Source organism: Variovorax boronicumulans NBRC 103145 (assembly GCF_001591345.1).
Classification (GTDB): domain Bacteria; phylum Pseudomonadota; class Gammaproteobacteria; order Burkholderiales; family Burkholderiaceae_C; genus Variovorax; species Variovorax boronicumulans.
Map to the genome: position 1 here is coordinate 1 of NZ_BCUS01000005.1, position 101,798 is coordinate 101,798.

The 101,798-nt window shown below is 68.1% G+C and carries 102 protein-coding genes and 1 tRNA gene; 57 read left to right on the forward strand and 46 right to left on the reverse strand.

The annotated features are described in order from the left end of the window. Together VBO01S_RS02490 and VBO01S_RS02495 are read right to left on the reverse strand one after the other, a co-directional pair. Window positions 1-956 (reverse strand): FAD-dependent oxidoreductase (locus VBO01S_RS02490; protein ID WP_255221037.1); only part of this gene is annotated, 956 nt, incomplete at its 3' end. A 7-nt stretch (window positions 957-963) separates the two neighbouring features. Next, the gene (locus tag VBO01S_RS02495; protein WP_013541095.1) at window positions 964-1,239 is read right to left on the reverse strand and encodes an oxidative damage protection protein; all 276 of its coding nucleotides are present in this window, start codon (window positions 1,237-1,239) and stop codon (window positions 964-966) included. A 137-nt stretch (window positions 1,240-1,376) separates the two neighbouring features. Here VBO01S_RS02495 and VBO01S_RS02500 point away from each other — a divergent pair, with 137 nt between their 5' ends. From VBO01S_RS02500 to VBO01S_RS02575, 16 genes are all read left to right on the forward strand, one after another. Continuing rightward, window positions 1,377-2,426 (forward strand): sulfate ABC transporter substrate-binding protein, encoded by a 1,050-nt coding sequence (locus VBO01S_RS02500; protein ID WP_062470003.1) that lies wholly within the window; start codon window positions 1,377-1,379, stop codon window positions 2,424-2,426. Window positions 2,427-2,525: 99 nt separating this feature from the next. After that, window positions 2,526-3,110 (forward strand): NADPH-dependent FMN reductase, encoded by a 585-nt coding sequence (gene ssuE / locus VBO01S_RS02505; protein ID WP_062470007.1) that lies wholly within the window; start codon window positions 2,526-2,528, stop codon window positions 3,108-3,110. 122 nt (window positions 3,111-3,232) lie between these two features. Further along, complete coding sequence (locus VBO01S_RS02510) at window positions 3,233-4,270, forward strand: sulfonate ABC transporter substrate-binding protein (RefSeq protein ID WP_082817948.1); 1,038 nt, start codon at window positions 3,233-3,235, stop codon at window positions 4,268-4,270. Between the two features lie 23 nt (window positions 4,271-4,293). Next, window positions 4,294-5,253, forward strand: a complete 960-nt coding sequence (locus tag VBO01S_RS02515) for a sulfonate ABC transporter substrate-binding protein (RefSeq protein WP_062470010.1) — start codon at window positions 4,294-4,296, stop codon at window positions 5,251-5,253. 152 nt (window positions 5,254-5,405) lie between these two features. Further along, complete coding sequence (gene ssuD / locus VBO01S_RS02520; protein ID WP_062470012.1) at window positions 5,406-6,575, forward strand: FMNH2-dependent alkanesulfonate monooxygenase; 1,170 nt, start codon at window positions 5,406-5,408, stop codon at window positions 6,573-6,575. A gap of 8 nt (window positions 6,576-6,583) precedes the next feature. Beyond that, complete coding sequence (gene ssuC / locus VBO01S_RS02525) at window positions 6,584-7,444, forward strand: aliphatic sulfonate ABC transporter permease SsuC (RefSeq protein ID WP_062470015.1); 861 nt, start codon at window positions 6,584-6,586, stop codon at window positions 7,442-7,444. Between the two features lie 11 nt (window positions 7,445-7,455). Beyond that, entirely contained in the window at window positions 7,456-8,415 is a 960-nt protein-coding gene (locus VBO01S_RS02530) for an aliphatic sulfonate ABC transporter substrate-binding protein (RefSeq protein ID WP_062470018.1), read from the forward strand. A gap of 4 nt (window positions 8,416-8,419) precedes the next feature. Next, window positions 8,420-9,250 carry an ATP-binding cassette domain-containing protein gene (locus VBO01S_RS02535; protein ID WP_062470020.1) on the forward strand — a complete coding sequence of 277 codons (831 nt, stop codon included), beginning with the start codon at window positions 8,420-8,422 and terminating at the stop codon, window positions 9,248-9,250. A 36-nt stretch (window positions 9,251-9,286) separates the two neighbouring features. Then, complete coding sequence (locus VBO01S_RS02540; RefSeq protein WP_062470023.1) at window positions 9,287-10,576, forward strand: O-acetylhomoserine aminocarboxypropyltransferase/cysteine synthase family protein; 1,290 nt, start codon at window positions 9,287-9,289, stop codon at window positions 10,574-10,576. A 16-nt stretch (window positions 10,577-10,592) separates the two neighbouring features. Next, window positions 10,593-11,189, forward strand: a complete 597-nt coding sequence (locus VBO01S_RS02545; protein ID WP_062470026.1) for a malonic semialdehyde reductase — start codon at window positions 10,593-10,595, stop codon at window positions 11,187-11,189. A 52-nt stretch (window positions 11,190-11,241) separates the two neighbouring features. Further along, entirely contained in the window at window positions 11,242-11,457 is a 216-nt protein-coding gene (locus VBO01S_RS02550; RefSeq protein WP_007829250.1) for a TOBE domain-containing protein, read from the forward strand. Window positions 11,458-11,919: 462 nt separating this feature from the next. Then, a complete protein-coding gene (locus VBO01S_RS02555) occupies window positions 11,920-12,402 on the forward strand; it encodes a rhodanese-like domain-containing protein (RefSeq protein WP_062470259.1) in 483 nt (160 codons plus the stop codon). A gap of 37 nt (window positions 12,403-12,439) precedes the next feature. Next, the gene (gene epsC / locus VBO01S_RS02560; RefSeq protein ID WP_062470029.1) at window positions 12,440-13,360 is read left to right on the forward strand and encodes a serine O-acetyltransferase EpsC; all 921 of its coding nucleotides are present in this window, start codon (window positions 12,440-12,442) and stop codon (window positions 13,358-13,360) included. Further along, a complete protein-coding gene (locus VBO01S_RS02565; RefSeq protein ID WP_062470032.1) occupies window positions 13,357-13,626 on the forward strand; it encodes a helix-turn-helix domain-containing protein in 270 nt (89 codons plus the stop codon). The genes epsC and VBO01S_RS02565 overlap by 4 nt, the downstream gene beginning before the upstream one ends. A 64-nt stretch (window positions 13,627-13,690) precedes the next feature. Continuing rightward, a complete protein-coding gene (locus VBO01S_RS02570) occupies window positions 13,691-14,623 on the forward strand; it encodes a family 2A encapsulin nanocompartment shell protein (RefSeq protein WP_042579703.1) in 933 nt (310 codons plus the stop codon). A 66-nt stretch (window positions 14,624-14,689) separates the two neighbouring features. Further along, on the forward strand, window positions 14,690-16,516 hold the full coding sequence (locus tag VBO01S_RS02575) for a family 2A encapsulin nanocompartment cargo protein cysteine desulfurase (RefSeq protein WP_062470261.1): 1,827 nt from the start codon (window positions 14,690-14,692) through the stop codon (window positions 16,514-16,516). Window positions 16,517-16,522: 6 nt separating this feature from the next. Here the strand turns inward: VBO01S_RS02575 and VBO01S_RS02580 are convergent, their stop codons facing one another. Continuing rightward, on the reverse strand, window positions 16,523-17,491 hold the full coding sequence (locus VBO01S_RS02580; RefSeq protein WP_062470035.1) for an alpha/beta hydrolase family protein: 969 nt from the start codon (window positions 17,489-17,491) through the stop codon (window positions 16,523-16,525). Between the two features lie 132 nt (window positions 17,492-17,623). Between VBO01S_RS02580 and VBO01S_RS02585 the strand changes: the two genes are divergently transcribed. Beyond that, window positions 17,624-18,985, forward strand: coding sequence for an NAD(P)/FAD-dependent oxidoreductase (locus VBO01S_RS02585; protein WP_062470038.1), 1,362 nt, complete (start codon window positions 17,624-17,626; stop codon window positions 18,983-18,985). Window positions 18,986-18,987: 2 nt separating this feature from the next. Here VBO01S_RS02585 and yjjJ read toward each other — a convergent pair whose 3' ends face one another. The 5 genes from yjjJ to VBO01S_RS02610 all read right to left on the reverse strand — a co-directional run bounded on the left by yjjJ (window position 18,988) and on the right by VBO01S_RS02610 (window position 24,319). Further along, window positions 18,988-20,316 (reverse strand): type II toxin-antitoxin system HipA family toxin YjjJ, encoded by a 1,329-nt coding sequence (gene yjjJ, locus VBO01S_RS02590; protein WP_062470041.1) that lies wholly within the window; start codon window positions 20,314-20,316, stop codon window positions 18,988-18,990. Between the two features lie 83 nt (window positions 20,317-20,399). Continuing rightward, window positions 20,400-21,077, reverse strand: a complete 678-nt coding sequence (locus VBO01S_RS02595; protein WP_062470044.1) for an aspartate/glutamate racemase family protein — start codon at window positions 21,075-21,077, stop codon at window positions 20,400-20,402. Window positions 21,078-21,091: 14 nt separating this feature from the next. Continuing rightward, window positions 21,092-22,024 (reverse strand): 2-dehydropantoate 2-reductase, encoded by a 933-nt coding sequence (gene panE, locus VBO01S_RS02600; RefSeq protein WP_062470047.1) that lies wholly within the window; start codon window positions 22,022-22,024, stop codon window positions 21,092-21,094. Between the two features lie 65 nt (window positions 22,025-22,089). Further along, a complete protein-coding gene (gene solA, locus VBO01S_RS02605) occupies window positions 22,090-23,316 on the reverse strand; it encodes an N-methyl-L-tryptophan oxidase (protein ID WP_062470050.1) in 1,227 nt (408 codons plus the stop codon). Between the two features lie 19 nt (window positions 23,317-23,335). After that, entirely contained in the window at window positions 23,336-24,319 is a 984-nt protein-coding gene (locus VBO01S_RS02610; protein ID WP_062470053.1) for an aliphatic sulfonate ABC transporter substrate-binding protein, read from the reverse strand. Window positions 24,320-24,546: 227 nt separating this feature from the next. On the opposite strand from VBO01S_RS02610, the gene VBO01S_RS02615 reads away from it, so the two are divergent. Genes VBO01S_RS02615 through VBO01S_RS02630 form a run of 4 tightly spaced genes read left to right on the forward strand, consistent with a single transcriptional unit; the run spans window position 24,547 to window position 27,474 of the window. Beyond that, entirely contained in the window at window positions 24,547-25,389 is an 843-nt protein-coding gene (locus tag VBO01S_RS02615) for a transporter substrate-binding domain-containing protein (protein WP_062470056.1), read from the forward strand. Window positions 25,390-25,420: 31 nt separating this feature from the next. Next, a complete protein-coding gene (locus VBO01S_RS02620) occupies window positions 25,421-26,137 on the forward strand; it encodes an amino acid ABC transporter permease (RefSeq protein WP_062470059.1) in 717 nt (238 codons plus the stop codon). Continuing rightward, window positions 26,134-26,868, forward strand: a complete 735-nt coding sequence (locus VBO01S_RS02625) for an amino acid ABC transporter permease (RefSeq protein ID WP_062470264.1) — start codon at window positions 26,134-26,136, stop codon at window positions 26,866-26,868. Before VBO01S_RS02620 ends, VBO01S_RS02625 begins: the two co-directional genes overlap by 4 nt. Window positions 26,869-26,916: 48 nt before the next feature. Beyond that, complete coding sequence (locus VBO01S_RS02630) at window positions 26,917-27,474, forward strand: NADPH-dependent FMN reductase (RefSeq protein ID WP_062470062.1); 558 nt, start codon at window positions 26,917-26,919, stop codon at window positions 27,472-27,474. A 69-nt stretch (window positions 27,475-27,543) separates the two neighbouring features. On the opposite strand, the gene VBO01S_RS02635 is transcribed toward VBO01S_RS02630, so the two are convergent. Further along, window positions 27,544-28,191 (reverse strand): FMN-dependent NADH-azoreductase, encoded by a 648-nt coding sequence (locus tag VBO01S_RS02635; RefSeq protein ID WP_062470065.1) that lies wholly within the window; start codon window positions 28,189-28,191, stop codon window positions 27,544-27,546. A 135-nt stretch (window positions 28,192-28,326) separates the two neighbouring features. Between VBO01S_RS02635 and VBO01S_RS02640 the strand changes: the two genes are divergently transcribed. From VBO01S_RS02640 to VBO01S_RS02690, 11 genes are all read left to right on the forward strand, one after another. Continuing rightward, a complete protein-coding gene (locus VBO01S_RS02640; RefSeq protein ID WP_062470067.1) occupies window positions 28,327-29,241 on the forward strand; it encodes a LysR family transcriptional regulator in 915 nt (304 codons plus the stop codon). Window positions 29,242-29,389: 148 nt separating this feature from the next. After that, on the forward strand, window positions 29,390-30,031 hold the full coding sequence (locus VBO01S_RS02645) for a peroxiredoxin (RefSeq protein ID WP_062470070.1): 642 nt from the start codon (window positions 29,390-29,392) through the stop codon (window positions 30,029-30,031). A gap of 22 nt (window positions 30,032-30,053) precedes the next feature. Beyond that, the gene (locus VBO01S_RS02650; RefSeq protein WP_056580397.1) at window positions 30,054-30,629 is read left to right on the forward strand and encodes an RBBP9/YdeN family alpha/beta hydrolase; all 576 of its coding nucleotides are present in this window, start codon (window positions 30,054-30,056) and stop codon (window positions 30,627-30,629) included. Next, entirely contained in the window at window positions 30,626-31,642 is a 1,017-nt protein-coding gene (locus VBO01S_RS02655) for a sulfate ABC transporter substrate-binding protein (RefSeq protein ID WP_062470072.1), read from the forward strand. Before VBO01S_RS02650 ends, VBO01S_RS02655 begins: the two co-directional genes overlap by 4 nt. After that, window positions 31,643-32,530 (forward strand): sulfate ABC transporter permease subunit CysT, encoded by an 888-nt coding sequence (gene cysT, locus VBO01S_RS02660; protein WP_062470075.1) that lies wholly within the window; start codon window positions 31,643-31,645, stop codon window positions 32,528-32,530. It begins immediately after the preceding gene. 1 nt (window position 32,531) lies between these two features. After that, window positions 32,532-33,434 (forward strand): sulfate ABC transporter permease subunit CysW, encoded by a 903-nt coding sequence (gene cysW / locus VBO01S_RS02665; RefSeq protein ID WP_062470078.1) that lies wholly within the window; start codon window positions 32,532-32,534, stop codon window positions 33,432-33,434. A gap of 20 nt (window positions 33,435-33,454) precedes the next feature. Further along, window positions 33,455-34,552: a sulfate/molybdate ABC transporter ATP-binding protein gene (locus VBO01S_RS02670; RefSeq protein WP_062470081.1), complete on the forward strand. Its 1,098-nt coding sequence runs from the start codon at window positions 33,455-33,457 to the stop codon at window positions 34,550-34,552. Beyond that, the gene (locus tag VBO01S_RS02675) at window positions 34,549-35,052 is read left to right on the forward strand and encodes a disulfide bond formation protein B (protein WP_062470083.1); all 504 of its coding nucleotides are present in this window, start codon (window positions 34,549-34,551) and stop codon (window positions 35,050-35,052) included. Before VBO01S_RS02670 ends, VBO01S_RS02675 begins: the two co-directional genes overlap by 4 nt. A gap of 202 nt (window positions 35,053-35,254) precedes the next feature. Next, window positions 35,255-36,415: a macrolide transporter subunit MacA gene (macA, locus tag VBO01S_RS02680; protein ID WP_062470086.1), complete on the forward strand. Its 1,161-nt coding sequence runs from the start codon at window positions 35,255-35,257 to the stop codon at window positions 36,413-36,415. Further along, window positions 36,412-38,394 carry a macrolide ABC transporter ATP-binding protein/permease MacB gene (gene macB / locus VBO01S_RS02685; protein ID WP_062470089.1) on the forward strand — a complete coding sequence of 661 codons (1,983 nt, stop codon included), beginning with the start codon at window positions 36,412-36,414 and terminating at the stop codon, window positions 38,392-38,394. Before macA ends, macB begins: the two co-directional genes overlap by 4 nt. Further along, a complete protein-coding gene (locus VBO01S_RS02690; protein WP_062470091.1) occupies window positions 38,387-39,775 on the forward strand; it encodes an efflux transporter outer membrane subunit in 1,389 nt (462 codons plus the stop codon). Before macB ends, VBO01S_RS02690 begins: the two co-directional genes overlap by 8 nt. A 113-nt stretch (window positions 39,776-39,888) precedes the next feature. On the opposite strand, the gene VBO01S_RS02695 is transcribed toward VBO01S_RS02690, so the two are convergent. The 4 genes from VBO01S_RS02695 to VBO01S_RS02710 are packed head-to-tail and all read right to left on the reverse strand — an operon-like array spanning window position 39,889 to window position 43,309. Next, a complete protein-coding gene (locus tag VBO01S_RS02695; RefSeq protein WP_062470093.1) occupies window positions 39,889-40,668 on the reverse strand; it encodes a glycosyltransferase family 2 protein in 780 nt (259 codons plus the stop codon). After that, a complete protein-coding gene (locus VBO01S_RS02700; protein WP_062470097.1) occupies window positions 40,632-41,429 on the reverse strand; it encodes a lysophospholipid acyltransferase family protein in 798 nt (265 codons plus the stop codon). The genes VBO01S_RS02695 and VBO01S_RS02700 overlap by 37 nt, the downstream gene beginning before the upstream one ends. Window positions 41,430-41,465: 36 nt before the next feature. Then, window positions 41,466-42,515 (reverse strand): chorismate transformation FkbO/Hyg5 family protein, encoded by a 1,050-nt coding sequence (locus VBO01S_RS02705; RefSeq protein WP_062470100.1) that lies wholly within the window; start codon window positions 42,513-42,515, stop codon window positions 41,466-41,468. A 2-nt stretch (window positions 42,516-42,517) separates the two neighbouring features. Further along, a complete protein-coding gene (locus VBO01S_RS02710; protein WP_062470103.1) occupies window positions 42,518-43,309 on the reverse strand; it encodes a class I SAM-dependent methyltransferase in 792 nt (263 codons plus the stop codon). A 118-nt stretch (window positions 43,310-43,427) separates the two neighbouring features. Here VBO01S_RS02710 and VBO01S_RS02715 point away from each other — a divergent pair, with 118 nt between their 5' ends. The 8 genes from VBO01S_RS02715 to rng are packed head-to-tail and all read left to right on the forward strand — an operon-like array spanning window position 43,428 to window position 50,380. Further along, window positions 43,428-44,153 carry a YebC/PmpR family DNA-binding transcriptional regulator gene (locus tag VBO01S_RS02715; RefSeq protein ID WP_056580425.1) on the forward strand — a complete coding sequence of 242 codons (726 nt, stop codon included), beginning with the start codon at window positions 43,428-43,430 and terminating at the stop codon, window positions 44,151-44,153. 43 nt (window positions 44,154-44,196) lie between these two features. Beyond that, window positions 44,197-45,495 carry a phosphoribosylamine--glycine ligase gene (gene purD, locus VBO01S_RS02720; protein ID WP_062470106.1) on the forward strand — a complete coding sequence of 433 codons (1,299 nt, stop codon included), beginning with the start codon at window positions 44,197-44,199 and terminating at the stop codon, window positions 45,493-45,495. After that, complete coding sequence (hemF, locus tag VBO01S_RS02725; protein WP_062470108.1) at window positions 45,495-46,415, forward strand: oxygen-dependent coproporphyrinogen oxidase; 921 nt, start codon at window positions 45,495-45,497, stop codon at window positions 46,413-46,415. Before purD ends, hemF begins: the two co-directional genes overlap by 1 nt. Next, entirely contained in the window at window positions 46,412-47,044 is a 633-nt protein-coding gene (nadD, locus tag VBO01S_RS02730) for a nicotinate (nicotinamide) nucleotide adenylyltransferase (RefSeq protein WP_062470111.1), read from the forward strand. The genes hemF and nadD overlap by 4 nt, the downstream gene beginning before the upstream one ends. Then, window positions 47,044-47,739, forward strand: coding sequence for a ribosome silencing factor (rsfS, locus tag VBO01S_RS02735; RefSeq protein WP_062470113.1), 696 nt, complete (start codon window positions 47,044-47,046; stop codon window positions 47,737-47,739). The genes nadD and rsfS overlap by 1 nt, the downstream gene beginning before the upstream one ends. Further along, window positions 47,736-48,203: a 23S rRNA (pseudouridine(1915)-N(3))-methyltransferase RlmH gene (gene rlmH / locus VBO01S_RS02740; protein ID WP_062470115.1), complete on the forward strand. Its 468-nt coding sequence runs from the start codon at window positions 47,736-47,738 to the stop codon at window positions 48,201-48,203. The genes rsfS and rlmH overlap by 4 nt, the downstream gene beginning before the upstream one ends. A gap of 40 nt (window positions 48,204-48,243) precedes the next feature. Then, window positions 48,244-48,846, forward strand: a complete 603-nt coding sequence (locus tag VBO01S_RS02745; RefSeq protein WP_062470118.1) for a Maf family protein — start codon at window positions 48,244-48,246, stop codon at window positions 48,844-48,846. A 7-nt stretch (window positions 48,847-48,853) separates the two neighbouring features. Further along, window positions 48,854-50,380 carry a ribonuclease G gene (gene rng, locus VBO01S_RS02750; RefSeq protein WP_062470121.1) on the forward strand — a complete coding sequence of 509 codons (1,527 nt, stop codon included), beginning with the start codon at window positions 48,854-48,856 and terminating at the stop codon, window positions 50,378-50,380. Window positions 50,381-50,413: 33 nt separating this feature from the next. On the opposite strand, the gene VBO01S_RS02755 is transcribed toward rng, so the two are convergent. The 3 genes from VBO01S_RS02755 to VBO01S_RS02765 form a co-directional block, all read right to left on the reverse strand. Then, window positions 50,414-51,745 carry an MFS transporter gene (locus tag VBO01S_RS02755; RefSeq protein ID WP_062470124.1) on the reverse strand — a complete coding sequence of 444 codons (1,332 nt, stop codon included), beginning with the start codon at window positions 51,743-51,745 and terminating at the stop codon, window positions 50,414-50,416. A gap of 121 nt (window positions 51,746-51,866) precedes the next feature. Then, a complete protein-coding gene (kce, locus tag VBO01S_RS02760; RefSeq protein ID WP_062470127.1) occupies window positions 51,867-52,799 on the reverse strand; it encodes a 3,5-dioxohexanoate:acetyl-CoA acetone transferase in 933 nt (310 codons plus the stop codon). Between the two features lie 47 nt (window positions 52,800-52,846). After that, window positions 52,847-53,629: an SDR family oxidoreductase gene (locus VBO01S_RS02765; protein WP_062470130.1), complete on the reverse strand. Its 783-nt coding sequence runs from the start codon at window positions 53,627-53,629 to the stop codon at window positions 52,847-52,849. Window positions 53,630-53,729: 100 nt separating this feature from the next. On the opposite strand from VBO01S_RS02765, the gene VBO01S_RS02770 reads away from it, so the two are divergent. After that, on the forward strand, window positions 53,730-54,491 hold the full coding sequence (locus VBO01S_RS02770) for a GntR family transcriptional regulator (RefSeq protein ID WP_082817950.1): 762 nt from the start codon (window positions 53,730-53,732) through the stop codon (window positions 54,489-54,491). A 6-nt stretch (window positions 54,492-54,497) separates the two neighbouring features. Here the strand turns inward: VBO01S_RS02770 and msbA are convergent, their stop codons facing one another. Then, window positions 54,498-56,282 carry a lipid A export permease/ATP-binding protein MsbA gene (gene msbA / locus VBO01S_RS02775; RefSeq protein ID WP_062470135.1) on the reverse strand — a complete coding sequence of 595 codons (1,785 nt, stop codon included), beginning with the start codon at window positions 56,280-56,282 and terminating at the stop codon, window positions 54,498-54,500. Between the two features lie 163 nt (window positions 56,283-56,445). Between msbA and tolB the strand changes: the two genes are divergently transcribed. The 5 genes from tolB to VBO01S_RS02800 all read left to right on the forward strand — a co-directional run bounded on the left by tolB (window position 56,446) and on the right by VBO01S_RS02800 (window position 60,095). Next, entirely contained in the window at window positions 56,446-57,762 is a 1,317-nt protein-coding gene (gene tolB, locus VBO01S_RS02780) for a Tol-Pal system beta propeller repeat protein TolB (RefSeq protein WP_082817951.1), read from the forward strand. Window positions 57,763-57,798: 36 nt separating this feature from the next. After that, complete coding sequence (gene pal, locus VBO01S_RS02785) at window positions 57,799-58,317, forward strand: peptidoglycan-associated lipoprotein Pal (RefSeq protein ID WP_062470142.1); 519 nt, start codon at window positions 57,799-57,801, stop codon at window positions 58,315-58,317. Then, window positions 58,317-59,069, forward strand: a complete 753-nt coding sequence (ybgF, locus tag VBO01S_RS02790; RefSeq protein ID WP_062470144.1) for a tol-pal system protein YbgF — start codon at window positions 58,317-58,319, stop codon at window positions 59,067-59,069. Before pal ends, ybgF begins: the two co-directional genes overlap by 1 nt. 80 nt (window positions 59,070-59,149) lie before the next feature. Beyond that, window positions 59,150-59,968, forward strand: coding sequence for a tRNA threonylcarbamoyladenosine dehydratase (locus VBO01S_RS02795; RefSeq protein ID WP_235926844.1), 819 nt, complete (start codon window positions 59,150-59,152; stop codon window positions 59,966-59,968). Window positions 59,969-60,019: 51 nt separating this feature from the next. After that, a tRNA-Lys gene (locus tag VBO01S_RS02800) sits at window positions 60,020-60,095 on the forward strand. Between the two features lie 77 nt (window positions 60,096-60,172). On the opposite strand, the gene VBO01S_RS02805 is transcribed toward VBO01S_RS02800, so the two are convergent. Both VBO01S_RS02805 and VBO01S_RS02810 read right to left on the reverse strand, forming a co-directional pair. Beyond that, a complete protein-coding gene (locus tag VBO01S_RS02805; protein WP_062470150.1) occupies window positions 60,173-61,030 on the reverse strand; it encodes a type 1 glutamine amidotransferase domain-containing protein in 858 nt (285 codons plus the stop codon). A gap of 14 nt (window positions 61,031-61,044) precedes the next feature. Next, entirely contained in the window at window positions 61,045-61,752 is a 708-nt protein-coding gene (locus tag VBO01S_RS02810) for a type 1 glutamine amidotransferase domain-containing protein (protein ID WP_062470153.1), read from the reverse strand. A 122-nt stretch (window positions 61,753-61,874) separates the two neighbouring features. Between VBO01S_RS02810 and VBO01S_RS02815 the strand changes: the two genes are divergently transcribed. Continuing rightward, complete coding sequence (locus VBO01S_RS02815; protein WP_062470156.1) at window positions 61,875-62,777, forward strand: LysR family transcriptional regulator; 903 nt, start codon at window positions 61,875-61,877, stop codon at window positions 62,775-62,777. A 15-nt stretch (window positions 62,778-62,792) separates the two neighbouring features. Here VBO01S_RS02815 and VBO01S_RS02820 read toward each other — a convergent pair whose 3' ends face one another. The 3 genes from VBO01S_RS02820 to VBO01S_RS02830 form a co-directional block, all read right to left on the reverse strand. After that, window positions 62,793-63,857, reverse strand: a complete 1,065-nt coding sequence (locus VBO01S_RS02820) for an asparaginase (protein ID WP_062470159.1) — start codon at window positions 63,855-63,857, stop codon at window positions 62,793-62,795. A gap of 102 nt (window positions 63,858-63,959) precedes the next feature. After that, on the reverse strand, window positions 63,960-64,193 hold the full coding sequence (locus VBO01S_RS02825; protein WP_062470163.1) for a hypothetical protein: 234 nt from the start codon (window positions 64,191-64,193) through the stop codon (window positions 63,960-63,962). Between the two features lie 540 nt (window positions 64,194-64,733). Next, window positions 64,734-65,459 carry a helix-turn-helix domain-containing protein gene (locus VBO01S_RS02830; protein ID WP_082817952.1) on the reverse strand — a complete coding sequence of 242 codons (726 nt, stop codon included), beginning with the start codon at window positions 65,457-65,459 and terminating at the stop codon, window positions 64,734-64,736. 70 nt (window positions 65,460-65,529) lie between these two features. Between VBO01S_RS02830 and VBO01S_RS02835 the strand changes: the two genes are divergently transcribed. Next, window positions 65,530-65,760, forward strand: a complete 231-nt coding sequence (locus VBO01S_RS02835; RefSeq protein ID WP_062470169.1) for a helix-turn-helix domain-containing protein — start codon at window positions 65,530-65,532, stop codon at window positions 65,758-65,760. Window positions 65,761-65,776: 16 nt separating this feature from the next. On the opposite strand, the gene VBO01S_RS02840 is transcribed toward VBO01S_RS02835, so the two are convergent. The 11 genes from VBO01S_RS02840 to VBO01S_RS02890 form a co-directional block, all read right to left on the reverse strand. Continuing rightward, complete coding sequence (locus VBO01S_RS02840) at window positions 65,777-66,289, reverse strand: hypothetical protein (protein WP_062470172.1); 513 nt, start codon at window positions 66,287-66,289, stop codon at window positions 65,777-65,779. Between the two features lie 91 nt (window positions 66,290-66,380). Further along, on the reverse strand, window positions 66,381-68,384 hold the full coding sequence (locus tag VBO01S_RS02845; RefSeq protein ID WP_062470175.1) for an ABC-F family ATP-binding cassette domain-containing protein: 2,004 nt from the start codon (window positions 68,382-68,384) through the stop codon (window positions 66,381-66,383). Window positions 68,385-68,525: 141 nt separating this feature from the next. Continuing rightward, on the reverse strand, window positions 68,526-69,407 hold the full coding sequence (gene prmB, locus VBO01S_RS02850; protein ID WP_062470178.1) for a 50S ribosomal protein L3 N(5)-glutamine methyltransferase: 882 nt from the start codon (window positions 69,405-69,407) through the stop codon (window positions 68,526-68,528). Next, window positions 69,404-70,591, reverse strand: coding sequence for a succinyl-diaminopimelate desuccinylase (gene dapE / locus VBO01S_RS02855; protein ID WP_062470181.1), 1,188 nt, complete (start codon window positions 70,589-70,591; stop codon window positions 69,404-69,406). Before dapE ends, prmB begins: the two co-directional genes overlap by 4 nt. A 24-nt stretch (window positions 70,592-70,615) precedes the next feature. Beyond that, window positions 70,616-71,764, reverse strand: coding sequence for a PilT/PilU family type 4a pilus ATPase (locus VBO01S_RS02860; RefSeq protein ID WP_062470184.1), 1,149 nt, complete (start codon window positions 71,762-71,764; stop codon window positions 70,616-70,618). A 90-nt stretch (window positions 71,765-71,854) separates the two neighbouring features. Then, on the reverse strand, window positions 71,855-72,688 hold the full coding sequence (gene dapD / locus VBO01S_RS02865; RefSeq protein ID WP_062470187.1) for a 2,3,4,5-tetrahydropyridine-2,6-dicarboxylate N-succinyltransferase: 834 nt from the start codon (window positions 72,686-72,688) through the stop codon (window positions 71,855-71,857). 49 nt (window positions 72,689-72,737) lie between these two features. Further along, window positions 72,738-73,949 (reverse strand): succinyldiaminopimelate transaminase, encoded by a 1,212-nt coding sequence (gene dapC / locus VBO01S_RS02870; RefSeq protein ID WP_062470190.1) that lies wholly within the window; start codon window positions 73,947-73,949, stop codon window positions 72,738-72,740. A 58-nt stretch (window positions 73,950-74,007) separates the two neighbouring features. Beyond that, window positions 74,008-75,003: a DUF3829 domain-containing protein gene (locus tag VBO01S_RS02875; RefSeq protein WP_062470193.1), complete on the reverse strand. Its 996-nt coding sequence runs from the start codon at window positions 75,001-75,003 to the stop codon at window positions 74,008-74,010. Between the two features lie 118 nt (window positions 75,004-75,121). Next, window positions 75,122-75,769, reverse strand: a complete 648-nt coding sequence (locus VBO01S_RS02880; RefSeq protein WP_062470196.1) for a LysE family translocator — start codon at window positions 75,767-75,769, stop codon at window positions 75,122-75,124. Window positions 75,770-75,800: 31 nt separating this feature from the next. Beyond that, entirely contained in the window at window positions 75,801-77,147 is a 1,347-nt protein-coding gene (gene argA / locus VBO01S_RS02885; protein ID WP_062470199.1) for an amino-acid N-acetyltransferase, read from the reverse strand. A 43-nt stretch (window positions 77,148-77,190) separates the two neighbouring features. Further along, on the reverse strand, window positions 77,191-79,221 hold the full coding sequence (locus tag VBO01S_RS02890; RefSeq protein WP_062470202.1) for an AAA family ATPase: 2,031 nt from the start codon (window positions 79,219-79,221) through the stop codon (window positions 77,191-77,193). A gap of 535 nt (window positions 79,222-79,756) precedes the next feature. On the opposite strand from VBO01S_RS02890, the gene hrpA reads away from it, so the two are divergent. After that, window positions 79,757-83,539: an ATP-dependent RNA helicase HrpA gene (gene hrpA / locus VBO01S_RS02895; protein WP_370680231.1), complete on the forward strand. Its 3,783-nt coding sequence runs from the start codon at window positions 79,757-79,759 to the stop codon at window positions 83,537-83,539. A 45-nt stretch (window positions 83,540-83,584) separates the two neighbouring features. Here hrpA and VBO01S_RS31625 read toward each other — a convergent pair whose 3' ends face one another. The 8 genes from VBO01S_RS31625 to lptF form a co-directional block, all read right to left on the reverse strand. Further along, window positions 83,585-83,743, reverse strand: a complete 159-nt coding sequence (locus VBO01S_RS31625) for a DUF3309 family protein (RefSeq protein WP_082817953.1) — start codon at window positions 83,741-83,743, stop codon at window positions 83,585-83,587. A gap of 99 nt (window positions 83,744-83,842) precedes the next feature. Further along, the gene (locus tag VBO01S_RS02900) at window positions 83,843-84,310 is read right to left on the reverse strand and encodes a DUF3592 domain-containing protein (RefSeq protein ID WP_062470208.1); all 468 of its coding nucleotides are present in this window, start codon (window positions 84,308-84,310) and stop codon (window positions 83,843-83,845) included. An 11-nt stretch (window positions 84,311-84,321) separates the two neighbouring features. Beyond that, window positions 84,322-84,696: a hypothetical protein gene (locus tag VBO01S_RS02905; protein WP_062470211.1), complete on the reverse strand. Its 375-nt coding sequence runs from the start codon at window positions 84,694-84,696 to the stop codon at window positions 84,322-84,324. 28 nt (window positions 84,697-84,724) lie between these two features. Continuing rightward, complete coding sequence (locus VBO01S_RS02910; RefSeq protein ID WP_062470213.1) at window positions 84,725-85,906, reverse strand: pyridoxal phosphate-dependent aminotransferase; 1,182 nt, start codon at window positions 85,904-85,906, stop codon at window positions 84,725-84,727. Window positions 85,907-85,938: 32 nt separating this feature from the next. Beyond that, entirely contained in the window at window positions 85,939-86,880 is a 942-nt protein-coding gene (locus tag VBO01S_RS02915; protein ID WP_062470216.1) for a CysB family HTH-type transcriptional regulator, read from the reverse strand. A gap of 63 nt (window positions 86,881-86,943) precedes the next feature. Further along, complete coding sequence (locus VBO01S_RS02920) at window positions 86,944-87,315, reverse strand: sirohydrochlorin chelatase (RefSeq protein ID WP_062470219.1); 372 nt, start codon at window positions 87,313-87,315, stop codon at window positions 86,944-86,946. After that, window positions 87,312-88,418 carry an LPS export ABC transporter permease LptG gene (lptG, locus tag VBO01S_RS02925; protein ID WP_062470221.1) on the reverse strand — a complete coding sequence of 369 codons (1,107 nt, stop codon included), beginning with the start codon at window positions 88,416-88,418 and terminating at the stop codon, window positions 87,312-87,314. The genes VBO01S_RS02920 and lptG overlap by 4 nt, the downstream gene beginning before the upstream one ends. Then, complete coding sequence (gene lptF / locus VBO01S_RS02930) at window positions 88,415-89,560, reverse strand: LPS export ABC transporter permease LptF (RefSeq protein WP_062470224.1); 1,146 nt, start codon at window positions 89,558-89,560, stop codon at window positions 88,415-88,417. The genes lptG and lptF overlap by 4 nt, the downstream gene beginning before the upstream one ends. A 21-nt stretch (window positions 89,561-89,581) precedes the next feature. On the opposite strand from lptF, the gene VBO01S_RS02935 reads away from it, so the two are divergent. From VBO01S_RS02935 to VBO01S_RS02950, 4 genes are all read left to right on the forward strand, one after another. Continuing rightward, window positions 89,582-91,141 (forward strand): leucyl aminopeptidase, encoded by a 1,560-nt coding sequence (locus tag VBO01S_RS02935; RefSeq protein ID WP_062470226.1) that lies wholly within the window; start codon window positions 89,582-89,584, stop codon window positions 91,139-91,141. Then, a complete protein-coding gene (locus tag VBO01S_RS02940) occupies window positions 91,138-91,581 on the forward strand; it encodes a DNA polymerase III subunit chi (RefSeq protein ID WP_062470228.1) in 444 nt (147 codons plus the stop codon). The genes VBO01S_RS02935 and VBO01S_RS02940 overlap by 4 nt, the downstream gene beginning before the upstream one ends. Beyond that, the gene (locus tag VBO01S_RS02945; protein ID WP_062470231.1) at window positions 91,581-92,009 is read left to right on the forward strand and encodes a hypothetical protein; all 429 of its coding nucleotides are present in this window, start codon (window positions 91,581-91,583) and stop codon (window positions 92,007-92,009) included. Before VBO01S_RS02940 ends, VBO01S_RS02945 begins: the two co-directional genes overlap by 1 nt. A 136-nt stretch (window positions 92,010-92,145) precedes the next feature. Next, entirely contained in the window at window positions 92,146-93,351 is a 1,206-nt protein-coding gene (locus tag VBO01S_RS02950; RefSeq protein ID WP_062470234.1) for a branched-chain amino acid ABC transporter substrate-binding protein, read from the forward strand. Between the two features lie 102 nt (window positions 93,352-93,453). Here VBO01S_RS02950 and VBO01S_RS02955 read toward each other — a convergent pair whose 3' ends face one another. Together VBO01S_RS02955 and VBO01S_RS02960 are read right to left on the reverse strand one after the other, a co-directional pair. Beyond that, on the reverse strand, window positions 93,454-93,843 hold the full coding sequence (locus tag VBO01S_RS02955) for a response regulator (RefSeq protein WP_062470237.1): 390 nt from the start codon (window positions 93,841-93,843) through the stop codon (window positions 93,454-93,456). Window positions 93,844-93,946: 103 nt separating this feature from the next. Then, window positions 93,947-94,312, reverse strand: a complete 366-nt coding sequence (locus tag VBO01S_RS02960) for a hypothetical protein (protein ID WP_062470240.1) — start codon at window positions 94,310-94,312, stop codon at window positions 93,947-93,949. 228 nt (window positions 94,313-94,540) lie between these two features. Here VBO01S_RS02960 and VBO01S_RS02965 point away from each other — a divergent pair, with 228 nt between their 5' ends. Next, window positions 94,541-95,773: an EAL domain-containing response regulator gene (locus VBO01S_RS02965; protein WP_062470243.1), complete on the forward strand. Its 1,233-nt coding sequence runs from the start codon at window positions 94,541-94,543 to the stop codon at window positions 95,771-95,773. Window positions 95,774-95,791: 18 nt separating this feature from the next. Here the strand turns inward: VBO01S_RS02965 and VBO01S_RS02970 are convergent, their stop codons facing one another. After that, window positions 95,792-98,815 (reverse strand): ATP-binding protein, encoded by a 3,024-nt coding sequence (locus tag VBO01S_RS02970; RefSeq protein ID WP_062470245.1) that lies wholly within the window; start codon window positions 98,813-98,815, stop codon window positions 95,792-95,794. Window positions 98,816-98,928: 113 nt separating this feature from the next. Continuing rightward, complete coding sequence (locus tag VBO01S_RS32205; RefSeq protein WP_157627264.1) at window positions 98,929-99,168, reverse strand: hypothetical protein; 240 nt, start codon at window positions 99,166-99,168, stop codon at window positions 98,929-98,931. Between the two features lie 130 nt (window positions 99,169-99,298). On the opposite strand from VBO01S_RS32205, the gene VBO01S_RS32210 reads away from it, so the two are divergent. From VBO01S_RS32210 to VBO01S_RS02980, 3 genes are all read left to right on the forward strand, one after another. Continuing rightward, a complete protein-coding gene (locus VBO01S_RS32210; RefSeq protein WP_157627265.1) occupies window positions 99,299-99,451 on the forward strand; it encodes a hypothetical protein in 153 nt (50 codons plus the stop codon). A gap of 73 nt (window positions 99,452-99,524) precedes the next feature. Next, window positions 99,525-99,923 (forward strand): helix-turn-helix domain-containing protein, encoded by a 399-nt coding sequence (locus tag VBO01S_RS32215; RefSeq protein ID WP_157627266.1) that lies wholly within the window; start codon window positions 99,525-99,527, stop codon window positions 99,921-99,923. 120 nt (window positions 99,924-100,043) lie between these two features. Next, a complete protein-coding gene (locus VBO01S_RS02980; RefSeq protein ID WP_062470250.1) occupies window positions 100,044-100,721 on the forward strand; it encodes a LuxR C-terminal-related transcriptional regulator in 678 nt (225 codons plus the stop codon). A 13-nt stretch (window positions 100,722-100,734) separates the two neighbouring features. Here VBO01S_RS02980 and VBO01S_RS02985 read toward each other — a convergent pair whose 3' ends face one another. After that, a complete protein-coding gene (locus tag VBO01S_RS02985; RefSeq protein WP_062470253.1) occupies window positions 100,735-101,442 on the reverse strand; it encodes a response regulator in 708 nt (235 codons plus the stop codon). Window positions 101,443-101,798 lie beyond the last annotated feature (356 nt).

The following is a 101,798-nucleotide window of genomic DNA, read 5'->3' on the forward strand; positions in this document are numbered from 1 at the left end:
TCAAGCGAGCCGTGAGCGCCCCAGTCGCGGCCGGGGTCGAGCCGCTGCGCCAGTTCGGTCCAGGTGGCGCGGATGCCGGCGCGCGTGAGCCGCGACAGCAAGGCGTCGTCGGACGACACATGCGGCGCAAGCAACCCGACCGGCAGGCCTGACGCGCCCGAGGCCGGCGTGTCGGCCGCGTCGAGCACCGTGACTCGCCAGCCGCGCCGCGCGAGGCTGGCGGCGATCGCAGCACCCGCGAGCCCGGCGCCGATCACTGCGCAATGGCCGGGCGCGTCGACGCCTTCGCGCACCAGCTGGCGGCGCCGCACCGTCCAGGCGGGCGCGAACGTGCCACGCAGGCCGGGGCCCGGGTCGAGTTGGAATCCGTTCTGCATCAGCGCATGACGCACCCCGTCGTCGTCGGTGCGGGCTGCGAGGCCGGTGCCCTGGCGGGCGAAGCGCGACACCGCCTTGAGTGTGTCGGGCAAGGCGGTCGCGGGGCCGAAGCCGTCGAGGAAGAGGCTGTCGGCCTCGAAGCGTTGCGCGCGCAGCATCGGCTGCAGCTCGCCCACGCACAGCGTGAGCAGCACGCGGCCGTCGTCGAAGGCCAGCCGGTGAAAGCCCGGCAGCAGCCCGCTCCATTGGCGGGCCAGTTCCTCGGCGAGCGGCGCCAGGGCCAGGTCGGCTTCAGACGCGCGCAGCAGATCGCTGGCCGGCGCCGGATGGGCGTCGACCGCGACGTAATGCAGCAGGCGCGGCCGGTGCGGGTCGGCGCGCCAGGCCTGCCAGGTTGTCAGGAAATGAAGGCCCGGCCCGAAGCCGGTTTCGAGAATCCGCCATTGCGGGCGCCCGGACCAGGCGGCGGGCAGGCCGCAGCCGCCCAAAAACACACGGCGCGAAAGCGCCGGTGTGTCGTTGTCGAGGGGAGGGGTGTCGCCGGAGCGCGCGCCGAGCGGGGTGCCGTCGGCGGCCACGCCGGACTCAGGCCGCAGGAGGGGGAACGTAGCCTTGCGCCACGTCGGCGCCTTCGCCGAAGAAGTGCTTTTCCATCTGGCGCGCCAGGTACTGGCGGGCGCGCAGGTCGGCCAGGTTCAGCCGGTTTTCATTGACCAGCATGGTCTGTTGCTTGAGCCAGGCGGCCCAGGCTTCCTTGCTGACGTTTTCCCACAGGCGCTTGCCCAGGTCGCCGGGGTACGGCGGAAAGTCGAGTCCTTCGGCCTCTTTGCCGAGCTTGATGCACTGAACCATGCGTGCCATTTGATTGCCTCTTGTGGGGGAAAGCGGTTGCTTAGTTGATTTGGCTATTAAGAACTGAAAACTTGGTCGTTCCAGTTCCTATATGTCGTATTCAGAATACGCAGCTTCATTGATATGCCTTTTTAGAGCAAGACACCATGAGCCTTCGCCGCGACTTTATCAAGCTTTCCCTGGGTGCCGGCGTGGCCGGTGCCTTGGCCCTGTCGGCATTGCCGTCGTTTTCGCAGGGTGCGGCGGGTGCCAAGGGCCCCGTGACGCTGCTGAACGTGTCGTACGACCCGACCCGCGAGTTGTACGTGGACTACAACCAGGCCTTCGCCAAGTACTGGAAGGCCAAGACCGGCCAGGACGTGAGCGTCAAGCAGTCGCACGGCGGCTCGGGCAAGCAGGCGCGCTCGATCATCGACGGCATCGATTCCGACGTGGCCACGCTGGCATTGGGCGGCGACATCGACGCCTTGGCCACGCACGGCGGCCTCGTCAAGGCCGACTGGCAAAAGCGCCTGCCGCACAACTCGGCCCCCTACACCTCGACCATCGTGTTCCTGGTGAAGAAGGGCAACCCCAAGGGCCTGAAGGACTGGGACGACCTGGTCAAGCCCGGCGTGCAGGTGATCACCCCCAATCCCAAGACCTCGGGCGGCGCCCGCTGGAACTACCTCGCGGCCTGGGAATTCGCCAAGCGCAAGTACGGCGGTGACGCCAAGGCCAAGGAATTCGTCGGCAACCTGTACAAGAACGTGCCCGTGCTCGATACCGGCGCGCGCGGCTCGACCATCACCTTCGTGCAGCGCGGCGTGGGCGATGTGCTGCTGGCCTGGGAAAACGAAGCCTTCCTGGCGCTGAAGGAATTCGGCCCCGAGAAGTTCGAGATCGTCGTTCCGTCGATCTCCATCCTGGCCGAGCCCAGCGTGGCGGTGGTCGACAAGGTGGTCGACAAGAAGGGCACGCGCGCCGTGGCCGAGGAGTACCTGAAGTACCTGTACTCGGACGAAGGCCAGGACATCGCGGGCCGCAACTTCTACCGCCCGACGTCTGACAAGGCCAAGGCCAAGTACGACAAGCAGTTCCCCAAGCTCACGCTGGTGACCATCGACGAAGCCTTCGGTGGCTGGGCCAAGGCCGACAAGGCGCATTTCGCCGACGGCGGCTCCTTCGATCAAATTTACGCGCCCAAGCAGAAGTAAGCGCAGCTGTTCCGGAATCGATCGCTGGTGGCACCCCGTGGGAGGGCGCCGGGGATCGCTTCGCCCTGAATTTCTCCCGAAGCCCAACGAAAGTTTCTCGTGTCCGTTCTCCTGATTGCCGGCAGCCCTTCGGCCCCGTCCCGTTCCACCGCCTTGCTCGACGCGGTGGGCGAGCGGCTGGGCCAACGCCATGCGCGCATCGAGCGGCTCGCGATCCGCGACCTGCCGGCGCAGGCGCTGCTGCTGGCCGAGTGGGCGCATCCAGCCATCGAGCGAGCCATTGCCCAGGTAGCGGCGGCCCGCGTGATCGTGGTGGCCACGCCGGTCTACAAGGCGGCCTACAGCGGCGTGCTGAAGGTCTTTCTCGACCTGCTCTCGCAGAACGCGCTCAAGGGCAAGACGGTGCTGCCGCTGGCCACCGGCGGCAGCCCGCACCACATGCTTGCGCTCGACTACGCACTGCGGCCCGTGCTGCAGTCGCTGTCGGCGCGCCACATCCTGCCGGGCGTCTACGCGAGCGATTCGCAGATCGCGTTGACGCCCGAGAACGCCTACCAGGTGCACCAGGACCTGGCAGAGCGCCTGAACGAGGCCGTCGAGGTGCTCGCAACCGAAGGCCTGAAGCTGCCGGCGACCCATGGCTTCGAGCCGGTTCCTTTCTCCCGTGTGCGATGTAGCGTCTGACGACCGGGTTCCTCGCTGAACCCGGCCCCGGCCAGACCTCTTTCCGTTCCCCGTTTTTCGAAGCCGCCTGCGCGCGGCCGGGGGATCGCTTTGCCTCACGTTTTTGCACCAAGGAATCCCGCATGAACCCCGTCGCTCCCGAAGACTCCGTGTTCGAAGTCGCGCCGCGCTCCTTCTGGCAGGCGCTGCGCGACCTGGCCATCAGCGCCGTCGTCGTCACCGCCATCGCGCTCATCGTGAGCTTCATCTCCGCCGCCTCGGCACACGCCCAGACGCAGACGAAGGCCAGGGGCGAGCTGCGCATCGGCTACCAGAAGTCGGCCAGCCTGTTCGTGCTGCAGAAGGCGCAGGGCACGCTCGAGAAGAAGCTCTCGCCGCTGGGCTTCGGCGTGAAGTGGGTCGAGTTCCCGGCCGGCCCGCAGCTGCTCGAAGGACTGAACGTCGGTGCGGTCGACGTGGGCTATGTCGGCGAGGCGCCGCCCATCTTCGCGCAGGCCGCGGGGGCGAAGTTCGTCTACTTCGGCTACGACCCGGCCGCACCGCGCGCCGAGGCCATCCTCGTCACCAAGGATTCGCCCATCCGCTCCGTGGCCGACCTCAAGGGCAAGAAGGTCGCGCTCAACAAGGGCAGCAACGTGCACTACCTGCTCGTGAAGCAGCTGGAGAAAAACGGCCTGAAGCTCTCCGACATCCAGCCCGTGTACCTCGCACCCGCCGATGGCCGCGCCGCCTTCGAGAGCAAGAACGTCGACGCCTGGGTGATTTGGGACCCGTTCCAGGCCGCCGCCGAGAAAGCCACCGGCGCCCGCGTGCTGGCCGATGGCGCGCCGGACGTGGTCAACAACTACCAGTACTACCTGGGCGAGCGCGGCTTCGTGAAGAAGCACCCGCAGGTGATCGACGCGCTGTTCGCCGATTCGGTGGAGCAGGGCATCTGGCTCAAGAAGAACCTGCGCCAGGCCGCCGAGCTCATCGCGCCGCTGCAGGGCCTGCCCGTGGACGTGGTCGAGCTGGCGCTGCGCCGCTACGAGTTCAACGTGAAGCCGATCACCGCGGCCGTCGCGGCCGACCAGCAGCAGATCGCCGACACCTTCTACGCGCTGAAGCTCATTCCCAAGCCCATCAAGGTCAGCGACGCGGTCGTCACGGCCCAGCCCTGAACAGTTTCGAAGGACCCCATTCCATGACCCGCATTGCCATTCCCCGCCGCCGCCTGCTCCAGGGCGCGGCCGCCGCCCTCGCGCTGCCGTCGTCGTTCGCCGCGCTGGCGCAGGCCCCCGCGCGCCAGTTGCGCATCGGCCACCAGAAGGGCTACCTGAGCGTGCTCAAGGCGCGCGGCACGCTCGAGAAGCGGCTCGCGCCGCTGGGCGCCACTGTGAAGTGGACCGAGTTCACGGCCGGCCCGGTGCAGCTTGAGGCGCTGAACGTCGGCTCGATCGACTTCGGCGACGTGGGCGAAGCGCCGCCCATCTTCGCGCAGGCCGCCGGCGCGCCGCTGGCCTACGTGGGCGCCACGGTGCCGCGCCCGAAGACCGAGGCGGTGCTGGTGCCCAAGGGCTCGGCCATCCAGACCGTGGCCGACCTCAAGGGCAAGAAGATCGCGCTCAACAAGGGCTCGAACGTCCACTACTTCATCGTCAAGCTGTTCGAGAAGCATGGTCTGGCGTACAGCGACCTGAACCTGGTCTACCTGCCGCCGGCCGATGCGCGCGCCGCCTTCGAAAAAGGCTCGGTCGATGCCTGGGTGATCTGGGACCCGTTCCTGGCCGCCGCGCAGCAGTCGCTCGACGCGCGCATCCTGGCCGACGCCGTGGGCGTGGTCGGCAACCGCGCCTACTACTTCTCGTCGCTCGACTACGTGGCGAAGAACGCCGACGTGCTGGCCGTTGCGATCGAAGAGGTCAACAAGATCGACCAGTGGGGCGCCGCCCACCGCAACGAACTGGCGACCGAGCTGTCGGCCATTTGGGGCTTGCCCAAGGCCGTGGCCGACCTGTCGCAAGGCCGCACCGCCTACGGCACCGGCCCGATCACCAAGGCCATCCTGGCCGAGCAGCAGCAGATCGCCGACACCTTCTTCGCGCTCAAGCTGATCCCCAGAAAGATCAATGTGCTCGAAGCCGCCGGCGCGGGGATCGCGTGATGGCCACCGTGTTGTCGACTGCGCTGCACGAACGCGCCGGCCACGTGCTGGCCATCACGGCGCGCGCCTGGGGTGTCGTGTCTGCGGCGCGCCGCCTTCCTTTCCTGCTTGCCGTCTGAACGGGCAAGCCAACGAACGATCGAGAGTTTCCGATGCAGATCTTCTGGTTCCTCCCCACGCACGGCGACAGCCGTTACCTCGGCACGAGCGAAGGCGCGCGCGCCGTCGACCTGCCGTACCTGCAGCAGATCGCCGGCGCGGCCGACCACCTCGGCTACGAAGGCGTGCTGATTCCCACCGGCCGCTCCTGCGAAGACCCGTGGGTGATCGCGTCCAGCCTGATCGGCGCGACGAAGAAGCTCAAGTTCCTGGTGGCCGTGCGCCCCGGGCTGCACCAGCCCAGCCTGGCCGCGCGCATGGCCGCGACCTTCGACCGGCTCTCGGGCGGGCGCCTGCTCGTGAACCTCGTCACCGGCGGCGACCAGGCCGAGTTGGAAGGCGACGGCGTTTACCTCGACCATGCGGCGCGCTACGAGCAGTCGGCCGAGTTCATCCGCATCTGGCGCGAGATCATCGCGCGCAGCCACGAGACCGGCACCTACGACTACGAAGGCAAGCACCTGAGCGTGAAGGGCGCGCGGCTGCTGTTTCCGCCGGTGCAGAAGCCCTATCCGCCCGTGTGGTTCGGCGGCTCTTCTGCGGCGGCGCATGACCTCGCGGCCGAGCAGGTCGACGCCTACCTGACCTGGGGCGAACCGCCCGCGGAAGTGTCCAAGAAGATCGCCGACGTGCGCGCTCGCGCCGAACGCCAGGGCCGCAGCGTGCAGTTCGGCATCCGCCTGCACGTGATCGTGCGCGAGACCGAAGACGCCGCCTGGAAGGCGGCCGAAGAACTCATCAGCCGCGTCGATGACGAGACCGTCGCGCGCGCCCAGGCCGCCTTTGCGCGCATGGACTCCGAAGGCCAGCGCCGCATGGCCGCGCTGCATGCTGGCGGCGCCAAGCGTGGGCGCGCCGACCTGGAGATTGCGCCCAACCTGTGGGCTGGCGTGGGCCTGGTGCGCGGTGGCGCGGGCACGGCGCTGGTCGGCGACGCCAAGACCGTGGCGGCGCGCATCGAGGAGTACGCGGCGCTGGGCATCGACAAGTTCATCTTCTCGGGCTACCCGCACCTCGAAGAGGCCTACCGCTTCGCCGAGCTGGTGTTCCCGCTGCTCTCGCGCAAGGCCAAGGCGCAACTCGCAGGCGGCTCGCTGAGTGGTCCCTTCGGCGAGGTCGTCGCCAACCTCGACGCGCCCTCGCGCCTCGTCTCCCAAAGCTGAGGACACGCATGACCGAACAAGTACAGGAACTGCCGGCGGTGGCACCGGCATCGAACACCGCAGGGGACGCAGGCAGCGCGCTGCGAGGCTTCGGCCTCAACGTCGCGAAGCGGCTCATTCCGTGGCTGGTGCCCGTGGGGCTGATCGTCGTCTGGCAGATCGCCTCGTCGCTGGGTTGGCTCTCGACGCGCGTGCTGCCGGCACCGCTCGACGTGGTCAAGGCCGCATGGACGCTCACCGTGTCCGGCGAACTCTGGACGCACGTGAAGGTGAGCGCGGGCCGCGCGCTTGCGGGCCTCGCCATTGGCGGCGGCGCGGGGCTGGCGCTGGGCCTGCTCACGGGCTCGGTGAAGTTCTTCGAGACGCTGCTCGACTCCACCATCCAGATGGTGCGCAACATCCCGGCGCTGGCGCTCATTCCGCTGGTGATCCTGTGGTTCGGCATCGACGAATCGGCCAAGCTCTTCTTGATCTCGGTGTCGGTGTTCTTCCCGATCTACCTGAACACCTTCCACGGCATCCGCAACGTCGATCCGCAGCTCATCGAAATGGGGCGCACCTACGGCCTGTCGCGCTGGCAGCTGTACCGCGAGGTGATCCTGCCGGGTGCGCTGTCGTCGATCCTGGTGGGCCTGCGCTTCTCGCTGGGCCTGATGTGGGTGATCCTCATCGTGGCGGAGACCATCTCGGCGCAGGCCGGCATCGGCTACCTCACGATGAACGCCCGCGAGTTCCTGCAGACCGACATCGTGCTGGTGGGCATCCTGCTGTACGCACTGCTAGGCAAGCTGGCCGACCTGTTCGCACGCGGCCTGGAGCAGTGGTGGCTGCGCTGGCACCCGGGCTACCAGAAGAAGCCGGCGAAGTGAGGGCAGGGCACATGAACCAAATCATCAATCGACGTACCGCCATTGCGACGCTGGGCGCGCTGAGTGCCGGTGCCGTGCTGGCACAGCAACAACGGCCCGCCACGGTGCGCTTCGGCTACCAGAAGTCGTCCACGCTGATCGCACTGCTGAAGGTGCAGGGCACGCTGGAGAAGCAGCTCGCACCGCTCAACGTCACCCTGAGCTGGCACGAGTTCACCAGCGGCCTGCCGCTGCTGGAGGCGCTGAACCTCGACAACCTGGACATCAGCGCCGACGTGGCCGACACCGTGCCCGTGTTCGCACAAGCGGCCGGTGCGGACCTGACCTTCCTGGCGCAGGAAGCGCCGTCGCCCGCCGCGCAGGCCATCGTCGTGCGCGACGAGTCGCCGCTCAAGACCGTGGCCGATCTCAAGGGCAGGAAGGTCGGCTTTGCAAAGGCGGCCGGCGCGCACTACCTGCTGATCGCCGCGCTGGAGAAGGCCGGCCTGTCGTTCAAGGACATCGAGCCTGCGTACCTCACGCCCGCCGACGGCCGCGCCGCCTTCGAGAAGGGCGCCATCGACGCCTGGGTCGTGTGGGACCCGTTCCTGGCCGCCGCCCAGCGCCAGTCGAAGGTGCGCATCCTGGCCGACGGCGCGGGCATCGCGTCGTACCAGCGCTACTACCTGGCAAGCACCAAGTTCGCGAAGGCGCGGCCCGACGTGCTGCGCGTGGTCTACGCCGAACTCGAGAAGACCGGTAAGTGGGTCAAGCAGCACCCGAAGGAAGCCGCGGCCTTGCTCGCACCCGTGTGGGGGCTCGACGCCCCGACCATCGAGCAGGCCAACAGCCGCCGCAGCTACGCCGTGCGGCCGGTGGTGGCCGGCGGGCTGGCCGAACAGCAGCGCATCGCCGATGCCTTCTTCGCCGAGAAGCTGCTGCCCAGAAAAATCGATGCGCTGAACGTGGCGCTGTTCAACCCCGGGGCCTGAATTCATGAGTGCCGTTCTCAAAGACATCCAACCCCAAGCCATCGCCGGTGGCGTGCGCCTCGAGGCGCGCGGCCTGCACAAGCGCTATGGCGCGCGCGAGGTGCTGCGCAACACGCAGCTGACCATCGAGCCGGGCCAGTTCATCGCCATCGTGGGGCGCAGCGGCTGCGGCAAGAGCACGCTGCTGCGGCTCATCGCGGGCCTGGAAGAAGCCACCTCTGGTGGCCTGTACACCGACGGCAAGGCCGTGCGCGGCCTGCACGACGACACGCGCATCATGTTCCAGGAGGCGCGCCTGTTGCCCTGGCGCCGCGTGCTCGACAACGTGACGCTGGGCCTGCCGAACGACGCCAAGGCGCGCGGCAAGGAAGTGCTGGCGCAGGTCGGCCTGGCCGACCGCGAGAACGAATGGCCGGCGCGCCTGTCGGGCGGGCAGCGCCAGCGCGTGGCCCTGGCGCGTGCGCTGGTGCACCACCCGCGCCTGCTGCTGCTCGACGAGCCGCTGGGCGCGCTCGACGCGCTCACGCGCATCGAGATGCACCGCCTCATCGAGAACCTGTGGCAGCGCCACCGCTTCACCGCGCTGCTGGTGACGCACGATGTGCAGGAAGCCGTGGCGCTGGCCGACCGCGTGATCCTCATCGAGGACGGCCGCATCGCGCTCGACGAGAACATCGCGCTGGCCCGCCCGCGCTCGCAGGGCGACCCGGCCTTTGCCGCGATCGAAAAACGAATCCTCGACCGGGTGCTGCAGAAGTCCGAAGAGACCGATGTGGAAAGCACCGATGCCAGCTGGCTCACGCCTCAAGCTCATGCCTTGCGCTGGGCGATCTGAGTCGTTTCATCCATTCCCCCTTTGAAAGGCAGTCGCATGTCGCAGAACTGGAAATTCGAAACCCTGTCGGTCCACGCCGGCTACTCGCCCGAGCCCACCACCCGCGCCGTCGCGCCGCCGATCTACCAGACCGTGGCCTATGCCTTCGACAGCGCGCAGCACGGCGCCGACCTGTTCGACCTGAAGGTGCCGGGCAACATCTACACCCGCATCAACAACCCGACGCAGGACGTGCTGGAGCAGCGCGTGGCCGCGCTCGAAGGCGGCATTGCCGCGCTGGCACTGGCCTCGGGCCAGGCGGCCGTGACCTACGCGATCCAGACCATCGCCGAGGCCGGTGACAACATCATCAGCAGCACGGCGCTGTACGGCGGCACCTACAACCTGTTCGCCCACACGCTGCCGCAGTTCGGCATCACCACGCGCTTCGCGGACCATCGCGACCCGAGCAGTTTCGAGAAGCTGTTCGACGAGCGCACCAAGGCGGTGTTCGTCGAGTCGCTGGGCAACCCGGCCGGCAACGTGACCGACATCGCGGCCATCGCCGAAATTGCGCACCGCCACGGCGTGCCGCTCATCGTCGACAACACCGTGCCCTCGCCGTACCTGAGCCGGCCCATCGAGCACGGCGCCGACATCGTGGTGCACTCGCTCACCAAGTACCTGGGCGGCCACGGCACCAGCATCGGTGGTGCCATCGTCGATTCGGGCAAGTTCCCGTGGGCCGAGCACAAGGAGCGCTTCAAGCGCCTGAACGAACCCGACGTGAGCTACCACGGCGTGGTCTACACCGAGGCGCTCGGCCCGGCCGCCTACATCGGCCGTGCGCGCGTGGTGCCGCTGCGCAACACGGGCGCGGCCATCTCGCCGTTCAACGCCTTCCTGATCCTGCAGGGCATCGAGACGCTGGCGCTGCGCATGGACCGCATCAGCAGCAACGCGTTGGCGGTGGCGCAGCACCTGAAGCAGAGCAAGGCCGTCAACTGGGTGAACTACGCCGCGCTCGAAGACCACGCCGACTACCCGCTGGCGAAGAAGTACTTCGGCGGCAAGTCCAGCGGCGTGCTGACCTTCGGCATCGGCGCGGGCCGCGAGGGTGGGGCGAAGTTCCTCGATGCGCTGAAGCTCTTCACGCGCCTGGTGAACATCGGCGACGTGCGCTCGCTGGCCACGCACCCCGCATCGACCACGCACCGCCAGCTGTCGCCCGAAGAGTTGGCCCGGGCCGGCGTCACGGAAGACACCGTGCGCCTGTCGGTGGGTATCGAGCACATCGACGACCTGATCGCCGACCTCGACCAGGCGCTGGCCGCCGCATCGAACTGACACAGCGTTCCAATTCATGACCACACTGCAAGCCATTCCTGATGCCGCGCTGGACCAGCTGTTTCGCAAGGCGCGCACCGTGCACGCCTTCAAGCCGGTGCCCGTGACCGACGCGCTGATTCACCAGCTTTACGACCTCGTGAAGTGGGGCCCGACCGCCTACAACGCCCAGCCCGCGCGCTACGTGTTCGTGCGCAGCGAGGAGGCCAAGGCGAAGCTCAAGCCGGCGGTGTCGGCGGGCAACACCGCGCAGACGCTGCAGGCCGGCGTGACGGTGATCGTGGCGCACGACACGCGCTTCTACGAGCACCTGCCCACGCAGTTCCCGGCCTACGACGCCAAGCCCTTCTTCGAGAAGAGCGCCGACGCCGCGCAGGCCACGGCCTTTCGCAACAGCAGCCTGCAGGGCGCTTACCTGATCCTGGCGGCGCGCGCGCTCGGGCTCGACGCGGGGCCGCAATCGGGCTTCAACGCCGACCTGGTCGACAAGGCCTTCTTCCCCGATGGGCGCTATCGCGCGAACTTCCTCGTCAACCTCGGCGTGGCCGACCACGCCGGCACCTTCGAACGCGGCCCCCGGCTGGCGTTCGACGACGTGGCCGAGATCGTCTGAGCGCCGGCCGTTTTCACTCACAACCCCTGTCAACCCTGAAAGAGAAATCACCATGTCCATCCAAGCCATCAACGTCCGCAACCAGTTCAAGGGCAAGGTCCGCGAGATCATCCGCGGCGACGTTGTCTCCGAAGTCGATGTCGAAACCGCCTGGGGCATCGTCACCTCCGTCATCACCACGCGCTCGGTCGACGAGCTGCAGCTGAAGGTGGGCTCCGACGTGGTCGCACTCGTGAAGTCGACCGAAGTTTCGATCGCCAAGCTCTGACGGACCCTCGGGCTTTGCGATTCCCCGGTGCTGTCTTTGGTGCCGGGGTTTTTCGTTTGAGGTCGCTGGTTCGGGGCGTGTGCCCAGGCCACCGGGTACTTCCCTCCGCGAATGTCCTCCGGCCTGCGGCCTCCCCCTTAATTTCGCTGCTGGAAGCACCCAGTGTCCTGAGCACACCGGGCGCTGTCGTTGTGCTCGCCGATCAACGACCGCTGCGCATGACGCTCACGTCGATGGGGTGCCTTGCGCAGCGAAATCAAGGAGGAGGGCGAAGCCCGGGGGACATTCGCGGAGCAAGGTACCCCGTCGGCGGGAGCGTGCCCTGAAGCAGCACCCCATAGATCACAAGGTTGTTAAGAATCGACTTTTGAGTCGTTTGACCTTGGCCTTCGCACTCCTACAGTGGTGGTTATCGCCATCAAGGAAGATGGAATGACCAACGTACAACAGGAGCCGAACCGCATGTCCGTGGAAGTTGAAGACGTCATCGCCTTGCCGCCCGCCCTCGAACAGGCGCGCGCGCAAGCCATCGAAAAGAACTGGCCCTACGCCGGCGGCGTGACGCCCCCCGTGGCCTGGCAGCTGGTGCAGGACGGCCACGCCTTGCTCGTGGACGTGCGTTCCGGCGAAGAGCGCAAGTTCGTCGGCCACGTGCCCGACAGCCTGCACGTGGCCTGGGCCACGGGCACCGCGCTCACCCGCAACCCGCGCTTCGTGCGCGAGCTCGAAGCCAAGGTGGCGAAGGACGGCGGCAAGGAGGCCGTGGTGCTGCTGCTGTGCCGCAGCGGCAAGCGCTCGGCGCTGGCGGCCGAAGCCGCTGCCAAGGCCGGCTTCACGCAGGTGTTCAACGTGCTCGAAGGCTTCGAGGGCGAGATCGATGCGCGGCAGCATCGCGGCGGGTCCGACGGCTGGCGCTTCCATGGCCTGCCGTGGGTGCAGGACTGAACCCACACCGATAGAAACACACGGGAGGAAAACACACATGGCTCAATTCGAAGTGAGTGACATCGTGCGCGCACTGCACGAGGTGCGCGACGAGTGGCGCGATTCGCAGCGCCGTTCGCGCGAGCCCGGTGCGCGCGAGTTTCCGTCGCGCGATGCGCTGGCGCAGATCGTCGAGTCGCTCAAGGGCGCGCTCTTTCCGATGCGGCTGGGCCCGCCGGACCTGCGCCACGAGAGCGAGGATTTCTACGTGGGCCACACGCTCGACGCCGCCTTGCAGGCGCTGCTGGTGCAGGCGCGGCTCGAGCTGAACTTCAACGCACGACTGGCACCGCGCCCCGCGAGCGAGATCGACGCCGCAGCCACCGAAGCCGTGCGCCAGTTCGCGAACGCGCTGCCCGGCCTGCGCCGGCTGCTCGACAGCGACGTGCTCGCGGCCTACCAGGGCGACCCGGCCGCGCGCAGCGTCGACGAGGTGCTGCTGTGCTATCCGGGTGTGCTCGCGATGATCCATCACCGCCTCGCGCACCGGCTCTACGAGCTCGGCCTGCCGCTGCTCGCGCGCATCGTCGCCGAGCTGGCGCATGCGCAGACCGGCATCGACATCCACCCGGGCGCGACGATCGATGCGGGCTTCTTCATGGACCACGGCACCGGCGTCGTGATCGGCGAGACGGCCGTCATCGGCAAGCGCGTGCGGCTGTACCAGGCCGTCACGCTCGGCGCCAAGCGCTTCCCCACCGACGCCGAAGGCAACCTGCAGAAGGGCCTGCCGCGCCATCCGGTGGTGGAGGACGACGTGGTCATCTACGCGGGCGCCACCATCCTGGGCCGCGTGACGCTGGGCAAGGGCGCGGTCATCGGCGGCAACGTGTGGATCACCGACGACGTGAAGCCCGGTGCCAGCGTCACGCAGGCCAGCCTGCAGAACAACAGTGCACCGAAGGCGGGCAGCGTATGAAGGCCTTCGTCGAAGACTTCGGCGTCACCGTGCGCCAGCTGCGCGAAGGGCAGGGCTGGTCGCAGGAAGAGCTGGCCGAGCGTTCCGATCTGAACCGCTCGTACGTGGGCGAGATCGAGCGCGGGCGCGTGATCCCGTCGATCGTCACGGCGCAGAAGCTGGCCACCGCGCTGGGCATCAACATTGTCAACCTGCTCGCGCGTTGCGAGCAACTGGAGCAGTCGCGCCTTGCACGGCGGATCAACTTGGCGGCTATAGCCTGTTGAGGGGAAACCCGTGGTCGCCAGACACTGGCGATCACTTTTTCCTCAACCCACGGAGCCTTGATCCATGAGTGCAACAGTCGGTGGTACCACCGCCCTTGGCGACAACGCCGCCCGCCAGCTAGCCAACGCCACCAAGACCGTTCCCCAACTCGAGACCATCAGCCCGCGCTGGCTGACGCACCTGCTGCAATGGGTGCCGGTGGAAGCGGGCATCTACCGCGTCAACAAGGTCAAGAACCCCGAGTCGATCAAGGTCACCTGCACCTCGCGCGAAGAAGAGAACCAGCTGCCGCGCACCTTTGTCGACTACGAAGAGAACCCGCGCGAGCATTACCTGAATGCCGTGAGCACCGTGCTCGACGTGCACACCCGCATCTCCGACCTCTACAGCAGCCCGCACGACCAGATCAAGGAGCAGCTGCGCCTGACGATCGAGACGATCAAGGAGAACCAGGAGAGCGAGCTCATCAACAACCCCGACTACGGCCTGCTGGCGCAGGTGAGCGAAGAGCAGCGAATCTTCCCGCTGACCGGCGCGCCCACGCCCGACGACCTGGACGAGCTGCTGACCAAGGTGTGGAAGGAGCCCGCGTTCTTCCTCACGCACCCGCTGGCCATTGCCGCGTTCGGGCGTGAAGCCACGCGCCGCGGCACGCCGCCGCCCACGGTGAGCCTGTTCGGTTCGCAGTTCATCACCTGGCGCGGCATTCCGCTGATTCCGTCGAACAAGGTGCCGGTGGCCGACGGCAAGAGCAAGATCCTGCTGCTGCGCGTGGGCGACAAGCGCCAGGGCGTGGTGGGGCTGTTCCAGCCGGGTCTGTCGGGCGAGCAGAGCCCGGGGCTGTCGGTGCGCTTCATGGGCATCAACAACCACGCGATCGCGTCGTACCTGATCTCGCTGTACTGCTCGCTCGCGGTGCTGACCACGGACGCGCTGGCCGTGCTCGACGACGTCGAGATCGGCAAGTACCACGACTATCCCGACACCTACAAGTAAGCCGCGGTGAGCAGCACACCCACGTTCCCGGGCGAGGCGCCGTTCGATCCGGCCGTTCTCGCGCGCATGGCCAGCGCCATGTTCTCCGCGCCGCCGGGCGCGCAGTTTCCCGCCAACATCGCACCGCCGGGCTCGCCGCTGGTGAGCCCCGCCGGCTTTGGGCCGAGCGTGCCGGGCACGCCGATCCCGCAGGGACAGATTCCGGGCGCCAATGTGCTGCCCGCATCGCCCACGCAGCTGCCGTCGCTCGCGAACCGCGCGCCGGCACTGCTGCCGCATGCGGTGGCCGGCAACGGCGTGCCGGACACGGTGCTGTCGGTGGCGCCGGCCTTCGAGCCGCGCTCGGGCGGCGTGGTGCAAGGCGTGCCGCAGCAGATGGGGGCGGCTGCGTCGCCGCAGGCAGCGTCAGCCTCGCCGTTCTACTTTCTGAACCACAGCTACGGGCATCCGACGGCCAGCGCCAGCGATGGCTTTGCGATCCACGATCCGTTCGCGGGCCTTGCCGCGCAGCCTGCGTTGCCGCCGAGCCCACCTTCGGCGCCGGCCGGACGCGATGCGCAGTTCTACTTCGTCGATGCAGTGCGCCTGCCCAGCGGCTTCGTCACGCCGGCCAAGCCCGATCCGCGCGGCCCCGACGCGGTGCCGCTGGCCGGCAGCGGCCAGCATCCGCCGTTTGATGTGCACGCCGTGCGCCGCGACTTCCCGATCCTGCAGGAGCGCGTGAACGGCAAGCAGCTCGTGTGGTTCGACAACGCGGCCACCACGCACAAGCCGCAGTCGGTCATCGACCGCATCGCGTACTTCTACGAGCACGAGAACTCGAACATCCATCGCGCGGCGCATGAACTGGCCGCGCGTGCGACCGATGCCTACGAAGGCGCACGCGAGCGTGTGCGCAAGTTCATCAACGCGCCCGAAGTCGAAGAGGTGATCTTCGTGCGCGGCACCACCGAGGCCATCAACCTCGTGGCCAAGAGCTGGGGCGGCCAGCACGTGGGCGAGGGCGACGAGATCATCGTGTCGAACCTGGAGCACCACGCCAACATCGTGCCGTGGCAGCAGCTCGCCGCCGCCAAGGGCGCGAAGCTGCGCGTGATCCCGGTGGACGACTCGGGCCAGGTGCTGCTCGACGAGTACCGCAAGCTGCTGAACGACCGCACGAAGATCGTTGCGGTCACGCAGGTCTCGAACGCGCTGGGCACCGTGGTGCCGGTGAAGGAGATCGTCGAACTGGCGCACCGCGCGGGCGCGAAGGCGCTGGTCGACGGCGCGCAATCGGTCTCGCACATGCGCGTCGACGTGCAGGACATCGGCGCCGACTTCTTCGTGTTCTCCGGCCACAAGGTGTTCGGCCCGACCGGCATCGGCGTGGTCTGGGGCAAGCGCGAGGTGCTCGAAGACATGCCCCCGTGGCAGGGCGGCGGCAACATGATTGCCGACGTGACCTTCGAGAAGACCGTGTTCCAGCCGATCCCGAACAAGTTCGAGGCCGGCACCGGCAACATCGCCGATGCCGTGGGCCTGGGCGCGGCCATCGACTACGTGAACAAGGTCGGCATCGAGAACATCGCGCGCTACGAGCACGACCTGCTGGTGTACGGCATGGCGCAATTGGGCGCGATCCCCGGCGTGCGGCTGATCGGCACGGCGGCCGACAAGGCGAGCGTGATGTCCTTCGTGCTCGACGGCTACACCACCGAGGAGGTGGGCCACGCGCTCAACGACGAGGGCGTCGCCGTGCGCACGGGTCACCACTGCGCGCAGCCGATCCTGCGGCGCTTCGGCGTCGAGACCACGGTGCGGCCGTCGCTGGCGTTCTACAACACCTTCGACGAGATCGATCGGCTGGTGACGGTGGTGCGGCGGCTCGCCGGCCAGCGGCGCACGCGCTGAGCCGGCTCAGGGCTTCGATGCCAGGTGCTGCCTGAAGAAGGCGAGCACCTTGGCATTGAAGTCGGCGTGGAAGGCGACGCGATCGAAGCCGCCGGCATCGCTGCAGATCTCCGGCAGGGCCTTGGCCATGGCCGGCGCGCAGGGCGCCAGGAAGGCGAAGTGTGCGGTGTTCGCGGGCACGTACCAGTCCGGCGCTGAAGGCAGGTTGCGGCGAACCGCTTCGACATCCTCCAGCGTCACCGCGTCGCCGCCACGCGCGGAGGCCCAGAGCTGGACGGGCACCGCGACCTGCTTCAGCCCCTCGGCATCGAAAAAGCTCAACGGATCGACGATCACCGCCGCCTTGATGCGCGCATCGCGCACCGGCGGCGCGGGCAGTTCCTGGCGCTGGATCTGGCCGCAGAACGGAATCTTCGATGCAGGCGTGCAAAAGCGCAGGCCCAGCTTGAAGTCGGGCACCGCGCCTGTCGCCACGAGGCCGGTGTAGCCGCCGCGCGAGAAGCCGAAGAAGCCGACCTGGTCGGCGGCAATCTTTGTGTGGCCGGGCCACGTCTTGAGCATGTGATCCGCCAGCCGCCGCATGTCGATGGGTCGCGCGGCAAATGTCGAGAGATGGCCCCGGCGCTCCATGTCCTGGAAGTTGTCGTTCGGATGGTTGATGGCGGCGACCACGAAACCCGCGTCGGCCAGCGCCGCCGCCGTGTCGTGGTGCCCGAGGAACGCGCCGCCCGAGCCGTGCGACATCAGCACCAGTGGCAGGCCCGTGCCGGCGACGGGGCAGTCCTTGGTGGCCGAAATGGCGATCAGGCCGAACGCGATATCGCCGGGTGCCGCCTCGCAAGGCGTCCACACCGCGCCGCGCAAGGCCGGCCCGTCCTTGTCGGCCGGCACCTCGATGAAGCTGAACCCCGCCGCATGGCTCCATGCGGCAGACACACAGAGGGCGGCGAGCAGTGCAAGGCGATGCAGGGTCATGGCGCGCAAGGGGTCAAGGGCTGAAAAGGCCGCCAGTGTGCCGCCTCCGGCCCCGCGCCACCAGCCCGCTTTGCGTCGTGCGATGCGGGCGCGCTATGCTCTGTCGCTGTCCATCACGCTGCTTGTCTTCGCATGTCCCAGCCTCAGGTTTCTTCTTCCGGTGCCCCTTCTTCTGTCAGCGATTCCTGCGATGTGTTCGTGATCGGCGGCGGCCCCGCGGGTTCGACCGTCGCGGCGCTGCTGGCGCAGCAGGGGCGCAGGGTGGTGCTGGTCGAGAAAGAGCACCACCCGCGTTTTCACATCGGCGAATCGCTGCTGCCCGCGAACGTCGAGCTGTTCGACAAGCTCGGCGTGCGCGACCAGGTCGAGAAGATCGGCATGCCGAAGTTCGGCATCGAGTTCGTCTCGCCCGAGCATGAGCACCGCAGCTACGTCGAGTTCGCCGAAGGCTGGGACAAGTCGCTCGACTCCGCCTGGCAGGTGCGCCGCTCCGAGCTCGACGAGCTGCTGTTCCGCAACGCCGCCACGCGCGGCGCCCAGGCCTTCGAAGGCTGCAAGGTGCGCGACGTGGCCTTCGACGCCGACGGCGCCACCGTGCAGGCCGTGATGGACGACGGCGCCAAGCGCCGCTGGCGCGCGCGCTTCGTGATCGACGCCACGGGCCGCGACACGCTGCTGGCCAACAAATTCCGCTGCAAGCAGAAGAACCCCGACCACAACAGCACCGCGCTGTTCGGCCACTTCACCAACGCCGAGCGGCTCGAGGGCAAGAAGGAAGGCAACATCAGCATCTGCTGGTTTCCGCACGGCTGGTTCTGGTTCATTCCGCTGGCCGACGGCACGACCAGCGTGGGCGCGGTGTGCTGGCCCTACTACCTGAAGACGCGCGAAAAATCGCTGAAGGAATTCTTCTACGACACCATCGCGCTGTGCCCCGTGCTGGCCGACCGCCTGAAGAACGCCACCCTGGTCGACGACGCCGTGCACGCCACGGGCAACTTCTCGTACTCGAGCACGCACGCCACGGGCGACAACTACCTGCTGCTGGGCGACGCCTTCACCTTCATCGACCCGATGTTCTCCTCGGGCGTGTACCTGGCGATGCACAGCGCCTTCGACGGCGCCGAGCTGGTGGCCACCGCGCTCGACCAGCCGGCCGAACTGGCCCGCGCCCGCGAAGGCTTCGAGGCCATGATGCGCAAGGGGCCGCGCGAGTACTCGTGGTTCATCTACCGCGTGACCAACCCGACCATCCGCGACATGTTCATGTACCCCGGCAACCCGTTCCGGGTGAAGGAAGCGCTGATGTCGCTGCTGGCCGGCGACATCTACAAGGGCACGCCGATGTGGGGCGCGCTGCGCATGTTCAAGGTGCTGTACTACGGCATCTCCCTCGCCAACTTCCGCCGCACCTGGGCGGGCTGGAAGCGCCACCGCTTCAACATCCGCGACATGGGGGCGTTGAAGGGGGAGACGATCCAGAAGTCGGACTGAGGCTAGGCGCCCGGCAGGTCGGCGATGAGCCGCCGGTTCTGCCGCGCGAGCGTGCGGAAGGCCGCCGAGAGGCGGTCGTCGGCGGCCACGGTGTCCCAGTACACACCGGCCAGTTGCCGGGCGTGCGGCCATTCCTGCAGGGTGTCCACGGTCGGCGCCAGTCCGGTGGCCGCCAGGTCGCGCGCTGGCAGTTCGCCGCTGGTCGGTGCATACAGCGTGGGCAGCACGTCGTAGGCGGGCGCCAGACGCCACGCGTTCCCTTCGATGAGCAGCGAGATGTTGCCGTAGTGCCGGTCGGTGTTGCCGATGAGGCGGCCGAAGGCTTCGAGAAAGCGCAGGCGCTGCGCATCGTCGGCGCGCAGCAGGCCGCGCGAGGCCATCCGGTTGGCCGTGGCGGCCCAGTTGTCGATCTTGCCGACGTGCTGCGCGTCGTACGCCATCAGCGACACCATGCCGACGCGGCCTCGGGCCGAACGGTCGAAGCGTTCGACCTCCAGGAACACGCGTCCGCCTTCGATGAAGACGCGCGTGGTGGCCGCCGCGACGCCCGCTTGCGCCAGGGTGCTCAGCGCCAGGTGCTCGCTGACGAGGAGGTCGCGCGAACGCCGGTCCAGGGCTGATGTGCCTGCGAGCGAGAACTTGACGATGACCTGCCGGCCATCGCGCACCGTGCAGAACTTCGGCTGTTCGCCGCCGGCCGACGAGCCGGGCAGGGTGCCCTGCATCGCGCGCTCCGCCATGGCGGGGTAGTCGCTCACGGAGACAGGGCGAGCGGCGCGTGCGCCCAGCGCATGAAAGCGATGGAAGGATTCGGCACCCACCACGAGGTTGCCGGGCAGGTCTTCGCCGCACAGCGCGAGCGCCTGCAGCACGTCGTCGTCGTTCCAATGTTCGGGGTTGGGCGGTAGCCCGAGTTCGGGGTGCCCTTGCGCGAAGGCGCGGCCGATGAAGCCCTGGGGACGCATGTCGGCAAGGAACCATGGCAGGCCGTCATGCAGCGCGCTGCGGCCTTGCTGCTCGTTCATCCAGCAACGCCCGCCTTGCAGCGGCACGATGCGTCCGAACGGCGAGGCCTGGCCGGCTGCATCGATCTCGACGACCGGCACCTCGCTGCCCACACGCTCGACGTGCCGGGGTGCCACGTACATCTGCGAGCGCGCAGCGCCCACCTTCAGGATCTGCGCGCTGCGAACGAGCGGTGCCAGCGTGCGCGAGGCGGTCGCCTGGCTGATGCCCAGCCGCGCCTGCAGCTCGGCGCTCGTGGCGGCGCCTTGCGAACGGATGAAGGCGAGGGCCGTGGCGCTCAGGGATGGCGGGGTGGACGATGGCATTGCATATCTATGTGAATAGATAAATTATCCCACTCGCCATTGAGGAATCAAGGAGAAATGAATTCCTATTTGAATAGATACTTTCAGGAGTTCAATGCCGCATGCCGGGCCCGCAGCGTGGCCACCGCATGCGTCACCCCCAACTGCGGGCTGCTGAGCACATCGACTTCAAGGTCCGCCAGCAACCTCGTCACCGGCGCCATCGACGCCTGCGCCAGCACGATCACATCGGTGCCGTCGGCCGCGGCGCGGATCGATTCGGCCAGCGTGGCCACATAGCGCGCGATGTCGCCGGACTGGAAGTGCACCCAGGCATCGTCGACCAGCAGCGTGCTGGCGCGGATGCCGACGCCGGCCTGCCGCGCGGCTGAAAGCACGAGCGACAGGGTCGGGTCGATGGTGCTCTCGACGGCGCCGACGATCAGCACGCGCGGGCCGTTGCGCACGGCGCGGTCGGCCATGGCGCGGTCGATGCGCAGGGCGGCGAAGGCGCCGCCGGTGGCGGTCTTTTCGGCGATACCGCCGATGGTCGAGCAGGTGCACACGACCACGGAGGCGCCGTCCGAGGCGGCATCGCGCATGGCTTCGTGGACGCGCGCCACCAGGCCGGCGTGGTCGACGCCCAGGGTGCGCGCATCGGCGAGCAGCTCTTCCATCACCAGGTGCTGCACGCGCAGCTCGGGGGCGATCTCGCGGGCCAGGCTGCCGAAGGTCTGCACATGCACCTGCGCGGTATGGAGGAAGGCGAGCGTGTCGGCCATGGTGTTGCCGCCGTTCAGTCCGCCTCGTGGGCGCGCCGGAACTCGTAGGCCTTCAGGTGCACGTAGGCCGTGCGCAGCACCGAGGGCGTGGCCGATGCGCTGCGCGGCGCGCGGGCCAGCAGGTCGCCCAGGATGTGGTCGGCCTCGACGCGCGCGCCGCGGGCCATGTCCTTGTACATCGAGGCGGTCATGGGCGAGCCGGCGGTCGTGACCACCGCGCGGCCGCGCGTGACGGCTCCGGGCCGCGGGGCAAAGCCGTTGTGGGCGGCGATGGCGCAGCACTCGTCGAAGATCGCAAGCGCCACGTCTTCGCCGCCGGCCGCCACGATGTCGCCGATGGAGGCGTGCATCAGGCTCGTGAGGCCCGCGGCCGAGGCGATGAAGACCCACTTCTCCCACATGTCCTGCGCGATGGTCTCGCTCGCGGTGGCGGTGAAGTTCGCGCCGGCGAACTGGGCCGCGATGGCGTCGATGCGCGGCGAGCGCCCGCCCGCGCGTTCGCCGTAGCTCAGGCTGTGCATGTCGTTCAGGTGCAGCACGCGGCCTTCGTCGTCGAGGGTGGCGGAGATCATGCACAGGCCGCCGAGCACGCGCGCCTCGCCGAAGCGCGCGACCAGCCGGTCGATGTGGCCCAGGCCGTTGAGCAGCGGAAGGATGACGGTGTCGGGCCCGACGGCGGGCGCGAACGAGTCCATGGTGGCGTCGAGGTCGTAGGCCTTGCAGCCGACCACGACCACGTCGTACGGGCCATCGATCTGCTCGGCCAGCACATGCTTCGGCGTGGGCAGGTCGAGGTCGCCGAAGGGGCTGCGCACCACGAGCCCGGTCGTGGCCAGCTGGGCCGCGCGGCCGGGACGCAGTAGAAAGGTCACATCGCGGCCTGCTGCGAGCAGGCGTGCGCCGAAGTAACCACCGAGTGCTCCTGCACCCACCATCAGGAATCGCATCGCGCGCTGCCTCCGAAGAAACTGAAGATCGGAAGCGATGATGCCCCGGATCGCGCGCGGGCGCCTCAGGGGTGTTGCGAGGTCGCCAGCCGTTCGCGGGCAAAGGGCCGCAGGTCGAGGCCGTGCGCGCTTTCGCGGCCCAGCACCCGGTCGGCGATGGCGTCGCCCAGCCCGGCCGAGTGCTTGAAGCCGTGGCCGGAGCAGGCCGAGACGATCAGCACATTCGGCAGGCCGTCGAGCGCGTCGATCACGAAGCGGCGGTCGGGCGTGACGGTGTACATGCAGGCGCGGGCCTTGAGCGCGTGCCCCGCGATCTGCGGAAAGCGCCCGGCCACGCGGTGGCGGTACATGGCGGCGCTTTCTTCGGCGCTCACCTCGCGGTTGAGCGCGTCGGGCGTGGTGGCGTCGACGTACTGCTCGGTGGCGACCTTCAGCGCGGGCTGCGACGCGTCGGAGGCCGGAAAGCCGTACATGTAGTCTTCTTGCGCGTCGCCGAACATCCAGATGAAGATGGGAAAACGCCCGGGCGCGAAGTCGGCCGCGGCGGCGGGGCCGGTGTCGAACCAGTGCATCATCTGGCGGTGCACCGAGAAGTGCGCCTGCCAGTCGGTGCGCGCCTGCCGGCCGAGGAACTCGGGCAGCCAGGCGCCGGCTGCGACCACCACCTGGTCGGCGGTGAAGCTCGCGGTCTCGGTGCGCACGCGCACGGTGTCGCCGTTGCCCACGGGCTCGACGCTCAGCACGCGCTCGCCGGTGCGGGTCTGTGCGCCGTCGGCGCGGGCCACGGCGAGCTGGGCGGCGATGGCGTCTTCGGGGCGCACGAAGCCGGCGTCGCGTTCGAGGTAGCCGATCTCGTCGCCCTGCAGGTGGAACTGCGGGTAGCGCGCGCGGATGCCGGCCGCGTCGAGCACCTCGTGCGCGATGTCGAAGCGCTCGGCGCAGGCGATGGTGCGGCGCACGAAGTCGGACTTGCCGTGGTGCTCGGCCACGCGGTCGCGCGGCGCGAGGATGAGGCCGCCGGTGGTGGTCATCAACGGGCGGCCGGTGCGCGCCTCGAGCTCGTGCCAGATGGCGTGCGAGCGGTGCACCAGCGGCACGTACTCGTCGCCTTCGCCGACGGCCAGCCGCGTGATGCGCGAATCGCCGTGCGAGGAGCCGCGGTCGTGCGGCGGCGCGAACTGGTCGATGCCGAGCACGCGCGCGCCGCGTTGCGAGAGCTGGTAGAGGGTGGCCGCGCCGAGGGCGCCCAGGCCGATGACGATCGCGTCGTAATGAGTAGGGGAACGGGTCACGGGGCGAGAGGTTTCGTCGTCACACAAGGTTCAGGTCGAGAAACGCATCCTTCACCGCGATGGGCTGGGGAATGAGCTTCAGCTGCGCGAACACGTCGGCCAGGCCCTGCTGTTCGCGGGCGATGGCGGGCGTGAGCGCCACGACGCCATAGTGCCGCCGTTCGGTCGCCAGCGCCAGCACCTTGGGCTCGACCTTGAGCTGCGGCGCGAGCGTGGCCACCACGTCGCCGGGGTGGGCCTGCGCCCAGTCGTTGGCCTTGCGCAGTTCGGCGAACACGGTGCGCAGCGTGTCGGCGTTGGCGCGCGCGAAGGCGGGCTGGGCGAAGTGGTAGGTGCGGTTGCCGCTCAGGCCGGTGCCGTCGAACAGCAGGCGCGACTCGGTCGCCACCTGCGCGCCGGCCAGGAACGGGTCCCACAGGCCGATGGCCGCGACGCTGCCCGACTGGTAGGCGGCCACGGTGTCGGAGGCCGTGACGATGTAGACCGGCTCGATGTCTTCGTAGCGCAGGCCGGCCGCTTCGAGCGCGCGGATCAGCACGTACTGCGTGTTGTAGCCGCGGCCGGTGACGACCTTCTTGCCCTTGAGGTCACGCACGCTGCGGATCGGCGAGTCGCGCGGCACCAGGAAGCCGACGCCGCCGGGGTAGGGGCTTTCGGCCGCGAGGTAGACCAGGCCCTTGCCGCTGGCCTGCTGGAACACGCCGATGCCGTCCGAGGCGTGGCCGAAGTCGATGGCGCCGGCCGCCAGCGCTTCCGACAGCTGGCTGCCGCCGAGGAACTCGCGCCACTCGACGCTCACGCCGGCTGGCGCCAGCGCCTTCTCGAGCTGGCCCGTGCCCTTGAGGATGTTGAGCGTGTTGAACTTCTGATAACCGATGCGCAGGGTGCGGGCGCGCGTCTGGGCGAACAGCGGGGCCGAGGCGGCCACGGCGGCGGCACCGACGCCGGCGCGAAGCAGGAGGCGCCGGGCGACGGCGGGCGAGGAAGAGCGTGGGAAGTGCATGGGAAGAGCGGGGCCGCGTCGCGCGGCCGAAGAAGAAAAAAGCAGTCAGTCGAAAGGCAGAGGCTGGCCACTCTAGGGATCGACGCCGTCTCGCGCCACGAAGCTTTTGTCATTTGTTCATGCGCAACTCATCGCTGCATATGCAAGCGGAAATTGCTTCGTTGGCGCCGCACGTGGCGCTGCCTAGAGTCGCGCTCTCTCTTTTTTACTTCCAGCGAAGCGCAGGCATGACCCGCAACACCCACTCTTTCACCGTTTCCAGCCTGGCCCTGGCAATCGGCGCTCTCACCACCCTGGGCAATATCGCCTGGGCCGACAAGCTCGACGACATCCGCAAGGCCGGTGTGCTGCGCGTGGCCGCGTTCGACGGCAACCCGCCCTTCGGCTACATCGACCCGGCCAGCAAGAAGCAGGTGGGCCACGACATCGACCTGGCGACCGAGTTCGCGAAAAGCCTGGGCGTGAAGATCGAACTGGTGCCGACCAACCCGGCCAACCGCATCCCGCTGCTCACCTCGGGCAAGGCCGACGTGGTGTTCGCCAGCTTCACCATCACCGACGAACGTGCCAAGGCGGTGGACTTCACCACGCCGTACTTCCTGGTCGGCCAGCAGTTCCTGGCGAAGAAGGGCGTGCTGAAGGAGGCGGCGCAGATCAAGGACATCCGCATCGGCACCGAGAAGGGCACGACCATGGAGTCGAACCTGCGCAAGAACTACCCCGACGCCAAGGTCGTGCTCTACGACGATTCGCCCTTTGCGCTGGCCGCGCTGCGCAACGGCAACGTGCAGGCCATCACCAACGACGGCGTGAAGCTCACGGCGCAGTGGAACGCGATTCCCGACAAGGAGAAGTACGAGATCCCGGCGATCACGGTGTCGAAGGAATACCTCGGCGCGGCCGTGGCCAAGGGCGAGACGCGCCTGCTCGAGACGCTCAACGCCTGGCTGGTCGACAGCGAGAAGAACGGCCGCGCCGTGGCGATCTACGACACCTGGTTCGGCCCGAACAGCAAGGCGCCACTGCCGCGCCTGCTGAAGATCGGCGACCAGCGCGTGGCCGCCAACTGATGGGGCACGCAACGACCGGATCGATGCGGCCTTGAGCGATTTCCTGCGCGAGCACCTGCTCGCGCCCCATTACCTCGGCTGGCTGCTCGACGGCTGGCTCGTGACCGTGGGCGCTTCGCTGCTGGTGGCGGCGGGCGCCACGCTGCTGGGCGTCGTCGTGGCAGCGGGGCGCTCGTCGAACCGGCCCGCGTGGCTGCGCGCGAGCGGCGCGTACGTCTCGCTGTTTCGCAACACGCCGCTGCTGGTGCAGCTCTTCTTCTGGTACTTCGGCGCGCCCAGCCTGCTGCCCGAGGCGCTGCGCGAAGGGCTGCTGGCGGGGCGCTTCATTTCCTTCGAACTTCTGTCGGCGCTGCTCGGGCTCACGCTGTATGCGGCCGCCTACGTGGGCGAGGACATCCGCTCGGGCATCCGCGGCGTGCCTGAGGGGCAGACGCTGGCGGCGCAGGCGCTGGGCTTCACGCGCGCGCAGGTGCTGGCGCAGGTGGTGCTGCCGCAGGCGCTGCGCATCGCATTGCCGCCGCTGCTGGGGCAGTACATGAACATCGTCAAGAACACCTCGCTTGCGATGGCCGTGGGGCTGGTCGAGCTGTCGTACGCCTCGCGCCAGGTCGAGGCCGAGACCTTCAAGACCTTCCAGGCCTTCGGCGTGGCGACGCTGCTCTACATCGTGACCATCGGCGCGATCGAGCTGCTGGCGGCGTGGGCTGCGCGTCGGCAATCGGCGGTGCCGGGGAGGGCGACGGCATGACCGATGCGCTGCACATGCTGTGGGACAGCCTGCCGTACCTGCTGTGGGGCGCCTTTCCGCAGGGCGAGCTGGGCGGTGCGGCGCTCACGGTGCTGCTCAGCGCCGGCTCGGGCATCGCGTCGGCGGTGCTCGGACTGGCATGGGGCATCGGGCTGGCCATGGCGCGGGGGCCGCTGAAGCGCGTGCTGACGCTGGGGCTGGCCTTCCTGCGCGCGATCCCGGTGCTGATGCTGATCTTCTGGACCTACTTCCTGCTGCCGTTCGCGCTGGGCGTGAGCGTGCCGGGCGTGCTGTCGGTGATGTGCGCGTTGTCGCTGGTGGGCGGCGCCTACCTGGCGCACGCGGTGCATGCGGGCATCCGCGGGATCGGTGCGGGGCAGTGGGCGGCGGGGCTGTCGCTCGGGCTCACGCGCTGGGGCACGCTGCGCCACGTCGTGCTGCCGCAGGCGCTGCGGATGATGCTGCCGTCGTTCGTCAACCAGTGGGTCACGCTCGTGAAGGACAGCTCGCTGGCGTATGTGGTGAGCGTGGGCGAGCTGTCGTTCGTGGCTTCGCAGGTGAACGCGCGCACCATGGTCTATCCGGCGGAGATCTTCGTGCTGGTGGGCGCGATCTACTGGCTGCTGTGCACCGGGCTGGACCGGCTGGCCCACGGGGTCGTGCGCCGCGCGCAGGCGGGTGCGCCGGTTGTCATGAACTTTTCTGGAAAAGGTCTTGAGCGCTTCGCATAATCGTCCCGGTCATTCCGACAGCCTTTTCCATTTCAAGGAGTTCCACCCATGGCACAGACCCGGATCGCCGTCATCGTCGGCAGCCTGCGCAAGGATTCGTTCAACCACAAGCTGGCCCTGGCGCTGGCGCATCTCGCGCCGTCGGACTTCACGTTCGAGACCCTGCGCATCGACGACCTGCCGCTGTACAACCAGGACGACGACGGCAACCAGGCCGCGCAGGTGAAGCGCCTCAAGAGCGAAGTGGCCGCCGCGCAGGGCGTGCTGTTCGTCACGCCCGAATACAACCGCTCGATCCCCGGCGTCCTGAAGAACGCCATCGACCACGCTTCGCGCCCCTATGGCCAGAGCGTGTGGGCCGGCAAGCCGACCGGCGTGCTCGGCATCTCTGTGGGCGCCATCGGCACCGCGCTGGCGCAGCAGCACCTGCGCAACATCCTGGCGTATCTCGACGCGCCCACGATGGGCGGCCCCGAGGTGTTCCTGCAGGCCAAGGAAGGCCTGTTCGACGACAAGGGCCACATCGGCAACGAAGGCACGCAGAAATTCCTGCAGGGCTGGATGGACAAGTACGTGGCGTGGGTGAAGGCGCATTCCGCCGCTTGATCCTTCAAGGCAAGCGCCCACGAAAAAGCCGCCCCACGGGGCGGCTTTTTCGTTCCGGAGTTTGAAGACTCAGGCGGCTTGCGCGACGGTCTTCTGGTTCGCGGCTTCGGCCGTGGCCACGAGGATGTCGGCGCGAGCGGCGGTCAGTGCAGCGGCCTTGGGCGCGTCACCCATCGCGACGCCTTCGGCGCGCACGAAGCGCACGTCGGTGATGCCGAAGAAGCCGAAGATCACCTTCAGGTAGCTTTCCTGGTGCTCGGCCGCCTGACCGCCTTCGGAGGTCGAGTAGATGCCGCCGCGGCTGGACGCCACGATCACCGTCTTGCCACCGGCCAGGCCGACGGGGCCCTTTTCGGTGTACTTGAAGGTGCGGCCGGCTTGCGCGAGGCGGTCGATCCAGGCCTTGAGCTGGGTCGGGATGGTGAAGTTGTACAGCGGCGCGCCGAGCACGACGACGTCAGCGGCCAGGAACTGGCTCACCAGCTTTTCCGACAGGGCGTTCTCGCGCAGCTGCGCTTCGGTCGGCTGGGCCTGCACGCCGGTCTTGATGCCGAGGGCGTCGACGCCGAAGTGGGAGGGCGCGTCCACGGCGAGGTCGAGGTACTCGACCTGGGTGTCGGGGTGGGCGGCGCGCCATGCGGCGACGGTTTCGGCGGTCAGCTGGCGCGAGGTGGAGCCGGCGGCGAGGATGCTGGAGTCGATGTGGAGCAGCTTCATGTCAATCAATCACTTTCTGTGCAAGGTGTCGGCGCTGAGAAGTGGCCGGCGTTGGGAGAATTCTATTTTTGATGTGAGTGACTGATAAGTAGCCAAAATTTGATCAGATCGTTCTGTTGGTAGGACAATAAAGCCATGCAAGACCTCAACGACATGGTGTTCTTCGCCGAGGTGGCCGAGCGGGGCGGCTTTGCCGCCGCCAGCCGGGCGCTGGGCATTCCCAAATCGCGGCTGTCTCGGCGCGTGGCCGAGCTCGAGGAACGGCTGGGCGTGCAGCTGATGCAGCGCAGCACGCGCCGCCTGTCGCTCACGCCGGCCGGCGAGATCTACCTGCGGCATGCCTCGGCGATGCGCGACGCGGCCCAGGCGGCGGCCGAGGCCGTGGCGCAGGTGCAGACCGAGCCGAGCGGGCTGGTGCGGCTGACCTGCCCGGTCACCATCTCGCACAGCGGGCTGGCGCAGCTGATGCCGGTGTTCATGGCGCGCCACCCGGCGGTGCGCGTCGACATGCGCGTCATCAACCGGCCGGTGGACCTGATCGAGGAGGGCATCGACATCGCGCTGCGTGTGCGCCCGACCATCGAGGACAGCGCGGTGCTGGTGGCCAAGACCTTCGGCCACAGCCGCGGCGTGCTGGTCGCGAGCCCGGCGCTGCTGGCCAGTCAGGGCCCGGTCGACACGCCCGCCGACCTCGTGAAGCTGCCCACGGCGGCCATGTCGGTCAACGGGGAAGGGCGCTCCGAGTGGCGGCTCGAAGGCCCGGAAGGCCGCAGCCACGTGCATGTGCACACGCCGCGCTACGTGGCCGACGACCTGGCCACACTGCAGTTCGGCGCGCTGGGCGGCGTCGGCGTGACCCTGCTGCCCGACTACATGTGCAGCGCCGACATCGAGGCGGGCCGGCTGGTGCGGGTGCTGCCCGGCTGGGGGCCGTCGCCGGTGGTGGCGCACATGGTGTTTCCGGCGCGGCGGGCGCTGGTGCCGGCGGTGCGGCGGCTGATCGACTTCCTGTCCGAACACTTGCAAAGCGAGCAGATGCGGATGTTTTGAGGCAGATTGCTATCTAAAAGATAGCGTCATAGTGGGCCTGCGCAGGTTCTATATGCGGAAAACGTCATATCCAAACAAACAGATATTCGTTTGCCATTGAAGCAGCGGTTCGCACAATCCAGGGCTTCACCCCCTCCTTGGAGCGACCATGGCAACCCTGCGACTCGGCGACACCGCCCCCAATTTCACCCAGGACTCCAGCGAAGGCCCGATCGACTTCTACCAGTGGGCCGGCGATTCGTGGATCGTGTTCTTCTCGCACCCGGCCGATTTCACGCCCGTGTGCACCACCGAGCTCGGCAAGACGGCGGCGCTGTCGGGCGAGTTCGCCAAGCGCGGCGTGAAGCCCATCGCGCTGAGCGTCGACCCGGCCACCAAGCACAAGGAGTGGATCGGCGACATCAACGAGACGCAGAACACCACCGTCAACTTCCCGATCATTGCGGACGCCGACCGCAAGGTGGCCGACCTGTACGACCTGATCCACCCGAACGCCTCGACCACGGCCACGGTGCGCAGCGTCTACATCATCGACCCCAAGAAGGTCATCCGCACCACCATCACCTACCCGGCGTCGACCGGCCGCAACTTCGACGAGATCCTGCGCGTCATCGACTCGCTGCAGCTCACCGACAGCCACAAGGTCGCCACGCCCGTGAACTGGAAGGACGGCGACGACGTCGTCATCGTGCCGAGCATCCAGGACCCGGCCGAGCTGGCCGAGCGCTTCCCCAAGGGCTTCAAGGCCGTCAAGCCTTACCTGCGCATCACGCCGCAGCCCAACAAGTAAGAAGCCGCAGGACCGCGCCGTCATGCAGACTCGTGTCGTCATCGTGCCCGGCTGGCGCGACTCCGGGCCCGGCCACTGGCAGAGCCTGTGGGAAGAACGCATTCCGGGCGCGGCGCGGGTGGCGCAGGACGACTGGGCTTCGCCCAAGCGCGATGCCTGGGTGCCCGCACTGGCCAAGCTGGTGCTCGAAAGCGAAGGCCCCGTGGTCATCGCGGCGCACAGTCTGGGCTGCATCGCCACGGCGCACCTGCCGCCCGAGGCCGCCGCCCGCATCCAGGGCGCGCTGCTGGTGGCGCCGGCCGACCCCGAGCGCCGCGCGGTGCTGTCCGACTTCGCACCCGTGCCGTACGCGGCGCTGCCGTACCGCAGCATCGTGGTGGCGAGCAGCAACGATCCCTATTGCCCGATCCGCCTGGCGGGCGCCTATTCGCGCGCCTGGGGCAGCGAGTTCGTGCGCATGCAGAATGCGGGGCACATCAACATCGATTCGGGGCACGGAGACTGGCCGCTCGGCCTGGCCCTGCTGCAATCGTTGACCGACGAACCCGCCGCCTGGTCGGCGGGACGTGAATTTTCAGAAAACCTGGCAACCACATGACTTCCAGAATCAAGACCTTCGTCGCCGTGCTCGCGCTGGCGTCCTCCGCACTCGCCGGCAGCACCGCCTTCGCACAAGGCACCGGGCTGCTGAACGCCTCGTACGACGTGGCGCGCGAGTTCTACAAGGACTACAACGCGGCCTTCGTGGCGAACTACAAGAAGGCCACGGGCAAGGACGTCAAGATCGACCAGTCGCACGGCGGCTCCAGCGCCCAGGCGCGTGCCGTGGCCGACGGCCTCGATGCCGACGTGGTGACCATGAACACCTCGACCGACATCGACTTCCTGGCCAACGCCGGCGTGGTCGCCAAGGACTGGAACAAGAAGTTCCCCGAGAACGCATCGCCCACCACCTCGACCATGCTGCTGCTGGTGCGCAACGGCAACCCCAAGGGCATCAAAGACTGGGACGACCTGGTCAAGCCCGGCGTGCAGGTCGTGATCGTCAACCCCAAGACCGGCGGCAACGGCCGCTACGCCTACCTGGCCGCCTGGGGCTACATCAAGAAGAAGGGCGGCACCGACGCCCAGGCTGCCGAGTTCGTCGGCAAGCTGTTCAAGAACGTGCCGGTGCTGGCACGCGGCGGCCGCGACGCGACCACCGCCTTCCTGCAACGCAACATCGGCGACGCGCTGATCACCTTCGAATCCGAAGTGGTCTCGATCGACCGCGAATTCGGCACCGGCAAGGTCGACTCGGTCTACCCGTCGATCTCCATCGTGGCCGAGAACCCGGTCGCCATCGTCGAGCGCACCGTCAAGAAGAAGGGCACGGGCGAGTTGGCCAAGGCCTACCTCGACTGGCTGTACTCCGAAGAAGCGCAGGAAATCGCCGCCAAGCATGCGCTGCGCCCGCGTTCGCAGACCGTGCTCAAGAAGTACGCCTCGACCTTCAAGCCGCTGCAGCTGTTCACGGTGCAGGAACTGTTCGGCAGCCTGAGCGAAGCGCAGAAGGTGCACTTCAATGACGGCGGCCAGTTCGACAAGCTCTACACGCCCGGCGCGAAGTAAATGAGCGGCGCTGCTTCTTCGGCGCTCCCGGCAGCGGGAGCGCCTTTTTCACGTGCCAACCGGGCAGGGGGTGCCAAGCGCGTGCTGCCCGGTTTCCACATCACGCTCGGCTTCACGGTCTTCTATCTGTGCCTGATCGTGCTGATCCCGCTGTCAGCGCTGGTCTTCAAGACCTTCACGATGACCTGGGAGCACTTCTGGGTGTCGGTGACCGCGCCGCGCGTGATGGCCTCGTACCGCCTGACCTTCGGCGCCTCGCTGATCGCGGCGATGGTGAACGCGGTGTTCGGCCTGCTGGTGGCCTGGGTGCTGGTGCGCTACAAGTTCCCGGGCAAGCGCATCGTCGATGCGCTGGTCGACCTGCCGTTCGCGTTGCCCACGGCCGTGGCCGGCATCTCGCTCACGGCGCTGCTCGCGGGCAACGGCTGGATCGGGCAGCTGCTCGAGCCGCACGGCATCAAGCTGGCGTTCACGCCGGCGGGCATCGTGATCGCGCTGATCTTCATCGGGCTGCCCTTCGTGGTGCGCACGGTGCAGCCGGTGCTCGAAGACGCCGAGAAGGAACTCGAAGAAGCCGCCACCTCGCTGGGCGCCACGCGCCTGCAGACCTTCACCAAGGTGATCTTTCCGTCGATCGCACCCGCGCTGCTGACGGGCTTCGCGATGGCCTTCGCACGCGCCATCGGCGAGTACGGCTCCGTGATCTTCATCGCCGGCAACATGCCGATGATTTCCGAGATCACGCCGCTCATCATCATCGGCAAGCTGGAGCAGTACGACTACACGGGCGCCACGGCGGTCGCGCTGGTGATGCTGGTGCTGTCGTTCATCCTGCTGCTGGTCATCAACGGCCTGCAAGCCTGGCAACGCAAGCGCGCAGGAGCCTGACATGAGTGCACCTTCGAAAATCATCCGCCGCGCGCAGGCCGGCACCACCGAGTCGGCCTGGGTCCGCTGGACGCTGATCGGCATCGCCCTGGCGTTCATGTTCCTGTTCCTCGTGCTGCCGCTGGCGGCCGTGGCGGTCGAGGCGCTGCGCAAGGGCCTCAATGCCTACCTCGAGGCGCTGAAGGAGCCCGATGCGTGGAGCGCGATCCGCCTCACGCTGATCACAGCCGCCATCGCGGTGCCGATGAACCTCGTCTTCGGCGTGGCCGCGGCGTGGGCCATCGCCAAGTTCGAGTTCCGCGGCAAGGCCTTTCTGACCACGCTGATCGACCTGCCGTTCGCGGTGTCGCCGGTGGTGGCGGGCCTGATCTACGTGCTGGTGTTCGGCGCGCAGGGCTGGTTCGGTCCGTGGCTGGCGGAGCACGACATCAAGATCATCTTCGCCGTGCCCGGCATCGTGCTGGCCACCGTGTTCGTGACCTTTCCCTTCATTGCGCGCGAACTCATTCCGCTGATGCAGGCGCAGGGCACCGACGAGGAACAGGCCGCCATCGTGCTCGGCGCGACCGGCTGGCAGACCTTCCGGCGCGTGACCTTGCCCAACATCAAGTGGGGCCTGCTGTACGGCGTGATCCTGTGCAACGCGCGCGCCATGGGCGAGTTCGGCGCGGTGTCGGTGGTGTCGGGCCACATCCGCGGCCAGACCAACACGATGCCGCTGCACGTCGAGGTGCTCTACAACGAATACCAGTCGGTGGCCGCCTTTGCGGTGGCCTCGCTGCTGGCGATCCTGGCGCTGGTCACCCTGGTGATCAAGTCGGTCATCGAGTGGCGCCATGAGCGCGAAATGAAAGCCATCGCCGAGCTGCCGCCCGAGCGTCCCCCCGAGCCTTCGGCGGCCTGAGAAGACGAGAGAACAAGACCATGAGCATCGAAATCCGCAACATCAGCAAGCAGTTCGGCGACTTCCGCGCGCTGAACAACGTGAACCTCGACGTCGAGTCGGGCGAACTGGTCGCGCTGCTCGGCCCCTCGGGCTGCGGCAAGACCACGCTGCTGCGCATCATCGCGGGCCTGGAAACGGCCGACACCGGCAGCATCCATTTCTCGGGCGAAGACACCACCGACGTGCACGTGCGCGAGCGCCAGGTCGGCTTCGTGTTCCAGCACTACGCGCTGTTCCGCCACATGACCGTGTTCGAGAACGTGGCCTTTGGCCTGCGCGTGAAGCCGCGCAAGGAGCGCCCGAGCGACGCGCAGATCAAGGCCAAGGTGACCGACCTGCTCAAGCTGGTGCAGCTGGACTGGCTGGCCGACCGCTACCCGTCGCAGCTGTCCGGCGGCCAGCGCCAGCGCATCGCGCTGGCCCGCGCGCTGGCGGTGGAGCCCAAGGTGCTGCTGCTGGACGAACCCTTCGGCGCGCTCGACGCCAAGGTGCGCAAGGAACTGCGCCGCTGGCTGCGCCGGCTGCACGACGAGCTGCACGTCACCTCGATCTTCGTTACGCACGACCAGGAAGAAGCGCTCGAGGTGGCCGACCGCGTGGTGGTCATCAACAAGGGCCGCATCGAGCAGGTCGGTTCGCCACAGGACGTGTGGGACAAGCCCGCGAGCCCGTTCGTCTACGGCTTCCTGGGCGACGTGAACCTGTTCCACGGCCGGGCCGACAACGGCGCCGTGCAGCTGGACGGCATGCGCATCGACTCGCCCGAGCACAGCAGCGCGCGCGACGCCAAGGCGCTGGCCTACGTGCGCCCGCATGACCTGGATGTGACACGCTACGTGTCGGGTGCCACCGGCATCGTCGCCACGCTGTCGCGCGCGATCGTGGTCGGACCGATCGCGCGGCTGGAACTTGAGCCCACCGAAACGAATCCAGATAATCCGGGCTCCGGAACCATCATCGAAGCGCAACTCCCTGCGCAACAGTTCCGCGACCTGGGCTTGAAGGAAGGCGACACCGTCGTCGCCAACCCCCGCAAGGCCAGGGTGTTCGTAGAAGAAGATTGGGTATCTCCTTGATCCATTGGTACTTCGGCGCGCCGCGCCGCGCGCTCGGGCTGATCTGCCTGGCCTGTGTCCTCATGCTGGCCTTCGGGCTGTATCTGCAGCACGTGGTCGGGCTCGAACCCTGCCCGATGTGCATCGTGCAGCGCTATGCGCTGATGCTGGTGGCGCTGTTCACCGGCCTGGCGGCGCTGTTCAACAGCCGAGGCCTGCAGGTGACGGGCGGGGTGCTGGCGCTGGCGGCGGCGGTGGGCGGTGCCTACACGGCGGCGCAGCAGAGCTGGCTGCAGTGGTATCCGCCCGAAGTCGTCTCGTGCGGGCGTGACCTGTACGGGATGATCGAGACCTTCCCGCTCAAGCGCGCGCTGCCGATGATCTTCCGCGGCGGCGGCGACTGTTCCAAGATCGACTGGTCGCTGTTCGGCCTGACGCTGGCGAACTGGTCGTTCATTGCGTTCACGGTGCTGGCGCTGTTGCTCCTCACCTTGCTCTTGCGCCGGCGCACGGCGCGCTGAGTTCTTTTTCAGTAGTTCTTGCGGCGTGGCCCGCTGTCCTTCGAGGGCAGCGGGCCACGCCGTTTTTCATGGGTCGCTGCGCAGGCCCGTGCAAAAAAGCCCGTCAAAACGCATGCTTTAGCAGGCCTTCAGCAACCGGGGCTAGGATGAACCGCATCCCTTCCCGGGCCTCGCCGCCCGTTTCATCCCACTTCTTCACTGCATGCCCACCACTCCTTCGCGACGATCGCGCAAGTTCCTTGTCGGCCTGGCCTTGTTCGTCGTGCTGGCCATCGCCGCCTTCTTCTGGCTGAGCCCGGCGAAGAAAAGCGACTACCTGACCGCCACCGTGCAGCGCAGCGACCTGGAGAACGCGGTGCTCGCCACCGGCGTGCTGCAGGCCCTCAAGCAGGTCGAGGTGGGCGCGCAGGTGTCGGGCCAGCTCAAGTCGCTGAAGGTGGTGCTCGGCCAGACGGTGAAGAAGGGCGACTGGCTGGCCGAGATCGACCCCGTCATCTCGCAGAACACGCTCGCGCAGGAGCAGGCCAAGCTCGAGAACCTGCAGGCCCAGAAGCTCGCCAAGGAAGTGCGCGTGAAGCAGGCCGAACTCACCTGGGCGCGCCAGCGCGAGATGCTGGCGCAGGACGCCGCCGCGCGCCAGGACCTGGAAGGCGCCGACACCGAGTTGCGCGCGCTGCGCGCCGACGCCGTCTCGCTCGACGCGCAGATCCGCCAGCAGAAGCTGGCCCTGGCCTCGGCGCAGACCAACCTGTCGTACACGCGCATCGTCGCGCCCATCGACGGCGATGTGGTGTCGATCAGCACGCTCGAAGGCCAGACCGTGGTGGCCTCGTTCCAGGTGCCCACGCTGATGAAACTGGCCGACCTGTCGACCATGACCGTGAAGGCGCAGGTGTCCGAGGCCGACGTGGTGCGCGTGAAGGCCGGCCAGCCGGTGTACTTCACCATCCTGGGCGACCCCGACACGCGCTACCACGGCACGCTGCGCGCGGTGCAGCCTTCGCCCGAGAAGATCAACAACGCCGTGTTCTTCAACGCGCTGTTCGACGTGCCCAACCCCGAGCGCACGCTGCGCGTCGACATGACGGCGCAGGTTGCCATCCTGCTGGGCGAGGCCAAGCAGGCGCTGACCGTGCCGCTCACCGCGCTCGGCACGCGCGACAAGGACGGCCGCCACGAAGTACGCGTGCTCCTGCCCGACCAGCGCGTGGAAAAGCGGCAGGTGCGCGTGGGCATCAGCAACAACTTCCAGGCGCAGGTGCTCGAAGGCCTGAAGGAGGGCGACAGCGTCATCACCGGCGACGCCTCGGCGCTGGAGAAGACCGACGGCAATGACAGCGGCAGCCGGAGGCCGCGCCAGTGACGCAGCCGCTGCTGACCCTGCGCGGTATCGGCCGCAGCTTTCCCTCGGGCGAGCAGGAGGTCCAGGTGCTGAAAGATGTCGACCTGGACATCGGCCACGGCGAGATGCTGGCCATCGTCGGCGCCTCGGGCTCGGGCAAGTCGACGCTGATGAACATCCTCGGCTGCCTCGACCGGCCGACCACCGGCACCTACACCGTGTCGGGCCAGGACGTCGGCACGCTCGACAGCGACGCGCTCGCCGCGCTGCGGCGCGAGCACTTCGGCTTCATCTTCCAGCGCTACCACCTCATGCAGCACCTGACGGCGACCGGCAACGTCGAGGTGCCCGCCGTGTATGCCGGCACCGAGGGCTCGGCGCGCGACGCGCGGGCGCGGCAACTGCTCGCGCGCCTGGGCCTGGAAGACCGCACCGAACACCGGCCGAGCCAGCTCTCGGGCGGCCAGCAGCAGCGCGTGAGCATCGCGCGTGCGCTCATGAACGGCGGGCAGGTCATCCTGGCCGACGAGCCCACCGGCGCGCTCGACAGCAAGAGCGGCCAGGAGGTCATCGGCATCCTGCGCGAGCTGCATGCGCAGGGGCACACGATCATCATCGTGACGCACGACATGCAGGTGGCACGCTGCACCGAACGCATCATCGAGATCGCCGACGGTGCGATCGTGGGCGACCGGCCCAACGTGCCGACCGTGGCCGCACCCGCACAGACGGTGGGCGACGACACCCCCACGCCGCCCGCCATGACGCGCCCCACGCTGGGCATCGCGCGCTTCAGCACCGGCTGGGCGCGTTTCTCCGAAGCCTTCCGCATGGCCTGGCGCTCGATGATGGCGCACCGCATGCGCACGGCACTCACCATGCTGGGCATCATCATCGGCATCACCTCGGTGGTGTCGATCGTGGCCATCGGGGAGGGCGCCAAGCGCTTCGTGCTGGCCGACATCAAGGCCATCGGCACCAACACGCTCGACATCTACCCGGGCCACGACTTCGGCGACGACAAGGCCGCGAGCATCCGCACGCTGCTGCCGGCCGACCTGCAGGCCATTGCCGCGCAGCCCTACGTGCACAGCGTCACGCCGACCACCATGCGCAGCCTGCGCCTGCGCTACCGCAGCGCCGACGTCAACGGCAACGTGAACGGCGTCAGCGACAACTTCTTCAGCGTGCGCGACATCCAGATGGCCAGCGGCACGGACTTCGACGCCAACGACGTGCGGCACCAGTCGCAGGTGGTGGTGATCGACCAGAACACGCGGCGCAAGCTCTTTCCCGACGGCACCGACCCCGTGGGCAAGATCATCCTCGTGGGCAGCCTGCCGTGCACCGTGATCGGCGTGGCACAGGAAAAGAAGAGCATGTTCGGCGAGAACAAGTCGCTCAACATCTGGCTGCCCTACAGCACCGGCGCGAGCCGCCTCTTCGGCCAGCAGCACTTCGACAGCATCACCGTTCGCATCCGCGACGACCAGCCCACCAAGGCGGCCGAAGAGAGCATCGTGCGGCTGCTCACGCTGCGCCACGGCGGCAAGGACTTCTTCACCTTCAACATGGACAGCATCGTGAAGACGGCCGAGCGCACGAGCCAGTCGCTCACGCTGCTGCTGTCGCTGATCGCGGTGATCTCGCTCGTGGTGGGCGGCATCGGCGTGATGAACATCATGCTGGTGTCGGTGACCGAGCGCACCCGCGAGATCGGCATCCGCATGGCCGTGGGCGCGCGCCAGAGCGACGTGCTGCAGCAGTTCCTGACCGAGGCCGTGCTCGTGTGCCTGGTCGGCGGTTTCATCGGCGTGCTGCTGTCGTACGGCATCAGCTTTGTGTTCTCGCTGTTCGTGAAGCAATGGCAAATGATCTTTTCGCTGGGGGCCGTGGTGTCGGCTTTTTTGTGCGCGTCGCTCATCGGCGTGCTCTTCGGGTACCTGCCGGCGCGCAACGCCGCGCGGCTCGACCCCATCGAGGCGCTGGCGCGTGAGTAGCGCGCGACCGACCCTGGCGGGCCTCGCCATCGCGCTGGCGCTCGGCGGCTGCACGCTGTTCGCGCCGGAGCGGCGCGAACACCGACCGCTCGGCGTGCCGCAGGCCTGGCAGCAGCAACAGCCCCTGCCGCAGAACGCAGCGGCCGTGCCGCAGGCCCGCTGGTGGACCGCCTTCCACGACGCGCGGCTCGACACCCTGATCGACAACGCCCTGCGCACCAACAACAACCTGGCCGCTGCCGGCATCCGCGTGCAGCGGGCGCAGCTGCAGGCCGGCCTGGCAAACACCAACCTCACGCCCGGCGTGACAGGTCAACTGAGCACCAACCGCAGCTTCGATCTGAAGCGCGGCAACGTGGCCGCATCGACCGCGAGCTCCTCGCTGAACCTGAGCTACGAGATCGATCTGTGGGGTCGCCTGTCGGCGTTGCGCAGCGCTGCCGACTGGGAGCTGCAGGCCACCCAGTCCGACCGCGAGGCCACGGCGCTGGCGCTGGTGGGCACCACGGCCGGGCTGTATTGGCAGACCGGCTACCTGAACCACCGCATCGCGCTGAGCGAAGCCGGCATGGCCGATGCACGGCGCATCCAGGCGCTGGTGCGCGCCAAGTACGCGGCAGGTGCCGTGTCCGGGCTCGACGTCGCGCAGGCCGGCCAGAATCTCGCGAGCCAGGAGGCCGCGCACACACAGCTGCTGCAACAGCGTGTCGAGGCACGCAACGCACTGGCGATCCTGTTCGACATGCCGCCCGACGCCCCGAGAGACGAGCCCTCCCAACTGCCGGACACCGCCTTGCCCGTGATCGATGCCGGACTGCCCGCCAGCCTGCTGGGCCGCCGGCCCGACCTGCGCGCCGCGGAGCAGCGCCTGCGGTCCTCGCTGGCGAACGTCGATGCCACGCGCACCAGTTTCTATCCGGTGCTGAGCCTCACGGGTTCGCTGGGCGCGGGGAGCAATGCGCTGGGCGAGGTGCTGAAGAATCCGATCGCCACGCTGGGCGCCGGCCTGGTGTTGCCGTTCCTGCAATGGAACACCGCGCGGCTGACCGTCGCCGTGTCGCAGACGCAGTACGAAGAAGCGGTCGTCGGTTTCCGCCAGTCGCTGTACACCGCGCTGTCCGAGGTCGAGAACACGCTGTCGTCGCGAACCCAGCTGCAGGACGAAAGCGTGAAGCTGGCTCTGGCGCTGCAACAGGCGCAACGCGCGGAGGCCTTGTCGGAAGTGCGCTATCGCGCCGGCGCCACTGCGCTGCAACCGGTGCTCGATGCCAAGGACAAGCGCCGCCTCGCGGAGGTGTCGGTGGCGCAGAATCGGTTGAACCAGCTCAACGCCACGATGACGCTCTACAAGGCACTGGGCGGCGCGGCCATCGTCGAGTAGGAAGAGAGGAAGAGTTCCCACACCACAGCAGGTGCCCGGCAGGCGGTGCGGTGTGGCCGGCACAGTGGAGCCGACCGCGCCGTGCCGCCTGCCGGGCGCCCCTCCAAAGAGACCTAAGCCTGAAACGGCGGCGCCCCCCGCAGCTTGCGAAAAAGCAACCCCGGCAGCCGCAAAACAAACTCGACCATCAGCCGCGTGTGCATCCAAGTCAGCAAGACGTTGTCCCGCCCATAGCGAAAGTGCGACACCCCGCCTTCTTCAGCCGTCAGGTACTTCACAGGCGCATCGATGTTCACCGGCTTGACCCCGCGCCAGGCCAGCCGCACGACCGCCTCGGTATCGAAGTCGAAGCGCCGCATCCACGGTTGCCGCGCCATCACCGCGATCAGGTCGACCACCGGGTACACGCGAAAGCCGTAGAGCGAATCGCCCACGCCCGCGAACAGCGTCTCGAGCTGCGTCCAGCCGTTGGACACCCGCCGCCCCCGCACCCGCAGCAACGGTGCGCTGGCGTCGAACACCGGCCGGCCCAGCACCATCGTCTCGGGCCGCGCCAGCGAGGCGTTCATGAAAGAGGGGATCAGGTCCGCCGGATGTTGTCCGTCGGAATCCATCGTGAGTGCGTGCGTGAAGCCGGCGTCCTTCGCGGCCCGCAAGCCGTGCAGCACCGCCGAGCCCTTGCCCTGGTTCTGCGGCAGCACCCACACGCGCAGCCCCGGATCGCTGGCGGCCATCTGCTGCAGCCGCTCGCCCGTGCCGTCGTCGCTGCCGTCGATCACTACCCACACCGGGTTCCATTGGGCCCGCGCGGCCGCGACCGTCGAGAACAGGCGCTCGCCCGTGTTGTAGCTGGGGATCAGGACAAGGTGGGTGCGCGAGGCGTCTGCTGGCATTCGGGGGACGCGTCGGTGGCGCGCTGCTCCATGTGTTGACGGAAATAGTGCTCCAGCTCGACCTGCAACGCATCGCTGTCCTGCGTTGGTGCAAAGCGCTTGCCCAGCCGCAGCGTGAAGACGATGGGCAGCGGCGGCACGCGCCACAGCGGCCAGCCCTTGCCGAGGTAGGGCGAGTCGGTGTCGATGAACACGGTCTGGATCGGCGCCTGCGCCAGCTTGGCGATCAGCGTGGTGCCGGGGCGGAAGGGGTTCAGCGGCGGCGACACCGTGCGCGTGCCTTCGGGAAAGATCACGAGCTGGCCGCCCTGGCGCAGGTCGTTGACCGCCAGGCGCACCATCGTGCGGGCCGACTTGTTGCTGATGTAGCGCGCCAGCCGGGCCCCGGCACCGAGGAAGATGTTGCCCATCAGCTCGGCCTTCATGATGCAGGCACTGCGCGGCAGCCGCGCCACCAGCAGCAGTGCGTCGAGCATGGTCGGGTGGTTGGCCACGAAGATCACGCCGGGCTCGTTGCGCATCGGGTCCAGGCACGAGGCGTCGATGCGCATCATGCCGGTGACCGAGGCGAGCCACCAGAACATCCGGTAGGCAAAGGCGATGGTCATGCGGCCCAGCGCGCGCGCCGGTACGGCCGGCATCACCGGGTACAGCAGCATGGCGACGAAGTTCCAGACCAGCGAGATCAGGCCGAGGAACAGCAGCAGCGCATAGAGCATCAGCGCGAGCGGGATCGACGTGAGAAGACGCAGCACGTTCATGGGTGGTGTCGGTCGGACAGGCGGACGGCGGGCCGCTCAGGCGGCCTGCAGCCGGCCGGCGGCGACCGTGTGGGCCTCGATCTCGACCAGCAGATCGCTGCGGCAGATGTCGGCTTCCAGGTACACCGCATGGCGGGCCATCGGCGACTGGGCGCCGAGCGCGGCTTCGATCACCTCGCGCACGGCCTCGGTGTCCGACGGATGCCGCACGTACACCACGCAGTCGAGCGCATCGAGCGAGAAGCGCGCCGTGGTCTGCGCATGGGCGGAGGCGATCACGGCCTCCAGGTTGCGCAGCGTTTCGCGGGCCTGCTCACGCACGTCGCCGTGGTGCACCGTTTCGTGCCCGACGATGCTCGCCGTGCCCGAGATGAAGAGCGCGACCTGGCCGTCGCCGATGTCCGCCAGCGCGGCGCGCGAGAAGGTCGGCGAGCGCGGGCCGTAGGTTTCGGGATAGCGGTAAGCCGACACCTGCCGCGGGTTCTCGACCGGCAGCGGCGCGGCACGTCCCGCGAGAAAACGGATCGACAGCGCGCCCTGGCGGATGCCCAGCGCGCAGGCGGCCGGGGCACCTTCGAAGGCGGCGCGGCCGGCCTCGAAGAAGGCCTCTTGCCGACCGAGATTGAACTGGCGGTAGCGCTCCAGCCCGCCGCCGTCCGCGTTGATGCGCGGCAGGTAGTTCCAGATGCGCTGCAGGTGCGGCGTGCCGGCCTGCTCGAGCGTGCGGAACAGGTCGCGGTAGGCGCGCTGCGCGAGTTCGGTCAGGCCCTGGCCTTCGACGGCTTCATCGAGGTCGATGGCGCCGAGCAGCCAGTGCCCGTCGGTGCGCCAGCGCGCGATGCCGGTGGTGCCCGACCGGACCTGGGTGCCGTCACCCGCGTGCCCCACGTGCCACACGTCGGCCATCGCGCCTTGCGGTGACAGCACGCGCGCGTTGACCGTGGGCATCCAGGCGACACCGTGCGGCGTGCCGTAGCCGAGCGCGGCAAAGGGTGCATGGCTGTGCGTGGCCAGCGCAAGGCTGTCCGGCAGCGAGAGGCGCTCCACGCGCAGGGGGGAATGAAGGCGATCGTCCTGGGGGCGCACGTTCAGCGAACCTCGTCGGCGGTGGATTCGGGTTTGCGGCCGGTGTAGGCCGAGAAGACCCCGAGGCTCGCATGCCGGCGCACGTCGCTGAAGCCGGCGGCGCCCAGTGCCTGCATGACGCGCTCGGGCGGGATGCAGGCCTCGATCGTGTCCCAGTAATAGCGCCACAGCTCCGAGGTGTCGCTGCGGCGGCCAACCACGCGGGCGATCAGCGGCACCACGGCGCGCATGTAGCCTTTCAGCAGTGCGGTGGCGATGCGGCCTTCTGGCTTGGTGATCTCGAGCACCACCACGCGCCCGCCCGGGCGCAGCACGCGATGGAACTCGGAAAAGGCGGCGGCCACGTCGCTGATGTGGCGCATGGCGTAACCCATGCTCACGAAATCGCAGCTGGCGTCGGGCCGGGGCAGGGCCTCGGCGACGCCTTGAATCAATTCGACGCCGGGCAGCCGGACCTGGCCCATCATGCCCACGCTGGGGTCGACGCCGGTGAGCTTGCCGGTGGAGCCGATGAGCTTCAGGGCTTCGCGGGCGACGAGCCCGGTGCCGATGCCCACGTCGAGCACCTGGGCGCCCGCCGTGAGGCCGGCCTGCTTCAGTGCGTCACGGCGGTACGAGGGGCCGGTGCCGAAGGCCAGCACGGCTTCGATGCGGTCGTAGTCCGCGGCCGTGCTGTCGAAGATGCGCCGCAGGAACGCCTGGTGCTCCGCTTCGGTGTTGTAGTACAGCGGCAGCGGGGCGTGCGGCGGCAGGGCGTCGGGATTTCCCGTACCGGCAATGGGCGATGGCGTCATCGAACAATTATCACCAAAAGGTCCGGGCCGAAATCCCGGGCGCCGGGGGAGCGTTGTGTGCGCCGGACAGTAAACTCCACACTTGCTTTGAAAACACACGACAGCGAGAGAGAAAGCCATGGCCGGACATAGCAAGTGGGCAAATATTCAGCACCGCAAGGGCCGCCAGGACGAGAAACGCGGCAAGCTCTGGACCCGCGCCATCCGTGAAATCACGGTGGCGGCACGCGCCGGCGGCGCAGACCTCAGCGCCAACCCCCGGCTGCGGCTGGCGGTCGAAAAGGCCAAGGCGGTCAACCTGCCCATCGACACCGTCAAGCGCAACATCGACAAGGCCACGGGCAACCTCGAAGGCGTCAATTACGAAGAAATTCGTTACGAAGGGTACGGCATCGGCGGCGCGGCGATCATCGTCGACACCATGACCGACAACCGCGTGCGCACCGTGGCCGAAGTGCGCCACGCCTTCTCCAAGCACGGCGGCAACATGGGCACCGAAGGCTCGGTGGCCTTCCAGTTCAAGCACTGCGGCCAGATCATCTTCGCGCCCGGCACCAGCGAGGACAAGGTCATGGAAGTGGCCCTCGAAGCCGGTGCCGAGGACGTGATCACCGACGACGACGGCGCCATCGAGGTGCTCACCGCCATCGGCGACTTCGAGGCCGTCAAGAACGCGCTCGAAGCCGCGGGCCTGAAGCCCGACGCCGCTGAGATCACGATGCGCGCCGAGAACACCGTGGACGTGACCGGCGAAGACGCCGCCAGGATGCAGAAGCTCCTCGACGTGCTCGAGGACCTGGACGACGTGCAGGACGTGTATCACAACGCCGCACTGTCCGACTGAACGAATGAATGATGGATCCACAGCGACAAACGAAAGCCCGCGAATGAAGGTACTGGTGATTGGAGGAGGGGGCCGCGAGCACGCACTGGCGTGGCGGCTGGCGCAGGGCAACCGGGTCAGCCGCGTCTACGTGGCGCCCGGCAACGGCGGCACCGTGAGCGACGAACGCTACGACTGCATCGACATCACCGAACCCGCCGCGTTGCGCGAGTGGGCGATGGCCGAGAAAATCGCGCTGACCGTGGTCGGCCCCGAGGGGCCGCTCGCCGCGGGCGTGGTGGACGAGTTCCGCGCGCACGGCCTGCGCATCTTCGGCCCGACGCAGGCGGCTGCGCAGCTCGAAAGCTCCAAGGCCTTCTCGAAGGCCTTCATGAAGCGCCACAAGATCCCGACGGCCGAATACGAGGCCTTCACCGACGCCGCTGCCGCTCATGCGTACATCGATGCCAAGGGCGCACCGATCGTCGTCAAGGCCGACGGCCTGGCCGCCGGCAAGGGCGTGGTGGTTGCCATGACGGCGCAGGAAGCCCATGAGGCCGTCGACTTCATGCTGGTCGACAACAAGTTTGGCGTGTCGCACAACGAAGGCGGCGCACGCGTCGTCATCGAAGAATTCCTGCAAGGCGAAGAAGCCAGCTTCATCGTGATGTGCGACGGCAAGAACGTTGCCGCGCTGGCCACCAGCCAGGACCACAAGCGCCTGCTCGATGGCGACGAAGGCCCGAACACCGGCGGCATGGGCGCGTACTCGCCCGCACCGGTCGTCACGGCCGAGGTGCATGCGCGTGCGATGCGCGAGATCATCCTGCCAACCATCCGCGGCATGGAAAAGGACGGCATTCCGTTCACCGGCTTCCTCTATGCCGGTCTCATGATCGACGCGGCCGGCCAGCCCAAGACGCTCGAATTCAACTGCCGCATGGGCGACCCCGAGACGCAGCCGATCATGATGCGCCTGAAGTCCGACCTGTTCGAGGTGTTCTGGCACGCCACCGACGGCACGCTCGACCAGGTCGAGCTGCAGTGGGACCGCCGCGTGGCACTGGGCGTGGTGATGGCCGCGCACGGCTACCCGCTGTCGCCGCGCAAGGGCGACCGCATCAGCGGCATCCCGGCCGAAGCACCCGATGCCGTCGTGTTCCACGCCGGTACCACGCTGGAGAACGGCGAGCTCAAGACCAGCGGCGGCCGCGTGCTCTGCGTGACCGTGCTGGCCGACAGCGTCAAGCAGGCGCAGCAGCGCGCCTACGAGGTCGCGGCGCGCGTGCAGTTCGACGGCGCGCAGTACCGCAAGGACATCGGCTACCGCGCCGTCAACGCGCGCAACACGCCCCACGCCTGATGCCAGCCACCCAGCCGAAGGCGGTCGGCGACTACCTGCGCGGACTGCAGCAATCGATCATCTCGGCGGTCGAGGCGGCGGATGGTGGCAGCGCGGTGCGCGATGCCTGGCAGAAAGAGCCCGGCGAGCCGCTGCAGGGCAACGGCCTGACCTGCATCCTCGAAGGCGGCGCGCTGTTCGAGCGCGCCGGCGTCGGCTTCTCGCAGGTGCGCGGCGCCAAGTTGCCGGCCTCGGCCACGCAGAACCGCCCCGAGCTCTCGGGCGCGCCGTTCGAGGCCATGGGCGTGTCGCTGGTGTTCCATCCGCGCAATCCCTACGTGCCGATCGTTCACATGAACGTGCGCATGCTGGCCGCGCAGCCCGCGGGCGGCGGCGATCCCGTGTGCTGGTTCGGCGGCGGCATGGACCTCACACCCTGCTACGGCTTCGAAGAAGACGCGGTGCACTTTCACACCGTGTGCCGCGATGCGCTCGCACCGTTCGGCGTCGACAAGTACCCGCGCTTCAAGACCTGGTGCGACGAGTATTTCTTCCTGAAGCACCGCAACGAGCAGCGCGGCATCGGCGGCATCTTCTTCGACGACTTCGCCGAGGGCGGCATCGAGAACGGCTTTGCGCTGATCCGCTCGGTCGGCGATGCCTTCCTGCAGGCCTACCTGCCGATCGTCGAACGCCGCCGCGGCATGCCGTACGGCGAGCGCGAACGCGAATTCCAGCTGTACCGGCGCGGGCGCTATGTCGAGTTCAACCTCGTGTGGGACCGCGGCACGCACTTCGGCCTGCAGTCGGGCGGACGCACCGAATCGATCCTGCTGTCGATGCCGCCGCTCGCGAGCTGGGCCTACCGGCAACAGCCCGAAGCGGGCAGCCCCGAAGCCGCGCTGTACAGCGACTTCATCGTGCGCCGGGACTGGGTGTGAGCCCCACCGGTTCCGCTTTGCGCATCGGCGTCTTCGGCGGGGCCTTCGACCCGCCGCACAACGCGCACGTCGCCCTGGCCGAAGCTGCATTGGCGCAGCTCGATCTGACGGAGTTGCACGTCATTCCCACGGGGCAGGCCTGGCACAAGAGCCGCACGCTCACGCCGAAGGAAGACCGCCTCGCGATGGCGCAACTGGCCTTCGGCAACTTGCAAGGCAAGGTCGTCATCGACAGCCGCGAGGTGTTGCGCGACGGCCCGACCTACACGCTCGACACGCTGCATGAATTGCAGAAAGAGCAGCCCGGCGCACAGCTCGTGCTGGTGATGGGCGCGGACCAGGCAGCGGCCTTGCCGACCTGGCACGGCTGGCAGGATATACTCGGCATTGCTATCGTTTCTGTAGCGTATCGCGCACTATCGACGGGTGACGTCACTCGTTTTGATCCGAAACAGCTGCCCGGCCTCCCGGCTGGCGCGCGTTTCGAGGCGCTTGAACTGCCTGCCGCCATGGACACCAGCGCCACCGATATCCGGCGGCGTGTGGCGTCGGGTGTGGACATTTCCTCGCTGGTTCCGCCCACGGTTGCACGCTATATTGACCAACACCACCTCTACCGCTCTGCCTGATGACCACTGAAGCCGCCGCCAAAAAAGACATCCAAAAACTCCAGCGAGCCATCATCGATGGTCTCGAAGACGTCAAGGCGCAGGACATCCAGGTATTCGACACGGAGCACCTCTCGCCGCTGTTCGAGCGCGTGATCGTGGCGTCGGGCACCTCCAACCGCCAGACCAAGGCGCTCGCCTCGAGCGTGCGCGACGCCGTGCGCGAAGCCGGCTTTGCCAAGCCGCGCACCGAGGGCGAGGAAAACGGCGAGTGGATCATCGTGGACTGCGGCGCGGCCGTGGCGCACATCATGCAGCCCGCCATCCGCCAGTACTACCACCTCGAAGAGATCTGGGGCGACAAGCCGGTGCGCGCCAAGCTCGGCGCCACCAAGCCCGCGCTGGCCACCGCCTCGTCCGTCGTCAAGGGCGCCGAAGAGAAGAAGACGGCCGCCGCCAAGACGCCGAGCCTGCGCCGTTCGAGCGCCGCCAAGACCGCGATCCGCGCGGCCGAGCAGGAAGCCAAGGCCGCCAAGGCCCCGGCGAAGAAGGCCGCATCGAAGACCGCAGGCAAGACCGCCGCCAAGAAGGCCCCCGCGAAGAAGTCCGCCACGGGCACCGCGCGCGTGCCGGTGAAGGTGGTCGGCAAGCCGGCCGCCAAGAAGACCGCTGCGAAGAAGGCGCCGGCCAAGAAGGCGCCAGCCCGCCGCGCATGAAGCTGCTGGTGGTCGCCGTCGGGCAGCGCATGCCCGACTGGGCGCAGACTGCCTGGGACGACTACGCCAAGCGCTTCCCGCCCGAGCTCAAGCTCGAGCTGCGCGCCGTCAAGACCGAGCCGCGAGGTTCCAAGACACTCGAGACGCTGTATGCCGCCGAGCGCGAGCGCATCGAAGGCGCCATCGCCCGCGGCATGCGCATCGTCGTGCTCGACGAGCGCGGCACCGCGCTCACCACCAAGGCGCTGGCCACACGGCTGCAGACCTGGCAGGTTGAGGGCGACGACGTCGCGCTGGTCATCGGCGGCCCCGACGGGCTCGACCCGGCCTTCAAGGCCGCCGCGCACGAACGCATCCGCTTGTCCGACCTGACCCTGCCGCATGCCATGGCGCGCGTGCTGCTGGTCGAGCAGCTCTACCGGGCGTGGTCGGTCAACGCGGGCCATCCCTACCACCGGGAATGACCACGGGGCCGGCGGTGGGGCCCACCTCGGAGACCTGAACTTGCCTGACTTCATTTATCTCGCGTCGCAAAGCCCGCGCCGCGCCCAATTGCTCGGCCAGCTCGGCGTGCGCCACGAACTGCTGCTGGCCGGTGCCGACGAAGACGCCGAGGCGCTCGAGGCCTTGCTGCCGAACGAATCGCCGACCGCCTACGTGCAGCGCGTGACCGCCCTCAAGCTCGATGCCGCCGTTGCGCGCCGCAAGCGCCTGGGCCTGGCCGATGCGCCCGTGCTCTGCGCTGACACCACGGTCGCGCTCGGCCGCACCATCCTCGGCAAGCCCGAGGACGCGCGCGATGCCGAGCGCATGCTCACGCACCTGTCCGGCGCCACGCACCGCGTGCTCACGGCGGTCGCGCTGCAGAACGGCCGTCGACGCCATGCGGCGCTCAGCGTGTCGCGCGTGCGCTTCGCCACGCTGTCGAAGAAGCAGGTCACGGCCTACGCCGCCAGCGGCGAGCCGCTCGGCAAGGCCGGCGCCTACGCCATCCAGGGCGCGGCGGCTGCGTTCGTGGAGCACATCAGCGGCTCCTATTCGGGCATCATGGGACTCCCCATGTTCGAGACCGCGCAACTGCTTCGAGGCGTCGGTTTCAATACTTAAGACATCCATGCAAGACATCCTGATCAACTGGTCTCCGCAGGAGACCCGTGTGGCGCTGGTCGAGCACGGCGCGGTGCAAGAGCTGCACGTCGAGCGCACGCTCGAGCGCGGGCTGGTCGGCAACATCTACCTGGGCAAGGTCTCGCGCGTGCTGCCCGGCATGCAGTCGGCCTTCATCGACATCGGCCTGGAGCGCACCGCCTTCCTGCACGTCGCCGACATCGTCTCGCCGTTCACGCCGGGCTCGCGCCCGAGCGCCGCGCCGCCCGAGCGCGACCACCGCAACGGCGGGCCGATGGTGCCTATCGAGAAGCAGGTGTTCGAAGGCCAGTCGCTGCTGGTGCAGGTCATCAAGGACCCGATCGGCACCAAGGGCGCGCGGCTGTCCACGCAGATCAGCATCGCCGGACGCCTGCTGGTATTCCTGCCGCAGGACAACCACATCGGCGTGTCGCAGAAGATCCCGCCCGACCAGCGCGAGTCGCTGCGCAACCGCATGCTGGCGCTCATCGAGGCGGCCGCGGCCGCCGAGAGCGGTGGCGTGGTGCCTGTGAACACGGGCGGCTTCATCCTGCGCACCAACGGCGAAGACGCCGCCGACGCCGAACTGGCCGAAGACATCGCCTACCTGCGCAAGACCTGGACGCGCATCCGCGAGGCCTCGAGCCGGATGCCGGCCATGTCGCTGCTGCACCAGGACCTGAGCCTGCTGCAGCGCGTGCTGCGCGACATGACGAGCGAAGACACGCAGACCATCCGCATCGACTCGCGCGAGCAGTTCGAGGTGCTGCTGAAGTTCGGCCTCGAATTCATGCCGCAGGCGGCCGGCAAGCTGCAGCACTACAAGGGCGAGCGGCCGATCTTCGACCTGTATTCGGTGGACGAGGAAATCGCGAAAGCGCTGGGCCGGCGCGTCGACCTGAAATCGGGCGGCTACCTCGTGGTCGACCAGACCGAGGCGCTGACCACCGTCGACGTGAACACCGGCGGCTTCGTCGGTGCGCGCAACTTCGACGACACCATCTTCAAGACCAACCTGGAGGCCGCGCAGGCCATTGCGCGGCAGCTGCGCCTGCGCAACCTGGGCGGAATCATCATCGTCGACTTCATCGACATGGCGCGCGACGACCATCGCGAGCAGGTGCTGGCCGAGTTCCGCAAGCAGCTCGCGCGCGACCGCGTGAAGACCACGGCCGGCGGCTTCTCGCAGCTCGGCCTGGTCGAGATGACCCGCAAGCGCACGCGCGAGTCGCTGGCCCACATGCTGTGCGAGCCCTGCGTGGCCTGCGGCGGGCAGGGCATCGTGAAGACCGCGCGCAGCGTGGCCTACGACGTCATGCGCGAGATCCTGCGCGAAGCGCGGCAGTTCACGCCGCGCGAGTTCCGCATCGTCTCGTCGCCGCAGGTCATCGAGCTGTTCCTCGATGAAGAGAGCCAGCACCTCGCGGGGCTGAGCGACTTCATCGGCAAGCCGATCTCGCTGCAGTCGGAGCCGGCGATCGGGCAGGGGCAGTACGACATCGTGCTGCTCTGACGACAGGAGCGCGCGGCCCGTTGCAACGACGGGTCAGCGCTTCGACTCCTGGCCTTGCCGCATCCAGACGCTGGCCAGCGCGGCGGCCACCAGCATCCCGGCGATCAGCAGCAGCCCATTCTTCGTGCTGCCCGTGCTCTGTTCGATCCAGCCCATCACCGAGGGGCCGATGAAGCCGCCCACGAGGCCGCAGGTGTTCACGAGCGCCAGCCCACCTGCCAGCGCCACGCCGGCCAGCCGTGACGACGCGAACAGGAAGATCACGGACTGCACCACGAAGAACATCGAGCCCGTGAGGCAGAAGCCGGCCAGCGCGACGGCCGGGCTTGCGAAGGCTGCGATCAGCAGGCCCACCGCCATCGAGACCAGCCCGACCAGCAGCAGGCGCCGGCCGCGTTGCGGCGTGACCGCGAGGCGGGGCAGCGCAATGGCGCCGACGGCGGCGGCCACCCAGGGCAGCGAGTTGAGCGCGCCGATTTCCAGCGGCGAGAGCTTGCCGTAGGTGCCGATGATGCTCGGCAGAAAGAAGATCACCGTGTAGATGCTGATCTGGTGGCAGAAGTAGACAAAGATCGCCAGCCAGATCTGCCGGTCGACCAGGCAGGCGCGGAACGACTCGCCGACCTGGCCGTTGGCCACGTCTTCCGCGCGTTCGGCAGCGAGCTGGCGTTCGATGGCCTGCGCCTGCGGGCGCGTGAGCCAGCTGGCACTCGAAGGCCCGTCAGGCAGCTTGCGCCAGACCACGAAGGCCAGCGCCACGGCGGGCAGGCCTTCGAGCACGAACATCCATTGCCAGCCGTGCCAGCCCCACAGGCCGTCCATCTGCAGCAGCGCGCCGCCGACCGGGCCGCTGAGGATGTTCGCGATGCACACGCCGAGCAGGAAGTAGCCCGTGGCGCGTGCGCGGTCCTTGCGGCCGAACCAGTAGTTCAGGTACAGCATCACGCCCGGGAACAGGCCGGCTTCCGCCGCGCCGAGCAGGATGCGCATCACGTAGAACGAGGTCTCGCCCGTGACGAAGGCCATGCCGGCCGACAGCAGGCCCCAGGTGATCATGATGCGGGCGATCCACCAGCGGGCGCCCACGCGGTGCATCACCAGATTGCTGGGCACTTCGAGCAGCGCGTAGCTCAGGAAGAACAGCCCGGCGCCCAGCCCGTAGGCGGCTGCCGAGATGCCGATGTCCACGGCCATGTGGCTCTTGGCCAGCGCGATGTTGGTGCGGTCGATGAAGCTGATCACATAGGCCAGCACCAGCAGCGGCATGAGCTTGCGGAAGATCAGCGCATTGAGCGAGGCCTGCTCGTCGACGGCCTGGCGGGCGCGCAGGCCCGGCGGCGTGGCGGGGATGGATGGGTGTTGCATGGGATGTCTCTCTCCTGTCCTGTCGTGTTCTGGCGGAAGGTCGTCGGCGGGCGCCGGCGGGCGTGCAGATGCGGCCCGGTCATGGGCCGGGCCGAGTCGGGTCAGTGGTTCTGGCGCAGGGCTAGAAGTCGACGTTCGCCGCGCCCTTGAGACCGAGGATCTCGCGCGCCTCGGCGGGTGTCGCGATGTCGATGTTCAGCGCCTCCAGCACGGCGCGGATGCGCAGCACCTGTTCGGCGCTCGATGCGGCGAGTCGGCCCGGGCCGATCCACAGCGAGTCTTCGAGCCCGACGCGCACGTGCGCGCCCATGGCCGCGCCGATGGTGGCCAGCGGAAGCTGGTTGCGGCCGGTGCCGAGGATCGACCACTCGAAGCGGTCGCCGAACAGCCGTGCGGCGGTGCGGCGCATGTGCATCAGGTCTTCGGGGTCGGCGCCGATGCCACCCAGGATGCCGAAGACCGTCTGCACGAAGACCGGGGCCTGCACCAGCCCGCGGTCCAGGAAGTGCCGCAGGTTGTTGAGGTGGCTCACGTCGTAGCACTCGAACTCGAAGCGCGTGCCGTTGGCGTTGCCGAGCTTGAGGATGTTCTCGATGTCGGCGAAGGTGTTCTTGAAGATCAGGTTGCGGCTGTTCTCCAGGTGCTCGCGCTCCCATTCATGTTCGAAGGACTTGAAGCGCTCCAGCATCGGAAAGAGGCCGAAGTTCATCGAGCCCATGTTGAGCGACGCGAGCTCGGGCTTGAAGGTGGTGGCCGGGCGCATGCGCTCCTCGACGCTCATGTGCGGGCTGCCGCCGGTCGTGATGTTGATCACCGCATCGGTCGCGGCCTTGATCTTCGAGAGGAAGGGGCGGAACAGGTCCGGGTCCTGCGACGGGCGGCCGTCCTTCGGGTCGCGCGCATGCAGGTGCAGGATCGCGGCGCCGGCGCGGGCGGCTTCGATGGACGCGTGCGCAATCTCGTCGGCCGTCACGGGAAGGTGCGGCGACATGCTGGGCGTGTGGATGGCGCCCGTGGGGGCGCAGGTGATGATGGCTTTGGGGCGTTGGGCCATGAGGTGTCCGGAAAGAAGAAGAGGGAAGGAAAGGGAATGCGAGCGGATCAGCTCAGTGCCTGCGTGTGGCCGTCCACCACGAGCTCCTGGCCCGTGACGCTGGCGGCCAGGTCGCTGGCGGCGAACAGCACCATGTTCGCGATGTCCGTGGCCGTCACCATGCGGCCCAGCGCGGCCTGCGCGGTGTAGGCACGCGTCACTTCGTCGAGCGGCTTGCCCAGTGCGTCGGCCTTGGCGGCGATGACTGCACGGATGCGCGGACCATCGACCGCGCCCGGCAGGATCGCGTTGACGCGGATGCCGTCGGCCCCGAGCTCGAGCGCCAGCGTTTTCGTGAAGCCGATGACGGCCCACTTCGAGGCGGAGTAGGGCGAGCGCCCCGGCATGCCCAGGTGCCCGGCGGCCGAGGACAGGTTGATGATGGCGGGCAGGCGGCCCTTGCGCAGCCGCGGCACGGCCAGCCGCACGCAGAGGAACTGGCCGGTGACGTTGACGGCCATCGTGCGTTCCCAGTCGGCGAGCGAGACGGTCTCGACCGGGCCGGTGGGGCCGGCCACGCCGGCGTTGTTCACCAGCACGTCGAGGCCGCCGAGTTCGCGGTCGACGGCCTCGAAGAGGCGGGCCACGTCGTCCTCGTTCGACACGTCGGCGACGCAGCGGCCCACCTCGGGCAGTTCACGCGCCAGCTGGTCGAGGCTGGCAGCCTGCACATCGCAGACGAAGACCTTGGCACCCGCCGCCGCGAAGTTGCGCACGATGTCCAGGCCGATGCCGTTGGCACCGGCGGTGACGAGCACGCGCCGGCCGGCGAGGGAGTTGTTGTTCCACATGCTGAAGAGATCCTTGAGGTCGATTTTTGGAATGACGGGGATCGTATATCTGTGATCACAGATAATTCATAGGGAATACCCCGGCCATATACTTCGACGCATGAGCCTCACCGATCTCGTCACCCCCCTGAAGCGCCAGACGCTCAGCGCCAACGTCTACGACCAGTTGCGCGACCTCGTGATGAGCGGGCAGATGATGCCGGGCGAGCAGATTTCATTGCGCAGCGCGGCCGAGGCGCTGGGCGTGAGCGTGATGCCGGTGCGCGAGGCGATGCAGCGTCTGGTGGCCGAGCAGGCGCTCGAACTCACGCCCAGCCGCACCTTGCGCGTGCCCCGGATGACGGCGGCGCAGTTCAAGGAAATCACCACCATCCGCACCAACCTCGAGGGCCTGGCCACGGAAGTGGCGGCCTCGGCGCCGGGCGCGGTGGCACTGCGCGACATCACGCGCTGGCACGACGAGTTCGCGGCCGAGATGAATGCAGCGAGCCCGGACGGTTCGAAGCTCGTCACCTTCAACAAGGAGTTCCACTTCGCGGTCTACGCCGCGGCCGACATGCCGGTGTTGCTGCAGATGATCGAGGCGCTGTGGCTGCGCATCGGCCCCATCCTCAACTACGACCTGCGGGCCGGTTCGCGCCGCGTGGGGGACAAGGTGGCGATGTCGCACCATGCGGCGCTGCTGGCCGCGCTGAAGCGCCGCGACGGCGCCAAGGCCCGTGCCGCGCTGCAGGGCGACATCGAAAGCGCCGCGGAATTCATCCTGTCGACGGGCGTGCTGGTGTCCGATGGCACGCTGCCGCCGCAGAACGCCGCACCGGCGGCGAAGAAGGCGCGCAGCGCGGCAGGCACCGCGCGCTGAGGGGCGTCAGAGCGTCGGGTCCTGCCCCGGCGCCGCGCTGCGCACCGCCAGCGTCTGCAGTCGCGCGTAGAGCCCGTCGCTCGCCATGAGCTGCTCGTGGCTGCCTTGCTCGGCGATGCGGCCTTGCTCCATCACGATGATGCGGTCGGCATGCTGGATGGTCGACAGGCGGTGCGCCACGATCAGCGTGGTGCGGCCCTGCATCAGGCGCTGCAGGGCGTCCTGCACCAGCCGTTCCGATTCGGTGTCCAGCGCCGACGTGGCTTCGTCGAGCAGCAGCACGGGCGCGTTCTTGTACAGCGCGCGGGCAATCGCCAGCCGCTGGCGCTGGCCGCCCGAGAGCTGCGTGGCGTTGTGGCCCAGCACGGTCTCGATGCCCTGCGGCAGGGTCTCGACGTGCGTGCTCAGGTTGGCCGCTTCGAGGCAGGACTGCACGCGCGCGATGTCGATGTCGCCGCCCAGCGCCACGTTGGCGGCGAGCGTGTCGTTGAGCATCACCACGTCCTGGCTCACCATCGCGAACTGGGCGCGCAGGCTCTTGAGCTGCCACTCGCTGGTGTCGTGGCCGTCGAGCAGCACCTGGCCGCCGCTGGGCTGCACGAAGCGCGGCAGCAGGTTGACCAGCGTGGTCTTGCCCGAGCCCGAGGGGCCGACGAAGGCCACCACCTGGCCCGGTTCGATGACGAGGTTCACGCCGTCGAGCGCGCGCTGTTCGTCGTCGCCGCGGTAGCTGACCTGCACGTTGCGCAGTTCGATGTGTCCTTGCGCGTGCGCGACGCTGAAGCTGCCCTGCGATTCGGGCGCCACCTCGTCGATGAGGATCAAGCCGCGCTCCAGCGCTGCGAGGCCGCGCGTGATCGGCCCGGCCACTTCGGCCAGGCGGCGGATCGGTGCGATCAGCATCAGCATGGCCGTGATGTAGGCGACGAAGCCGCCCACCGTGAAGCCCTGCTTGCCGCTTTGCCACAGCGCGATCATCACCACCACCGACAGCGCCAGCGAGGCCATCATCTGCGTCAGCGGCGTGGTGGCGGCCTGGGCGATGGTCGATTTCACGGCCAGGCGATTCAGGCGCTGGCTCAGTTGTTCGAAGCGGCGCTCCTGCGCCTGCTCCGCGCCGTGCAGCCGCACCACGCGGTGGGCCAGCACGTTTTCCTCGACCACGTAGGCCAGCTCGTCGGTGGCCTGCTGGCCTTGCTGCGTGAGCTTGTACAGGCGCTTGGAGAACACCTTCATGATCCAGGAGATGCTGGGCACCAGGAAGGCGACGATGAGTGTGAGCTTCCAGTTCAGGTAGACCAGATAGCCCAGCAGCGCGATCAGCGTGAAGCCGTCGCGCGACAGGCCGAGCAGCGCCTGCACCAGCAGCATGGCGCCGGTCTGCACCTCGTACACGACGGTGTTCGACAGCGCACTGGCCGACTGCCGCGCGAACAGCGCCAGCTCGGCGCCGAGCAGCCGTTCGAACAGCACGCGGCGCAGCTTCTGCATGCCTTCGTTGGCGATGCGCGAGAGCGCGTACTGCGAAATGAACTGCGCGATGCCGCGCACGGCGAACAGAAGCAGCACGGCGGCCGGAATGAACCACAGCGGCATCTCGCCGCGCGTGAAGCCCCGGTCGAGCAGCGGCTTGAGCAGGGCGGCCATGAGCGGCTCTGTGAGTGCGGCCAGCAGGGCGCCGATCAGCCCCACGGCCCACCATTGGCGCGAACTGCCGAACCAGGTCATGAGTCGCGCCAGCCGGCGCATGAGGGGAGGGCGGGCGCTCTCGCTGCCGGGGGATGCTTGCATATGGCGGCGGATTTTACGGGGCCGCTCCGACCGCCTTTTTGAGGGGCTGTAGGACCATTTCGCCGGATAAACGTTTTGTGACGGCGGGTTCAACCCAGTGTGTAACATGTGGCCCGTGAAACGCCGGGGAGAAACTTTTTACCCGGAAACCTCTCCGAACCGCATGAACAAGCCGTTGCCAGATCTTTCCCCAACTCCTTCTTCATCGTTGATTGCACGCCGCAGCCTCATCGCGGCCCTTGCTGCCTCTCCCATGCTTCCCGCCATGGCCCAGTTCCGGGTCGAGGTGTCGGGCGTGGGGCTGACGCAGTTGCCGATCGCGCTCGTGCCTTTCCGGGGGCAGGACGCCTCGCCCCAGAAGATTTCCGACATCGTCCAGGCCGACCTCGAACGCAGCGGCCAGTTCCGCGGCGTCGATGCCTCGGGCCAGGCGCTGGACGAGTCCTCGCGCCCCGACCTCGCCCTGTGGCGCCAGCGCACCGCCGATTCGCTCGTGGTGGGCAGCGTGAGCCGGTTGGGCGACGGCCGCTACGACGTGCGCTTTCGCCTGTGGGACGTCGTGAAAGACCGCGACCTCGGCGGCCAGAGCTACACCGTGCCGCAGGGTGACCTGCGCCTGGCAGCCCACCGCATCGCCGACTACGTGTACGAGAAGCTGACCGGCGAGAAGGGCATCTTCTCGACCCGCATCGCCTACGTCACCAAGGGCGGCAGCCGCTACTCGCTGTGGGTGGCCGACGCCGACGGCGAGAACGCGCAGGCGGCGCTCGCCAGCCCCGAGCCGATCATCTCGCCCTGCTGGTCGTCCAACGGCCAGCAGCTGGCGTATGTGTCCTTCGAGTCGCGCAAGCCGGTGGTCTACGTGCACAACGTGGCCAGCGGCCAGCGCCGGCTGCTCGCCAACTTCAAGGGCTCCAACAGCGCCCCGGCCTGGGCACCCGACGGCGGCTCGCTGGCCGTCACGCTCAGCCGCGACGGCGGTTCGCAGCTGTACACCATCCCGGCCAGCGGCGGCGAACCGCGCCGCCTGACCCAGAGTTCGAGCATCGACACCGAGCCCGTGTACTCGGCCGACGGCAGCACGATCTACTTCGTGAGCGACCGCGGCGGCGCGCCCCAGATCTACAAGATGAGCGCCGGCGGTGGCAACCCGACGCGGGTCACCTTCAGCGGCACCTACAACATTTCTCCATCTGTCAGCGGCGATGGCCGGTGGTTGGCCTACATCTCGCGGGTCGGCGGTGCGTTCAAACTCCACGTGATGGAGTTGGCCAGCGGCAATGTCGCCGCGATCACCGACACCACGGCCGACGAGAGCCCGAGCTTCGCACCCAACAGCAAGCTGATCGTCTATGCCACGCACCTGCAAGGCCGCGAGGCGCTCATGACGACCACGCTGGACGGAAAGATCAAGGCCCGCCTCGCGGGCCAGGCGGGAGACATCCGTGAACCGGACTGGGGTCCGTTTCAAAAGCAATAAGCATTGACCAGATAAATTTACTTGAGGAGTTCGCAAATGTTGAAACGTACGATCTATTCGCTCGCCATCGTGGCGCTCATCGCCGGTTGCTCGTCGGGCACCAAGCTCAACGAAACGCCGGTCACCGACCGCAGCGGCACGGCCGGCGGCCAGCAAGGCGGCGCAACCGCCGTGGCCCCGGTGACCATCGACCCGAACGCCAACACGGCGCAAGGTCCGGTCGGCGTGGCACGCATCGTGTACTTCGACTACGACAGCTACACGGTCAAGCCCGAGTTCCAGTCGGTGATCGACGGCCACGCGCGCTTCCTCAAGGGCGCCACGCAACGTCGCATCTCGATCGAAGGTCACACCGACGAGCGCGGCGGCCGCGAGTACAACCTGGCCCTCGGCCAGAAGCGTTCCGAAGCCGTGCGCCGTGCGCTCACGCTGCTGGGCGTGAACGACAGCCAGATCGAAGCCGTGAGCTTCGGCAAGGAAAAGCCCGCGGCCCAAGGCTCGGGTGAAGAAGTGTGGGCGCAGAACCGCCGCGCTGAAATCCGCTACACCCGGTGATGCAGCCACGTGCCCTGTGGCGAGGCGCGGCCCTCGCCGCCGCCTTGTTCTGCGCGTCGGCCGGCTCGCAGGCGGCGCTGTTCGAGGACGACGAGGCGCGCCGCGCCATCCTCGACCTGCGCCAGCGCGTCGAAGCCATGCGCCAGCAGACCGACCAGCGCCTGGCCGACGAGAACGGCCAGCTGCGCCGCAGCCTGCTCGACCTGCAAAGCCAGATCGAGCAGATGCGCGGCGAGCTGGCACGCATGACCGGCCAGAACGAGCAGCTCACGCGCACGCTGAGCGAAATGCAGTCGCGCCAGACCACGATCGACGACAAGCTCAAGCAGAACGAGCCTTCCAAGGTCTCGATCGACGGCCGCGAGTTCAACGCCGATCCGAAGGAAAAGGCCGACTTCGAAGCCGCCCTGGGCGTCTTCCGCTCGGGCCAGTTCGCGCAGGCCCAGACCGCCTTCGCCGAGTTCGTGAAGCGCTACCCGCAAAGCGGCTACAACGCGTCCGCGCTGTTCTGGCTCGGCAATGCGCAGTACGCCACGCGCAACTACAACGAAGCCATCGCCAATTTCCGCTCGATGCTCTCGCTCGCGCCCGACCACGCCAAGGCGCCCGAAGCCGTGCTGTCGATCGCGAACTGCCAGATCGAACTGAAGGACACGCGCGCCGCACGCCGCACGCTGGAAGACCTGACCAAGGCCTACCCGCAATCGGAAGCCGCACAGGCTGGCCGCGAGCGCCTGTCGCGCCTGCGTTGACGCAATGACCGTTTCGGCGGAGTGTTCCGCTTGAGAGTGCTTCGATGACGCCTTCGGCTGAAGAAGCCTCGTCCCTCCCCATGGCCGCCGCGGATGTCCTCACCGACACCGCGGCGCCTGACTTTGCGCGCCGCTTCGGCGGCCTCGAGCGCCTGTACGGCGTGGCCGGTGCCGCGCGCATCCGCCACGCGCATGTGCTGGTCGTCGGCATCGGCGGTGTGGGCTCGTGGGCGGTGGAGGCATTGGCGCGCAGCGGGGTGGGGCGCCTGACGCTCATCGACCTCGACCATGTGTCGGAGTCGAACATCAACCGCCAGATCCACGCGCTCGACTCGACCGTCGGGCAGGCCAAGGTCGAGGCCATGCGCGAGCGCATCGCGCAGATCAACCCCGACTGCCAGGTGCTCGCCATCGACGAGTTCGTCGAGCCCGACAACTGGGCGTCGCTGCTCGAGACCGCACAGGCCGCCCACGGGCCGGTGCACGCGGTCATCGATGCCTGCGACCAGGTGAAGGCCAAGCTCGCCATGGCCGCCTGGGCACGCACGGTGTCGCGCAGCACCGCGTTCATCACGGTCGGTGCGGCGGGCGGCAAGCGGCAGGCGCACAAGGTCGACATCGACGACCTGTCGCTCGTCACCCACGACCCGTTGCTGGCCCAGCTTCGCCAGCGGCTGCGCAAGCTGCACGGCGCGCCGCGCGAAGGCCGCAAGATCGGCCTGGCCTGCGTGTTCAGCCGCGAGAGCGTGGCACCGCCCGATGCGTCCTGCCAGATCGATGCGGGCGACGGTTCGCTCAACTGCCACGGCTACGGATCGGTGGTCAGCGTGACCGCCACCTTCGGTCAATGTGCGGCAGGGTGGGTGCTCGACGAAATTGCGAGAAACACCACGCTATAATCCAAGGCTTTGCTGGATTCAACGTCGGCAAGAAGCAAGAAAAATGGTTCCGGGACGTTAGCTCAGTTGGTAGAGCAGCGGACTTTTAATCCGTTGGTCACTGGTTCGAATCCAGTACGTCCTACCACCGAGCCATGCGAAACATGAAAAGCCAGCTGTCACCCGACAGCTGGCTTTTTTCTTGGGTTCGACGCCAGGACCGCGTCAGGACGCCGGTTGTTGCCTGAGCCGCTTGAGCAGTTCGCGCCCCACACCGAGCGCCGATGCCGGGTTCTGCCCGGTGATGAGTTCGCGGTCCATCACCACGTTCGGAGTGAACGGCGCCTGGTTGCTGCTGTAGGCGCCGCCGGCCTGCTGCAGCGCGGTCTGCGGATAGAACTTCATCGTGCCGCCCTGCAGCGCCGCCTTGGCAAGCTCCTCTTCCTGGTTGCTGATCACGGTCATGCGGTAGCCGGCGTAGATCCAGTCGGGGCGTTGCTCGACCGTGCCGCCCGCCGCGAGCCGGTTGGTGAAGCCCTGTGCATCGGGCAAGGTCGAGAGCAGTGCGATCGGGCCGTGGCACACGAGGGCCGTGGTCTTGTGGCGCGCATGAAAGTCCGCGAGCAGCCGGCCCAGCGCGGGGCTGGTCAGCAGGTCCTGCATGGGCGCATGGCCGCCCGGCACATAGACGGCGTCGAAGCGGGCGTAGCCGATCTGCGCCACGCGCGACAGGCTGATCACCGGCGAGTCCTTGCGCGAGGTGAGCTTCAATTTGTCGAGCAGCGCCTTGTGCTGTTTGAGGGCGGCTTCGTCGCCATCGAAATACATCTTGTCGACCGACGATGCGTCCACGGTGGGCGCGTTGCCCAGCGGCGTGGCGAAGGTCAGCTGGTGGCCGGCGTCGAGCAGCAGCTTCACCGGCTGCATCAGTTCGTTCAGATAGAAGCCGGTGGCGAAGACCTTGCCGTCCTTCAGGTCGAGGTGGTCGGCATCCGAGAGCACGACCAGCACGTTGGCAGCCTGCGCGCCGAGAGCGGCCAGGCCGAGGGTCGCGACGGCGGCGAGTTTGTGAAGAGCGTTCATGGACGTCTTTCCTTTCAGTTCTGGCGCAGCAGCAGCTCGCGCATCGCCGCGCCGACACCCGCGGCCGACTGCGGGTTCTGCCCCGTGACGAGCCGGCCGTCGACCACGACCTGCGCCGTCCAGTCGGGCGCCGGATGGTGGTGCGCGCCGCGTTGCACGAGCGTGGTGGCGAGCAGGAAGGGCACGGTCTGCGCGAGGCCGACGGCGCGTTCTTCGTCGTCGGTGAAGGCGCTGAGGTTCTTGCCCGCGACCAGGTAGGCGCCGTTGCCCAGCGTCACGTTGACCAGCGCCGCGGGGCCGTGGCACACCGCGCCCACCACGCCGCCCGCTTTGTAGACCTCGCGGGTCACGCGCGCCGCGTCGGGGCTCGTCGGAAAGTCCCACATCGCGCCGTGTCCGCCGGCAAAGAAGATCGCGCTGTACTTCGAGACGTCGACATCGCCCAGGCGCTGCGTGTGGCGCAGGGCCTCGCGAAAGCCGCTGTCGTTCCAGTAGCGCGCATTGACCGCATCGCCGAGGTCCAGGCCATCGACCGGCGGTTCGCCGCCCTGGATGGACGCGAGTTCGAATGCAATGCCGGCCGCCTCGAGCTCGGCCAGCGGGTGGGTCAGTTCGCCGAGGTAGAAGCCCGTCGGCTCACCGCCGGTGGCGCCCTTGGTGCCATGGCTGGTGAGCACCATCAGGACGGGGCGGATCGACGGGGCGGTGGTGGTGGAAGTCATCTGTAGCTCCTGGAGAAAAGGTGAAGAGGCAGGGCCCTGCGGCCCTCGAGATCGAATGTATTGATTGCCTCTTCGGCGATAAACTGGCCAATCGGGAAAACATTTGTTCTTCAGGAGACAAGATGAGCCGCCGATTCGATCACCTCGGGGATGTGGAAACCTTCGTCACCGTGGTCGAGAAGGGCTCGATGACGGCCGGTGCCGTGGCGCTGGCGACGACGCCCTCGGTGCTCAGCCGCGCGATCACGCGCCTGGAGGCGCGGCTGGGCGTGCAGCTGCTGCGCCGCACGACGCGGCGCCTGAGCCTCACCGAGCACGGGCGGCTGTACCTGGAGCAGTCGCGTGCGGCCTTCGCGCTCATCGACGATGCCGAGCGCGCGATGCAGGGGCAGGGCGACGAGCTGACGGGCAGCGTGCGCCTGAGCGTGCCCACCACCTACGCCCATCACCGGCTGCCGGCGCTGTTGCAGCCTTTCTGCACCCTCCACCCGCAGGTGCGCGTCGAGCTGAACATCACCAACCGCAACGTCGACCTCGTGGCCGAGGGCTACGACCTCGCGATCCGCATGGGTCCGCTGCCCGACAGCGGCCTGGTCGGGCGCAAGCTCGAGGACGCGCCGATGTGCCTGCTGGCCGCGCCGGACTACATCGCGCGCGCAGGCATGCCGGCGCGCATCGGCGACCTCGCGCAGCACGCTTGCCTGCCTTTCGTGATGCCCAGCACCGGCCGCGTGGCGCCGTGGATTCTTCAGGAGGACGGGCGCGACGTGGACTGGACGCCGCACGGCAGCCTCCAGGTGTCGGACGATGTGCTGGGCGTGGTTGCGCTCGCGCTGAGCGGGCTCGGGATCTGCCAGACCTACGACTTCATCGCGCGCCCGCTGTTCGCGCAGGGCCGCGCGGTGGAGGTGCTGGCGCCGGCATGTGGACGCTCGCGGCCCGTGTCGGTGATCTATGCGCCGCACCGGCGGCTGTCGTCTGCCTCGCGCGCCCTGATCGATGCGTTGGCCGGCGCGCCGGCCTGACGCGGTGCGCGGGGCTCAGCGGTCGAACGCGGCCTGCAGCTCGGCCTTGCTCGTGACGCCGCGTTGTAGCTGGAGCATGAGCAGCAGGCGTGCCTTTTGCGGGCTCAGGTCGCCCGCCATCACGGCGCCGGCCTCGTCGCTGGTCTTGCCGCCGCCCACGAAGCCGTAGACCGGGCGCGTGCGGCCGTTGTGCACGCGCGTGGAGACGACCACCGGCACGCCCTTGGACAGCGCGTACTTGAGCGCCTCGAACATCGAGACGTTCATGTTGCCCATGCCCACCGCCTGCACCACGATGCCCTTGGCACCCTGGTCGACGGCGTAGCGCATCAGCGAGCCGTCGGCGCCGCCGAACATGGCGACGATTTCCACGCGCGGCATCTCGGCGCTGCCGATGTCGATGTGCTGGCGGCGCAGCGGCGCGCGGGTGAAGACGACCTTGTCATCCCACACCTCGCCCAGGAAACCGAAGTCGCCCGAATTGAAGGTCTCGACGTTGGCGGTGTGCGTCTTGGTGACGTTGCGCGCCGCGTTGATCTGGTTGTTCATCGCCAGCATCACGCCCTTGCCGCGCGCCTCGGGCGTGGTGGCGATGCGGATGGCGTTGAGCAGGTTGCGCGGGCCGTCGAAGTCGGGCGACGAGGCATTGCGCTGCGCGCCGATCAGGATCACCGGCTTGTCGGACTTGACGGTCAGGTCCAGCCAGTAGGCCGTTTCTTCCATGGTGTCGGTGCCGTGCGCGATGACCACGCCGGCCACCTCGGGGCGCGCGAGCGCGTCGTCGACGGCCTTGGTCAGGCGCGTCCACCATTTCGCCTCGATGTAGTTGGACGACATGGCCGAGAAGTTGTTGACCTCGATGGTCGCGTACTTGCCGGCGTCGGGCACCGTCTGCATCAGGTCGTCGCCCGAGATCGCGGGCACCACGCCCTTGGTGACAGGGTCGACCTTCATCGCGATGGTGCCGCCCGTGGCGATGAACTGCACGACGGGTCGGGTCTGCGCCTGTGCCTGCGCCGACGTGGCCACGGCTGCCAGGCCGATCGTCGCAAGTGCGAGTGTCCTCTTCAGAGTCTTCATGGGTTTCCTTGGCGGTGTGAGGGTGCGCGCCGATGCTACGCGACGGCTGCGCCACACCGTGGACGCCAAGGAAGATGTGCCCCGTCGGGCACGCAGGCAGGGCTACGCCGGGGCGTGCCAGTCTTGCGTGGTCTGCGGCGAGAGGTTCACGGCGCCTTCGTGGCAGGGCTGAACCTCCAGGGGATCGCACGGGCTGCTGATCTGGCGCCCGTCGAACTTGATGCGGATGTGCGAACTGCTCGCGCCGGCGACGGTGCCGAGCCGGCCGCCGCAGATGACGCGGGCTCCTCTTTCGAAGCTGACGCCGTAGCGTTCGCGGATGTCCCTGAGGCTCATGTGATTCCCTTTGTTCCCTGTGCTGACAGTGAACGAATCGTCTCTTGGGCCCGCGTGGTACTGCGTAGGTCGCATTCCGTTACACCGTGTAGGAAAAAAGAGGGGTTGACGGAAGGCGGACGCCTTGGGGGCGCCAGCGCGCAGAAATGAAAAAGCCCTCGCGAGGAGGGCTTTTGTCGGAATGTGGTCGTGAACTCTTACGCGGTCCACGCTACGGCAAAGATTCGTTTGCGGAAGTCATTGTTGTTTTTCTCGTCGCTATGACTTCGACGCGCTGGTATGAGATTCAGCTTGCCTGGCCAGGCAAATGCCCGATGATTTCGGGCAACCGCGAATTATATACCAGAATGAACCGACCCCATCAAAAGCCTCGGCCCGGCGCGCAGCGGTGCAGGCAAAAAAACAGCCCGCACGAGGGCGGGCTGGAAGGTGACTTGCTGGAGGAGGGAGGATCAGAGGTGCAAGCCACCGGGAGAAACCTCACTGTGCCCGGCGAATCTGTACGCAACCTGACCTCGCGAAAAGAGGCCCTTTGGGCCTTCAGTCTTCGTCTTCCCACTTGCCGATCACGGTGCCCAGCACGGTGAAGGGCACGCGCACGGCCTCGTGCGCAGGGTTCAGCGGCAGCAGCCAGCGGCGGCCCGCGTCTTCCTTGTAGACCTTGAAGGTGACTTCGCCACGGATGTCGTCGTCCAGCTTGGCGACCACGCGCTCGCCATCGTCGGGCGTGGTGTGCTGCGGGTCGACGAAGACGATCGATCCGGCCGGGTAGCTCTTCAGGTGCCCGTGCGGCGAGGTCATGCTGTCGCCGCGCACGCGCAGTGCGTAGGTGCCGGTGCTGTGGTGCGCGATGCAGGGAATCCATCGTTCGGCCAGCGTGGGCCGGGGCGGCGATTCGGCGCCGCGCCATTCGCCGGCCTGCTCCCACGAGATCAGCGGCACGGTGCCGGGCGTCTGGGGCGCGAAAGCCGGGCCGACGGGCGCGATGCGGGTGACGCGGTAGGGGCCGGGCGGCTCGTGGGCGTTGTCGCGTGCCAGGCGGATCTGCACCTCGTCCCAGGGGGCGGGGCCGTCGCCGGTGTCGAGCCAGTTGGGGTCGGCGCGGTAGGCGCGTGCCAGGGCGAGCACGCTCATCGACCGGCTGGTGTCGCCACGCTCGATCTTCGAGATGCTCGACTGCTTGACGCCCGAAGCGGCCTCGGCCTGCTTCTGCGTCATCTTGGCGAATTTGCGTGCGGCCAGGGCACGTGAAGCAATAGTCTCCATGGGGTGGAGATTCAAGCGCAGATGAATATTCGTATTGGACTCTAAAATAGGAAAAAAAGGGAGGATCGATATGAAGCCACGCGAATTGGTGCAGGCGCTGCGGGCGCTCGGATTGACGCAAAAGCAGATCCAGGAACGCACGGGCATTCCGCAGCCCACGGTCAGCAAGATCGGGCTGGGGCGGGTGAGCGACGTGATGTCGCGCCACTACGTCGCGCTGCTGGCCGCCTACGAGCAGCGCATGAAGGAAGAGGCGCTGCGGCCGGCCCCGCACTACGGGCCGCCGCCAGCCGGCGACTGACCCGGAAGTGGCCGGATCAGGCCGGCTTGAGCCGTTCGGCGGGCTCGGGCGGCGTCAGGGCCAGCGTGGTGCTCACGCGCACGCAGTCCTTGATGTGCTGTTCGCCCAGCGCGCGCAGCGCGGCATAGCCGAGCGCGGCCGACACGACCTGCCCGGCGATGGGCACGTACTTGGTGGCCTGCTTGGCGGTGAGGCGGATGCCGGCGTGCCGGGCCAGCTTCATCAGCAGCTCGCGCGTGACGAGCCGCCCCACGAGCAGGGCGCCCAGCGTGGTCGCGGCCTTCTGGATGCGCTCGCGCTGGTGCGGCGCGAGCTTTTCGACCTGGGTGACGGAGAGGCCGAACTCGGAACTGATCTGCGGCACGAGGCGCGACAGCAGCGCCGCGTCGGCCATCCAGTCGACGCCGGGCAGTGGAATGGCGCTGGCGGCGGCGGCCATGAGGGCCTTGCGGCCGATCAGGCGTCGGCTGCGGTGGATGGCCGCGATGAGTTTTTCATCGCCCCGGGCGAGTTCGATCGAAGAAGGCATGCGGCGTGGCTCCTTGGCGGGTTCCCTGACCTTGCCATGCTACCCGGCCCGCGCAGGCTGGCCGGTTGCAAGCCGCGCGCGGGCAGGGGGCTTAGGCCGCCAGCGCTTCGAGCTGGTCGGACAGCGCCAGCCAGCGCTCTTCGAGTTGCGCGATCTCGTCGTTGAGCGCCTTCAGCCGCTTGCCGGCATCGGCGATCTCCGCGGGCGGCAGCGGTTCGGCCAGCCGGGCTTCGAGCGTGCTGCGCTCGGCGCTGGCCGCGGCCATGCGCTCGTCGATCTTGGCGATCTCCTTCTTCAGCGGCTTGGCCTGCTCGCTGCGCTGCTGGCGCTCCTGGGCGTCCTGCTTGCGCTGCTCGGGGGTGTTGCTGCTCTTCACTGGCGCTGCCGCTGCGGCGGCCGCAGCAGCCGCCGCCACGGCGTCCGCTTCGCGCACGGCCACCTTGGCCTCTTCGCGCAGGCGCTTGGATTCATCGAGCAGGTAGCGCTGGTAGTCGTCCAGGTCGCCGTCGAAGTCGGTGACGACGCCGCGGCCCACGAGCCAGAACTCGTCGCACACCGAACGCAGCAGCGCACGGTCGTGGCTCACCAGCATCAGCGTGCCTTCGAACTCGTTGAGCGCCACGGCCAGGGCCTCGCGGGTGGCCAGGTCCAGGTGGTTGGTGGGCTCGTCCAGCAGCAGCAGGTTGGGGCGCTGCCAGACCATCATCGCGAGCACGAGGCGGGCCTTTTCGCCGCCGCTCATGGTGCCCACGGGCTGCTTGACCATGTCGCCGCTGAAGTTGAAGCTGCCCAGGTAACCGCGCAGGGCCTGCTCGCCGGTGGCTTCCTTGGCATTGCTGCCGAGTTCGCGCGCCATGCGCACCATGTGCTCGAGCGGATTGTCCTGCGGGCGCAGCACGTCGAGTTCCTGCTGCGCGAAGTAGCCGATATTCAGTCCCTTGCCTTCGGTGACCTGGCCGGCCAGTGCGCCCATTTCGCGCGCAATGGTCTTCACCAGCGTCGACTTGCCCTGGCCGTTGGCGCCCAGGATGCCGATGCGCTGGCCCGCCAGCACCGAGCGGCTGACGCCGCGCAGGATGGTCTTGGGCGCTTCGCCTTCGATCTCATAGCCGAAGCTCGCGTTGTCGATCGAGAGCATCGGGTTCGGGATGTTGCCCGGCTCCTTGAACTCGAAGGTGAAGTCGGCTTCGGCCAGCAGCGGCGCCACGCGCTCCATGCGCTCCAGCGCCTTGACGCGGCTTTGCGCCTGCTTGGCCTTGCTGGCCTTGGCCTTGAAGCGGTCGATGAACTTCTGCAGGTGGGCGATCTTGTCCTGCTGCTTGCTGAAGGCCACCTGCTGCTGCTCCATCTGCAGCGCGCGCATGTCCTCGAACTTGCTGTAGTTGCCGCCGTAGCGCGTGAGCTGGGCGTTGGCGATGTGCAGGGTGACGTCGGTCACGGCGTCGAGAAACTCGCGGTCGTGGCTGATGACGATCATGGTGCCGGCGTACTTCTGCAGCCAGGCTTCGAGCCAGACCAGGGCGTCCAGGTCCAGGTGGTTGGTCGGTTCGTCGAGCAGCAGCAGGTCGCTGGGGCACATCAGCGCGCGGGCCAGCTGCAGGCGCATGCGCCAGCCGCCCGAGAAGCTGTTGACGGGCTCGTCGAGCTCGTGCGACTTGAAGCCCAGGCCCAGCACCAGCGCCTGCGCGCGCGGCACGGCGTCGTGCTCGCCGGCATCGGCCAGGTCGGTGTAGGCGTGGGCCAGCTCCATGCCGATGTCGGCGTCGTCGGGGTTCTCGGCATAGGCGGCCTCGATGGCGGCCAGCGTGGCGCGCAGCTCGGTCAGGCGGGTGTCGCCGCCGACCACGAAGTCGGTGGCCGACTCCTCGGTCTCGGGCATGTCCTGCGCCACCTGGGCCATGCGCCACTGCTTGGGAATGTAGAAGTCGCCGCCGTCTTCGTGCAGCGTGCCGTTGAACAGCGCGAACAGCGACGACTTGCCGGCGCCGTTGCGTCCCACCAGGCCGACCTTTTCGCCGGGGTTGAGATTGACGGTGGCGCCGTCCAGCAGTTTCTTGGCGCTGCGGCGAAGAATGACGTTTTTGAGAGTGATCATGAGTGAGGAACCGTAGGGGCGATTATCCCGCCCGGCCTTCGGCGACCCGGCGCGAAGGGGCAAAGGCGGACATCGCCCGATGAAAGGGGGCGCAGCCCGGAGGCTGCGTGCAAGGCGGTGAAGCGGGGGCGGCGGGCGTCGCTAACGCACGCCGGCGCCGGCCAGCAGCGCCGTCCGGGTGACCAGCAACACCTGGTCTTCGCCGGCCGAGGTTTCGAGCCAGACCACCTCGAGCTGCGGAAACGCCGCCTCGAAGTAATCGCGCTCGTTGCCGATTTCCAATACCAGCACGGCCTGCTCGCTCATGCGGGCGGGCGCGTCGGTGAACAGCTGGCGCACGAAGTCCATGCCGTCGGTGCCGCCGGCCAGCGCCAGTTCGGGCTCGGCGCGGTATTCGGCGGGCAGCGCAGCCATGCTGGCGCTGTTCACGTAGGGCGGGTTGCACAGCACGAGGTCGTACGTGCCGGGCACGTTCTTCAGGCCGTCCGACTCGATCAACTTGACGCGGGTGTCGAGCGCATGGCGCGTGACGTTGATGGCGGCCACTTCGAGCGCTTGCACCGACAGGTCGGCCGCATCGACCGTGACGTCCGGATAGGTGAGCGCCGCGAGCACTGCGAGGCTGCCGTTGCCGGTGCACAGGTCGAGCACGCGCTGCGTGTGTTCGCCCAGCCAGTAGTCGATGCTGCCGTCGGCGATGAGCTCGGCAATGAAGCTGCGCGGCACGATGGCGCGCTCGTCCACGTAGAAGGGCACGCCCTGCAGCCACGCTTCTTTCGTGAGGTAGGCGGCGGGCTTGCGCGTGGCAATGCGCTCGTCGATGAGGGCGGCCACCTTGGCGGCGTCGGCCGGCGACACGGGGGTGTCGGCCACGGCGTCGATGTCGTCCAGCGGCTGCTTCAGGCGCCACAGCACGAGCCAGGCGGCTTCGTCGAAGGCGTTGGCGGTGCCGTGGCCGAAGGCCACGCCGGCGTCTTCGAGCCGCTTCGCGCCGGCTTCGATCAGTTCGATGACGGTGCTCATCGCGCGCCTTGCGCAAGCGCCGCGTCGAGCCCGCGCAGCGTGCGCAGGTAGATGTTCTTCAGCGTCTCGATCTCGGCGACGTCGATGTGCTCGTCGATCTTGTGGATGCTGGCGTTCACGGGGCCGCACTCGACCACCTGCTTGCAGATCTTGGCGATGAAGCGCGCGTCGCTGGTGCCGCCGCTGGTCGACAGCTCGGTGTCCAGGCCGGTTTCTTCGCGGATCGCCGCCTGCACGGCCGTGACGAGTTCGCCCGGCGTGGTCAGGAAGGGCAGGCCGCCGACGGTCCAGGCCAGCGTGCAGTCGACGCCGTGCGTGTCGAGCACGGCATGCACGCGCTGCTGCAGCGATTCGGGCGTCGATTCGGTCGAGAAGCGGAAATTGAAGTCGATCACCGCGCTGCCCGGAATGACGTTGCTCGCGCCGGTGCCCGCATGGAAATTGCTGATCTGCCAGCTGGTGGGCTGGAAGTAGGGGTTGCTTTGCGCGTCCCAGCCGCCGGCGGCGTTGATCGCCACCAGCTCGGCCAGCGCGGGCGCGACCGCATGCACCGGGTTCTTCGCCAGGTGCGGGTAGGCGATGTGGCCCTGCACGCCGTTCACCGTGAGCTTGCCGCTCATGGTGCCGCGGCGGCCGTTCTTGATCATGTCGCCGCAGCGCGTGACCGAGGTGGGCTCGCCGACGATGCAGTAGTCGATGGTTTCACCGCGCGCGGCCAGCGCGTTGCAGACGATCACGGTGCCGTCGACGCCCGGGCCTTCCTCGTCGCTGGTCAGCAGCAGCGCCAGCGTGAGGGTCGGGTCGGGCTCGCCCTGCAGGAATTCTTCGATGGAGGTCACGAAGGCCGCGACCGAGGTCTTCATGTCGCAGGCGCCGCGGCCGTAGAGCTTGCCGTCGCGGTGCGTGGGCGTGAACGGGTGGCTGCTCCACTGGTCGAGCGGGCCGGTGGGCACCACGTCGGTGTGGCCGGCGAAGACCAGCGTCTTGGTCGCCTTGCCGTTGGTGGGGCGGCGCACGGCCCAGAGGTTGGTGACCCGGAAATCGGCCGGGCCGCTTTCGATGGTTTCCAGCGTGAAGCCCAGCGCGGCGAGGCGTTCGCCCAGGATCTGTTGGCAACCCGCGTCGTCGGGGGTGACGGAAGGGCGCGAGATCAGTTGTTCGGCGAGCTGGAGCGTACGGGACATCGAGGGAGCGGGATTAGGGGGCGGTCAGAACTTCACGTCTAGCGTGATGTCGGTGAAGGTGGGTTCGTCGAGCTGGTCGGTCAGGTCGCGATCCTCGGCCTGCTTCTTGGGCGCGTCGCGGTTCTGCAGGCGCCACATCAGGTTGGTGGGGGAGTCGGCGTTGGCCAGGCCTTCTTCGCGGGTCACGCGCTCCTCGGTGATGAGGCGGGCGATGTCTTCCTCGAAGGTCTGCGAGCCTTCGGCCATCGATTGCTCCATGGCCTCCTTGACGCCGGAGAAGTCGCCCTTTTCGATCAGGTCGGCCACCAGCGCGGTGTTCAGCATCACTTCGAGCGCGGGCACACGCCCGCCGGCCGGCGTGCGCAGCAGGCGCTGCGACACCACGGCGCGCAGCGCCGAGCCCAGGTCGCCCAGCAGGGTGGGGCGCACCTCGACCGGGAAGAAGCTCAGGATGCGGTTCAGCGCGCGGTAGCTGTTGTTGGCATGCAGCGTGGCCACGCACAGGTGGCCCGACTGCGCATAGGCAATGGCGGCCGTCATGGTGTCGCGGTCGCGGATTTCGCCGATCTGGATCACGTCGGGCGCCTGGCGCAGTGCGTTCTTCAGGGCCACCTGCAGCGAGGTGGTGTCGCTGCCCACGTCGCGCTGGTTCACCAGCGATTTCTTGTTGGTGTAGGTGAACTCGATCGGCTCTTCGACCGTGAGGATGTGGCCGCTGGCGTGCTCGTTGCGGTAGTCGAGCATCGAGGCCAGCGTGGTCGTCTTGCCCGCGCCGGTGGCGCCCACCATCAGGATCAGCCCGCGCTTTTCCATGATGAGCGACTTCAGGATGTCGGGCAGATTCAGGTCGTCGAAGCTGGGGATGACCGAGGCGATGTGCCGCACCACCACGGCGTAGCTGCCGCGCTGGCGCATGGCGCTGATGCGGTAGTTGCCGGCGCCTTCGAGGGCGACGGCCATGTTGAGTTCGCCCGTGTTTTCCAGTTCCTGGATGCGGGCTTCGGGCACCACTTCCGACAGCAGCGCCAGCGGCGCGGTCGGCGGCAGCACCTGCGCATTGATGGGCAGGCAGTTGCCGTTGATGCGGATCATCACCGGGGAGTGGGCCGAGAGGTAGATGTCGGAGGCCTTGCGCTCGGCCATCAAACGAAGAATCCGTTCCATCATGTTCATCGGTCTCTCTCCTCGGTGCTGTTTTTTTCTCAGGGAAGAAGCGAACCGGCCGCGCGGTGAAGCAGGCGGCCGGTGGTGGGTGCGTTTTTTTTAGTCGCGCAGCAGGTCGTTCAGGCTGGTCTTGGAGCGCGTCTGCGCGTCGACCGTCTTGACGATGACCGCGGCGTAGGTGCTGTAGTCCTGGCCCGACTTGGTCTTCTTGGGCAGGCTGCCGCTGATGACCACGCTGCCGGCGGGCACGCGGCCGTACGAGATCTCGCCGGTGTCGCGGTTGAAGATCGGGGTGCTCTGGCCCAGGTACACGCCCATGCCCAGCACCGAGTTCTCTTCGACGATCACGCCTTCGACGACTTCGGAGCGCGCGCCGATGAAGCAGTTGTCTTCGATGATGGTCGGGTTGGCTTGCAGCGGCTCGAGCACGCCGCCCAGGCCCACGCCGCCCGACAGGTGCACGTTGGCACCGACTTGCGCGCACGAACCCACGGTGGCCCAGGTGTCGACCATGGAGCCTTCGCCCACGTAGGCGCCGATGTTCACGTACGAGGGCATCAGGATCGCACCCTTGGCGATGAAGCTGCCGCGGCGGGCCACGGCCGGGGGCACGATGCGCACGCCCGATTCCTTCAGCTCGGCGGCCGACAGGTGCGAGAACTTGGTCGGCACCTTGTCGTAGAAGCCCAGCGAGCCGGCCTGGATCTGCTCGTTGTCCTTCAGGCGGAACGACAGCAGCACGGCCTTCTTGATCCACTGGTGCACGGTCCACTGGCCCACGCCCTGGCGGGTGGCGACGCGCAGCTTGCCGTTGTTCAGCTCGGTGATCACGTGCTCGACGGCGTCACGCACTTCGGCGGGGGCGGCGTTGATCGAGATGTTGGCGCGGTCTTCCCACGCGGCGTCGATGATTTGTTGCAGTTGCTGTGTCATGGAGAGAGTCTCGGGTGAAAAAGGGGCAGGGAAGCGGGGCGACAGGGGGTCAGCGGCGGCCGTCTTTGACGAACCGGACGATGCGCTGGGCGGCCTCGACGCACTCGGCCGTTTCGGCCACCAGCGCCATGCGGATGCGACCGCGGCCCGGGTTGGCGCTGTGGTCGGTGTCGCGCGCCAGATAGCTCCCCGGCAGAACCGTGACATTGTATTGAGCGTAGAGCGCGCGGGCGAAGGCTTCGTCGTCGCCAGCCCACACTTCGGGCACGCCGGCCCAGAGGTAGAAGCTGGCGTCGGGCAGGCGCACGTCGAGCACGGGTTCGAGCAGCGGCGTGACGGCGGCGAACTTGGCGCGGTACTGGGCGCGGTTGTCGACCACGTGCGACTCGTCGCCCCAGGCCGCGATGCTGGCGGCGGCCACGGCGCCGCTCATGGCGCTGCCGTGGTAGGTGCGGTAGAGCAGAAAGCCCTTGATGAGCGCCGCATCGCCGGCCACGAAGCCGCTGCGCAGGCCGGGCACGTTGCTGCGCTTGGAAAGCGAGGTGAGCGCGATCAGGTTCTTGAAATCGGGCCGACCGAGCTTCATCGAGGCTTCCAGGCCGCTCAGCGGGGGCTCGTCGCGGAAGTAGATCTCGCTGTAGCACTCGTCGGCGGCGATCACGAAGCCGTGGCGGTCGGACAGCGCGAAGAGCTTCTTCCACTCGTCCAGAGACATCACAGCGCCCGTGGGATTGCCCGGCGAGCAGACGAACACGAGCTGGGTGCGGGCCCAGACGTCGTCGGGCACGCTGTCCCAGTCGACGGCGAAGTTGCGCGCGGGCACGCTGGGCACGTAGTACGGCTCGGCGCCCGAGAGCAGGGCCGCGCCCTCGTAGATTTGATAGAACGGGTTGGGCGACATCACCACCGGCTTCGGGTGGGCGCTGGCGTCGACCACGGTCTGGGCGAGCGAGAACAGCGCCTCGCGCGAGCCGTTGACCGGCAGCACCTGGGTGGCCGGGTCGAGCGTCAGGCTGTAGCGGCGATGCAGCCAATGGGTGAAGGCGGTGCGCAGTTTCAGCTCGCCGGCGGTGGCCGGGTAGGCGGCGAGGGCGCCGAGGCCGGCGCTCAGGGCGTCCTTGATGAAGGCCGGCGTGGCGTGCTTGGGCTCGCCGATGCCCAGGCTGATGGGGGCGAATTCGGGGGCGGGCGTGACGCCCGCGAACAGCTGCTTCAGCCGCTCGAACGGGTACGGCTGCAATTTGGCAAGCAAGGGATTCATGCCCCGGATTATCGGCGACGGGCCGGGCGGCCCGCACGCCCCGCGCCCCTTGGCCCGCTCAGCAAAGCGGGCGGTTGAACTGGCCGATCATGTTGGCGAAGTTCTGGTTGTAGCGGTTGGCCGCGTCGACGATGGCCGAGCGGCCCATGCGGGCCATCGCACCGGTTTCCTTGCGCTTGAACACGCCGTCCTTGGTGTCCTTGATCACCGAGCGCGACTGGCCGATGAACTCGTTGATCTGCAGCATGCCGCCGCTGCAGCTCTTGCCGTTCTGGGCCGGCTGCTCGCTGGTTTTCTTGCTCCAGCCTGCGGCCGAGTCGGCCACCAGCGCCAGCGAGGCCTCGAAGGCGGCCAGCGCCTGCGGGTCGTTGGGCGCGGCGAACAGCGCCATGGCGTCGGCGTGGTTGAGCTTGCCGTGGTAGATCAGGCCAGCGCGGTAGTAGGCGGCGGTGTCCTTGGGCGCTTTCTCGAAGGCTTCCCTGGTGAGCGCCCGGTCGCGGGCGCTCAGGCCCTTGTCGAAGGCCGCTTCGGCCTGCGCGACGGTGGTGAGCGCGGCCAGGTAGTCGGCGCTCATCTGGCGGGCCTTGTCGCCGTTGTCGGCGAGGTAGCCCTTGGAATTGGCGTAGTCGTTCAGCTCGCGGCTCAGGGGCGACAGCACCTTGAGCGCGGCCGAGAAGGCCTTGGCCGATTCGTCGATCTCGGGCAGCGGCGCGGCGATGGCGGCGGCGGCATCGAGCTTTTTCGCCGAGCGGTCGACCAGGATGTCGTTCTGGATGCGCAGGCTGGTGAGCGGCGCCTTGGCCTGCAGCAGCGGCACCTGGCCGGTTACGTAGCTTTCACGGGCTTCCTGGAACGAGGTGCGCAGGTTGTTCGAGACGTCGACGTAGAGGTTGTACTTCTCGACGAGCTGCTGCTGGTCGTTGCCGGCCGGGGCGGCCGGCTTGGCTTCGGCGGAAGCGGGCGGGGCGGTCTTGTCCGTCTTGTCGCCGCAGCCCGCGACGAGCGCCGACACGGCGACGAGGGTGGCACCCAGCAGGGCTTGGTAGTTCTTCATTCTTTCATTTCCTCCATTGAAAAAAACAGCACGGGCAGGCCGCGGTATGGCGGCTTGCCGGAAAAACATCGTGGGGAGGCGCCGCTGCCTGAAGACAGCGGTCGGGGCGCGGGATGGGTCAGACGGCGGTGGCCGCGCTGCGCCGGTAGAAGGCGAGCGAGCCCGCCAGCGCCAGCAGCATGCCGCCGCAGGCGCGGTCGATCCAGCGCGTGGCCGACACCGTGAGCAGCCGGATCGCACGGGCGCCGACGAAGGCGTAGGCCAGCATCACCGCCATGTCCAGCCCCGCGAAGATCAGCGCAATGATCAGGTACTGCGGCGCCTGCGCGGCAGTCGGGTCGATGAACTGCGGCAGCAGCGCCGAACAGAAGATGTAGCCCTTGGGGTTGGTCACCGCCACGAGGAACGACTTGAAGAAGATGCGCCGGCTTTCGACCGCCGTGACGGTGGCCGCGGCGTCCGCGCTCGGCAGCTGGAAGCCGCCCTGGGAGCGCAGCATGCGCAGCCCGAGCCAGGCCAGGTAGACCGCGCCCACCCACTTGAGCATCGAGAACCAGAACTCCGAAGCCGCCAGCAGCGCGCCCAGGCCGAGCGCCACGGCGCCGACCAGCACGAAGTCGGACAGCACCGCGCCGAGCATGCCCGGCAGCGCCCGTCGCACGCCGTGGCGCGAGCCGTTGCTCAGGGCCAGCAGCACCGTGGGGCCGGGCGTGGCGATGGCGGCGAAGGCCACGATGGCGAACAGCAGGGCGGTGGCGAGCGTCATCGGGGCGTCTTTCTTCGGATGGGTTTCTTCTTCAGATCTTCTTGACCAGCACCTGGCTCTTGCGGTCCCAGTTGTACTTGCGCTTGCGCGCCTCGGGCAGCCAGTCGGGGTTGACCTGCTGGAAGCCGCGCTTGAGGAACCAGTGCATCGTGACCGTGGTGAGCACGAAGATGCTTTCCAGGCCCATGGCCTTGGCGCGGTGCTCGATGCGCTTGAGGATGCGTTCGCCGTCGCCCTGCGACTGCGATTGCGGCGACACCGTGAGCGCGGCCATCTCGGCGGTCTTCGCCTCGGGGTACGGGTACAGCGCCGCGCAGCCGAAGATCACGCCGTCGTGCTCGATGACCGTGTAGTGGCCCACGTCGCGCTCGATCTCGGTGCGGTCGCGCTTGACCAGCGTGCCGTCGCGCTCGAAGGGCTCGATGAGCTGCAGGATGCCGCCGATGTCGTCCACCGTGGCTTCGCGCAGGCTCTCGAGCTTTTCGTCGATGACCATGGTGCCGACGCCGTCGTGCACGTAGATCTCGAGCAGCAGCGAGCCGTCGAGCGCGAACGGCAGGATGTGGTTGCGCTCCACGCCGCCCTTGCAGGCCTTCACGCAGTGCTGCAGGTAGAAGGCGGTGTCGGTCGGCTTCTGCGCGGGCGGCAGCGAGGCCAGCAGCTTCTCGGCGGCGGCCAGCGGCAGTTCGGTGTCGATCGGGTTGTCCTCGCTCTCGGGCAGCTCGCTGTCCACGCGGATGCCCGGCACTTCGGTCAGGAAGATCAGCTTGTCGGCCTGGATCGAGATGGCCACGCTGGTCGCCACTTCTTCCATCGTCAGGTTGAAGGCCTCGCCGGTCGGCGAGAAGCCGAAGGGCGACATCAGCACCATCGCGCCGAAGTCGAGCGTGCGGCGGATGCCGGCCGCGTCCACCTTGCGCACCAGGCCCGAATGCTTGAAGTCCACCCCGTCGACCACGCCCACGGGGCGCGCGGTGATGAAGTTGCCCGAGATCACGCGCACCGTCGAGCCGGCCATGGGCGTGTTCGGCAGGCCCTGGCTGAAGGCGGCCTCGATCTCGTAGCGCAGCTGGCCCGCGGCCTCCTGCGCCGAGTCGAGCGCCACGGCGTCGGTGATGCGGATGCCGTGCGAGTACTTCGCCTCGTGGCCCTTGGCCGCCAGCTGCTCGTTGACCTGCGGGCGAAAGCCATGCACCAGCACGATCTTGACGCCCATGCTCTGGATCAGGGCCAGGTCCTGCGCGATGTTCTGCAGCTTGCCCGCCGCGATGGCCTCACCCGCGAGCGCGACCACGAAGGTCTTGCCGCGGTGCGTGTGGATGTAGGGCGCGACCGAGCGGAACCAGGGCACGAAGGTGAAATTGAAGACGGTGGACATGGGGCGTGATTGTGCATTCTTGGCAAGGTTTTGGTGCAGCGCGTCATGCCAGGGCGCGCAGCAGCCGGCCGGCCCCGGCCGCGGCGGGCGTGCCGCGGGCCTTGAAGGCCTCGAGCTGGTCGGCGTAGGCGTCCAGCGGCTCCACCGCCGCCTCGGCCGCACCCGCCGGGGCGGCTGGTGCCAGCGGCAGGCCGAGCAGTCCGGCGAGCTCGTCCGGCGCGATCGAACCGTGCGCCATCAGCGCATCGACCACCGCCATGAAGGCGGTGGCGTGCGCTTCGAGCAGGCCCAGCGCGCGGGTGTGCTCGCGTGCCAGGATGGCCTCGATCTCGCGGTTGGTGGCGGCCACGTCGGTGTTGAGGTTGTCGTTCGAATCGGTCGTCACGTCGGTGCGGCTCCAGCGCGTGCCGAAGCCCAGGTGGCGCACATGGCGCGCCGCCGTCGCAGTGGCCTGCGCCAGGTCGCGCTCGGCGCCGGTGGTGCAGCCCGATTCGCCGAACACCAGCCGCTCGGCCGCGCGGCCGGCCAGGCTCACGCACACGCTGTCCAGCAGGTTGCGCTTGGACCAGGCCTTGCGCTTCACGTAGCTGTTGTAGCCGCCCTCGAACGAGGCCACGTTGATGCGGATCTCCTGCGGCGCGCGGCCGAAGAGCAGGGCGTACACCAGGCCGTGGCCGGCTTCGTGCACCGCGAGCAGCGCACGGAAGTCGGCGTTGGCGCGCTGCTTGAGCCGGTTCAGCTCCAGCGCCACCGGAAACTCGCGCCGCGCCAGCCGGAAGCGCGCGACCAGGCGCGGGCCGCCGGGCGTGACCTCGCCGGGGTCGAGCATCAGCCACACGGGCTCGCTGCCGTGCGCGCCCTGTTCGAGCGCCCACAGCGCGGCATTGACCAGCGTCGCGCTCAGGATTGCGTGGATCGACGAGAACAGCGGCCGCGTGCCCTGCGCCGGGAACACGGCGTTGGCGTAGATCTGCTCGTACACGCTCGCGTCGAGCACGAAGCGCACGCCCGAGCTTTCCTGGATCTCGCCCACGTAGCGGTCGCAGATCGACAGGATCAGGCGCACGTAGGTGGCGCGGCTGAACGAGGGGTAGATCACGTGGTTGTTGCCCAGCCGCGCGACCTGCTCGGGCTTGAAGCGTTCGGCCAGCGCCTTCTTCACGTCGATGAGCGAGAGCTTCTTCGTCAGCGCGTGGAAGATGTCGGCGTCGGTGTCGCAGTCTTCCACCCGCTTGGCGGTCTCGGCGTACATCTCGTCGAGGTTGCCCGAGACGAAGACCAGCAGCTTGGAGTAGTCGGTTTCCCAGTTGTCCTGCGAGGCGCGGAAGGCGCGCAGCCGCGCCTGGATCTCGTCGGGCTTCCAGGTCATGACGTCGAGCAGCGACTCGCGCAGCTTCAGGCAGCGCTTGAACTCCTGCGCTTCCCAGGGCGAGAGCTGCAGGCGGCGCTTGCGCTTGGTCTTGCCAGCCTTGGCGCCGTCGTCCTCTTCGTCTTCATCGTCGTCATCGTCGTCATCGGTGCGGCGGTCCTGGTCGTACTCGGCCCAGGCCAGCGACGACTCGATCTCGCTGAGCACCGACAGCGACGGCGGCAGGCGGCCGTCCGAAAGCAGCGCCCACACGTCCTGGTAGCGCTCCACGCGCGCTTCCTTGCCGCTGGCGTCCACGGTGCGAAAGCGCTGGAACTCGTCGAGCACGAGGATGCCGGGCGCGCCCTCGGCGATGCCCGACTCGGCCAGCATGGCCGAGATCGAGCCGGCGGTGCGGTGGCCCGAACCGTGGCTGAAGCCGTCCATCTGCACTTCGATGAAGCGGTCGTAAAAGCCCAGGTGCTGCGCCAGGCGCCGCACGAGCTGCGTCTTGCCGGTGCCGGTCAGGCCCCACAGGCAGATGACGACCGGGCGGTTGATGAGCTGCGGCAGCACGTACCAGGCGCGCAGCGAATCGATCACACGATCGATGATCTCGTCGATGCCGAACAGCTCGGCCTTCAGCGAATGGGCAATGGCCTGCAGGTGGCGCGTGCGCTCGGCCAGCGTAGCGTGCAGGTCACGGGAAATGTCTGGATGCGACATGAGGTTCTTTTTTTCTTCGAATGATTCGGGACACGGAAACAGGAATGCGGCCGCTTCTCCACGCGAGATGCGGGGAGGGCGGTGGTGCAGGCGCTGTGCGGGTCAGGCTGGCGCGCTTCGACCGAAGTGAAGCGCGAGCGGTGGGCGTTCAGTTCCGCAAAGGAAGCTGAAGCCGGCGCGCGGGCTTCGTCAGGCCGGGCGGGTCGCCTTGACCCCGCCGCGTGCAAGGACGCGGCTTGCGCAGCGGATGCGCATCGAAAGGGGGGCAAGGAAGGAGGTCATGGCCGCGATCGTAGCGGCGGCATGCGGTAGAGTAAAGAGTCTTTACGAAATTTTCTGCGCCACCCGCTCCATGCGGCCTCGCTGTGGATGCCATGCAACAGCGCCGGGGCCCCGCGATAATTGGCGGTTTGCCCGCCTGCCGCTGCGCGCAACGACCGACGACTGCCTTGCCTTGACGACCCTCACACCTCCCGCCCCCCTGCGCATCGAGTTTCCCGAATCGCTCCCGGTCTCCGGCCGGCGCGAGGAGATCATGGCCGCCATTGCGGCGCACCAGGTCGTGATCGTCTGCGGCGAAACGGGCTCGGGCAAGACCACGCAGCTGCCGAAGATCGCGCTGGCGCTCGGGCGCGGCAAGCTCAACGCCGAGCCAGGCAAGGGCCGCCTCATCGGCCACACGCAGCCGCGACGCATTGCCGCGAGTTCGGTCGCCAAGCGCATCGCCGAAGAGCTGAAGACGCCACTGGGCGACGTGGTCGGCTTCAAGGTGCGTTTTCAGGACCGCCTGAGCCGCGACGCCTCGGTCAAGCTGATGACCGACGGCATCCTGCTGGCCGAGACGCAGACCGATCCGCTGCTCAAGGCCTACGACACGCTCATCATCGACGAGGCCCACGAGCGCTCGCTGAACATCGACTTCCTCTTGGGCTACCTGCGCGAGATTCTTCCGCGCCGGCCCGACCTGAAGGTGATCGTCACCTCGGCCACGATCGATGCCGACCGCTTCGCGCAGCACTTCGCTTCGGCCAAAGGGCCGGCGCCGACAATCATGGTGTCGGGCCGCACCTTCCCGGTCGAGCAGCGCTACCGCCCGTTCGAGGAGTCGCGCGAGCACGACCTGAACGACGCCATTGCCGACGCGGTCGACGAACTCTGGCGCGACCCGCACAACGCAGGCGACATCCTGATCTTCCTGCCCGGCGAACGCGAAATCCGCGAGGCGGCCGACCACCTGCGCCGCCACGTCAGCCACCAGCCGCTGTTCCGCAACGCCGAGGTGCTGCCGCTGTTCGCCCGGCTCTCGGGCCCCGAGCAGGACCGCATCTTCGAAAGCCACAGCGGCCGGCGCATCGTGCTGGCCACCAACGTGGCCGAGACCTCGCTCACCGTGCCGGGCATCCGCTACGTGATCGACACCGGCACGGCGCGCGTCAAGCGCTACAGCTTCCGCAGCAAGGTCGAGCAGCTGTTGGTCGAGCCGATCAGCCAGGCCGCGGCCAACCAGCGGGCAGGCCGATGCGGTCGCGTGGCGAACGGCATCTGCATCCGCCTGTACGACGAGAAAGACTTTGCGGGCCGCCCGCGCTTCACCGATCCGGAAATCTTGCGGTCGTCGCTCGCGGGCGTGATCCTGCGCATGAAGTCGCTGCGGCTGGGCGATGTGGCGCGCTTTCCGTTCCTGGAGGCGCCGTCGCCGCGCGCGATTGCCGACGGCTACCAGCTGCTGAACGAACTCGGCGCGGTCGACGACGCCAACGAGCTCACCGCCACTGGCGCCGAGCTGGCCAAGCTGCCGCTCGATCCGCGCGTGGGCCGCATGATTCTCGAAGCCCGCACGCGCGGTGCGCTCGAAGAAGTGCTCGTCATCGCCTCGGCGCTCAGCGTGCAGGACGTGCGCGACCGGCCGATGGACGCGCAGCAGCAAGCCGATCAGGCGCACTCGAAGTTCGACGACGAAAAGAGCGAGTTCAGCGGCTACCTGCGGCTGTGGAAGTGGATCGCCGACGCGCGCGGCGGCCATGGCGACACGCACAAACTCAGCAACCGCCAGTACGAGCAGTTGCTGCGCCAGAACTTCATCAACATCCGCCGCGTGCGCGAATGGCGCGACATCCATTCGCAGCTGCTCACGGTGGTCACCGAGCACAAGTGGCGCATCAACGCCACGCCGGCCGGCTATGAGCCGCTGCACCTGTCGATGCTCGCGGGCCTGCTGGGCAACGTGGGCTGGAAGCTCGAAGACGACGAGGCCTACCTCGGCGCGCGCGGCATCAAGTTCTACAAGCACCCCGGCGCGCACCTGAAGAAGAAGCCGGGGCGCTGGATCGTCGCGGCCGAACTGGTCGAGACCACGCGCCTGTTCGGGCGCGGCATCGCCAACATCGAGCCGCAGTGGCTCGAACAGGTGGCGGAGCATCTGCTGAAGAAGCAGCTGCTCGATCCGCACTGGGAGAAGAAGGGCGCGCAGGTCTCGGCGCTGGAGCGCGCGACGCTGTACGGCCTCGTGGTCTACAGCGGGCGGCGCGTCGATTTCACCAAGGTCGATCCGGTCTCGGCGCGCGAGATCTTCATCCGCGAAGCGCTGGTCGGCGGGCAATGGGAAAGCAAGTTTCCGTTCCTCACGGCCAACCGCAAGCTGGTGCGCGAGGTCGAGGGCCTGGAGCACAAGGCGCGCCGGCAGGACGTGCTGGTCGACGACGAACTGATCTTCGCCTTCTACGACGCGCAGCTGCCGGCCGACGTGGCCAGCGGCATCACCTTCGAGAACTGGTACCGCCATGCCTCGAAAGACCAGCCGCGCCTGCTGTACCTCACGCGCGACGAGCTCATGCGCCACCAGGCGGCCGGCATCACGACGCAGTCGTTCCCGCCCACGCTGCGCCTGGGCGGTGTCGATTGCGCCGCGAGCTACCTGCATGAACCGGGCGACGCGAAGGACGGCCTCACGGTCAGCGTGCCGCTGTTCGTGCTCAACCAGGTGAATGAAGAGCGCTGCGAGTGGCTGGTGACCGGCATGCTCAAGGACAAGATCCAGGCGCTGCTCAAGAGCCTGCCGCAGCGCCCGCGCTCGCGGCTGGTGCCGCTGCCCGAGTCGGCCACCAAGCTGGCCGAGGAGCTGTCGGCGCCCGAACTGTTCGGCACCGGTTCGCTCACCGACGTGCTGCTCAAGCGCGTGCGCGACCTCACGAGCATCGACGTGAAGCGCGCCGACTTCAAGCTCGACATGCTCGCGCCGCACCTGTTCATGAACCTGCGCATCGTCGACGAGCACGGCCGCCAGCTGGGCATGGGCCGCAACCTCGGCGCGCTGAAGGCGGAGCTGGGCGCGCAGGCGCGCGGTGCGTTCCAGGCGCTCGCAGGGCTCAACGTGAAGGCGTCGCCGGCCCCCAAGGCCGCGCCTGCGAACGGGGCCCAGGCGCCGGCGAAGAACGCCGCGCCCGAGAAGGCGGCACCCACGCTGCCCGCCGGCCAGCGCTACACGAGCTGGACCTTCGGCGAGCTGCCCGAGCTGATGGAAGTGCGGCGCGGTTCGCAATCGCTCATCGGCTTCCCGGCGCTGCGCGACGAAGGCGATGCCGTGACCATCGAGGTGTTCGACGAGCCCGCCGTGGCGGCCGCGAAGCACCGCGCCGGCCTGCGTCGCCTGTTCGCGCTGCAGCTGAAGGACGCGCTCAAGTACCTCGAGAAGAACATCCCCGACCTGCAGAAGATGTCGGTCGCCTACATGCCGCTGGGCACCTCGGAAGAACTGCGCACGCAGATCATCGACGTGGCGATCGACCGCGCCTTCCTGCAGGAGCCGCTGCCGACCGACGAGTTCGCCTTCAAGAAGCGGCTCGAAGAAGGGCGCGGGCGGCTCACGCTGATCGCCAACGAGGTGGCGCGGCTCGCAGGCGTCATTCTCTCGGAGTACGCGGCGGCGGCGCGCAAGATCAAGGACACGAAGGTCCAGCCCGACGCGGTGCAGGACGCGGCGCAGCAGCTGCAGAAGCTCGTGGGCAAGCGCTTCATCGCCGACGCGCCGTGGACGCAGCTGCAGCACTTCGCGCGCTACCTCAAGGCCATCGTGCTGCGCCTGGACAAGCTGCGCGCCGACCCCGCGCGCGACACGGCCAAGCTGGCCGAGCTGAAGCCGCAGGAGCAGCGCTACTGGCGCCTCGTGGCCGAGCGCAAGGGCGTGGTGGACGAGCGCATGCTCGAATTCCGCTGGCTGCTCGAGGAGCTGCGCGTGAGCTTCTTCGCGCAGGAGCTGCGCACGCCGCAACCGGTGAGCGTGAAGCGGCTCGACAAGGCCTGGGCGCAGCTTCAGGCGTAAAAAAAGCCCGCGGCGACGCGGGCTTTTTTCATGATGGCGCGGGCGCTATATGCGGCCCATGAGCACGAGGATCACCAGGACCAGCACCACGAGCCCGAGGCCGCCGCTGGGTCCGTAGCCCCAGGACCGGCTGTAACCCCAGCTCGGCAGCGCGCCGATCAGCAGCAGGATCAGGACGATCAGCAGAATGAACGAGAGGGACATGTTTTTTCTCCTGGGACGTTGTTGTCACGAGCCTCCATGCTCGTCGTCCTGGGGCGCCGCGAGCGCCGGAGAGCCGCCCCTGACGCGGTCAGGGCTGTCCTACCGCGGGCGTCGGCGCTTTACCGGTGCGCCTGCCAGCAGGAAGTGCATGGCCACGCCCACCGCCAGGAAGATGGCGCCCAGACCGCCGACGATGGCGGCGCCGCCCCACAGGTCGAAGAAGCCGTCGAGCCGGGCGTCCTGCGGGTTCGCGGGGTTGAAGAACACGCCCACGACTTCGCCCTTGTCGTAGGCCGGCGGGTTGCTGCTGCTCGACGGCGAGAACTCGACGATCGCGCCCGAGGGCAGGGTGAAGCGCACCAGCGGGCGCCACGTCGGCGAATTGCTGCGGCTCGAACTTCCCGCGGACTGCAGCGCGATCACCTCGCCCTGCGCCTTGCCGGCCGATGCGATGAATTTCGTGGTGTTCTGGTAGAGCAGCCAGCCGCCGACGAGCATGAGCGCGCCGACGAGCATGAGCGCGCCGACGAGCGTGAAGATGCGCGTGATGAGGCGGGTGGGGTTCATTCGGGCGGCTTTCAGTTGCGCATCCACTCGGCCGACAAGGTGCCCACCGCGGCCAGCACGAGGCTCGACACCAGGAAGGCCACGGCCCCCAGCGTGGCCAGCAAGGCCCGTCGCCAGGGGCGCGTGCGGAAGAAATAGACCGGAATGCCCAGCAGTGGAAACACCCCCGCGAGCAGCGCCGAGCGACCAGGCGCGGGCACGCCGCGCGCGAGGCCGTCGGCCCGGCACCACGTGTAGCACAGCGCCGAGATGAGGAACACATGCGCCACGTCCAGCGCGGTGTAGTCCTTGCCGCGCAGCGGCGGCAGGAACGCGTCGGCGACGCCCACCACGAGGAACGAGAGGGCCAGGGCCAGCAGGATCCAGCGCGGCCGGTTCATCGTCATCGCTGCCCCCGGAGCGTGGCCGCCGGCGTCAGAGCTTCGCGAGGCGGTCGAGCGCGGCGAGCAGCGTCTCGTCCTTCTTGGCGAAGCAGAAGCGCACCACGCGCTGGTCGAAGCCGTCGCCGTAGAAGGCCGACAGCGGAATCGCCGCCACGCCGATCTCGCGCGTGAGCCAGAGGCAGAACTCGGCCTCCGACAGGTCGCTCACGGCCGAGATGTCCACGCACTGGAAGTAGCTGCCTTCGCTGCGCAGCAGCTTGAAGCGGGTCTTCTCGGCCAGGCCGGCCGCGAACAGGTCGCGCTTGCGCTGGTAGAAGGCCGGCAACTCCAGGTAGGGCTCGGGCCGCGCCATGTACTGTGCCAGCGCGTGCTGCATCGGCGTGTTCACCGTGAACACGTTGAACTGGTGCACCTTGCGGAACTCGGCCATCAGCGGCGCGGGCGCGGCCACGAAGCCGACCTTCCAGCCGGTGACGTGGTAGGTCTTGCCGAAGCTGCTGACGATGAAGCTGCGCGCCGCCAGGCCGGGGAAGCGCGCTACGCTTTCATGGCGCGCGTCGTCGAACACCATGTGCTCGTAGACCTCGTCGCTGATCACGAACACGTCGGTGGGCGCGAGCAGGTCTTCGAGCTGCCGCATCTCGGCCTCGGTCCAGACCGTGGCGCTCGGGTTGTGCGGCGTGTTGATGATGATCGCGCGCGTCTTCGGCGTGAGCGCGGCGGCGATTTTGTCGAAGTCGGGGCGGAAGGTGCCGGGCACGAGCGGCACGCGCACGACCTTGCCGCCGGCGAGGTCGATGTTGGGCACGTAGCTGTCGTAGCAGGGCTCCAGAACGATCACTTCGTCGCCGGGGCGCACGATGGCCAGGATGGCCGTGATGATGGTCTGCGTGGCGCCGGCCGTGACCGTGATCTCGGTCGCGGCGCTGTAGCTGCGGCCGTAGAGCGCCTCGATCTTGGCGGCGATGGCGTCGCGCAGCGACGGAATGCCCGGCATCGGCGGGTACTGGTTGTGGCCGGCCGCCATGGCGGCGGTCACGTCTTCGAGCAGCTTCGGATCGCAGTGGAAATCGGGGAAGCCCTGGCCGAGGTTCACGGCGTTCTTCTCGGCCGCGAGCGTGGACATCACGGTGAAGATGGTGGTGCCGACAGCCGGCAGCTTGGTGGTGATCTCGGGCGTGCGGGGAGAAGACGAAGGGGTGGCGGTGCTCATGGTCGGTCGTCGCGGGGAGAAAGGCTGGAGGATCAGAGTTCGTAGTCTTGTTGGTGGCCGCTCAGGGCCTTCGCGATCAGGTTGCGGTCGAGGCGGTCGGAGAGCAGCTCGGCGAACTTGAAGACGAAGTTGCGCAGGTAGGCGCTGCGCTTGAAGGCGACGCGCGCGATGTTCTGGCCGAACACGTGGCCCATCGGGCGCACCACGAGGTCGGCGTTCGACTCGTCGCGCACGGCCATCTCGGCCACGATGCCGACGCCCAGGCCCAGGCGCACGTAGGTCTTGATCACGTCGGAGTCGATCGCCTCGAGCGCGATGCGCGGCGTGAGCTTCTTCTGCGCGAACGCATGGTCGATGCGCGTGCGGCCGGTGAACGACGGGTGGTACGTGATGATCGGCTCGCTCGCGAGGTCTTCGAGCGAGACGCGCTCCTTGGCCGCCAGCGGGTGGTCCTTGGGCAGCACCAGCACGTGCTGCCATTCGTAGCAGGGCAGCGTGACCAGCTCGGCGTAGCCGTCGAGCGATTCGGTGGCGATGCCGATCTCGGCGATCTCGTCGATCACCATGCGCGCTACCTGGTCGGGCGAGCCCTGGTGCAGGCTCACGTTGACCTTCGGGTAGGCCTCGCGCAGGTTGGCCACGGGGACCGGCAGCACATAGCGCGCCTGCGTGTGGGTGGTGGCAATGGAGAGGGTGCCGCTGTCCTGCGCGCTGAACTGTTCGCCGATGCGCTTGAGGTTGCCGACCTCGCGCATGATCAGTTCGATGCTGGCGATGACGTGCTGGCCGGGTTCGGTGATGCGCTTCAGGCGCTTGCCGTGGCGGGCGAAGATCTCGACGCCGAGCTCTTCCTCGAGTTCGATGATCGCCTTGGAGACGCCGGGCTGCGAGGTGTGGAGCGCCTTGGCCGCCTCGGTGAGGTTCAGGTTGCGCCGCACGGCTTCCTGAACAAACTTGAACTGGTGCAGATTCATATCAAATTCCGTCTTATTGCGGAATTCATTATGCCTTTGAAGTCTATAAAAATGACCGGGACTTCAGGATTTGATGGCAATCCGGGCCAGCAAAGCGACCAGTTCGGGCGATTCGCCCACGATCGGGGCCAGCGAGAAGTCCACCTCGGGCCAGCGCAGGCGCAGGGCGTCCAGTTGCAGCGGCAGGTCTTCGCGGGCGTGCTTGCCCATGCCCAGGAAGAGCGGCACCACATGCACCGCGGTGGCGCCGTCGGCAATCAGTGCAGCGGCGGCCGTGGGCAGGTCGGGGGCGGCCAGTTCCATGTAGGCGCAGCTGACGCGCACCGTGGGGTCGTCTTCGCGCATGCGGGCGGCGACCGCTTCGATGGGCTCGCGCCAGCGCGCGTCGCGCGAGCCGTGCGCGAGCAGCACCGTGCCCGGCACCTGCGTGGTCATCGCCTCAGGACCAGCCAGCTGAAGGCTGTGAGAGACAGCACCGAATAGATCAGCCCCGGCGCCGCCGCCGTGAGCCAGGGCGACCAGTTGCTGAGGTTGCCGAGGTAACCGAACACGTTGTTCAGCAGGAAGAAGCTGATGCCGATCATCACGCCGCCGAACACGTAGGTCGTGATGCCGGCCTGGCGGAAGTGCAGGTAGGCAAAGGGCAGGGCGAGCACCACCATCACCAGGCACGACAGCGGATAGAACACCTTGCGCCAGAACTCGATCTCGTAGCGCTGCGCGGTCTGGCCGTTGGCGTTCAGGTGCCGGATGTAGTCGAACAGGTCGATGGTGCTCATGCGGTCGGGCCGCAGCAGCGCAACCGACACCATTTCGGCGGTGAGCGAGGTGGGCCAGTCCATCTTCTCGACATGGGTGGTCGTGATGCGGGCCTTGTCGGCGGTGCGGGTTTCGTAGTCCTGCTGCTCGACCTCGGAGAGCACCCACTTCTCGTCGAGGATGCGGGCCGACTTGGCCATGAGCTGCTTGCTCACGTAGCCGTTGCCGTCGAACTCGAAGATGCGCGTGTTCTGCAGCGAGCCGTCGCGCGAAATCGACAGCACATTGACCGCATACGACGTGTCGCCGCGCTTTTCCTTCAGCCAGGCGCCGGTGTTGCCCACCAGCGAGTAGGTGCCCTGGTAGCGCGACTTGAGCAGCTGGCCGGTGCGTCCCGACAGCGGCGCGATGTAGTCGCCGATGGCAAAGGTGAGCACCACGAAGCCCAGCCCCAGCAGCAGCAGCGTGCGCAGTGCGCGCCACGGGCCCAGGCCGCTGGTGCGCAGGATGGTGTATTCGGAGCTTTGCGCCAGCCGCGCCATCACGAAGATGCAGCCGATCAGCACCGTGATCGGCAGCAGCTCGTACAGGTGGCTGGGCACCAGCAGCAGCACGTAGATCAGCGCCTGCACCGGGCCGTAGGCCAGGCTTTCGGGCTTGCCCACGGACTGCAACTCGTCGACGAAGTCGAAGAAGAAGAACAGGCTCAGGAAGCCGAGCGTCACGAAGGCCACGGCCTTCAGTGCCTCGACGTAGATCAGTCGGCGGATGGTTTTCACGAGGTCGGGTCGATCCGGGAAGGCGGTACGGCCGGCAGGGCGCCGGCCGTGGCGGCGCTGGCGCGGGCCTGTCGGCGGGCCGACCAGTTGTTGTTGCGCAGCGTGAGCCAGGCCGTGGCGAAGAGGAAGACGCCGCCATGCAGCAGCAGCATGAAGGAGCCCATGCCGTAGCGGCCCGAGCTGATCCAGCTCTGGCCCAGGTTCAGCAGGTTGTAGTAGACGACGAAGGCGAACAGCGCAAATACGAGGTTGCCGCTGCGTCCCACGCGCGGGTTGACGCTGGACACCGTCAGCGCCAGCAGCACGAAGTTGATGGCGGCCAGCAGCATGCCGAAGCGCCAGCCCAGCTCGCCCAGGCTGGCATCGCTGCGGTCGCGCAGCAGCGAGAGCGTGGAGCGCGCGCGCGTGGGCGTGCTGTCGCCGGTGGCGTTCGAGCTGCCGCCAGCACGCGTGCCGTAGGTCTTGAACTCGCTGATCTTCAGGCCCGATTCGGTGAACAGCGGGCGCTCCAGGCGCTGGCCGTTGCTCAGCAGCAGGAAGCGGTGGTTGTCGATGTCCTCGATGCGGCCGCTGCGCGCCGACGTGGTGATCTGCAGGCCGCGCTCGACGGCCCAGATGAACACGTTGGTGGCGGTGGCGCCGTCGGGCGTGTCCTTGTCGATGAAGAACACGCGCAGTCGGCCCGAGGACTCGCGGAACTCACCCGGCGTGACGCGCTCGATGTCGCTGCGCTGCTCGTACTGCTGGCGCATGCCGATGGTCTGCGAGTTGGCCCAGGGCCAGCCCACCAGCGCCATGGCTGCGATGAGCAGCAGCACAGGCCAGGCGAAGCGGAACAGCGGCTGGACGAAATCGGCCAGGCCGCGCCCGCTGGAGAACCAGATCACCATTTCGCTGTCGCGGTACATGCGCGAGAGCGTGCCGACGATGGCGATGAACAGGCTCAGGCTCAGGATGGTCGGCATGTAGCCGAGCACCGTGTACGCCATCACGAGGAAGACCTCCTGCGGGTTCACGCTGCCCTTGGACGCCAGCCCGAGCGTACGGATGAGCATCATGGTCATCACGATGGTGACCAGGACGACGAGGGTCGCTCCGAAGCTGCGCGACAGCTCCTTGCGTAGGGAAGAATGGAATAACATCGTTCGAGGAAAAAAAGGATTATGGACTTTCAACTCAAGACCCTCACCGTCGCCCAGGCCGCCGCCGAGAAATCCGACCTCCTCATCGTGCTCGTCGGCAGCGCTCTCCCCACCGCCAAAGACCCCGTTTCCGTGCTCGCCGCCAGCGCCCGCAAGGCCGGCGACCTGCCCGACAAGGCCGGCAAGCTGCTCGCGCTGTACCGCCCCGAGACCGTGGTGCCCTCGCGCGTGCTGCTGGCCGCCATCGGCGACGGCAAGGCCGCTTCGGTGCGCGGCGCCGTGAGCGCGGCGGTGGCCGCCGCCAAGGCCAATGGCCCCAAGCGCGTCGTGATCGTCTTCGCGCAGCCGGCCGACGCCGCCGCGGTGGCCGCCGCCGTCACGGCCGCGGCCGATGCCAGCTATGTCTACACCACGACCAAGTCGAAGGCCGAGCCGCGCAGCATCCGCCACCTGACGCTGGGCGTGTCCGAGGCCGCCAGCCCCGCCGTCGCCACGGCCTTCGACGACGCCCGCGCCACGGTCGCCGGCATCGAGCTGGCCAAGGAGTGGGGCAACCGTCCCGCCAACCACGCCACGCCCACGCTGCTGGCCGAAGCCGCCAAGGGGCTGGCGAAGCTGCCGCGCATCAAGTGCGAAGTGCTGGGCCCGAAGGAAGTCGACAAGCTCGGCATGGGCGCCTTCGCCGCCGTGGCCCAGGGCTCGGCCGAACCGCTGCGCTTCATCGTGCTGCGCTACCAGGGCGGCGCGAAAGACGAGGCCCCGGTGGTGCTCGTGGGCAAGGGCATCACCTTCGACACCGGCGGCGTCTCGCTCAAGCCCGCGGCCGAGATGGACGAGATGAAGTTCGACATGTGCGGCGCCGCCAGCGTGCTCGGCACCTTCCGCGCGCTCGGAGCGATCCAGCCGGCGATCAACGTGGTCGGCCTGATTCCTTCGTGCGAGAACATGAACGACGGCAAGGCCGTCAAGCCCGGCGACGTGGTCACCAGCATGAGCGGGCAGACCATCGAGATCCTGAACACCGACGCCGAAGGCCGGCTGATCCTGTGCGACGCGCTCAGCTACGCCAAGCGCTTCGACCCCGCTGCCGTGATCGACATCGCGACGCTCACAGGCGCCTGCGTGGTGGCTTTGGGCGGCGTGCGCAGCGGTCTGTTCGCGAGCGACGAGTCGCTGGCCTCCGCGCTCGAATCGGCCGGCGAGGCCTCGCAAGACCGCTGCTGGCGCCTGCCGCTGGACGACGACTACGCCGAAGGCCTCAAGAGCAACTTCGCCGACGTGGCCAACATCGCCGGGCGTGCCGGCGGCGCGATCACCGCGGCCAAGTTCCTGCAGCGCTTCACGGCCGACTACGCCTGGGCGCACCTGGACATCGCAGGCACGGCCTGGAAGAGCGGGGCGGCCAAGGGCTCGACCGGCCGGCCCGTCGGCCTGCTGGTCTCGTACCTGACGAACCGCGCAGGCAACAGCAACGCCGCTGCCACCGCGCCGAAGGCCGGCATGGCCGCCAAGCCCGTGAAGAAGGCCGCGTCGCCCAAGGCCCCGGCCAAGCCGGCCCGAAAGGCCCGGTCCGCGCAGTGACCGACATCGGCTTTCACTACAACGCGCCCGACAAGCTCACCTACGCTTGCCGGCTGGTTCGCAAGGCCGTGAACACACGCGGCCTGCGCGTGGTGGTGGTGGGCGATGCGCGCGCGCTCGACACGGTCGATGCCGCGCTCTGGCAGCTGTCGCCGGTCGACTTCGTCGCGCACTGCCGCGCCGATGCGCCGGCCCATGTGGTGGCGCGTTCGCCCGTCATCCTGTGCGCCGAAGGCGGGGACGCGGCCTCGCTGCCGCATCGCGAGATGCTGGTCAACCTCGGCCTGGAAGTGCCGGCCGGCTTCGAGCGCTTCGAACGCATGATCGACATCGTGAGCGACGAGGCCAACGACCGGCAGGTTGGCCGCACCCGCTGGCGCCATTACGCCGACCGGGGCTACACGATCCAGCCGCACGATTTCGCAAGGAGCGCTTCCTGATGGCCAGCACGCTGCGCACGCCGCCCCGGTTCGTCCCGACGCTGACGACCGTGCTCGAGATCCCGGCCGAGCCCGTGCCGGTCGCCGAGGCGGTGCGACCCACGGGTGCGCCGGTGTCGCAGCCCCCGCCGCCGGACCCCGCGAGCGCCGTGGCGTTGCCGCCGTCGGTGTCGCTCACGCCGGCCGAAATCGTCAGCCTCGAAGAGCAATTGCTGCACCGCGTGCTGCAGCGCGTCGACCTGTCGCTGGAAGAGCGATTGAGCGACGCCGTGTCAGCTGCCGTTCAGCATCAGCTCGACGAAATGGTGCCGCGTCTGCGCGGCGAAATCGAGGCCGTGCTGCGCGCGCTCGTCATCGAATCCATGGCCGCTGAACTCTGTGAAAACACAGGGGAAAACACAGGGTCTACGCCAACTTCCGGCGCATAAATCCTCGGCTAAACTGCGCCGCAGGTCGGAATGGCGTGAGGGTGCCGCTGGTCTGCGGCGCGAAACTTGCGAGGTCTGAACGCCCGGATCGAACGACCGGTTTTTATATCTTTTCATCCAAGTTCTGGAGGTTCTCATGCAATTGAAATGGACTGCGGTCGCACTGGCTGCACTCACGCTCGTGGCTTGCGGCAAGAAGGAAGAAGCTGCTGCTCCGGCGGCACCGGCACCCACGGCTGCGGCTCCGGCCCCTGCTGCGCCTCCGGCTGATGCCCTGGTCGTCAAGATCGGCCACGTCGGCCCGACCAGCGGTCCCATTGCCCACCTCGGCAAGGACAACGAGCTCGGTGCCAAGATGGCCATCGAAGACCTGAATGCAAAGGGCTTCAAGATCGGTGACAAGGTTGCCAAGTTCGTGCTGGTTCCCGAAGACGACGCTGGCGATCCGAAGCAAGGCACCGCCGTCGCCCAGAAGCTGGTCGATGAAAAGGTCAACGGCATCGTCGGTCACCTGAACTCGGGCACCACGATCCCCGCTTCCAAGCTGTACAGCGACGCCGGCATTCCGCAGGTCTCGCCGTCGGCCACCAACCCCAAGTACACCCGCCAGGGCTTCAAGACCACGTTCCGCGTGGTGGCCGACGACACGCAGCTGGGCGGCACGCTCGGCAAGTACGCCGTCGAAACGCTCAAGGGCAAGAACATTGCCGTGATCGACGACCGCACGGCCTACGGCCAGGGCGTTGCCGAAGAGTTCGAGAAGGCAGCCAAGGCGGCAGGCGCGACCATCGTGGGCCACGAGTTCACGACCGACAAGTCGACCGACTTCAACGCCATCCTGACCAAGCTGAAGGCTGCCAAGCCCGACGTGCTGTTCTTCGGCGGCATGGACGCCGTGGGCGGCCCGATGCTCAAGCAGGTCAAGCAACTCGGCCTGAACGTCAAGTTCATGGGCGGCGACGGCCTGTGCACCGGCGAACTGCCGAAGCTGGCAGGCGACGCCATCGGTGAAGACATGGTGGTCTGCGCTGAAGCCGGCGGTGTCGACGGCGACTTCAAGCAGCCGCTGGAAGACTTCAAGGCCAAGTTCAAGACCAAGAACGGCGTCGAAGTGCAGATCTACGCACCGTACGTGTACGACGCGGTCAACGTGCTGGCCGAAGCCATGGCCAAGGCCGGCTCGTCCGACCCGGAAAAGTACCTGGCTGAAGTCGGCAAGGTGCAATACAAGGGCGTGACCGGCCCGATCGCCTTCGACGAAAAGGGCGACATCAAGAACGGCGCCCTGACGCTCTTCACCTACAAGGGTGGCGTGCGCACGCAGATCGCCGTGGTGCGCTGATCGCATTGCAGCCAACGACCCTTCACCGGGTCGTTCCATGAAAAAAGGGCCCTCGGGCCCTTTTTTCATTCAGGGGTGCGCAGCCGTTGCGCGGGCCTGCCTTCAGAGCGCGGCCAGGCCCGAGGGGCGGTCCGCGTTGCAGTACTCGATGAAGGCGTCCAGGTCGCGCGACTTGTCGAACACCGCGTCGGCGCCCAGTGCCTGGCAGCGCGTGCGGATGTCGGGGGTGACGTAGTTGCTCAGCACCACGACGCGCTGGTGCGGGCCGCGTTCGCGGCAGCCCGACAGCACACCGAGGCCCGAGCCTTCCTTGAGGAACAGGTCGACGATGAGCAGCTGCCAGGCATCGGGGTGGGCGGCGAGCCAGGCGAGGGCGCCCGATTCGGTTTCGGCATAGCCGACGACATGGCCGTTGACGAGGTCCTCGAGGGCCGGGACCAGGTTGTCCCTGATGGTCTTGTTGTCCTCGACGAGGAACGTGATGAGGGCCATGCCGCGGTTTTGATGTGTGAACCAATAGCGTAGCGTGGCGCAAGCGGTCTCCGCGTAGGAGAAGGGAGAACGACGCACGCAAACCGTGCGGAAACAACGGCGATCAGCGCTTGTCCGACGTCGCCTGGGTGCGGATGCGCGCCTTGAGCTGCTCGGCCAGCGCCTGGCTCTCGTCGCGCTCGGCGGTCACTTCGAGGCGCTTCTCGATTTCCTCGCTCAGCGCCGCATTCACTTCGGCCAGTTTCTCGGCCGACTGGGCGAGTTTTTCCTCGAGCTGGCTGGTGTGCTCGATGGCCTGCGCCACCTCGCCGACCTGGACCTCGTCCGGCAGTTCCTGTTCCAGCACCGTGCTCACGACGGCGAGGTTGTCCGAGGCGCGCTGCACATCGGCGGCCACCTGCTTGCTCTTTTTCAGGGTCTTGTCCAGCGAGGTGGTGCCGCGCGTCAAGGTGGGGGAAGGTCCGGCCATCGAGGCTCCTTTGCGGCAGGCGAAGTGGGGTGGAATGTCGGTCGATTCGATTCCGCGCATCGTACCGCCAGACGCGGCCTTGCTCAGGATTGGCAACAGTTGCTGCGTGGCAACAGGGTTCAGCCGAAGTCCTACGGAATCGGCCGCGAGTTTCGGACTGGGCCGATGGGGGATTCTTGCCGCCCCCGGGAAGATGCAGAACATCCTCTTCCCCCGCCAAGGCTCGCCATGATCAGAAACGCACTCGTGATCGACCAGGTCGAACGCACCGGCTTCGCGCTGGCCACCTTCATGCGCTACGCCGGGATTCCCCGCGTGGACGTCACGCGCAGCGGCCACGGCTTTGTCGAGGCAGTACAGCACCGGCGCCACGACCTGCTGGTGGTGGACATCGACACGCCCGAAGTCACGGGCCTGCAGATGATCGATGCCGTGGTCGAGGCCGGCAGCCCCGCCGCGCTGGTGCTCATGAGCGCCCAGCCGCCGCGCATCCTGCAGGCCGCGCAAGACTATGCCCGGGCCCGTGGCGCGCGTGTGCTTTCAGCCATCGCCAAGCCGCGCACCATGGTCACGATGGCGTCGGCGGCGCAGGCCATGGCACGCGGACGGCGCCACCGGGCCGAGCTGCGGCGCGGCATGGCGCCGGCAACAACCGATGCACCGGCCTTCACGGCCGAGGTCCTGCGCGAGGCGCTGGCTACGCGCCAGATCGCCGCCCACTTCCAGCCCCGGCACTGCGCGCACACCGGCGTGCTGCGCGGCGCCGAACTGCAGCCGGGCTGGTACCGGCCCGACGACACCTGGCTGCCCGCGGCCAACTTCCTGCCGGCCATCGCGCAGGCCGGCCTGCGCGAGGCGCTGGTGCAGCGCATGCTCGAGTGCGCCTTCGAACTGCTCGGCTACATGCACAAGGACCACGGCCTGCGCCTGGGCGTGCGCGTGCCCGCGTCGGTGGCCGCCTCGGTGTCCTGGGCGCAGGGCGTGGCCGAGCAGGCCGAACGTGCCGGCATCGCCGCCGACCAGCTCGTGCTGGAGATCGCCGAAGACGGCGGCGCGCGCTGCAACGAGGTGCTGGCCGGTGCGGTCGCGCACCTGCGCCTGCGCGGATTCCACTGCGCCATCGACCGCTTCGGCCAGGGCGACTCGACCCTGAGCCGCTGGCTCAAGGTGCCGTTCAGCGAGCTCCAGATCGACGCACGCCAGCTGGCGCAGGCGCGCGAGAACCCGCATGCGCGCCACATCCTGGCGAGCGTGATCGCCATGGCACGCGAACAGCACGCGACGCTGCTCGTGAAGGGCGTCGACGGCGAACGTGACCTCGCGCTGGCCCGCAGCATTGGGTGCCACTTCACGCAGGGCGCGCAGCATGCCGCGCCGATGGCCGAGTCGGCCTTCGTGCAGTACGCGGCGCTGCTGCGGTATGCGGCGGGGCGCTCGCAGGCGCAGCGGAACGCCGATTGACGATCGGGCGACGCGCGCTCAGGCCGCGCGTCGCGCCAGCACCGCTTCGGCGGCCGCCTGCAGCGCGGTCCAGCCGGGGGCGATCACCGCCATGTGATCCTGCTTCACCACGGCGCTGAGCCGGCCGCACATCGCGGCGATGGCCGGCTCGCCGATCATGGCGAAGGCGCCGCGCACCGCATGCAACTCGTCGCCGATCGCGCGCCGGTCGCCGGTCGCCAGGGCCTCGCGGACCTGCTGCGCGGAAGACGCCAGCGACGAAACCATCGCGTCGTGCAGGCGCGCGTCCAGGGGCGCTTGCGCAGGCGCGACCGGGGCGCCGGCCACCCCGGGCGGCGCGGCCGCGCCCAGCGTCTTGAGGATCGCCTGCTCCAGCGCCGGCAACAGCACCGGCTTGAGCAGCACCCTCGCGAAACCCGCCAGCGAGCATTGCTGGTAGCCCTCCTGCTCGAGGTGCGCCGTGATGGCGACGAGCGGGATCGACGGGCTGCGCTCGCGCAGCCGGCGGGCCAGCGTGTAGCCGTCCATGCCGGGCATGTTCAGGTCGGTCAGCACGAGGTCGTAGCGCTGCGCGGCGAACAGGGCCAGCGCGGCGTTCCCGTCGGGCGCCACGTCGGCGGCGACGCCGAGCGCGTCGAGCTGGTCGCTGATGAGGGCCCGGTTGGCCGGATGGTCGTCCACGACCAGCAGGCGCACGGTACGCAAGGGCAGTGAAGCGTTCGCAGTCCTGGTGTCCGACGACGCGACGACCTCGGGCGCCAGCGCCACCAGCGGCAAGGTCACCGTGAAGCACGAGCCCGCGCTCGGCTGGCTGCGCACGGCGATCGTGCCGCCCATCTTGCGCGCCAGCCGCTGGCAGATCGACAGCCCCAGCCCCGAGCCGCCGAACTCGCGCGCGGTCGAGGGCGAGGCCTGCATGTAGATGTCGAACAGCTGCGGAATCTGCTCGGGCGGCACGCCCATGCCGGTGTCGGTCACGCGGATCACCACTGGCGAAGCCTGCCCCGGCGACAGCGGCCCGACCTCCAGCATCACCGTGCCCGAGGCCGTGAACTTGATCGCGTTGCTCAGCAGGTTCACGACGATCTGGCGAATGCGCGTCGGATCGCCTTCGTAGCCGGCGGCCAGGCCCGGGTGCACCACGCAGTCCAGCCGCAGTCCCTTGGCGTGTGCCGAGGGCTCGAACATCTGCGCGCAAGCCTGCACGATCCCGGGCAGCGCCACGCGCGTGGTTTCGAGCTTGAGGTGGCCCGACTCCATCTTCGACAGGTCGAGGATGTTGTTGACGATCTCGAGCAGGGTGCGCGAGGCCTGGCGCACCGACTGCAGGCGCCGGGCCTGCACCTCGGGCGGCGCGCCCTGGCCGAGCAGTTCGAGGTTGCCCAGCACCGCGTTCAGCGGCGTGCGGATCTCGTGGCTCATGGTGGCGATGAACACCGACTTGGCGCGGTTGGCCGCTTCGGCCGCTTCGCGGGCTTCCTCGCGCTTCTTGTCGAGTTCGTTGCGCTCGGTGGTGTCGGCAAAGCTGCACAGCAGGGCGTCCGCGCCCTGGTAGCGCGTGCGCGTGCATTGCAGCAGCAGCTCGCAGGCCTGGCCGTTCTTCAGCGACAGCGGCATGCCGGCGTCATGCAGCGTGCCGCCCTGGGCGCGTTCGCGGTAGAGCGCGGCCATCTGGCGGTGCAGCGGCTCGGGCGGCGCGGTGGCCGCGGCGTAGTGTTCCGTCAGGGTGTTCTGCAGCAGCACGCGCTCGTCGTCGAGCGCGATCAGGCAGACGCCGAACGACGAGGTGGCGATGATCGCGCGGTTGAGCTGCTCGCTCTCGAACACCCGCTGCGAGCGACGGTAGGCGGGCTCCAGCAGCTTGCGCCTGAAGAGCAGCAGCAGGCCCCAGAGCGTGCCCAGCACCACCAGCGTGGCGCCGCCGTAGCGCAGCAGCTGCGGCTTCAGCGTGGTGAAGACCGTGCGCCACGAGCAGGCGTACACCAGCGACCAGCCGGTGCCGGCCAGCGGCGTCGAGAGGCTGAACACGCCCGCGCGGTAGGTTTCACGCGGCAGCGCGGGGCCGGCCTGGCGCAGGCTGTGGGCCAGCGCCGTGGCCATCAGCGCGCCGCCGTCGATGGCGTCGCCCGTGCGGTCGGCCGAGAGCAGCACCCGGCCCTGCGCGTCGACCAGCAGGGCGGCCGTGTCTTGCGGCGTGTGGCGCAGGCGGTCCTGCAGCACGCTGGAGGGCAGGTTGCTCACGAACACCATGAAGGGGCGGCCCTGGGCGTCGAAGCCGGGCTGCACCAGCTTGAAGGGCGAGGCCCCCGGTGCCAGCAGATCGGGCGCCAGCGGCTGCCAGGCCACGCGCCGCTGCGTGCGCCACTGCGCGGCGAGTGCCGGGTCGCCGGTGAGGTCGCCGATGTCGTAGCTCAGGCGCGCGATGAGCGCGGCGGTGTCCGGCAGGCCGGTGCGGTCCAGCGCGCCCTGCAGGCCGCCTTCGGGCGCGGGCATCAGCGTGAGCAGGCGGTGGTCGGGGGTGTAGGCGTAGGCGCCCAGCGGCGAATTGCGCAACTGCGCGACGGCGGTGACGCTGTAGGCCTGCATTTCGAGCATGCCAAGGTAGGGCGCGAATTCATGCAGGTCGTGGGTGCGGGCGGTGTCGACCGCGGCGATGGCCGGCGTCAGGTGCGCCCCGGCCTGCAGGACCACGTGGCCCCCGTCGCGCACGAAGGCCTCCAGCGTGCCGGCGGCCGGCGGTGTCTGGCTGTTCCAGAGCAGTTCGGCGTTCACCACGCCGCGGCGCATCGCCGCCTGCTTTTCCTCGATGTCGAGCTGCATCTGCGCGCTGTGCGCGGCCAGCGTGGTGCGCAGGTTCGCGAGCGCATTGGCGGCGGCGTTATACAGCACGAGGCCCGCGGCCAGCACGATGAGCAGCGACAGCAGCGCGCCGCCGCCATAGAGCAGGGCGTGCTGGTAGCGGCGCAGCAGGTCCAGCTCCTGCGCCTGCCGGGCAGGCGTCGAGGCAGGGGGGGCGCTGGCGGGGAAGGCGGGCGGAGACATGGCGAAAAAATGGCGAAAAAGACGCGAATTAAAAACAATCGACTGGAATGGTAGGGCGAATTGCGCGTGGATTTCCATGAATTACAGGAATGCTTCTGTTTATAGGACGAGTCCTATGCAGGCCTTTCTTTTTCAGGATTCGGCTGAGCCGGTGAGTGAGGCGGGGCTTCTGGAATTTCCATCTGTATTCTGCAGTCGCAGGCGTCGATGAAAAATAAATCATCTGTTCGGGTGGATTCGATCTCCTGCGAACAGATTGCTGGGTCGGCAAGGCTGCCCTGCAAATCGATAGTGACGAGCGGCAAGGCCAATGGCCGCGCAATCTTCACGATGAACTGCCAATAGACAAGCACCGTGCGAGCGATTTTCAGACGGGTCCGATTGGATTTTTGAGGCTGAAAACATAGGATTGAAAAATTACCTTTGTCGCCTCTCTGGCACCTGTGCAAGGGCGCTGGATTGAATATTTTTTAGAGGTCGTCGATGACGAATATCTTGTGGATCAAGAAATTGTGGGAATTCCTGCGTGGCAAGCGAATGCAGGCAACCGGCTGCACGCGGCGAAGCGCGTTGTTCGGCGCTTTGGTGCTGGCAAAAAAGCCATCGGCCACGGCTCGGAACGACAATTTCTTTTGAGCAGGCGGTCGCATTTGGCCTTGATCAAGATCGCAGGCGGATGGGGCCTAGACCCTTCATGGGGAGCGCGCTCATGCGGATGATCGGACACCGCCTGTCCATGGAGCGCGCCAGGCTCGGCCTGAGCGCCGCCGCCTTCGCGGTGCTCGGCGGCGTCGATGCCTCCGTGCAGGAGGCTTTCGAAAAGGGCGCGCGCCATCCCGACGCGGCCTACCTGGCCACCATGGCCGTCATCGGCATCGACGTGCTGTACGTCGTGACCGGCATGCCCACCTGCACCGAAGACCTGTCGGTGAGCCGCGAGGAGGTGTCGCTGCTGCGCGCCTACCGGACCTCGGACGACGCCGGCAAGAAAGCCGCGCAAGCGGCGCTCCAGGCCATCGCGCAGGCCTTCCCGGGCGACATGCTGTCGGCCTCGGGCGCGCGCGCTTCGCAGCCCGCTGCTGCGGCGCCTCCCACCGAAACCGCCTGAGCCTTTCACTTGCGCGCCGCGGCCCGCCCGCGCAGGACCGGCGGGTAAGATGCCCCGGCGCTGCGCCCGGACCCTCGTCCGCCGGCCACGCCGGCAAGCGAAAGGGAAAAAACAATGGCAATGGACCGCTTCGAAATCCGCGTCGTTCTGGCCGACGACCATCCCGGCATGCTGGCCGGGGTCCGGCACGAGCTGGCGTCGGTCGAGACCCTCACGCTGGTGGGCGAGGTGGCCAATTCGACCGGGCTCATGGCGCTGCTGGAGACCACGCCCTGCGACGTGCTGGTGTCCGACTACGCGATGCCGGCCGGCGAGTTCGGCGACGGCGTGCCGCTGTTCAAGCTGGTGAAGCGGCGCTTTCCCGACACGCAGATCGTGGTGATGACCATGCTCGACAACCCGGCGGTGCTGCACTCGCTGGTGTCCAGTGGCATCCGCTGCATCGTGAGCAAATCGGATGCGGTGGCGCACCTCATTCCCGCCATCCACGCCGCCCGCACCGGCGGCACGTACTACTCGCCGACCATGGACGCCGTGGTGCGCTCCATCGACTGGGAGGTGCGCAGCCGCAACGCCGCGGGCGTGCTGAGCCAGCGCGAGTCGGAGGTGGTGCGGCTGTATGCGTCGGGGCTCACGATCAACGAGATCGCCGAGCAGCTGCACCGCAGCAAGAAGACCATCAGCACGCAAAAGACCAAGGCGATGGAAAAGCTGGGCATCGAGCGCGATGTCGACCTGCTGCGCTATGCGCTCGAAAACGGCCTGACGGCCACGGTGACGGGCGCGCCGCAAGGCTGACCCGCGTGTGGCCTCAGGGCCAGGGCAGCGCCGGCAGGCCCGGCGGTGGCGGCGGCGGGGCCGCCGACGTGCTCATGAGCCCGGTCTCCATGCCGTAGCGCACGAGGTCCATGTCGCGCAGGATGCCGAGTTTGGCCATGGCCGAGCCCTTCTGCGTGCTGATGGTCTTCTTGCTGCGGTGCAGCCGCTCGGCAATTTCCGTCACTGTGAGGCCCGACACGAACATGCGCACCACCTCGAGCTCGCGCTTGGAGAGCATGGCGTGCGGCTGGGTGTCGGTGCGGTGCGGCGCGGTGCGCGCGGCGATCTCCGCCATGCTGGGCGACAGGTAGCGTCCGCTCGCGTAGGCCGCATGCACGGCCGGCAGCAGGTGGCTCACCGAGTCGGCCTTGTTCAGGATGCAGGGCACGCCGATGTCCAGCAGCGAATGGATGATGCCGGGGTTGTCCAGCATGGTCATCACCACGATCTTCAGCCGCGGGTAGCGCTGGCGCACCAGCGCGAACAGCGCGATGCCGTCGCCGTGCAGGCCGCCGGGCATGGCGTAGTCGGACACCAGGATCTGGCAGTCGTGCTGCTTGAGCATCTCCATCATCTCGGTGGAGTCGCGCGCGGCGCCCACGACGGTGACCGCCTGGCTTTCGCGCAGCGTGCTCTCGATGCCGATGCGAACGGCGGGATGGTCGTCCGCGATCAGGACGCGGAGATTGAATGGCTTCATGGCGGACCTGTGGAACGCAGAGGGGTCGGACCTGCGCGCGCCGCGTGCAGGAAGGGCTGCTGTCGAACGCCCAGCCCCCGGCGTCGGGGACGTCTGAAAAAGGGGCCGGTGGCGGGTGCCTCGGGCGGTGCCAGCAGGGGATGACTGGACTTTAGGAGGACGTCGGTCCTGCGTTAAGCGGCCTGATCCGATAGCGGGCCGCCAATGCATAGGACCCGTCCTAATTTGTAAGACGCGGGGTGCCCGGGGCTAGGACCCGCACCTTTTCCGGATCAGATCGGGTCCGAAAACGGGTTCGGACCCGGGCGGCTTCAGGCCGCGGCCGCGCCCTCGGGCGCCCGGCGTGCGAGCGCGGC

Coding starts and splice junctions, on each gene's coding strand:
- VBO01S_RS32210 (WP_157627265.1), top strand. CDS start 99,299: ATGACGAATATCTTGTGGATCAAGAAATTGTGGGAATTCCTGCGTGGC.
- epsC (WP_062470029.1), top strand. CDS start 12,440: ATGGCTCAATTCGAAGTGAGTGACATCGTGCGCGCACTGCACGAGGTG.
- VBO01S_RS02920 (WP_062470219.1), bottom strand. CDS start 87,315: ATGACCACGCAGGTGCCGGGCACGGTGCTGCTCGCGCACGGCTCGCGC.
- dapC (WP_062470190.1), bottom strand. CDS start 73,949: ATGAATCCCTTGCTTGCCAAATTGCAGCCGTACCCGTTCGAGCGGCTG.
- VBO01S_RS02945 (WP_062470231.1), top strand. CDS start 91,581: ATGGCCAGCACGCTGCGCACGCCGCCCCGGTTCGTCCCGACGCTGACG.
- VBO01S_RS02565 (WP_062470032.1), top strand. CDS start 13,357: ATGAAGGCCTTCGTCGAAGACTTCGGCGTCACCGTGCGCCAGCTGCGC.
- VBO01S_RS02825 (WP_062470163.1), bottom strand. CDS start 64,193: ATGAGCCTCAGGGACATCCGCGAACGCTACGGCGTCAGCTTCGAAAGA.
- VBO01S_RS02655 (WP_062470072.1), top strand. CDS start 30,626: ATGACTTCCAGAATCAAGACCTTCGTCGCCGTGCTCGCGCTGGCGTCC.
- VBO01S_RS02645 (WP_062470070.1), top strand. CDS start 29,390: ATGGCAACCCTGCGACTCGGCGACACCGCCCCCAATTTCACCCAGGAC.
- VBO01S_RS02890 (WP_062470202.1), bottom strand. CDS start 79,221: ATGTCGCATCCAGACATTTCCCGTGACCTGCACGCTACGCTGGCCGAG.
- VBO01S_RS02880 (WP_062470196.1), bottom strand. CDS start 75,769: ATGACGCTCGCCACCGCCCTGCTGTTCGCCATCGTGGCCTTCGCCGCC.
- VBO01S_RS02555 (WP_062470259.1), top strand. CDS start 11,920: ATGTCCGTGGAAGTTGAAGACGTCATCGCCTTGCCGCCCGCCCTCGAA.
- dapE (WP_062470181.1), bottom strand. CDS start 70,591: ATGTCCCGTACGCTCCAGCTCGCCGAACAACTGATCTCGCGCCCTTCC.
- VBO01S_RS02935 (WP_062470226.1), top strand. CDS start 89,582: ATGGACTTTCAACTCAAGACCCTCACCGTCGCCCAGGCCGCCGCCGAG.
- VBO01S_RS02545 (WP_062470026.1), top strand. CDS start 10,593: ATGACCACACTGCAAGCCATTCCTGATGCCGCGCTGGACCAGCTGTTT.
- VBO01S_RS02770 (WP_082817950.1), top strand. CDS start 53,730: ATGAGCCTCACCGATCTCGTCACCCCCCTGAAGCGCCAGACGCTCAGC.
- VBO01S_RS02970 (WP_062470245.1), bottom strand. CDS start 98,815: ATGTCTCCGCCCGCCTTCCCCGCCAGCGCCCCCCCTGCCTCGACGCCT.
- VBO01S_RS02910 (WP_062470213.1), bottom strand. CDS start 85,906: ATGAGCACCGCCACCCCTTCGTCTTCTCCCCGCACGCCCGAGATCACC.
- hemF (WP_062470108.1), top strand. CDS start 45,495: ATGCCAGCCACCCAGCCGAAGGCGGTCGGCGACTACCTGCGCGGACTG.
- VBO01S_RS02905 (WP_062470211.1), bottom strand. CDS start 84,696: ATGACGATGAACCGGCCGCGCTGGATCCTGCTGGCCCTGGCCCTCTCG.
- VBO01S_RS02595 (WP_062470044.1), bottom strand. CDS start 21,077: ATGGCCGACACGCTCGCCTTCCTCCATACCGCGCAGGTGCATGTGCAG.
- VBO01S_RS02840 (WP_062470172.1), bottom strand. CDS start 66,289: ATGCCTTCTTCGATCGAACTCGCCCGGGGCGATGAAAAACTCATCGCG.
- VBO01S_RS31625 (WP_082817953.1), bottom strand. CDS start 83,743: ATGTCCCTCTCGTTCATTCTGCTGATCGTCCTGATCCTGCTGCTGATC.
- VBO01S_RS02710 (WP_062470103.1), bottom strand. CDS start 43,309: ATGACGCCATCGCCCATTGCCGGTACGGGAAATCCCGACGCCCTGCCG.
- VBO01S_RS02670 (WP_062470081.1), top strand. CDS start 33,455: ATGAGCATCGAAATCCGCAACATCAGCAAGCAGTTCGGCGACTTCCGC.
- rlmH (WP_062470115.1), top strand. CDS start 47,736: ATGAAGCTGCTGGTGGTCGCCGTCGGGCAGCGCATGCCCGACTGGGCG.
- ssuD (WP_062470012.1), top strand. CDS start 5,406: ATGCAGATCTTCTGGTTCCTCCCCACGCACGGCGACAGCCGTTACCTC.
- VBO01S_RS02515 (WP_062470010.1), top strand. CDS start 4,294: ATGACCCGCATTGCCATTCCCCGCCGCCGCCTGCTCCAGGGCGCGGCC.
- VBO01S_RS02765 (WP_062470130.1), bottom strand. CDS start 53,629: ATGTGGAACAACAACTCCCTCGCCGGCCGGCGCGTGCTCGTCACCGCC.
- VBO01S_RS02845 (WP_062470175.1), bottom strand. CDS start 68,384: ATGATCACTCTCAAAAACGTCATTCTTCGCCGCAGCGCCAAGAAACTG.
- msbA (WP_062470135.1), bottom strand. CDS start 56,282: ATGCAAGCATCCCCCGGCAGCGAGAGCGCCCGCCCTCCCCTCATGCGC.
- rng (WP_062470121.1), top strand. CDS start 48,854: ATGCAAGACATCCTGATCAACTGGTCTCCGCAGGAGACCCGTGTGGCG.
- cysW (WP_062470078.1), top strand. CDS start 32,532: ATGAGTGCACCTTCGAAAATCATCCGCCGCGCGCAGGCCGGCACCACC.
- VBO01S_RS02510 (WP_082817948.1), top strand. CDS start 3,233: ATGAACCCCGTCGCTCCCGAAGACTCCGTGTTCGAAGTCGCGCCGCGC.
- dapD (WP_062470187.1), bottom strand. CDS start 72,688: ATGACACAGCAACTGCAACAAATCATCGACGCCGCGTGGGAAGACCGC.
- VBO01S_RS02495 (WP_013541095.1), bottom strand. CDS start 1,239: ATGGCACGCATGGTTCAGTGCATCAAGCTCGGCAAAGAGGCCGAAGGA.
- VBO01S_RS02550 (WP_007829250.1), top strand. CDS start 11,242: ATGTCCATCCAAGCCATCAACGTCCGCAACCAGTTCAAGGGCAAGGTC.
- purD (WP_062470106.1), top strand. CDS start 44,197: ATGAAGGTACTGGTGATTGGAGGAGGGGGCCGCGAGCACGCACTGGCG.
- VBO01S_RS02500 (WP_062470003.1), top strand. CDS start 1,377: ATGAGCCTTCGCCGCGACTTTATCAAGCTTTCCCTGGGTGCCGGCGTG.
- VBO01S_RS02695 (WP_062470093.1), bottom strand. CDS start 40,668: ATGCCAGCAGACGCCTCGCGCACCCACCTTGTCCTGATCCCCAGCTAC.
- VBO01S_RS02965 (WP_062470243.1), top strand. CDS start 94,541: ATGATCAGAAACGCACTCGTGATCGACCAGGTCGAACGCACCGGCTTC.
- VBO01S_RS02640 (WP_062470067.1), top strand. CDS start 28,327: ATGCAAGACCTCAACGACATGGTGTTCTTCGCCGAGGTGGCCGAGCGG.
- VBO01S_RS02625 (WP_062470264.1), top strand. CDS start 26,134: ATGACCGATGCGCTGCACATGCTGTGGGACAGCCTGCCGTACCTGCTG.
- VBO01S_RS02535 (WP_062470020.1), top strand. CDS start 8,420: ATGAGTGCCGTTCTCAAAGACATCCAACCCCAAGCCATCGCCGGTGGC.
- hrpA (WP_370680231.1), top strand. CDS start 79,757: ATGGCCGCCATTGCGGCGCACCAGGTCGTGATCGTCTGCGGCGAAACG.
- VBO01S_RS02700 (WP_062470097.1), bottom strand. CDS start 41,429: ATGAACGTGCTGCGTCTTCTCACGTCGATCCCGCTCGCGCTGATGCTC.
- VBO01S_RS02580 (WP_062470035.1), bottom strand. CDS start 17,491: ATGACCCTGCATCGCCTTGCACTGCTCGCCGCCCTCTGTGTGTCTGCC.
- VBO01S_RS02960 (WP_062470240.1), bottom strand. CDS start 94,312: ATGGCCGGACCTTCCCCCACCTTGACGCGCGGCACCACCTCGCTGGAC.
- VBO01S_RS02955 (WP_062470237.1), bottom strand. CDS start 93,843: ATGGCCCTCATCACGTTCCTCGTCGAGGACAACAAGACCATCAGGGAC.
- prmB (WP_062470178.1), bottom strand. CDS start 69,407: ATGAGCACCGTCATCGAACTGATCGAAGCCGGCGCGAAGCGGCTCGAA.
- VBO01S_RS02875 (WP_062470193.1), bottom strand. CDS start 75,003: ATGAAGAACTACCAAGCCCTGCTGGGTGCCACCCTCGTCGCCGTGTCG.
- kce (WP_062470127.1), bottom strand. CDS start 52,799: ATGGCCCAACGCCCCAAAGCCATCATCACCTGCGCCCCCACGGGCGCC.
- VBO01S_RS02805 (WP_062470150.1), bottom strand. CDS start 61,030: ATGAACGCTCTTCACAAACTCGCCGCCGTCGCGACCCTCGGCCTGGCC.
- VBO01S_RS02570 (WP_042579703.1), top strand. CDS start 13,691: ATGAGTGCAACAGTCGGTGGTACCACCGCCCTTGGCGACAACGCCGCC.
- VBO01S_RS02575 (WP_062470261.1), top strand. CDS start 14,690: ATGGCCAGCGCCATGTTCTCCGCGCCGCCGGGCGCGCAGTTTCCCGCC.
- VBO01S_RS02795 (WP_235926844.1), top strand. CDS start 59,150: ATGGCCGCCGCGGATGTCCTCACCGACACCGCGGCGCCTGACTTTGCG.
- VBO01S_RS02715 (WP_056580425.1), top strand. CDS start 43,428: ATGGCCGGACATAGCAAGTGGGCAAATATTCAGCACCGCAAGGGCCGC.
- VBO01S_RS02980 (WP_062470250.1), top strand. CDS start 100,044: ATGGACCGCTTCGAAATCCGCGTCGTTCTGGCCGACGACCATCCCGGC.
- VBO01S_RS02950 (WP_062470234.1), top strand. CDS start 92,146: ATGCAATTGAAATGGACTGCGGTCGCACTGGCTGCACTCACGCTCGTG.
- VBO01S_RS02860 (WP_062470184.1), bottom strand. CDS start 71,764: ATGAACATGATGGAACGGATTCTTCGTTTGATGGCCGAGCGCAAGGCC.
- VBO01S_RS02615 (WP_062470056.1), top strand. CDS start 24,547: ATGACCCGCAACACCCACTCTTTCACCGTTTCCAGCCTGGCCCTGGCA.
- VBO01S_RS02900 (WP_062470208.1), bottom strand. CDS start 84,310: ATGAACCCCACCCGCCTCATCACGCGCATCTTCACGCTCGTCGGCGCG.
- VBO01S_RS32215 (WP_157627266.1), top strand. CDS start 99,525: ATGCGGATGATCGGACACCGCCTGTCCATGGAGCGCGCCAGGCTCGGC.
- VBO01S_RS02530 (WP_062470018.1), top strand. CDS start 7,456: ATGAACCAAATCATCAATCGACGTACCGCCATTGCGACGCTGGGCGCG.
- cysT (WP_062470075.1), top strand. CDS start 31,643: ATGAGCGGCGCTGCTTCTTCGGCGCTCCCGGCAGCGGGAGCGCCTTTT.
- VBO01S_RS02815 (WP_062470156.1), top strand. CDS start 61,875: ATGAGCCGCCGATTCGATCACCTCGGGGATGTGGAAACCTTCGTCACC.
- pal (WP_062470142.1), top strand. CDS start 57,799: ATGTTGAAACGTACGATCTATTCGCTCGCCATCGTGGCGCTCATCGCC.
- VBO01S_RS02830 (WP_082817952.1), bottom strand. CDS start 65,459: ATGGAGACTATTGCTTCACGTGCCCTGGCCGCACGCAAATTCGCCAAG.
- argA (WP_062470199.1), bottom strand. CDS start 77,147: ATGTCCACCGTCTTCAATTTCACCTTCGTGCCCTGGTTCCGCTCGGTC.
- VBO01S_RS02835 (WP_062470169.1), top strand. CDS start 65,530: ATGAAGCCACGCGAATTGGTGCAGGCGCTGCGGGCGCTCGGATTGACG.
- VBO01S_RS02540 (WP_062470023.1), top strand. CDS start 9,287: ATGTCGCAGAACTGGAAATTCGAAACCCTGTCGGTCCACGCCGGCTAC.
- VBO01S_RS02810 (WP_062470153.1), bottom strand. CDS start 61,752: ATGACTTCCACCACCACCGCCCCGTCGATCCGCCCCGTCCTGATGGTG.
- VBO01S_RS02985 (WP_062470253.1), bottom strand. CDS start 101,442: ATGAAGCCATTCAATCTCCGCGTCCTGATCGCGGACGACCATCCCGCC.
- VBO01S_RS02635 (WP_062470065.1), bottom strand. CDS start 28,191: ATGAAGCTGCTCCACATCGACTCCAGCATCCTCGCCGCCGGCTCCACC.
- VBO01S_RS02915 (WP_062470216.1), bottom strand. CDS start 86,880: ATGAATCTGCACCAGTTCAAGTTTGTTCAGGAAGCCGTGCGGCGCAAC.
- VBO01S_RS02650 (WP_056580397.1), top strand. CDS start 30,054: ATGCAGACTCGTGTCGTCATCGTGCCCGGCTGGCGCGACTCCGGGCCC.
- ybgF (WP_062470144.1), top strand. CDS start 58,317: ATGCAGCCACGTGCCCTGTGGCGAGGCGCGGCCCTCGCCGCCGCCTTG.
- panE (WP_062470047.1), bottom strand. CDS start 22,024: ATGCGATTCCTGATGGTGGGTGCAGGAGCACTCGGTGGTTACTTCGGC.
- VBO01S_RS02630 (WP_062470062.1), top strand. CDS start 26,917: ATGGCACAGACCCGGATCGCCGTCATCGTCGGCAGCCTGCGCAAGGAT.
- tolB (WP_082817951.1), top strand. CDS start 56,446: ATGAACAAGCCGTTGCCAGATCTTTCCCCAACTCCTTCTTCATCGTTG.
- VBO01S_RS02585 (WP_062470038.1), top strand. CDS start 17,624: ATGTCCCAGCCTCAGGTTTCTTCTTCCGGTGCCCCTTCTTCTGTCAGC.
- ssuC (WP_062470015.1), top strand. CDS start 6,584: ATGACCGAACAAGTACAGGAACTGCCGGCGGTGGCACCGGCATCGAAC.
- VBO01S_RS02610 (WP_062470053.1), bottom strand. CDS start 24,319: ATGCACTTCCCACGCTCTTCCTCGCCCGCCGTCGCCCGGCGCCTCCTG.
- yjjJ (WP_062470041.1), bottom strand. CDS start 20,316: ATGCCATCGTCCACCCCGCCATCCCTGAGCGCCACGGCCCTCGCCTTC.
- VBO01S_RS02755 (WP_062470124.1), bottom strand. CDS start 51,745: ATGCAACACCCATCCATCCCCGCCACGCCGCCGGGCCTGCGCGCCCGC.
- macA (WP_062470086.1), top strand. CDS start 35,255: ATGCCCACCACTCCTTCGCGACGATCGCGCAAGTTCCTTGTCGGCCTG.
- rsfS (WP_062470113.1), top strand. CDS start 47,044: ATGACCACTGAAGCCGCCGCCAAAAAAGACATCCAAAAACTCCAGCGA.
- VBO01S_RS02820 (WP_062470159.1), bottom strand. CDS start 63,857: ATGAAGACTCTGAAGAGGACACTCGCACTTGCGACGATCGGCCTGGCA.
- lptF (WP_062470224.1), bottom strand. CDS start 89,560: ATGTTATTCCATTCTTCCCTACGCAAGGAGCTGTCGCGCAGCTTCGGA.